The organism is Cochlodiniinecator piscidefendens (assembly GCF_011326755.1).
Taxonomy (GTDB): Bacteria; Pseudomonadota; Alphaproteobacteria; order Rhodobacterales; family Rhodobacteraceae; genus Cochlodiniinecator; species Cochlodiniinecator piscidefendens.
In genome coordinates this window covers 56303-170867 of record NZ_JAAOIE010000003.1, presented here as the reverse complement: position 1 = coordinate 170867, position 114565 = coordinate 56303, and the positions used below count along the sequence as shown (strand labels likewise).

The 114565-nt window shown below is 50.8% G+C and carries 115 protein-coding genes and 2 tRNA genes (2 of these 117 cut by a window edge); 51 read left to right on the top strand and 66 right to left on the bottom strand.

All coding sequences use genetic code 11. The annotated features are described in order from the left end of the window. Positions 1 to 1342, bottom strand: partial view of an ATP-dependent chaperone ClpB gene (clpB, locus tag G9C99_RS09675; RefSeq protein ID WP_166417292.1) — the 5' portion only. Its footprint begins 1274 nt before the window's first position; the window shows 1342 of its 2616 coding nt (coding positions 1-1342); its start codon is at positions 1340 to 1342; its stop codon lies beyond the left edge, outside the window. A 214-nt stretch (positions 1343 to 1556) separates the two neighbouring features. Between clpB and G9C99_RS09670 the strand changes: the two genes are divergently transcribed. Both G9C99_RS09670 and pyrF read left to right on the top strand, forming a co-directional pair. After that, the gene (locus G9C99_RS09670) at positions 1557 to 1808 is read left to right on the top strand and encodes a hypothetical protein (RefSeq protein ID WP_166417291.1); all 252 of its coding nucleotides are present in this window, start codon (positions 1557 to 1559) and stop codon (positions 1806 to 1808) included. A gap of 63 nt (positions 1809 to 1871) precedes the next feature. Then, positions 1872 to 2600: an orotidine-5'-phosphate decarboxylase gene (pyrF, locus tag G9C99_RS09665; protein ID WP_166417290.1), complete on the top strand. Its 729-nt coding sequence runs from the start codon at positions 1872 to 1874 to the stop codon at positions 2598 to 2600. Positions 2601 to 2636: 36 nt separating this feature from the next. On the opposite strand, the gene G9C99_RS09660 is transcribed toward pyrF, so the two are convergent. Both G9C99_RS09660 and G9C99_RS09655 read right to left on the bottom strand, forming a co-directional pair. Then, positions 2637 to 2903 (bottom strand): NfeD family protein, encoded by a 267-nt coding sequence (locus G9C99_RS09660; protein ID WP_166417289.1) that lies wholly within the window; start codon positions 2901 to 2903, stop codon positions 2637 to 2639. Beyond that, positions 2903 to 3796 carry an SPFH domain-containing protein gene (locus G9C99_RS09655; protein WP_166417633.1) on the bottom strand — a complete coding sequence of 298 codons (894 nt, stop codon included), beginning with the start codon at positions 3794 to 3796 and terminating at the stop codon, positions 2903 to 2905. The genes G9C99_RS09660 and G9C99_RS09655 overlap by 1 nt, the downstream gene beginning before the upstream one ends. Before the next feature lie 133 nt (positions 3797 to 3929). Between G9C99_RS09655 and G9C99_RS09650 the strand changes: the two genes are divergently transcribed. Beyond that, positions 3930 to 5183, top strand: coding sequence for a DNA polymerase IV (locus G9C99_RS09650; RefSeq protein ID WP_166417288.1), 1254 nt, complete (start codon positions 3930 to 3932; stop codon positions 5181 to 5183). Here the strand turns inward: G9C99_RS09650 and G9C99_RS09645 are convergent, their stop codons facing one another. After that, entirely contained in the window at positions 5184 to 6047 is an 864-nt protein-coding gene (locus G9C99_RS09645) for an N-formylglutamate amidohydrolase (protein ID WP_166417287.1), read from the bottom strand. A gap of 147 nt (positions 6048 to 6194) precedes the next feature. Here G9C99_RS09645 and G9C99_RS09640 point away from each other — a divergent pair. Together G9C99_RS09640 and ykgO are read left to right on the top strand one after the other, a co-directional pair. Further along, positions 6195 to 6269, top strand: a tRNA-Val gene (locus tag G9C99_RS09640). A gap of 70 nt (positions 6270 to 6339) precedes the next feature. Continuing rightward, positions 6340 to 6465, top strand: coding sequence for a type B 50S ribosomal protein L36 (gene ykgO / locus G9C99_RS09635; RefSeq protein ID WP_008282420.1), 126 nt, complete (start codon positions 6340 to 6342; stop codon positions 6463 to 6465). Positions 6466 to 6600: 135 nt separating this feature from the next. On the opposite strand, the gene G9C99_RS09630 is transcribed toward ykgO, so the two are convergent. The 7 genes from G9C99_RS09630 to G9C99_RS09600 form a co-directional block, all read right to left on the bottom strand. Then, on the bottom strand, positions 6601 to 7797 hold the full coding sequence (locus tag G9C99_RS09630) for a phenylacetate--CoA ligase family protein (RefSeq protein ID WP_166417286.1): 1197 nt from the start codon (positions 7795 to 7797) through the stop codon (positions 6601 to 6603). A gap of 16 nt (positions 7798 to 7813) precedes the next feature. Then, positions 7814 to 8638 (bottom strand): ABC transporter ATP-binding protein, encoded by an 825-nt coding sequence (locus G9C99_RS09625; protein ID WP_166417285.1) that lies wholly within the window; start codon positions 8636 to 8638, stop codon positions 7814 to 7816. 72 nt (positions 8639 to 8710) lie between these two features. Continuing rightward, positions 8711 to 10009: an ABC transporter substrate-binding protein gene (locus tag G9C99_RS09620; protein WP_166417284.1), complete on the bottom strand. Its 1299-nt coding sequence runs from the start codon at positions 10007 to 10009 to the stop codon at positions 8711 to 8713. A gap of 61 nt (positions 10010 to 10070) precedes the next feature. Then, positions 10071 to 11147 carry a branched-chain amino acid ABC transporter permease gene (locus G9C99_RS09615; RefSeq protein WP_166417283.1) on the bottom strand — a complete coding sequence of 359 codons (1077 nt, stop codon included), beginning with the start codon at positions 11145 to 11147 and terminating at the stop codon, positions 10071 to 10073. Positions 11148 to 11150: 3 nt separating this feature from the next. Next, positions 11151 to 12110, bottom strand: coding sequence for a branched-chain amino acid ABC transporter permease (locus G9C99_RS09610; protein ID WP_166417282.1), 960 nt, complete (start codon positions 12108 to 12110; stop codon positions 11151 to 11153). A 13-nt stretch (positions 12111 to 12123) separates the two neighbouring features. Then, positions 12124 to 12942: an ABC transporter ATP-binding protein gene (locus G9C99_RS09605; protein ID WP_166417632.1), complete on the bottom strand. Its 819-nt coding sequence runs from the start codon at positions 12940 to 12942 to the stop codon at positions 12124 to 12126. Continuing rightward, positions 12942 to 14912: an AMP-binding protein gene (locus G9C99_RS09600; RefSeq protein WP_166417281.1), complete on the bottom strand. Its 1971-nt coding sequence runs from the start codon at positions 14910 to 14912 to the stop codon at positions 12942 to 12944. Before G9C99_RS09600 ends, G9C99_RS09605 begins: the two co-directional genes overlap by 1 nt. Before the next feature lie 197 nt (positions 14913 to 15109). Between G9C99_RS09600 and G9C99_RS09595 the strand changes: the two genes are divergently transcribed. The 5 genes from G9C99_RS09595 (at position 15110) to G9C99_RS18710 (ending at position 18795) form a co-directional block, all read left to right on the top strand. Then, the gene (locus G9C99_RS09595) at positions 15110 to 17032 is read left to right on the top strand and encodes a hybrid sensor histidine kinase/response regulator (protein WP_166417280.1); all 1923 of its coding nucleotides are present in this window, start codon (positions 15110 to 15112) and stop codon (positions 17030 to 17032) included. Then, positions 17029 to 17742 (top strand): response regulator transcription factor, encoded by a 714-nt coding sequence (locus G9C99_RS09590; RefSeq protein WP_166417279.1) that lies wholly within the window; start codon positions 17029 to 17031, stop codon positions 17740 to 17742. The genes G9C99_RS09595 and G9C99_RS09590 overlap by 4 nt, the downstream gene beginning before the upstream one ends. Before the next feature lie 99 nt (positions 17743 to 17841). Then, entirely contained in the window at positions 17842 to 18108 is a 267-nt protein-coding gene (locus G9C99_RS09585; RefSeq protein ID WP_166417278.1) for a WGR domain-containing protein, read from the top strand. A 62-nt stretch (positions 18109 to 18170) separates the two neighbouring features. Then, positions 18171 to 18386 carry a hypothetical protein gene (locus tag G9C99_RS09580; protein WP_166417277.1) on the top strand — a complete coding sequence of 72 codons (216 nt, stop codon included), beginning with the start codon at positions 18171 to 18173 and terminating at the stop codon, positions 18384 to 18386. Between the two features lie 82 nt (positions 18387 to 18468). Then, positions 18469 to 18795 (top strand): GNAT family N-acetyltransferase, encoded by a 327-nt coding sequence (locus tag G9C99_RS18710; protein ID WP_166417276.1) that lies wholly within the window; start codon positions 18469 to 18471, stop codon positions 18793 to 18795. 8 nt (positions 18796 to 18803) lie between these two features. Here the strand turns inward: G9C99_RS18710 and fdhF are convergent, their stop codons facing one another. Next, positions 18804 to 21578 carry a formate dehydrogenase subunit alpha gene (gene fdhF / locus G9C99_RS09570; RefSeq protein ID WP_166417275.1) on the bottom strand — a complete coding sequence of 925 codons (2775 nt, stop codon included), beginning with the start codon at positions 21576 to 21578 and terminating at the stop codon, positions 18804 to 18806. Positions 21579 to 21764: 186 nt separating this feature from the next. Between fdhF and G9C99_RS09565 the strand changes: the two genes are divergently transcribed. Genes G9C99_RS09565 through G9C99_RS09550 form a run of 4 tightly spaced genes read left to right on the top strand, consistent with a single transcriptional unit; the run spans position 21765 to position 25272 of the window. Continuing rightward, the gene (locus G9C99_RS09565; protein ID WP_166417274.1) at positions 21765 to 22421 is read left to right on the top strand and encodes a histidine phosphatase family protein; all 657 of its coding nucleotides are present in this window, start codon (positions 21765 to 21767) and stop codon (positions 22419 to 22421) included. A gap of 11 nt (positions 22422 to 22432) precedes the next feature. Then, positions 22433 to 23050, top strand: a complete 618-nt coding sequence (locus tag G9C99_RS09560) for a glutathione S-transferase family protein (protein ID WP_166417273.1) — start codon at positions 22433 to 22435, stop codon at positions 23048 to 23050. A gap of 10 nt (positions 23051 to 23060) precedes the next feature. Beyond that, complete coding sequence (locus tag G9C99_RS09555) at positions 23061 to 24116, top strand: saccharopine dehydrogenase (RefSeq protein WP_166417272.1); 1056 nt, start codon at positions 23061 to 23063, stop codon at positions 24114 to 24116. Positions 24117 to 24129: 13 nt separating this feature from the next. Beyond that, positions 24130 to 25272, top strand: coding sequence for a saccharopine dehydrogenase family protein (locus G9C99_RS09550; protein WP_166417271.1), 1143 nt, complete (start codon positions 24130 to 24132; stop codon positions 25270 to 25272). 37 nt (positions 25273 to 25309) lie between these two features. On the opposite strand, the gene G9C99_RS09545 is transcribed toward G9C99_RS09550, so the two are convergent. The 10 genes from G9C99_RS09545 to G9C99_RS09500 all read right to left on the bottom strand — a co-directional run bounded on the left by G9C99_RS09545 (position 25310) and on the right by G9C99_RS09500 (position 37593). Continuing rightward, positions 25310 to 25864: a HutD/Ves family protein gene (locus G9C99_RS09545; RefSeq protein WP_166417270.1), complete on the bottom strand. Its 555-nt coding sequence runs from the start codon at positions 25862 to 25864 to the stop codon at positions 25310 to 25312. Next, complete coding sequence (locus G9C99_RS09540; RefSeq protein ID WP_166417269.1) at positions 25861 to 27042, bottom strand: DNA recombination protein RmuC; 1182 nt, start codon at positions 27040 to 27042, stop codon at positions 25861 to 25863. The genes G9C99_RS09545 and G9C99_RS09540 overlap by 4 nt, the downstream gene beginning before the upstream one ends. Beyond that, positions 27039 to 28913, bottom strand: coding sequence for a DNA mismatch repair endonuclease MutL (gene mutL, locus G9C99_RS09535; protein WP_166417631.1), 1875 nt, complete (start codon positions 28911 to 28913; stop codon positions 27039 to 27041). The genes G9C99_RS09540 and mutL overlap by 4 nt, the downstream gene beginning before the upstream one ends. A gap of 64 nt (positions 28914 to 28977) precedes the next feature. Next, a complete protein-coding gene (locus G9C99_RS09530; RefSeq protein WP_331459987.1) occupies positions 28978 to 30294 on the bottom strand; it encodes a M16 family metallopeptidase in 1317 nt (438 codons plus the stop codon). After that, positions 30291 to 31598, bottom strand: a complete 1308-nt coding sequence (locus G9C99_RS09525) for a M16 family metallopeptidase (RefSeq protein ID WP_166417629.1) — start codon at positions 31596 to 31598, stop codon at positions 30291 to 30293. Before G9C99_RS09525 ends, G9C99_RS09530 begins: the two co-directional genes overlap by 4 nt. A 188-nt stretch (positions 31599 to 31786) precedes the next feature. Continuing rightward, positions 31787 to 32326 carry a DUF3035 domain-containing protein gene (locus tag G9C99_RS09520; RefSeq protein WP_166417268.1) on the bottom strand — a complete coding sequence of 180 codons (540 nt, stop codon included), beginning with the start codon at positions 32324 to 32326 and terminating at the stop codon, positions 31787 to 31789. 51 nt (positions 32327 to 32377) lie between these two features. Then, positions 32378 to 32839, bottom strand: coding sequence for a signal peptidase II (gene lspA / locus G9C99_RS09515; protein ID WP_166417267.1), 462 nt, complete (start codon positions 32837 to 32839; stop codon positions 32378 to 32380). A gap of 10 nt (positions 32840 to 32849) precedes the next feature. After that, a complete protein-coding gene (purH, locus tag G9C99_RS09510; protein ID WP_166417266.1) occupies positions 32850 to 34439 on the bottom strand; it encodes a bifunctional phosphoribosylaminoimidazolecarboxamide formyltransferase/IMP cyclohydrolase in 1590 nt (529 codons plus the stop codon). 24 nt (positions 34440 to 34463) lie between these two features. After that, positions 34464 to 36209: a heparinase II/III family protein gene (locus G9C99_RS09505; RefSeq protein WP_166417265.1), complete on the bottom strand. Its 1746-nt coding sequence runs from the start codon at positions 36207 to 36209 to the stop codon at positions 34464 to 34466. Positions 36210 to 36333: 124 nt separating this feature from the next. Next, positions 36334 to 37593: an RsmB/NOP family class I SAM-dependent RNA methyltransferase gene (locus tag G9C99_RS09500; protein WP_166417264.1), complete on the bottom strand. Its 1260-nt coding sequence runs from the start codon at positions 37591 to 37593 to the stop codon at positions 36334 to 36336. 76 nt (positions 37594 to 37669) lie between these two features. Here G9C99_RS09500 and G9C99_RS09495 point away from each other — a divergent pair, with 76 nt between their 5' ends. The 3 genes from G9C99_RS09495 (at position 37670) to G9C99_RS09485 (ending at position 39104) form a co-directional block, all read left to right on the top strand. Then, entirely contained in the window at positions 37670 to 37849 is a 180-nt protein-coding gene (locus G9C99_RS09495; RefSeq protein WP_166417263.1) for a DUF1674 domain-containing protein, read from the top strand. Between the two features lie 123 nt (positions 37850 to 37972). Further along, positions 37973 to 38665, top strand: a complete 693-nt coding sequence (locus G9C99_RS09490) for a helix-turn-helix transcriptional regulator (RefSeq protein WP_166417262.1) — start codon at positions 37973 to 37975, stop codon at positions 38663 to 38665. Positions 38666 to 38687: 22 nt separating this feature from the next. Then, positions 38688 to 39104: a hypothetical protein gene (locus G9C99_RS09485; protein WP_166417261.1), complete on the top strand. Its 417-nt coding sequence runs from the start codon at positions 38688 to 38690 to the stop codon at positions 39102 to 39104. Here G9C99_RS09485 and polA read toward each other — a convergent pair. Together polA and G9C99_RS09475 are read right to left on the bottom strand one after the other, a co-directional pair. Next, positions 39101 to 41890 (bottom strand): DNA polymerase I, encoded by a 2790-nt coding sequence (gene polA, locus G9C99_RS09480; RefSeq protein ID WP_166417260.1) that lies wholly within the window; start codon positions 41888 to 41890, stop codon positions 39101 to 39103. The genes G9C99_RS09485 and polA overlap by 4 nt on opposite strands. 63 nt (positions 41891 to 41953) lie before the next feature. Beyond that, positions 41954 to 42130: a zinc-finger domain-containing protein gene (locus tag G9C99_RS09475; protein WP_166417259.1), complete on the bottom strand. Its 177-nt coding sequence runs from the start codon at positions 42128 to 42130 to the stop codon at positions 41954 to 41956. Positions 42131 to 42225: 95 nt separating this feature from the next. Between G9C99_RS09475 and G9C99_RS09470 the strand changes: the two genes are divergently transcribed. Then, positions 42226 to 43161, top strand: coding sequence for an ABC transporter ATP-binding protein (locus tag G9C99_RS09470; protein ID WP_166417258.1), 936 nt, complete (start codon positions 42226 to 42228; stop codon positions 43159 to 43161). A gap of 63 nt (positions 43162 to 43224) precedes the next feature. Here the strand turns inward: G9C99_RS09470 and G9C99_RS09465 are convergent, their stop codons facing one another. Then, positions 43225 to 43602: an HIT domain-containing protein gene (locus tag G9C99_RS09465; RefSeq protein ID WP_166417257.1), complete on the bottom strand. Its 378-nt coding sequence runs from the start codon at positions 43600 to 43602 to the stop codon at positions 43225 to 43227. 12 nt (positions 43603 to 43614) lie between these two features. After that, complete coding sequence (locus G9C99_RS09460; protein WP_166417256.1) at positions 43615 to 45192, bottom strand: DUF5928 domain-containing protein; 1578 nt, start codon at positions 45190 to 45192, stop codon at positions 43615 to 43617. 146 nt (positions 45193 to 45338) lie between these two features. On the opposite strand from G9C99_RS09460, the gene G9C99_RS09455 reads away from it, so the two are divergent. Next, positions 45339 to 46160 carry a sulfotransferase family protein gene (locus G9C99_RS09455; RefSeq protein ID WP_166417255.1) on the top strand — a complete coding sequence of 274 codons (822 nt, stop codon included), beginning with the start codon at positions 45339 to 45341 and terminating at the stop codon, positions 46158 to 46160. A gap of 34 nt (positions 46161 to 46194) precedes the next feature. Here the strand turns inward: G9C99_RS09455 and G9C99_RS09450 are convergent, their stop codons facing one another. Next, positions 46195 to 47190 carry an adenosine kinase gene (locus G9C99_RS09450; RefSeq protein WP_166417254.1) on the bottom strand — a complete coding sequence of 332 codons (996 nt, stop codon included), beginning with the start codon at positions 47188 to 47190 and terminating at the stop codon, positions 46195 to 46197. After that, on the bottom strand, positions 47187 to 47843 hold the full coding sequence (gene nth, locus G9C99_RS09445; RefSeq protein ID WP_166417253.1) for an endonuclease III: 657 nt from the start codon (positions 47841 to 47843) through the stop codon (positions 47187 to 47189). The genes G9C99_RS09450 and nth overlap by 4 nt, the downstream gene beginning before the upstream one ends. Before the next feature lie 146 nt (positions 47844 to 47989). Here nth and G9C99_RS09440 point away from each other — a divergent pair, with 146 nt between their 5' ends. The 3 genes from G9C99_RS09440 to G9C99_RS09430 all read left to right on the top strand — a co-directional run bounded on the left by G9C99_RS09440 (position 47990) and on the right by G9C99_RS09430 (position 50468). Then, entirely contained in the window at positions 47990 to 48826 is an 837-nt protein-coding gene (locus G9C99_RS09440; RefSeq protein WP_166417252.1) for a methylated-DNA--[protein]-cysteine S-methyltransferase, read from the top strand. A 116-nt stretch (positions 48827 to 48942) separates the two neighbouring features. Next, the gene (locus G9C99_RS09435; RefSeq protein ID WP_166417251.1) at positions 48943 to 49614 is read left to right on the top strand and encodes an OmpA family protein; all 672 of its coding nucleotides are present in this window, start codon (positions 48943 to 48945) and stop codon (positions 49612 to 49614) included. 86 nt (positions 49615 to 49700) lie between these two features. Then, positions 49701 to 50468, top strand: a complete 768-nt coding sequence (locus tag G9C99_RS09430; protein ID WP_166417250.1) for a FadR/GntR family transcriptional regulator — start codon at positions 49701 to 49703, stop codon at positions 50466 to 50468. Positions 50469 to 50517: 49 nt separating this feature from the next. Here the strand turns inward: G9C99_RS09430 and G9C99_RS09425 are convergent, their stop codons facing one another. The 6 genes from G9C99_RS09425 to G9C99_RS09400 all read right to left on the bottom strand — a co-directional run bounded on the left by G9C99_RS09425 (position 50518) and on the right by G9C99_RS09400 (position 54258). Continuing rightward, positions 50518 to 51075 (bottom strand): F0F1 ATP synthase subunit B, encoded by a 558-nt coding sequence (locus G9C99_RS09425; protein ID WP_205859839.1) that lies wholly within the window; start codon positions 51073 to 51075, stop codon positions 50518 to 50520. A gap of 1 nt (position 51076) precedes the next feature. Beyond that, positions 51077 to 51658 carry a F0F1 ATP synthase subunit B' gene (locus G9C99_RS09420; protein WP_166417248.1) on the bottom strand — a complete coding sequence of 194 codons (582 nt, stop codon included), beginning with the start codon at positions 51656 to 51658 and terminating at the stop codon, positions 51077 to 51079. Positions 51659 to 51735: 77 nt separating this feature from the next. Beyond that, complete coding sequence (locus tag G9C99_RS09415; protein ID WP_166417247.1) at positions 51736 to 51972, bottom strand: F0F1 ATP synthase subunit C; 237 nt, start codon at positions 51970 to 51972, stop codon at positions 51736 to 51738. A 59-nt stretch (positions 51973 to 52031) separates the two neighbouring features. After that, positions 52032 to 52835 carry a F0F1 ATP synthase subunit A gene (locus G9C99_RS09410; protein ID WP_166417246.1) on the bottom strand — a complete coding sequence of 268 codons (804 nt, stop codon included), beginning with the start codon at positions 52833 to 52835 and terminating at the stop codon, positions 52032 to 52034. Between the two features lie 33 nt (positions 52836 to 52868). Further along, complete coding sequence (locus tag G9C99_RS09405; RefSeq protein ID WP_166417245.1) at positions 52869 to 53195, bottom strand: AtpZ/AtpI family protein; 327 nt, start codon at positions 53193 to 53195, stop codon at positions 52869 to 52871. A 166-nt stretch (positions 53196 to 53361) separates the two neighbouring features. Then, entirely contained in the window at positions 53362 to 54258 is an 897-nt protein-coding gene (locus G9C99_RS09400; RefSeq protein WP_166417244.1) for a DMT family transporter, read from the bottom strand. A gap of 144 nt (positions 54259 to 54402) precedes the next feature. Here G9C99_RS09400 and G9C99_RS09395 point away from each other — a divergent pair, with 144 nt between their 5' ends. After that, on the top strand, positions 54403 to 54726 hold the full coding sequence (locus G9C99_RS09395; protein WP_166417243.1) for an ArsR/SmtB family transcription factor: 324 nt from the start codon (positions 54403 to 54405) through the stop codon (positions 54724 to 54726). Positions 54727 to 54800: 74 nt separating this feature from the next. Here the strand turns inward: G9C99_RS09395 and G9C99_RS09390 are convergent, their stop codons facing one another. Beyond that, the gene (locus tag G9C99_RS09390) at positions 54801 to 55598 is read right to left on the bottom strand and encodes a phytanoyl-CoA dioxygenase family protein (protein ID WP_166417242.1); all 798 of its coding nucleotides are present in this window, start codon (positions 55596 to 55598) and stop codon (positions 54801 to 54803) included. Positions 55599 to 55680: 82 nt separating this feature from the next. On the opposite strand from G9C99_RS09390, the gene G9C99_RS09385 reads away from it, so the two are divergent. Continuing rightward, positions 55681 to 56583 carry a LysR substrate-binding domain-containing protein gene (locus G9C99_RS09385; RefSeq protein ID WP_166417241.1) on the top strand — a complete coding sequence of 301 codons (903 nt, stop codon included), beginning with the start codon at positions 55681 to 55683 and terminating at the stop codon, positions 56581 to 56583. Here the strand turns inward: G9C99_RS09385 and G9C99_RS09380 are convergent. From G9C99_RS09380 to G9C99_RS09370, 3 genes are all read right to left on the bottom strand, one after another. Then, the gene (locus G9C99_RS09380) at positions 56580 to 56957 is read right to left on the bottom strand and encodes a hypothetical protein (protein WP_166417240.1); all 378 of its coding nucleotides are present in this window, start codon (positions 56955 to 56957) and stop codon (positions 56580 to 56582) included. The two genes, G9C99_RS09385 and G9C99_RS09380, sit on opposite strands and share 4 nt — an antisense overlap. An 11-nt stretch (positions 56958 to 56968) precedes the next feature. Then, the gene (locus G9C99_RS09375; protein ID WP_166417239.1) at positions 56969 to 57742 is read right to left on the bottom strand and encodes a DUF6478 family protein; all 774 of its coding nucleotides are present in this window, start codon (positions 57740 to 57742) and stop codon (positions 56969 to 56971) included. Positions 57743 to 57826: 84 nt separating this feature from the next. Further along, a complete protein-coding gene (locus tag G9C99_RS09370; protein ID WP_166417238.1) occupies positions 57827 to 58468 on the bottom strand; it encodes a hypothetical protein in 642 nt (213 codons plus the stop codon). Positions 58469 to 58607: 139 nt separating this feature from the next. On the opposite strand from G9C99_RS09370, the gene G9C99_RS09365 reads away from it, so the two are divergent. The 3 genes from G9C99_RS09365 (at position 58608) to G9C99_RS09355 (ending at position 61769) form a co-directional block, all read left to right on the top strand. After that, on the top strand, positions 58608 to 59507 hold the full coding sequence (locus tag G9C99_RS09365; protein WP_166417237.1) for a CPBP family intramembrane glutamic endopeptidase: 900 nt from the start codon (positions 58608 to 58610) through the stop codon (positions 59505 to 59507). 61 nt (positions 59508 to 59568) lie between these two features. After that, a complete protein-coding gene (gene accD / locus G9C99_RS09360) occupies positions 59569 to 60498 on the top strand; it encodes an acetyl-CoA carboxylase, carboxyltransferase subunit beta (protein WP_166417236.1) in 930 nt (309 codons plus the stop codon). Beyond that, positions 60495 to 61769, top strand: coding sequence for a bifunctional folylpolyglutamate synthase/dihydrofolate synthase (locus G9C99_RS09355; protein WP_331459986.1), 1275 nt, complete (start codon positions 60495 to 60497; stop codon positions 61767 to 61769). The genes accD and G9C99_RS09355 overlap by 4 nt, the downstream gene beginning before the upstream one ends. Before the next feature lie 50 nt (positions 61770 to 61819). On the opposite strand, the gene tmpB is transcribed toward G9C99_RS09355, so the two are convergent. Further along, entirely contained in the window at positions 61820 to 62410 is a 591-nt protein-coding gene (gene tmpB, locus G9C99_RS09350; protein WP_166417235.1) for a (R)-1-hydroxy-2-trimethylaminoethylphosphonate oxygenase, read from the bottom strand. Then, positions 62407 to 63561 (bottom strand): 2-trimethylaminoethylphosphonate dioxygenase, encoded by a 1155-nt coding sequence (tmpA, locus tag G9C99_RS09345; protein ID WP_166417234.1) that lies wholly within the window; start codon positions 63559 to 63561, stop codon positions 62407 to 62409. The genes tmpB and tmpA overlap by 4 nt, the downstream gene beginning before the upstream one ends. A 91-nt stretch (positions 63562 to 63652) precedes the next feature. Between tmpA and G9C99_RS09340 the strand changes: the two genes are divergently transcribed. Next, a complete protein-coding gene (locus G9C99_RS09340) occupies positions 63653 to 64540 on the top strand; it encodes a LysR substrate-binding domain-containing protein (protein WP_166417233.1) in 888 nt (295 codons plus the stop codon). Here the strand turns inward: G9C99_RS09340 and bhcA are convergent. Next, the gene (bhcA, locus tag G9C99_RS09335) at positions 64524 to 65714 is read right to left on the bottom strand and encodes an L-aspartate--glyoxylate aminotransferase BhcA (RefSeq protein WP_166417232.1); all 1191 of its coding nucleotides are present in this window, start codon (positions 65712 to 65714) and stop codon (positions 64524 to 64526) included. The two genes, G9C99_RS09340 and bhcA, sit on opposite strands and share 17 nt — an antisense overlap. A 193-nt stretch (positions 65715 to 65907) precedes the next feature. Between bhcA and bhcR the strand changes: the two genes are divergently transcribed. Continuing rightward, positions 65908 to 66726, top strand: coding sequence for an HTH-type transcriptional regulator BhcR (bhcR, locus tag G9C99_RS09330; protein ID WP_166417231.1), 819 nt, complete (start codon positions 65908 to 65910; stop codon positions 66724 to 66726). On the opposite strand, the gene G9C99_RS09325 is transcribed toward bhcR, so the two are convergent. Continuing rightward, a complete protein-coding gene (locus G9C99_RS09325; RefSeq protein ID WP_166417230.1) occupies positions 66711 to 67709 on the bottom strand; it encodes an AraC family transcriptional regulator in 999 nt (332 codons plus the stop codon). The two genes, bhcR and G9C99_RS09325, sit on opposite strands and share 16 nt — an antisense overlap. 164 nt (positions 67710 to 67873) lie before the next feature. Here G9C99_RS09325 and G9C99_RS09320 point away from each other — a divergent pair, with 164 nt between their 5' ends. From G9C99_RS09320 to G9C99_RS09310, 3 genes are read left to right on the top strand one after another with little or no spacing between them, the layout of a single operon-like run. Further along, positions 67874 to 68332 (top strand): (2Fe-2S)-binding protein, encoded by a 459-nt coding sequence (locus G9C99_RS09320; RefSeq protein WP_166417229.1) that lies wholly within the window; start codon positions 67874 to 67876, stop codon positions 68330 to 68332. A 1-nt stretch (position 68333) separates the two neighbouring features. Then, positions 68334 to 70571 carry a xanthine dehydrogenase family protein molybdopterin-binding subunit gene (locus G9C99_RS09315; RefSeq protein ID WP_166417228.1) on the top strand — a complete coding sequence of 746 codons (2238 nt, stop codon included), beginning with the start codon at positions 68334 to 68336 and terminating at the stop codon, positions 70569 to 70571. A gap of 7 nt (positions 70572 to 70578) precedes the next feature. Then, positions 70579 to 71184 (top strand): hypothetical protein, encoded by a 606-nt coding sequence (locus G9C99_RS09310; protein ID WP_166417227.1) that lies wholly within the window; start codon positions 70579 to 70581, stop codon positions 71182 to 71184. A gap of 38 nt (positions 71185 to 71222) precedes the next feature. Here G9C99_RS09310 and G9C99_RS09305 read toward each other — a convergent pair whose 3' ends face one another. The 9 genes from G9C99_RS09305 to G9C99_RS09265 form a co-directional block, all read right to left on the bottom strand. Next, complete coding sequence (locus G9C99_RS09305; protein ID WP_166417226.1) at positions 71223 to 72482, bottom strand: aminotransferase class V-fold PLP-dependent enzyme; 1260 nt, start codon at positions 72480 to 72482, stop codon at positions 71223 to 71225. A gap of 240 nt (positions 72483 to 72722) precedes the next feature. Further along, a tRNA-Pro gene (locus tag G9C99_RS09300) sits at positions 72723 to 72799 on the bottom strand. Between the two features lie 43 nt (positions 72800 to 72842). Further along, positions 72843 to 73817, bottom strand: a complete 975-nt coding sequence (locus G9C99_RS09295; protein WP_166417225.1) for a DMT family transporter — start codon at positions 73815 to 73817, stop codon at positions 72843 to 72845. A gap of 129 nt (positions 73818 to 73946) precedes the next feature. Further along, a complete protein-coding gene (gene leuB, locus G9C99_RS09290) occupies positions 73947 to 75053 on the bottom strand; it encodes a 3-isopropylmalate dehydrogenase (protein ID WP_166417224.1) in 1107 nt (368 codons plus the stop codon). A 72-nt stretch (positions 75054 to 75125) separates the two neighbouring features. Beyond that, positions 75126 to 76106, bottom strand: coding sequence for an endonuclease/exonuclease/phosphatase family protein (locus tag G9C99_RS09285; protein ID WP_231704034.1), 981 nt, complete (start codon positions 76104 to 76106; stop codon positions 75126 to 75128). 92 nt (positions 76107 to 76198) lie between these two features. Further along, entirely contained in the window at positions 76199 to 77038 is an 840-nt protein-coding gene (locus tag G9C99_RS09280) for a hypothetical protein (RefSeq protein ID WP_166417223.1), read from the bottom strand. A 261-nt stretch (positions 77039 to 77299) separates the two neighbouring features. Continuing rightward, positions 77300 to 77905: a 3-isopropylmalate dehydratase small subunit gene (gene leuD / locus G9C99_RS09275; protein WP_166417222.1), complete on the bottom strand. Its 606-nt coding sequence runs from the start codon at positions 77903 to 77905 to the stop codon at positions 77300 to 77302. Positions 77906 to 77917: 12 nt separating this feature from the next. Next, positions 77918 to 79321 carry a 3-isopropylmalate dehydratase large subunit gene (gene leuC, locus G9C99_RS09270; protein ID WP_166417221.1) on the bottom strand — a complete coding sequence of 468 codons (1404 nt, stop codon included), beginning with the start codon at positions 79319 to 79321 and terminating at the stop codon, positions 77918 to 77920. A 189-nt stretch (positions 79322 to 79510) separates the two neighbouring features. Next, on the bottom strand, positions 79511 to 80260 hold the full coding sequence (locus tag G9C99_RS09265; protein ID WP_166417220.1) for a sulfite exporter TauE/SafE family protein: 750 nt from the start codon (positions 80258 to 80260) through the stop codon (positions 79511 to 79513). Positions 80261 to 80336: 76 nt separating this feature from the next. On the opposite strand from G9C99_RS09265, the gene G9C99_RS09260 reads away from it, so the two are divergent. From G9C99_RS09260 to G9C99_RS09230, 7 genes are all read left to right on the top strand, one after another. Further along, positions 80337 to 81668, top strand: a complete 1332-nt coding sequence (locus tag G9C99_RS09260; RefSeq protein ID WP_166417219.1) for a mechanosensitive ion channel family protein — start codon at positions 80337 to 80339, stop codon at positions 81666 to 81668. Between the two features lie 126 nt (positions 81669 to 81794). Continuing rightward, positions 81795 to 82220 (top strand): ribosome silencing factor, encoded by a 426-nt coding sequence (rsfS, locus tag G9C99_RS09255; protein ID WP_166417218.1) that lies wholly within the window; start codon positions 81795 to 81797, stop codon positions 82218 to 82220. After that, the gene (rlmH, locus tag G9C99_RS09250; protein WP_166417217.1) at positions 82220 to 82690 is read left to right on the top strand and encodes a 23S rRNA (pseudouridine(1915)-N(3))-methyltransferase RlmH; all 471 of its coding nucleotides are present in this window, start codon (positions 82220 to 82222) and stop codon (positions 82688 to 82690) included. Before rsfS ends, rlmH begins: the two co-directional genes overlap by 1 nt. 59 nt (positions 82691 to 82749) lie before the next feature. Then, positions 82750 to 84273, top strand: a complete 1524-nt coding sequence (gene gpmI, locus G9C99_RS09245; protein WP_166417216.1) for a 2,3-bisphosphoglycerate-independent phosphoglycerate mutase — start codon at positions 82750 to 82752, stop codon at positions 84271 to 84273. Positions 84274 to 84275: 2 nt separating this feature from the next. Continuing rightward, positions 84276 to 85406 carry a murein hydrolase activator EnvC family protein gene (locus G9C99_RS09240; RefSeq protein WP_407926017.1) on the top strand — a complete coding sequence of 377 codons (1131 nt, stop codon included), beginning with the start codon at positions 84276 to 84278 and terminating at the stop codon, positions 85404 to 85406. A 6-nt stretch (positions 85407 to 85412) separates the two neighbouring features. After that, entirely contained in the window at positions 85413 to 86753 is a 1341-nt protein-coding gene (locus tag G9C99_RS09235; RefSeq protein WP_166417214.1) for a S41 family peptidase, read from the top strand. A gap of 34 nt (positions 86754 to 86787) precedes the next feature. Continuing rightward, positions 86788 to 87270 (top strand): RNA pyrophosphohydrolase, encoded by a 483-nt coding sequence (locus G9C99_RS09230; protein WP_166417213.1) that lies wholly within the window; start codon positions 86788 to 86790, stop codon positions 87268 to 87270. A 951-nt stretch (positions 87271 to 88221) separates the two neighbouring features. Here the strand turns inward: G9C99_RS09230 and G9C99_RS09225 are convergent. From G9C99_RS09225 to dapE, 3 genes are all read right to left on the bottom strand, one after another. After that, positions 88222 to 89514, bottom strand: coding sequence for a lytic murein transglycosylase (locus tag G9C99_RS09225; RefSeq protein ID WP_407926016.1), 1293 nt, complete (start codon positions 89512 to 89514; stop codon positions 88222 to 88224). Between the two features lie 96 nt (positions 89515 to 89610). Next, the gene (rnr, locus tag G9C99_RS09220; protein ID WP_166417212.1) at positions 89611 to 91896 is read right to left on the bottom strand and encodes a ribonuclease R; all 2286 of its coding nucleotides are present in this window, start codon (positions 91894 to 91896) and stop codon (positions 89611 to 89613) included. 38 nt (positions 91897 to 91934) lie between these two features. Beyond that, complete coding sequence (gene dapE / locus G9C99_RS09215; RefSeq protein ID WP_166417211.1) at positions 91935 to 93089, bottom strand: succinyl-diaminopimelate desuccinylase; 1155 nt, start codon at positions 93087 to 93089, stop codon at positions 91935 to 91937. Between the two features lie 299 nt (positions 93090 to 93388). Between dapE and G9C99_RS09210 the strand changes: the two genes are divergently transcribed. The 3 genes from G9C99_RS09210 (at position 93389) to G9C99_RS09200 (ending at position 97214) form a co-directional block, all read left to right on the top strand. After that, entirely contained in the window at positions 93389 to 94960 is a 1572-nt protein-coding gene (locus G9C99_RS09210; RefSeq protein WP_166417210.1) for a Hint domain-containing protein, read from the top strand. A gap of 54 nt (positions 94961 to 95014) precedes the next feature. Next, a complete protein-coding gene (locus tag G9C99_RS09205; RefSeq protein ID WP_166417209.1) occupies positions 95015 to 96085 on the top strand; it encodes a Hint domain-containing protein in 1071 nt (356 codons plus the stop codon). A gap of 67 nt (positions 96086 to 96152) precedes the next feature. Then, positions 96153 to 97214 (top strand): transporter substrate-binding domain-containing protein, encoded by a 1062-nt coding sequence (locus tag G9C99_RS09200; RefSeq protein WP_166417208.1) that lies wholly within the window; start codon positions 96153 to 96155, stop codon positions 97212 to 97214. On the opposite strand, the gene G9C99_RS09195 is transcribed toward G9C99_RS09200, so the two are convergent. Then, positions 97211 to 97555 (bottom strand): hypothetical protein, encoded by a 345-nt coding sequence (locus tag G9C99_RS09195; RefSeq protein WP_166417207.1) that lies wholly within the window; start codon positions 97553 to 97555, stop codon positions 97211 to 97213. The genes G9C99_RS09200 and G9C99_RS09195 overlap by 4 nt on opposite strands. Positions 97556 to 97666: 111 nt before the next feature. Between G9C99_RS09195 and G9C99_RS09190 the strand changes: the two genes are divergently transcribed. Then, the gene (locus G9C99_RS09190) at positions 97667 to 99238 is read left to right on the top strand and encodes a choice-of-anchor L domain-containing protein (RefSeq protein ID WP_166417206.1); all 1572 of its coding nucleotides are present in this window, start codon (positions 97667 to 97669) and stop codon (positions 99236 to 99238) included. Here the strand turns inward: G9C99_RS09190 and dapD are convergent. Further along, complete coding sequence (gene dapD / locus G9C99_RS09185; protein WP_166417205.1) at positions 99235 to 100062, bottom strand: 2,3,4,5-tetrahydropyridine-2,6-dicarboxylate N-succinyltransferase; 828 nt, start codon at positions 100060 to 100062, stop codon at positions 99235 to 99237. The two genes, G9C99_RS09190 and dapD, sit on opposite strands and share 4 nt — an antisense overlap. Positions 100063 to 100157: 95 nt before the next feature. Here dapD and G9C99_RS09180 point away from each other — a divergent pair, with 95 nt between their 5' ends. Further along, positions 100158 to 100973, top strand: a complete 816-nt coding sequence (locus G9C99_RS09180; protein ID WP_166417204.1) for an LOG family protein — start codon at positions 100158 to 100160, stop codon at positions 100971 to 100973. 36 nt (positions 100974 to 101009) lie between these two features. Here the strand turns inward: G9C99_RS09180 and rlmN are convergent, their stop codons facing one another. Further along, the gene (rlmN, locus tag G9C99_RS09175; protein ID WP_166417203.1) at positions 101010 to 102194 is read right to left on the bottom strand and encodes a 23S rRNA (adenine(2503)-C(2))-methyltransferase RlmN; all 1185 of its coding nucleotides are present in this window, start codon (positions 102192 to 102194) and stop codon (positions 101010 to 101012) included. A gap of 132 nt (positions 102195 to 102326) precedes the next feature. After that, on the bottom strand, positions 102327 to 102857 hold the full coding sequence (locus tag G9C99_RS09170; protein ID WP_205859838.1) for an invasion associated locus B family protein: 531 nt from the start codon (positions 102855 to 102857) through the stop codon (positions 102327 to 102329). A gap of 177 nt (positions 102858 to 103034) precedes the next feature. On the opposite strand from G9C99_RS09170, the gene G9C99_RS09165 reads away from it, so the two are divergent. Next, positions 103035 to 104033, top strand: coding sequence for an asparaginase (locus G9C99_RS09165; RefSeq protein WP_166417201.1), 999 nt, complete (start codon positions 103035 to 103037; stop codon positions 104031 to 104033). 32 nt (positions 104034 to 104065) lie between these two features. Here G9C99_RS09165 and G9C99_RS09160 read toward each other — a convergent pair whose 3' ends face one another. Genes G9C99_RS09160 through serB form a run of 4 tightly spaced genes read right to left on the bottom strand, consistent with a single transcriptional unit; the run spans position 104066 to position 106083 of the window. Continuing rightward, complete coding sequence (locus G9C99_RS09160; RefSeq protein ID WP_166417200.1) at positions 104066 to 104380, bottom strand: YciI family protein; 315 nt, start codon at positions 104378 to 104380, stop codon at positions 104066 to 104068. 19 nt (positions 104381 to 104399) lie between these two features. Beyond that, positions 104400 to 104828, bottom strand: coding sequence for an SRPBCC family protein (locus G9C99_RS09155; protein WP_166417199.1), 429 nt, complete (start codon positions 104826 to 104828; stop codon positions 104400 to 104402). Further along, positions 104821 to 105153: an ArsR/SmtB family transcription factor gene (locus G9C99_RS09150; protein ID WP_166417198.1), complete on the bottom strand. Its 333-nt coding sequence runs from the start codon at positions 105151 to 105153 to the stop codon at positions 104821 to 104823. Before G9C99_RS09150 ends, G9C99_RS09155 begins: the two co-directional genes overlap by 8 nt. A 54-nt stretch (positions 105154 to 105207) precedes the next feature. Continuing rightward, complete coding sequence (gene serB / locus G9C99_RS09145; protein ID WP_166417197.1) at positions 105208 to 106083, bottom strand: phosphoserine phosphatase SerB; 876 nt, start codon at positions 106081 to 106083, stop codon at positions 105208 to 105210. 154 nt (positions 106084 to 106237) lie between these two features. Here serB and G9C99_RS09140 point away from each other — a divergent pair, with 154 nt between their 5' ends. The 3 genes from G9C99_RS09140 to G9C99_RS09130 all read left to right on the top strand — a co-directional run bounded on the left by G9C99_RS09140 (position 106238) and on the right by G9C99_RS09130 (position 109869). Continuing rightward, positions 106238 to 107395, top strand: coding sequence for a phosphoserine transaminase (locus G9C99_RS09140; protein ID WP_168713285.1), 1158 nt, complete (start codon positions 106238 to 106240; stop codon positions 107393 to 107395). A gap of 75 nt (positions 107396 to 107470) precedes the next feature. Next, on the top strand, positions 107471 to 109066 hold the full coding sequence (gene serA, locus G9C99_RS09135) for a phosphoglycerate dehydrogenase (RefSeq protein WP_166417196.1): 1596 nt from the start codon (positions 107471 to 107473) through the stop codon (positions 109064 to 109066). A gap of 56 nt (positions 109067 to 109122) precedes the next feature. Further along, complete coding sequence (locus G9C99_RS09130; protein ID WP_166417195.1) at positions 109123 to 109869, top strand: metallophosphoesterase; 747 nt, start codon at positions 109123 to 109125, stop codon at positions 109867 to 109869. Here the strand turns inward: G9C99_RS09130 and fliP are convergent. The 4 genes from fliP to fliF are packed head-to-tail and all read right to left on the bottom strand — an operon-like array spanning position 109860 to position 113094. After that, complete coding sequence (gene fliP, locus G9C99_RS09125; RefSeq protein ID WP_166417194.1) at positions 109860 to 110585, bottom strand: flagellar type III secretion system pore protein FliP; 726 nt, start codon at positions 110583 to 110585, stop codon at positions 109860 to 109862. The two genes, G9C99_RS09130 and fliP, sit on opposite strands and share 10 nt — an antisense overlap. 3 nt (positions 110586 to 110588) lie before the next feature. After that, positions 110589 to 110855, bottom strand: coding sequence for a FliM/FliN family flagellar motor switch protein (locus G9C99_RS09120; protein ID WP_166417193.1), 267 nt, complete (start codon positions 110853 to 110855; stop codon positions 110589 to 110591). A gap of 5 nt (positions 110856 to 110860) precedes the next feature. Beyond that, entirely contained in the window at positions 110861 to 111442 is a 582-nt protein-coding gene (locus tag G9C99_RS09115; protein WP_166417192.1) for a FliH/SctL family protein, read from the bottom strand. Beyond that, positions 111442 to 113094: a flagellar basal-body MS-ring/collar protein FliF gene (gene fliF, locus G9C99_RS09110; RefSeq protein ID WP_166417191.1), complete on the bottom strand. Its 1653-nt coding sequence runs from the start codon at positions 113092 to 113094 to the stop codon at positions 111442 to 111444. The genes G9C99_RS09115 and fliF overlap by 1 nt, the downstream gene beginning before the upstream one ends. A 125-nt stretch (positions 113095 to 113219) precedes the next feature. Between fliF and G9C99_RS09105 the strand changes: the two genes are divergently transcribed. The 3 genes in view from G9C99_RS09105 to G9C99_RS09095 are tightly spaced (at most 9 nt apart) and all read left to right on the top strand, a layout consistent with a single transcriptional unit that may run on beyond the window. Continuing rightward, entirely contained in the window at positions 113220 to 113723 is a 504-nt protein-coding gene (locus G9C99_RS09105) for a flagellar basal body-associated FliL family protein (RefSeq protein ID WP_166417190.1), read from the top strand. 9 nt (positions 113724 to 113732) lie between these two features. Next, positions 113733 to 114137 (top strand): hypothetical protein, encoded by a 405-nt coding sequence (locus G9C99_RS09100; protein ID WP_166417189.1) that lies wholly within the window; start codon positions 113733 to 113735, stop codon positions 114135 to 114137. After that, a protein-coding gene (locus tag G9C99_RS09095; RefSeq protein WP_166417188.1) for a MotE family protein crosses the window boundary here: on the top strand, positions 114137 to 114565 show its 5' portion. 180 nt of this gene lie beyond the right edge of the window; only the first 429 of its 609 coding nucleotides appear in the window; it begins with the start codon at positions 114137 to 114139; its stop codon lies beyond the right edge, outside the window. Before G9C99_RS09100 ends, G9C99_RS09095 begins: the two co-directional genes overlap by 1 nt.

The following is a 114565-nucleotide window of genomic DNA, read 5'->3' as shown; positions in this document are numbered from 1 at the left end:
GATCCTTTTCAAGTTTTTGCAACCGGTCTTTAGATGCATCGTCATCCTCAAGCCGCAGCGCTTCGGCCTCGATCTGCTTTTGCAAAATATCACGATCCAAAGCGTCCAGCTCTTCTGGTTTGCTGTCGACTTCCATGCGCAAACGCGACGCGGCCTCATCCATCAGGTCAATAGCCTTATCTGGCAAAAAGCGATCCGTAATATAACGATGGCTTAGCGTAGCAGCCGACACTAAGGCGGAGTCGCTGATCCGCACCCCATGGTGAAGTTCATATTTTTCTTTAATGCCACGCAAGATGGAAACCGTATCTTCGACTGTCGGCTCTTCGACCACAACCGGTTGGAAACGGCGCGCTAGAGCTGCGTCTTTTTCAACGTGCTTACGGTATTCGTCCAGCGTTGTAGCCCCAACACAATGCAATTCACCCCGCGCAAGGGCAGGCTTCAGAAGGTTTGACGCATCCATCGCGCCATCTGCTTTGCCAGCCCCGACAAGCGTATGCATTTCGTCTATAAACAGAACGATTTCACCCGCAGCAGCGGTCACTTCGTTCAGCACAGCTTTCAGGCGTTCTTCGAACTCGCCGCGATATTTTGCGCCAGCAATAAGCGCGCCCATATCAAGTGAAAGCAATTTTTTGTTATGCAAAGATTCTGGCACATCACCGTTCACAATGCGCAGCGCCAAGCCCTCAGCGATCGCTGTCTTACCCACGCCAGGTTCACCAATGAGAACAGGATTATTTTTTGTCCTGCGCGACAAGACCTGCATTGCACGGCGAATTTCTTCGTCGCGACCAATAATCGGATCAATTTTGCCTTCTTCGGCGGCCTCCGTCAGGTCGCGCGCATATTTTTTCAACGCGTCATAGCCTTCTTCCGCACTCGCGGTATCGGCGGTGCGCCCTTTACGAATATCATTAATCGCACCATTCAATTTTTGCGCACTCAGCCCTCCAGCATCCAAGGCATCTTTTGCTTTGGATTTCACCACTGCAAGGGCAGTCAACAACCGCTCAACGGGAACAAAGCTATCCCCAGCTTTTTTGGCCAGTTTTTCTGCTTCACCCAATACTTTGGAGGTTTGCCCATCCAAGTAAATCTGCGCAGAATCCCCACTCACTTGTGGTATTTTGCTCAATGCGAGATCAGTAGCCTCGACCACACGCGCAGGCTCGCCCCCTGCCCGTTTAATCAGGTTGCTCGCAAGTCCTTGCTCATCATCTAACAACGCTTTGAGCAGATGCTCAGGGCTGAGGCGTTGGTGGTTTTCACGCTGCGCAATGGTTTGGGCCGCTTGCAAAAAGCCGCGCGACCGCTCTGTGAACTTTTCCATGTCCATCATCGTTCTCCTATCAAAGCGTTCCCGTCGTCACTGCCCAATCTTAGGCACAGTGCATTGGAAACCTTACTCAATAATTTGGTGGGTTAGCGAAAGAGTTCAAGTCCTAACTGTGTGAAAATCCGCCCATGCTAAATTTCCAGTGAATTTCCCCCTGATACACAACCGAACGACACACTAAATTAGCAATAACCAAGTATGAGTAGGTTTTAGTATGCAGCATATCGTTGAAACTATCCAAATCGAAATCACACAAACGTTGCCGTCTCGGTTGCACGGGCACGTGTGTTTTTGCTTTTCGGACGGATCAAGAACCGGGTTTATGTGCAATGTTCCACTCACCAATGATCCTAAGGCCGATCATTACGCGCTGGAGGCCGAAGGTCTGCGCCAATTACAGCGCATGCCGGAATATAGATCAGGGCAAACAACACTGATTGTTACCTCAAAACTCATGGCGTCATAACGCTGCCAACTTGCCCTTTTTACAATTCATCGTTAAACCGCAGCGACCTCCACTTCAAAGGATATGCTGATGTCGCTTGCTGATGACCGCTTGATCGTCGCCATGGATGTACCCAATGCCATTGCTGGACTGAAACTCGCGCAAGAATTGGGGGATGCGGTTTCATTTTATAAAATCGGCCTCGGGATGTTGACCGGCGGCGGCTTAGCGCTCGCAAATGAGCTTAAGGCTGAACTAGGTAAGAAAATTTTCCTCGATATGAAATTGTTCGACATCGGCGCAACCGTGGAAAATGCGGTGCGTGGGTTGGCACAGTTTGATTTGGATTTTCTCACCGTGCACGGTGACCCCTATGTTGTTCGTGCCGCCCAAGAAGGCAAAGGCGATAAGGGTCTGAAAATCCTAGCCGTTACTATTTTGACATCACTCGAACGTGCGGATCTGGATGGCGCTCTTATCAAAGAAGGGGCCGTGAAAGATTTGGTTCTAGAACGCGCTGGCAACGCCTTTCACGCCGGCGCTGATGGTGTCATAGCCTCTCCGCAAGAGGCGGCTCTCATTCGTGCTCTGCCTGAAGCCGAAGGAAAATTGATCGTCACCCCCGGTGTACGCCCGGCTGGGGCTGATCTAGGCGATCAAAAACGCGTCGCAACCCCCGCAAATGCTATCCGTGATGGCGTGGATCATATCGTGGTGGGCCGCCCTATATGGCAGGCAGAGAACCCTCGTACCGCCGCTGAGGCAATTTTGGCTGAACTGAAATCACCGCAAGCAGCACAACCCAATCACTAACAATGTAATGGCGGGGCCTTCCCCGCCATTTTCATATCAGTCGTTAATATCGGTATCCCAAACTTTGACCTGAGTTCGATTGACCCCGACAATACGCCGGACAATGATCCACGCGATCAATGAGGCTACAGCAAAAACAACCAGTGTAACCGGAAGCGTCAAAGGCACTCCGAACGCGAACAGGATCGCCACGACCCCTGCCCCAATTGCAAATCCCAATAGGATTGTTCCCGGTATCAATATTTCAAGTATTCCGAGTACGAGCGCCGCCGCCGCCCAAACCCACCAAAGAGTCCAAAGCATTATTTTCCTCCCTTCAGCATTTTGAACGCATCCCCAAATACATCAAGAGCGTTTGCCGGAAGCAATACGGTTTGTTTACCTTCACCTTGCCCAACAGCAACCAGGGCTTCGACTTGCTTAAGCGCAACCTGATACTGTGCTGCTTCGATACCATTTTCCTTAATAGCCGCCGCAACAACCTGCGTTGCATAAGCCTCAGCGTCAGCGCCGATGCGTCGCGCTTTGGCCAATTGTTCCGCTGCATACAACTCTGCTTCAGCGTTTAGCTCAACAGCGCGTTTGGTGCCTTCGGCTTCGGTGACTTGGGCGCGACGGGCACGTTCAGCGTTCAATTGCTGCAACATTGCATCGCGTGTAGCCTGATCCAGATTAACGTCCAAAATTTCAGCACGTGTAACTTCGATTCCCCAATCATCCACGGCGTCAGCAACTTGGGTTTTGATCCGAGAAATCAGATGCTGGCGGTTTGATTGAACCTCATCCAGTTCCATTTCACCGATACCTGAACGCACGATACCTGCGACAGTTGTGGCGATTGCGGCATCCACATCGCGAATTCGGTAAACTGTCTTTTCTGGCTCGATAATGCGGTAGAAAACACTGGTTTCAACCTGAACCAGAACATTGTCAGAGGTGATTGCATCCTGATGCGCTGTTGGCAGCTGGCGCTCAAGTACTGAAATTTTATGGCGTACGCGGTCCAAAAACGGGATCACAAAGTTGATCCCTGGCCCAAGAACAGAACGGAGTCGGCCAAAGCGTTCGACCACAAACTTTTCGGATTGCGGCACAATGCGCACCCCGAGAAAGATGCTGATAATAATAAAAGCAGCCAAAAGCAACAGGACGAGATTCCCGTTGAGGATGGTATCAATCAATTGTTCTAAAGTCATATTATCACTTTCTGGTTTTATACTCTTCATTTAGGCCTCATGGCTTGACCTTTAAAGGCGCACAAGTTGAAAACTGGTCTTGCTATCCCCCTGATGGATTGTCTCTTAGCACGTTGCAACGTATTTTAGCACAATGCCAAGCCTATGCCGCGATTGTCTTAAAGAAACCTTGCCTGCCGTGCGTTGCCCGCACTGCCGCAGTCCGCGTGTTTTGTCACATCCGGAACTGATGTCGCTGACTATCGCGCATATGGATTGTGACGCCTTTTATGCTTCGGTTGAAAAACGAGACAACCCTGAACTGCAAGACAAACCCCTCATTATCGGCGGTGGTAAACGTGGGGTGGTTTCAACTGCTTGCTATATTGCGCGCCTAAAAGGCGTCCGGTCAGCTATGCCTATGTTTCAAGCCCTAAAGAAATGCCCCGAAGCCGTCGTTCTTCCCCCTCGCATGAGCGCCTATGTTGAAGTGTCAAAGCAAGTTCGGGCGATGATGGATGAACTCACCCCAGATGTTGAACCCCTCTCTCTTGATGAAGCGTTTATGGATCTGGGCGGCACCCAAAAACTACACGGTGCACCGCCAGCTGTTATGTTGGCCCGGCTTGTTAAACGCATGAAAGACGAAATAGGCATCACCGGGTCAATTGGCTTGAGTCACAATAAGTTCCTCGCCAAAGTCGCATCAGATCTTGATAAACCGCGAGGTTTTTCGATTATCGGTGCACACGACACAGCCGATTTTCTAGAGAACAAACCCGTGCGATTGATTTGGGGAATTGGCCCAGCAGCCCAAGAGAGTTTGGAGAAAGCCGGCATACGCACGTTTTCCGATTTGCTACGATGGGATCAAGACGACCTGATCGCGCGATTTGGCCCGATGGGGTTTCGGCTTTGGCATTTGGCACGTGGCCAAGATAAAAGACGCGTCTCTGCAAACACGCCTGTAAAAAGCATCTCAAAAGAAACCACCTTTTCCGACGACATCACAGATCGCGCTGTTCTGGATGGGTACATCTGGCGACTGTCTGAACAGGTTTCGGATGTGGCCAAGGCCCGTGACATTGCCGGACGCGTTGTGACGTTAAAGCTAAAGCGTGCCAACTTTACCGCCTTATCCCGGCGCATTAGTCTGCGCGACGCGACGCAAATGACTGACAAAATTTATCGCACCGCCCGTGATCTCATGAAACAAGTATCCGAAGACAGTGCATTTCGTTTGATCGGCGTTGGAATAAGCGACCTTATTCCCGCCGACAATGCCGACCGCTCCGGCGATCTACTGGATCCAGATGCAGCGAAACGTGCAGACGTCGAACGCGCAGCAGATTCTATTCGGCAGAAGTTTGGCAAAGGCGCGATCAGTAAAGGAAGATCACTTCGATAGCTATTCTGCCGCCAAAGGTACGCTGGCCCCGCGGCCCATTTCAGCGATTTCTTCCGTAACACGCCGCATCAATTGACGGAAATCTCCAAAATTTTCGTTCGGTTCAATCTTTTCCTCATTCAGATACAAAGCCCGATCAATTTCGATCTGAATTGCATGCTGCCTTTTGTGAGGGCGCCCGTAATGCTGGCTAACATAAGCACCAGCGAAAGGCGTGTTTCGCGCAACCTGCAATCCGGCATGTTGAAAAATTTGTTCAACCCGGTCCATCAATTCCTCACCCGCTGCCGCACCATATCGATCACCAAGCACCACCTCAGGCGTGTAACGAACGGATTTATTGCGCATACTGATGGCCTCATGCGGCATTGAATGGCAATCAATCAAAATTGCTTTTCCAAATTGCCGCAAATTATCCTGCAACACGCCCTCTAATGCAGCGTGATAGGGTCGCCAGATTGTTTCTATTCTGTCCTTCACTTCGGACATCGACAGCTTTCCCCGGTAAATTGCGCGGCTGTTTGCAACAACTCGGGGAATCACACCAAGCCCAGAAGCGATGCGCGGGTTTATGATGTTACGAGAGGCGCCCTCGATCAATGCGGGATCAAGTTCTTCTTCAGCGCGATTCAAATCCAAATATGCCCGAGGCGCAGTCGCGGTTAAAAAAACAGCACCGCATTTGGGCGCAGAATCAAAAAGCAAATCGACAAAGGCATCTTCAGAAGAACGCAAAGCCAGCTCATTCAACACTGAACGCCTTTTGAACGTCCATGGGTAGTTGCGCCCACTATGCGGCGATGCAAACACCACTGAAGTGGTTCTTTTGGCAGGTTCCAGAATCTCATAAGCGCGCATAAACATTCACCAATTGCTTTTCTTGACTATAATCGAAAATGAAACTGTCAAAAGCCCTTGATCCCTTCTTCGACTCCTTTTATAGAACCCCTCACAGACGCGGCCCTTTCCGCGTTCCTTTTATTAGGGACTTAGGGCTAAGTAGGTCAGATTGGGCGATTAGCTCAGCGGTAGAGCACTTCGTTGACATCGAAGGGGTCACAAGTTCGATCCTTGTATCGCCCACCATCTGACTTCCCCATGAGGGGGCTATAAAGTTAACCCAGGCGCCCGCGCGCCGCGACATGAGGAGAAGGCTATGAAAGTCCGGAACTCGCTCCGTTCGCTCAAGAACCGTCATCGCGATTGCCGCGTTGTTCGCCGTAAAGGTCGTGTTTATGTGATCAACAAAACACAACCTCGCTTTAAAGCCCGTCAAGGCTAATTAGCGTCAGAGCATAATACGAAAAAGCCGCCTTTCGAGGCGGTTTTTTTGTGCCTATTAAAATATTTTGACAAAAAAATGCGCCAGCCTCGAAAGACCAGCGCATAAAGTTCGCCCACTCACTGGACTTGGGGATTAATCATAGGTGCGTTGATCGTCGATGACCTTCCCGTCATTTGGCAAACCACCCGGAGCGACAAACTCAATCTTGCCCTTCAACTTTAATAGTTGCACCACACTGGCCTCAAGCGTTTCAGTATTGGCCTCGCTCGCTTCGACCTGCACCGTCATCATATCCATTTCGCCCTCACGTCGTGCAATGACACGTGCTTTTTGAACCTGCCCATTTTGGGCAACAAAATCGGCAACCTGTTCAGGCCTCACAAACATACCTTTGATTTTGGTTGTTTGGTCGGCACGCCCCATCCACCCCTTGATACGCATGTTCGTACGTCCACAAGCGCTTTGCCCCGGTAAAACTGCGGATAAATCACCTGTCGCAAATCGGATGAGCGGATAGTCGGGATTCAGGGTCGTCACCACAACTTCGCCAACTTCACCGGGCGGGACCGGGATACCAGTACCGGGCGTTACGATTTCAACGATCACACCTTCATCAATAATCATCCCATCCATCGCCGATGTCTCATATGCGATATTTCCCAGATCAGCCGTCGCATAGCATTGAAGACATGCAATCCCGCGATCTGCATATTCCTGTCGCAGTGATGGGAATAGCGCTCCGCCCCCAACAGCAGCTTTAGTTATCTTCAATTCGGTTCCCGAGGAATCAGCATGATCCAAAATCACCTTTAGATAATCTGGCGTCCCGGCATAGGCCGTGGTTCCGATATCTTTGGCCGCGCGCACTTGTAGCTCAGTTTGCCCAGTACCCGCGGGCAATACCGAGGCACCCACAGCGCGAGCACCATTTTCAAAGATCATTCCAGCTGGCGTTAGATGGTAGCCAAAACAGTTTTGCACAATATCATCTTCGCCGATACCACAGGCATGTAAAAACCGCCCCATGCGCCACCAATCGTGACTAACACCGCCCGGCTCATAAATCGGGCCTGGGGATTGAAAAATATGGGCCGGCTTCTTTACTCCAAAGCCTCCGAAAGGTGGATTTTCTGCCTGCCATTTACTAAGGTCTGATTTCCGAAGAACCGGATACTGCGCCAAGTCAGATAGTGTCGAGAGATCCGGACCTCGAAGCTGACAAGCCCCTTCTACAGCACGAGCGTGGCGAATTTGTGTTTGCAACGCCTCCAACTGGGATGCTTCGCGTTCGTCCGCCGAACGGCATTCTAGTGTATCAAAATAGGTCATATCAGTTCCTCGACCCTTAACTCAACCACCGCTTGCGGCGGCGATAAGATCGTACATCACGAAAGCTTTTGCGCCCGTCATCTGACATACCAAGGTAAAACTCTTTTACATCTGGGTTTTCGCGTAGATCAGCAGCAAGGCCATCCATCACCACACGACCAGATTCTAAAATGTATCCGTAATGCGCAAACCGTAGGGCGACGTTGGTGTTTTGTTCAGCCAAAAGGAATGTAACGCCTTCCCCTTCGTTCACAGATTTTACAATCTCAAAAATTTGCTCAACCAACTGCGGTGCCAAACCCATTGATGGTTCATCGAGCAAAATGCACTCCGGTCGAGACATCAAAGCCCGCCCAATTGCGCACATTTGCTGCTCCCCTCCGGATGTGTATCCCGCTTGGGATTTGCGACGTTCTTTTAGACGGGGGAAATAGTTGTAAACCATCTCAAGATCGGCTTCGATCGCGCCCTTACCATCGCGCCGGGTATATGCACCTGACAGAAGGTTGTCCTCGATTGATAAGTGTTCAAAACAGTGGCGGCCTTCCATCACTTGGATGACGCCCTTGCGAACCAACTCAGCGGGATTCAAATCTTGAATCTCAGCGCCTTTGTAAGAAATCGCACCTTTGGTTACTTCACCGCGTTCTGAATGCAGAAGGTTTGAAATCGCCTTAAGTGTCGTGGTTTTACCCGCGCCGTTCCCGCCCAATAACGCGGTAATCCCGCCTTTCGGGACAGAGAGGCTCACGCCTTTGAGAACAAGGATCACGTGGTTATAGATCACCTCGATATTATTGACCTCGAGAAGCGTTTCTTCGGTCTTGGCGGCGTCGAACATGGTCATTGTCCCATAGAATTAGTCAGTAAAGGTTCCGGCAAAACACTTGCCGGAACCCATTTCGATCCGCGATTATTCGCAGGAAGCTGTGGGCCAAGGTGCATTGGCCGCCGCGTATTCAGCAGCTGCCGACACTTCAAGCGCACGAATGGTTTCGCTGTCAGGAGACAAGTGATCAGAATCAACTTCAAATGAATCACCATCCCAACGCAGCATCCAGCCACCTGAATGACCTGTGTGGTCAGAACAGGATGTAGCGAATGGCGCGACCATCCCGGACATGCCCAACTCAGCGAGACGTTCATCAGTGATATTAACGTTTTCCAAACCCCAACGCAGTTGCGCTGCGTCAATTGTAGCCGACCCAAAATGGTCCTGAGCTGCAGCAATACCTTCGGTCAGGATCATCGAAATAACCAAACCACGCTGATAGAAAACAGAGTTTAGCTCTTCTTCCGAGGCCAAGGAGTTGCCAGCTTCGAACACATGTTCACGCACAGCTGCCATCACAGGTGCATCAGGCTGAGGAGCAGACCAGCTGATTGAACGGTACCCTGTACCATCAGCGCCAACAGCAGCCAAATCAGCATCATGACCAGACCACCAAACGCCAACAAATTGATCCATTGGGTAGCCGGTTTTAACAGCTTCTGAAATCGCACCCGCGTTCATCGCGCCCCAACCCCACATCACGACGTAGTCGGGACGTTCACGGCGGATTTGCAACCACTGCGAGGCTTGGTTTTGCATTTCAGACAGGCCCACGGGGATTGGCAAAAGCTCAAACCCGTTTGCTTCGGCCATAGCTTCTAAGAACGGAAGCGGCTCTTTACCATAAGGGTGATCCAGATGCAGGAACGCAATTTTTTGACCTGCAAGTGATGACAGATCCCCACCTGAAATCTCATTCAAGATCATAGATGCGCCATCCCAGTAAGAGGAAGGCATGTTAAAGCCCCACTGGAAAACAGAGCCATCGCCCATGGCGGAAAAGCCGTACCCTGGCGCAAGGATTGGGATTTCGTCCACGTTTGTGCGTGGCAGAACCTGAAGTGTAATACCGGTTGACCAAGGCTGCGTTACGATCGCTTGGTCTTTGGTCGCCTCATAGCATTCAACGCCTTTTTCAGTGGAATAGCCGGTTTCGCATTCGTCAAATTCGAGATGCACACCATTCAACCCGCCATCACGCGCGTTCAGCATAGCAACGTAATCACGCTGACCATTCATAAGCGGAATACCGGTAGAGGCAAATGGGCCAGTACGATATGAAAGATTGGGGATATACAATCCTTCGTCCTGCGCCATAACAGCGGTTGCACCAGACATCGCTATCGCGGTTGCTGCTGCAATTTTCACAAACTTATTCATCTTTTTCCTCCCATGGAAATCGTTCTTCTTTTGGCTTTTTGTCTCTTGGGTCGGCCCCGCATTAATGCGGGAACGGCCATATAATAAGTTTCTCACGGATCAGCGCCCAAAGGCGCGCTAAGCCGTGCGGCTCAATGATTAAGAAAAAGATAATCAACGATCCGATAATCATAATATTCAGATGTTCTACAGTTGCTGAAGCGATCTCAATGCCAAACAATTCCGGCAAAATATTGAGTACGACAGGTAGAGCCACAATCAGGATCGCGCCCAAAAAATTACCCATAATTGAGCCGAGCCCACCAATGATCGCAATAAACAACACACGAAAGCTTAGCGAAATATCAAAGAGGTTCGGTTCAGCTGCCCCGCGCCAAAGGAACACAAACAGCGCCCCTGAAACTCCAACGACATAAGACGATACGGCAAAGGCTGTGAGTTTAGATTTTAGCAAGTTGATGCCGATCAACTCAGCCGCAATATCCATGTCGCGTGTTGCTTTCCAAATACGACCTTGTGTGCCTCGTGTGAGGTTGATCATTACAACCGTAACCACTGTGACAATGAACAGCACAAAGTAATATTTGGTTACGGATGATGCCAGAGGCCCCGCAACAGCCACCCCGAACATATCGATATTTGGGACCTGAATAGCGCCTGTATTGGAATAATTATAAAGCCAGCCAACCTTTTCAAACATCCAAACAAGGAAAAACTGTGCGGCTAAGGTCGCGATCGCGAGGTAGAACCCTTTGATCCGCAGTGAGGGCAAGCCAAAAGCAACACCAACTATGGAAGAGAAGAAGCCTGAGAGCAAAACCGCAACGATCAAATTCATCTCAGGAAAGATGGTGATCATCTTATAGCAGGCATAAGCCCCGACCCCCATGAATGCACCGGTTCCAAGACTAAGTTGCCCCGCAAAACCGGTCAAAATATTCAACCCAAGAGCCGCCAGCGAATAAACAAGCACTGGGATAAGTAATGTTTGAAAGGCGAATTCGCTCGCCATAAAGGGAAATACAATCCATGCCAGCCCGAGGATAAGCGCCAGCAATGTGGCATCTTGCCTAACAGGGAAAAGCGCCTGATCTTTTTTGTACGAGGTCTTGAATTGGCCTGCGGTCCGATAAAGCATTTCTTACACCCGTTCGATGATTTTTTCGCCAAAAAGGCCTTGAGGACGGAACAGCAGCACAATGAGCGCAAGGACGTAGGCAAACCACGTTTCAGTGTTACCCCCCAGCAAAGGCTGGCCCCAGTAAAGCTCAAACAGTTTTTCCAATAGGCCGATTGCGAGACCGCCGATGATAGCACCGGAAATAGACTCCAACCCGCCGAGCATCAGCACTGGCAACGCCTTATAAGCTATGATTTCAAGTGCGAATGACACGTTCGCCCGTGCGCCCCATGCGATCCCGGTTACAAGTGCGATAATGCCTGCAACGAACCACACCAACACCCAGATCGTTTGCAATGAAATCCCAACAGACAAAGCTGCTTGGTGGTCATCGCCCAAGGCGCGAATAGCGCGGCCCATACGAGTTTTGTTAAGGAAAATCAGAAGTCCAACCACCAAAGTGCCCGCTGCGGCGACTGCAGTAAGGTCTTTTTCTTCGAGCGAGATATAGCCGTCAAACACATCTAGGCGCATACGTCCGGTGGGGATGCCCAGCTGCTCAGTGATCATCACCTTGGTTTCGCCGCCAAAGATCAATTCACCAAACCCAATCAGAAACAATGTGATCCCGATCGTTGCCATAAACAGAATAATGTCTGGCTGCCCCACAAGCGGGCGCAAAACCACGCGTTCGATTGTAAAGGCGAGCCCAAACATGACGACAAGCGTCAATGCAACGGACACCCATGCCGGAACGCCCATTTCATGTAAGCCGACCAATGTCAGGGCCGCGAAAACAACCATGATACCTTGAGCGAAGTTAAAAATCCGGCTTGAGCGGAAAATGAGAACGAAGCCCAGCGCGATGAGAGAATAAAGTATCCCAGAAACCAAACCTTCCCACAAAACCTGCAAAAAGAAATCTGGATAGGCGACCATGTCCACGAAGGGATCGACGAATATCTTACTTAGGAATTCCATTTCTTTCCCCCGCTTAATGCGCTACGCCAAGGTAGGCATCAATTACATCTTGGTTGTTGCGCACCTCTTCCGGTGTGCCGTCGCCAATTTTTTTGCCGTAATCCATCACAACCACACGGTCAGAAAGATCCATGACAACGCCCATGTCGTGTTCGATCAGCGCGATGGTGGTGCCAAATTCATCATTCACATCAAGGATGAAGCGCGACATGTCTTCTTTTTCCTCGACATTCATTCCTGCCATGGGTTCATCCAACAACAAAAGCTTCGGTTCAGCCGCCAAAGCTCGTGCCAATTCAACACGTTTCTTTAGGCCATACGGCAAACGCCCTACCGGTGTTTTTCTAATGTTTTGAATTTCCAAAAAGTCGATAACCTTTTCGACTTGCTCTCGATTAACGATTTCTTCGGCTTGGGCTTTGCCCCACCACATCGCTTGGCTGAGCAGTCCGGATTTCATCTTTGTCAACCGACCCGTCATAACGTTGTCCAGTACGGTCATCCCTTCGAACAACGCGATATTCTGGAAAGTACGCGCAACGCCTTGGCGCGCGATTTCATAAGGTTTCATCATCGGGCGAGTTGCCCCTTGATACCAAACTTCGCCTTCAGACGGGGTGTAAAACCCACTGATCACATTCAGCATTGACGATTTACCTGCCCCGTTTGGGCCAATAATCGCGCGAATTTCACCTTCGCGAATATCAAAGGAAATATCTTTGATCGCTACAACACCACCAAACCGCAAAGTGATGTTTTTCATTTCCATCATCACCCCACCAATTTGGCGGCCGTCTTCGGTGACATATCCATCGTGGGTCATATCATTCATCATTCTGCTGCCATTTTAGGAGAAACTTGTTTCACCGCTGCATCGCGCAACTCAAGCGTTGCAGAAATTGCGCCTTTGCGACCATCTTCGTAGGTGACTTCGGTTTCTGTGTAGATGGTTTTTGAACCGTCATAGAGCCCTACCAATAGATCAGAGAATTTTTCCTCTACGATTTTTCGGCGCACTTTTCTTGTCCGTGTCATTTCCCCATCATCTGCATCAAGTTCTTTGTGTAAGATGAGAAACCGATGTATCTGACAGCCAGACAACATCGGATCTTCGGCAACAGATTTATTGACCTCTTCGACGTGACTTTGGATCGTTGAATAGACCTCAGGATGGCCCGCGAGTTCCTGATAAGAAGCATAAGCAATGTTGTTTCGTTCGGCCCAGTTCCCAACAGCCGTCAGATCAATATTGATAAATGCGGTACACATGTCCCGCCCATTTCCAAACACCACAGCTTCTAGAATGTTGGGGTAGAACTTTAGCTTATTCTCAACATACTTAGGGGCAAACAGACTGCCGCTTGCCATTTGGCCCACGTCTTTGGCACGATCGATTATACGTAAATGGCCAGAGTTTTCTTCGAAAAACCCAGCATCCCCTGTCGCGACCCAACCTTCTGCATCTTTGGTATCCGCGGTACTTTCTGGGTTTTTGTAATACTCAACAAATGCGCCAGGACTACGGTAGAAAATTTCGCCGTTGTCGGCGATTTTGATCTCAACCCCCGGGCTCGGTACTCCAACTGTATCAGAGCGCACTTCGCCATCCGGCTGCTGAGCAATGAACACGCCCGCTTCGGTCTGGCCATATAGTTGCTTTAGATTAATCCCAAGCGAGCGGTAAAAATCAAAAAGCTCTGGACCGATTGCTTCGCCAGCTGTGTAACCGACGCGCACTTTCGAAAATCCCATAGAGTTCTTCAATGGTCCGTAGGTACAAAGCTCACCTAACTTATATTTCAGGCGATCCAAACCAGACACGCTTTCGCCGTCTAAAATCTTTGGCCCGACGTTTCGTGCATGATCCATGAAATATTTAAACATCTTTTGTTTAAACTGGCCCGCGTCCTCCATCCGGATCATCACCTGAGTCAATTGTGTTTCAAAAATACGCGGCGGAGCGAAATAATAAGACGGCGCAATTTCTTTTAAGTCCGTCATCATCGTTTCGGGGCTTTCAGGACAGTTGACGCAGAAACCATTCCAATACGCCTGCCCAAGCGAAAAGATAAAATCACCAACCCATGCCATAGGTAGGTAGGCCAAGATTTCTTCGTCACTGCGCAAATTGTCAAAATCAGATGAGTTTTGTGCAGTGACCACAATATTGCGGTTAGACAACACCACGCCTTTGGGCCGCCCCGTTGTTCCTGAGGTGTAGAGCATGACACAAGTGTCATCCCAGCCTTGCGCAGCTTCGCGGGTGCTTAGTTCTTCTTCGAACCGATGATGTGCTGCACGTCCTTCGGCTTGGACGTCAGCCAATGCGTTCATTCGGCTGTGATCATATTTACGCATACCGCGGTTATCGTGATACATAAGGTGTTCGATGCACGAAACACGATCTTGCACTTCAATGACCTTGTCGACTTGTTCTTGATCACCGCACACCACAAAGCGCGCTCCGCAATGATCTAGGACATAAGCCATTTCATCAGCGACGGCGTCCTGATACAACGGTACAGGTATCGCACCGACCTTCTGAGCTGCAACCATCGCCCAGTAATGCGCCGGCCGGTTACGACCAATGATCGCAACGAAATCCCCCTTTTCCATTCCAAGCGCGAGAAACCCCAACGCCATGGATTGAATTTCCTCAGCGGCCTCAGACCAGCTCCAGCTTTGCCAAATACCGTATTCTTTTTCGCGATATGCAGGAGCAGACCCAAACTCGACAGCATTGCGCGCCAAGAGTTTTGGTATCGAATTTAGCTCACCGCGTGTCGATGACTTTTGTGTCACGTGTTATCCTCCCAGAAGCTGCCCACCGGCAACTAACAGCCACACAGGTCGATTCTTTTCGCCCCAAGGTTGCTTGGGAAACTCTCGCGGTCAAAGGTTTCCTGATTTTTTCCCAATCCTAACAAATTGTAACAAGTTGTCTCAGGGGCTTTTCCCTCAATGGCTTGAGTGTTAGCCGTGGGGCGAAGGAGAGAGAAATGGCGCTGGAAAACCCAAGAAAATCATCTCTTACCCAATCAGGTTTGAATCTCATTCAGCAAGCCTTATCGATTTATGACTCCGATCTACGGTTAGCGGTTTCCAATCAACGTTTCCAAGAAATGTTCGATTTACCCGCAAACCTCGGAAACGTCGGCGCACGGTTTTCCGACACAATTCGCTTTTTAGTTGAGCGCGGAGAGTATGGCGACATCGATGACACAGAAGGGTTCGTCACCGCGCGCGTGAACCAGGCATTGGCTTTCGAGCCGCATTATGTGGAACGAGAACGCCCAAACGGACGCATGATCTCCATCGAAGGAAACCCACTCCCGCAGGGTGGTTGGGTTGCCGTTTACACTGATATCACAGAATCAAAATCACAGGAAAAACTGCTACGGGCCCGCTCAGAGGAGCTTTCAGATCAGGTATTGACCCATGCAGAACGACTGTCACAAACCAATCGCGAACTGGCTGCGACGATCAACGCGTTAGAAGAAACAAAACGCCAACTCGTTGATATGGAAGCCCGCACCCGAATGACAACCGAAATGATGCCAGCCCATATCGCACATGTCGATTTAAGCGGCTATTACACATTTTCTAACAGACGCTTGAGTTCTGTCATGCCGGGTCGTCCGAGCAACATTTTAGATTTACACATTTCAGAAGCACTTGGCGATCAAGCCTACGAAAACATCACCCCCTATTTGAAAAACGCATATGTAGGCACACCAAGTGTTTTTGAATTTACTCACGATGAATCCAGTCGGCGCATTCGCGTTGCCTTCACACCTGATCGGCGTAACGGACCTATAGAAGGCGTATACATCCTTTCGATGGATGTAACCGAAGAGGCCCAAGCAAGAGCTGCATTGATCCAGACACATAAACGCGAATTGGCAGCCAAACTAACCTCGGGGCTAGCACATGATTTTGCGAACTTGCTTACAATCATCTTAGGCACGCAAAGCCGCCTGTCGCGGATGTCACTTCCGGAGGACGCCAAGGAACTAATCGACGCGACCCAGTCAGCCGCGCGACGCGGAGGCACGATATTAAATCGACTGGGGCAGATGTCGCACCACCGAGAGGCAAGGCCCACATCCGTTGAGATACCACAATTCCTAAACGAAATATCGATGCTGGCACGTTCGAACCTACCCGACACAATTGAACTGGTGACACTTCAATCTGGATTTGAAAACCCCTTGTACCTTGATACTGGGTTTCTACAAGATTCACTACTGAACCTTCTTATAAATGCGCGCGCAGCCATCGGCGAAAATTCGGGGACGATTACATTAACCGCAACCCCAATTCGCGATACTTGGCTCGACATCACTGTTACAGATACCGGTCCCGGCTTTAGTGATAAGGCCCTAAAACACGCGATGGACCCCTTTTTTACAACAAAGGGCGATGATGGTTCTGGCCTTGGGCTTTCCATGGTCTACGATATGACCAAATCTGCTGGAGGGCAGATAAAGATGACCAATACCGCAACTGGCGCTCTGGTTCGAGTTCGATTGCCCCTCAAACTGGCAGACCACAACAATACGCCTCGTATGATATTGCTGGTCGAAGATACACCAGATATCAGAACGACAGTGCGCGAAATGTTGGTTGAATTGGGACACAGCGTCATAGAAGCCGCCACCGCTGAAGAAGGCGAAACTCTGGCCGAGGTCTCTGGAATTGATTTAATCTTATCGGATATTTCCCTCGCTGGCGAAAAGACGGGGCTCGACATGTTGCATCACTTAGCAGAAAAAGGGTTAACGCCCCCGGCACGCCTCATGACATCTTACCCTCCGGGCCATCCGGAACGTGACAGCGCCGCAAAACAATATCCGCTACTCAGTAAACCCTTTACTAAAGCCGAACTTGCGGCCTTTCTATCAATGGAGCCTGCCCCATGATCGCACCTATGGTTGCCATTCTAGATGATGAACCCGAAATTCGAAAAATGCTATCTGACGCATTGGAAGAAGCAGGATTTAGAACAGCCACATTTGGGCGCGCCACCGAATTTGAGGCGGCCTTAAATTCAACCGCACCCGATGTTTGCCTGGTTGATCTCGGCCTGCCAGATAAGGATGGGCTTGCTTTGGTACATCGATTGGCATTGGAAAGCGGTGCCGCCATCATTATCATTTCTGGCCGCGCCCAAGTTCAGGACCGTGTAACCGGGTTAGAACTTGGCGCAGATGACTACATCATAAAACCATTTGATCCCGCCGAAGTAGTGGCACGAGTTCGCGTCCGACTGCGCAGCAACCGGGACACAACACAACCTGCATCAGTCGCCAACTTTGAGGGCTGGCAAGCCCATTTTGATCGATATGTTTTGATTGATACTCAGGGTTGCGAAACACCGTTTAGCCACGCTGAGGGTGAAGTGCTTCGTTTGTTTTTAGATGCGCCAAAGCGACTTATTTCGCGTGCACAGATGCAGGAAACTTTGGGGGGGGCTGCTGGCGAAAGTTTCGATAGGGCAATGGATGTTCGCATTTCTCGCTTGCGCACAAAGCTCGGCGAAGATCCTAAAAACCCCCGATTAATCAAAACGATTTACGGCGCAGGGTATATTTTCCTGGGGGACGTGAACTGGTCAACACCTCCTCAATAACCTGTTTCGAGGTTCTCTCTTGATGTGCGAATCGGTAGTCGTTAGATTCGTGTTATAAGTGTCTGTCACAGCTGCCCGTGACGCTACCTTGGGGATGATATGATCAGCTGCCTTTTGTTTTCTACACCCAAAAATGGTGCATCTCACCGGTTTTACCGTATCGAAATCTGCGCCAATCTATTTAATGAATACTCCCTCGTACGCGAATGGGGGTTTGTCGGTCGCAACGGATCCCAAAAAATTGATCTATTTGGCAACTTACGCGAGGCTGCATCGGCAGCCGATACGCTTTTGCGCCGCAACAGTCGCAAAGGGTATCGCGCAGAAAAAATGGTGTCGCAAAATTCGCGATCTGAGTTCACCTAAACAGCCGCCACTTGTGGACGTTTATTCCTGCACCTACCTGTTATTCAACTCAAGGGAAACGGATGCGGGACGACACACATTTTTCTCTAAGACACGGCTTTGTAACTGAAGATGCATCAAACGTTGCGCAATTATTTTGGGCAACCTTTGAAAACAAACTCGGCCTTATTATGAAGCCAGAGGACAAAGCTTTAAACTATTTAACCGAAGTAGCGAATCCAAATCATGCGATTTGCGCCTTTGCAGCCAATGGTGAACTCATTGGCGTAGCTGGATAAAACTGGTGCCGGTAGCCTTATCGGCGGCGGTCTAGACGAACTGTGTAACAGTTACGGCTGGTTTGGCGGGTTTTGGCCCGGCATGGTTTTGTCCGTATTAGAACGCCCACTGGACCCTGATATCCTGCTTATGGATGGAATATTCGTTTCGCCGAAAGCCAGAGATATGGGTATAGGAACCGCCCTACTATCAGCCATGAAAGAAAAAGCCGCCCAATTGCATTATAGCAGTGTCCGGCTGGATGTCATTGATATCAACCCGCGGGCACGCGGCTTATATGAGCGCCAAGGGTTTAAGGCTTCGACAACAATGGCTACCAGATTATGCAGCCAAACGATTAAAACTCTGCTTCGGCTAGCTTTCCGCCACAAAAAAGGGGCCTGTAAGGCCCCTTTTTCTCAAGCTTAAATGCAGCTTTATTCCGCCGCTATCTGGCTTTGTGCTTTTTCAACGCGTACTGCAGAAAACTTAAATTCTGGGATTTTTCCATATGGGTCTACCGCAGAGTTCGTCAAAATATTCGCAGCAGCCTCAACATACGCAAACGGAACAAACACCATATCCTCAGCAATTGCGCGATCCGCACGTGCCATGATTTCGATGCTCCCGCGGCGCGTTGTCAGGCGGATCATTTCACCCGGCTCAACGCCCATTGCACGCAATGTTTTAGGGTGAAGAGAACAGTTTGCTTCTGGTTCAACTGCATCCAACACCAGTGAACGCCGCGTCATTGAACCAGTATGCCAGTGTTCCAACTGGCGACCTGTGGTCATGATCATCGGATATTCCGCATCCGGTGCCTCATCAGGTGCAATCACGCTAGCAGGTGTAAATTTAGCGCGGCCCTCTTCGCGTGGGAATCCATCTCCAAACACAATAGCCTGACCAGGGTCAGTCGGCGTCAAAGACGGATACGTGATGGTTTCTGTTTTCAGACGATCCCATGTGATGTTGTTCAACGATTTCATGTTGAGTTTCATCTCAGCGAAAACCTGCGACACATCTGAATAATCCCAATTGAGACCAATACGCTGTGCCAGCTCAACCGTGATTTTCCAGTCTTCACGCGCATCACCCGGAGGGGTAACTGCCGGGCGAACACGTTGCACCTGACGGTTGGTGTTGGACACCGTACCGTTCTTTTCATAAAGCGCAGATGCCGGTAAAATAATATCGGCGAAATTGGCCGTTTCCGTCAGGAAGATATCCTGAACGATCATCAGGTCCAACTTAGCAAATGCATCGCGCGCGTGGTCAGCATCCGGGTCTGACATCGCAGGGTTTTCACCCTGAATGTACATCCCTTTAATGTTACCTGCGTAAACCTGATCAACGATTTCGGTAACAGTCAGGCCTTTTTCATTGCTGAAATCATCAGCATCCCAAACATCAGTAAACGTTTTGCGAATACCATCGTCGGTTACGGATTGATAATCAGGTAAGAACATTGGAATCAGGCCAGCATCAGACGCGCCCTGCACGTTGTTCTGACCACGCAATGGGTGCAGACCAGCGCCGGGTTTACCAACGTTACCTGTCATCAACGCCAGTGAAATCAGGCAGCGCGAATTGTCAGTACCGTGAATGTGCTGTGACACACCCATGCCCCAGAAAATCATACCCGCTTTGGCATTGGCAAAGGTGCGCGCAACGCGGCGCAATTGCTCAGGTTCAATACCGCAGATTTCAGACATTGCCTCAGGCGAGAACGCTTTCAGATGCTCTTTTTCCGCTTCCCAATTTTCGGTGTACTTCGTGATATACTCTTGATCGTAAAGCTCTTCTTCGACGATCACGTGCATAATCGCGTTCAGCATTGAAACGTCAGCACCAGGACGGAACTGCAACATTTCATCTGAGAACCGGCGCAGACCAACACCACGAGGGTCCATCACGATCATTTTGCCACCGCGTTTGGTGAACTGTTTGAAATATGTCGCAGCGACGGGGTGGTTTTCAACCGGGTTACACCCGATCATGATCGCCACATCTGCGTTTTCAATTTCATTGAATGTCGCAGTAACTGCACCAGACCCAACGTTTTCGATCAGTGCCGCAACAGAAGAAGCGTGGCACAGGCGTGTACAGTGGTCGACGTTATTATGTTTGAAGCCTTGGCGGATGAACTTCTGGAACAAATACGCTTCTTCGTTTGTGCATTTCGCAGAACCAAAGCCAGCAACTGAACGACCACCATGATCTTCGCGCAGTTTTTTCAAACTGGTTCCAGCAAGGTCCATCGCCTCTTCCCATGTCGCTTCGCGGAAATGCGTGGACAAATCGCCGGGATCGACATTCAAACCTTTGGCAGGCGCATCGTCGCGACGGATCAGCGGTGTCGTCAGACGGTGGGGGTGATGAATGTAATCAAAGCCAAAGCGGCCCTTCACACAGAGGCGTCCCTCATTCGCAGGACCGTTGATCCCCTCAACGTATTTCACTTTGCCATCTTTGACCTTCAGCGAAACCTTACAGCCAACACCGCAGAACGGGCAGACGCTTTCGGTTACGCTATCAAAATCAGCACTGTCACCAACCTGATCTTCATTCACCACAGTTGATGGCATCAAAGCACCAGTTGGGCATGCTTGCACGCATTCGCCACAAGCCACACAAGATGACGCTCCCATTGGGTCGGCCATATCAAATGTTGGATAAGCGTTGTGACCACGGCCAGCCATGCCGATCACATCGTTTACCTGAACTTCGCGACAGGCGCGTACACAAAGACCACACTGGATGCACGCATCAAGATTGACGCTCATTGCAACATGGCTGTCATCGAGCAGCGGAATATGACCGTCTTCCAACTTTGGAAAACGGCTTTCTTCGACGCCGCTAAGCTCGGCCATATCCCAAAGGTGGGAAGATTTGTCGTGCGCTTCTTCTTTGGCAGGCTGATCCGCAACCAACATTTCGACAACCATTTTACGCGCTGTTTTGGCCCGAACTGAATCGGTGACAACAACCATGCCTTCTGATGGGGTTCGAATACACGAAGCCGCCAGCGTCCGTTCGCCTTCGATTTCGACCATACACGCACGACAGTTTCCGTCAGGACGATACCCCGGCTGTGGCTTATGGCAGAGATGCGGAATAATCAGTCCACGCCCGTTAGCGACTTCCCAAATGGATTCGCCCTCGCGCGCTTCGACTTCTTTTCCATCAAGTGTGAAACGAATATTGGTCATAGCTGGCTCCTTAACCGGTCCAGCTTAAACCACAGCCCGAAAAACCCGAAGCCCCTATCCGCGACAGGCTCTTGTTCAAAAGCGCCAAGCAGGGCCTTGCTTTGAAAAAAATCACCTTCTGGGATCATGCCCATTGCCAACCTCCCGCTGACTTTCGTAGGGCTTTATGATCAACAGAGGTGAACTATGACAGAAATCACATTGGTGCGTCACGGGCAGGCAAATTCCGGTGCGAAAGACGAGAAATCTTATGACCGTCTCAGCGATTTAGGCCATCAGCAGGCCAATTGGCTGGGGACCTATCTTGCGGCAGAACATCAATATGATCACGTCGTATGCGGTACACTGCTACGTCAACGGCAGACCGCAGACGGAATCCCCTTTGCATCTGAAAAAACACGGAAATCCGACGATCGCCTAAATGAAATGTCCTACTTTTCTTTAGGCGAAGCGCTGGATCAACAAAAGGGAATTACCTTCCCAAACTCGGTCACCGAATTTCAACAGCACGTACCGAAAGTGTTGGACCATTGGATCAATGGCGAAATAGACGGGCCATACGAAACATACGGTGCGTTTGAGACACGAATCATTTCAGCTTTGCTAGACGCTGCACAATCGGGTTCGCGGGTGTTGTGCGTTACCTCTACTGGCGTCATCACTGCAGTCGTGCGGCATATCCTAAATCTGTCTCCCGCGCAGGCGGCCAAAGTGTTCCTCGCGACCAGCCACACTTCCCTGCATCGCATAACAATTTCCGGTGAGGACTTGCACCTAGGTCAGTTTGGCAGCACACCTCACCTAGATACGCCAGAGCGCGCACATGCTCGGACTTTTGTGTGAGGACGATACATATGAAATTACAACTGCATTACGCCCCCGGAACTATCGCATCTGCAGCGGCAATAACGTGCTTCGAGCTTGGGATTGACGTCGACTTGGTTCGGGTGGATTTCTCAGCCGCAGAACAAACCAAAGCCGCCTATCATAAAATCAATCCAAAAGGCCGGGTGCCTGCCTTGGTCACCCCAGAAGGCATACTGACGGAAACTGGTGCATTGCTTGAATACTTAGCGCAGCACACCACATCATCGTCCTTACTGCCATCTGATCCCTTCAAAGCCGCAAAAATGCGTGAAATGATGTATTATCTTGCATCGACCATGCACGTAAATCACGCGCACAAACTCCGCGGCCATCGATGGGCCGATACGCAAAGTTCACACCAGGATATGACCGCCAAGGTGCCTGAAACAATGGCTCAATCTTGCCGCTATGTAGAAGAAAACATCGCAGGACCCTTTGTTCTTGGTGAGGAAATCACCTTGGCAGATATCTATTTGTTTACCATATGCACGTGGCTTGCGGGGGATGGCGTCGACATCGCCACCTATCCCAAGCTGAACCAGCATCATGAGACCATGAAATCACGCCCCTCAGTCGTTCGCGCTGCTGAATTGGGCATAGTTTAGGATCACATCCATGACACATATCTGGGTCCGCGCCGAGCAGCGCGAAAACGAAGACCGCGTTGGCGTTACCCCCGAAGGCGTTGCCGCGTTGATGAATAAGGGGATCAAAGTCACCGTCGAGGAAAGCTCAGTCAGAGCCATACAAATGGATGGCTATCGTGCCACTGGTTGCGAAATCGCTGCTGAAAACAGCTGGCCCAACGCACCGCTCGATGCCATTATCTTTGGTCTAAAAGAGCTTCCCGAAGACGGCACCCCCCTACCCCACAAGCACATCATGTTTGGGCATGCCTACAAAGGGCAGCATTCTGGCAAAGCGCTCCTTCAAAGGTTCAAAGCTGGCGGCGGTACGTTGTACGATTTAGAATATCTTGTCGACGAAGCTGGCCGTCGTGTTGCAGCGTTTGGATATTGGGCAGGTTATGCTGGGGCCGCCGTCACCGTAAAATGCTGGGCAGCCCAACAACGCGGAGAGGTTTGCGGACCCGTTGGCGTATATTCAGGTCAGGGCGCGCTCCTAGATGAACTTGGCCTTGAGCTAGACGCTATTGACGTCGATTTCCCGACTGCCATCGTAATCGGTGCAAAAGGGCGCGTCGGCACAGGTGCTGCGGATCTTTGTGCGTCATTGGGTATTGGCGTCACCGCATGGGATATGGACGAAACCGCCAACGGTGGTCCTTTTCCAGAAATCCTAGACCACGATCTTTTCCTAAACTGTATTTTTGCCCGTCCCGGAACACCCGTATTTGTTCCAAAGTCGGCTCTAACTTCGGAACGCAAGCTTACAGTCATCGGTGATGTCGCCTGCGACCCAGACAGTGATTACAATCCTGTTCCGGTTTACGATCAGGCGACAACATGGGATGCGCCCGCGCTGCGCGTTCACGACGCGCCTGTGCTCGATGTCACCGCCATTGATAACCTACCCTCGATGCTGCCTGTTGAATCATCTCAGGATTATGCAGAACAATTGCTGCCTTCGTTGCTCACTCTAGACGACCTAACGTCTGGGGTTTGGGGCCGCGCAGAAGCTGAATTCAACACATATGTAAACCTCGTTTGAGAAGGACATAACTATGACTATCCATTGGTGTGGCACTGGCCTTTCCGCTGTTCCCGGGTTGCGTCGCCTAATCAAAGCAGGCCACGACGTTACCGTCTGGAACCGCACGACATCTAAAGCAGAAGAAGCCGTCGGAGACCTGACAAAAAACATCCACGCGTTTTCGCTTGATGCGTTAGAAGCTGAGCTAAAGGCTGGCGACATCGCCATTTCCATGTTGCCGGGGGACCTACACGTTCCGGTCGCAGAGCGTTGCATCAGCAAAGGCGCCCATTTCGTCTCTTCGAGTTATATCGCCCCGGAAATGCGTGATCTTGATGACAAAGCGCGCGCCGCAGGTGTCGCGGTGGTTAATGAAATCGGATTGGACCCCGGCATCGATCACTTGATGGCACATTGGTTGGTTGCTGATTACAAAGCCTCTACAGGCTACGATGCATCAAACGACCTTACCTTTAAATCTTACTGCGGCGGTGTGCCCAAAATTCCGAACCCGTTTCGCTATAAATTTAGCTGGTCACCAGTTGGCGTGCTGAAGGCGCTCCGCTCTCCCTCAAAATCAATCCGTGACTTTGCACCCTTAGATGTTGCGCGTCCGTGGGATGCTATTTCGAGCTACGATGCCCCCCTAGCCACAGCCGAAAGCTTTGAAGTTTATCCAAATCGCGATTCACTACCGTTTATGGATGAATATCATTTTGACAAAGCGTGGAACGTCAAAGAATTCGTACGTGGCACGTTGCGCCTAAACGGCTGGGCAGACGCATGGAAAGACGTCTTTGCAGAGATTGAAACCCTTTCAGGCCCTTCAGGTGATGCCCGCTTGCAAGAGATGTCAGACGGCTTTTGGGCCGAAAACACCTACGATGAAGGCGAACCTGATCGCGTCATTATGTGTGTTGAACTTAAGGCCGAGAAAGATGACTCAACCCCATATCACAAAACGTATGTGATGGACGCTTGGGGTGACGAAAAAGGCACGGCTATGGCCCGTTTGGTCTCTGTACCAGTTTCTCTTGCTGTCGAAAGCGTGCTTGGCGGCAAAATTGAACCAGGTGTTCATGCTGCGCCCGACAATGCGGAGCTCGTGCAGCAATATCTCGCGACGGTTGATACATTGGCGCAAGAATTGTTTGTACACGATTACAACGCATAATCATAAGGGGGCCGATCATTTGATTGGCCCTTTTTCATCAACAGGTCTGAAAAATCTCAACCGCAATCACCTGCGCGTCATTCTTCAGAACAAACTCCTCTGGGCCGTCTACCATCAGAGCATCACGTGGCCCAAGCGAATGGTTTTGACCATTATTGCCCACCACAGCCTGTCCCAAAGCACAGATAAGATTGGTATCCCCCTTTAGCGAAAACTCCTGCTGACCATGCAAAACCTCTGCTTGGTGGTGAAACGCGCGGCGTGCTGTCATGACATTGAAATCAACAGAGGGCCCAGCGAGGTTGGTTGCTGAAATCGCAATGTCACCCGAAAATCTAACCGCAGCAAGCGGTTGCGCCAAATGCGGGCACTCATCACCAATCAGGTCAAAGCCCGGCCCATCAATCACAATCAATGTCCGATCAATACCCACGAGCGACGAAAACGCACCTTCTTCGTTCACGATTGCCATCGAGATACGCCAAAGCAATCCTTCTTCGTCTTCAACCTTTATCACTTCGGTTGTTGTCCCCAGCCCGTTGGCCCAGAGCATCTTTTTGTAGTTCTGCGCGTTCAGGAGGGTACAGGTCATTTTTGCACCGTAGATTTTACAGCAGATACAAGGCTTGGTTCCGAAACGACTTCGACCTCTGGCGCGACTTCCTCAAAATCGAAGTTATCTAAACGCTTTGCTCTGCGCCCTGCTTTTTCTGCCGAAACTTTAATTTCGGCTAAGTCTTTTTGCGCCTGCCCAAAATGGCGATCCAAATTTTCAACGCGTGTACCAAGCCGCCCCACATCGCCATAAAGCAAACCCAATTCTTTGCGAATGGCACCGGCCTGTTCGCGCATACGCGCATCTTTCAAAACAGCACGCATCGTGTTCAGAGTTGCCATGCAGGTCGTGGGAGAAACGATCCAAACACGCGCAGCAAACCCGTCACGCACCACCTCGGGGAAATTTGCGTGAAGCTCTGCGTAGACGGCTTCAGAGGGCAAGAACATCAAAGCCCCGTCCGCGGTTTCACCCTCGATGATATACTTTTCTGAAATCGCCTTTATGTGTGCCTTGACGGAACTGCGCATCATCCGCGCCGCCGCTTCGAGTTCAGGTTTCGTGCTTGCATTGCGCAGGGCTTCATAGGCCTCTAGCGGGAATTTACTATCGACAACGATCGGCCCTGGCGGGTTTGGCAGATGGATCAAACAATCCGCCCGTTTCCCATTCGAAAGCGTTGCCTGCAAGGTATAGCTGTCGCTTGGCAATGCTTTGGACACAATATCATTCAACTGAATTTCACCAAACGCACCACGCGTTTGTTTGTTGGATAAAATATCCTGCAAACTCAGCACGTCACCGGACAGTTTTTCGATGTTTGCCTGCGCTTTATCAATGGTTTTCAAACGGTTTTGAAGTTCCCCCAGTGAATTTGCAGTGCGTTGGGCTGACCCATGCAGATTTTGGTTCATCTGCTGCTGAACGGCCTGAAGCCTTTGCTCCATCAATTGCAACATATTGGCCTGAGAGGCCGCTTGGGCTTCTGACACATGGGTCAAGCCGCCCGCTAATTGCTGCTGTCCGTCCGAAAGCATCTGCACACGTTGCCCCAATGCCCCCATTTGCCGCGACAAAGGCTCAGCCATCTGCGCAGAACGTCCAGCGGCCCGCACCGCCATTATCAGAAGTAAGAAAACCGCCCCAATAATCGCCGCAGGTATCAACACCAACGGATCATTCCATGCATAGCTTTGACCTGCAATTTCAATCATGTGCGTCCAAACAACCTTTCGATGTCAGCAAGCTTAAGTTCCACATAGGTCGGGCGCCCATGGTTACATTGCCCCGAATGAGGGGTGGCCTCCATTTCGCGCAGCAGCGCATTCATTTCTTCGGCCCGCATCCAGCGGCCAGACCGAATTGATCCATGGCAGGCAACCCGGCTAAGGATGGCCTCAATACGTGCCTGAAGGGTTTGACTTTCGCCCAAATCCGCAAGTTCGTCCAAAATATCCAACAACATCCCACGGGCATCAACATTCCCCAGAATGGCGGGGGTTTCACGCACCGCAATTGCGCCGCCTCCAAACGCTTCGATCACCAGAGCAAACTTCGCAAAGGCATCAGCCATTGAAAGCAAAGCTGCGCAATCGCCTTCGGATAGCTCAACAATCTCTGGAATCAGCAATGCCTGCGCAGCGACGCCGTTTTCGGCCATTTGTTTTTTTAGCTTTTCATACACCAGCCGTTCATGGGCGGCATGTTGATCTACGATCACCATACCGTCGCGCGTTTGGGCAATAATGTAGTTTTCATGCACCTGACCACGCGCCGCCCCCAGCGGCAAATCTGTTGGTGATGTTTCGACAGGCTCAGGGACGACCACCCGCCCTGATGGAACCGACACCTCAGAAAACCCCATCATAGTTTCGCTGGACGGGGCCTGCATTTGATAGCTAGCACCGCGCGCGCCCATTGACGGACGGTCCATTTGATACACACGTGGCGCAGGATTAGGCACGCGCGTTTGTTCAGGCCGCAAAGCATCAAGTGTTGCATCAGCAACGGTTGTTGATGCCCGATGCCCCGCATTGGTCAAGGCATGGCGCACTGCTGAGACGATCAAACTGCGTGCAACACCGGGTTCGCGAAACCGTACCTCTGATTTGGCGGGGTGCACGTTGACGTCAACGCGCTCCGGTTCGCATTCTAAAAACAACGCGGCCGCAGGATGGCGATCACGACTGAGAAAATCAAAGTAAGCCCCACGCAACGCCCCGATCAGCAGCTTATCTCGCACGGGTCGCCCGTTCACAAACAAAAATTGCGCAACAGCAGATCCGCGCGAATAGGTTGGCAACGCCGCATATCCAGTCAGCATAATGCCTTCGCGCTCAGCATCAATTTTCAACGCGTTTTCCGCAAATTCTGGCCCGAGAATACGACGCAAACGCCCATGCAACGCATCAAACATATCGCCGCTTTCGCCGTCAGCGCGAAAAGTCTCTCGGCCAGCCCCTCCGCCAGAGACATCTCGCAATGAAAAACTGACATAGGGTTCGGTCATTGCCAAACGTTTGATCACGTCGGTGATCGCTTGGGTCTCCGCACGATCAGTCCGCATAAACTTTAGTCGCGCCGGTGTCGCATAAAAGAGATCGCGCAACTCAACCACCGTGCCACTGTTTAATGCTGCTGGTTTCACCGCGCTCATCTGCCCACCCGCAACGGATATTGTCGCGGCGTCTTCACCAGTCACACGGGATGTAATCGACAACCGTCCAACCGCCCCAAGGGATGGCAGCGCTTCGCCACGAAACCCAAAACTATGGATATTCAGCAGGTCGGAGCCGTCAATTTTTGACGTAGCATGACGCGACAGCGCAAGCGGCAATTGCTCGGCTGATATCCCGCAGCCATCGTCAACAACCCGGATCAGCGTTTTACCCCCATCCGCATAAGAAACATCAATCCTACGCGCGCCAGCATCTAGGGCATTTTCAACCAGCTCTTTGACCGCACTTGCAGGTCGCTCAACCACTTCGCCCGCAGCAATACGGTTGATCGCCGCATCATCAAGCTGACGGATGACTGGTGCAGACTTAACGGCATTATCGCCTATATTGACGGGTTTTATCGACATGCCACAAGGGATAGCATGTGGCACGCCGATTCTACCATGGCCAATGTTCGCGGTTTGATCTTCTTTATTGTGCTTCAGCGATGCCCTCTGGCTGTCCTGCAATCGCAAAGAAAAGATCATCGGAATTCAAATATTGGGCAGCAACGCGGGCAATATCCTCACGAGTCACAGCCGCAACTTGATCATTTCTGGTATTGATATAATCAACATCCAAACCCACCATCTGCATACTCGCAAGCGTGCCCGCAATACGGCTGTTCCCATCGAAACGCAAAGGATACGCCCCAGTCAGATAGGTAATCGCAGCGTTTAGTTCTGCGTCGGTTACACCGCCATCTGCCATGCGCTGCCATTCATCGCGCACCACATCAATAACGTCACCAGCCGTTTCATTCGCGGTCGCCACCTGCCCCATGATCATATTGGCATGGTTCCGAAGAACCAAATACGTTGCGATCCCATAGGACAGACCGCGCTTTTCACGGACTTCTTCGGTGAGACGAGATGAAAATCCGCCACCCCCCAAAATATGGTTCATCACAAATGCGGGGAAAAAGTCCGGTGATGCACGATCGATTCCTTGCTGAGCAAATAGAGCAAGAGATTGCGATGTATCGTATGGCACGATCAGCGGCCCAACAGGCGGGTTAAACTCAATATCAGCTGGCAAGGTAGCGCCGGTTTCGGGTAAGCCTGTCAAAACTTCATCCAAAATTGCACCAAGTTCTTCTGCTGTAATATCACCAACAGCGCCAACATGGACACGTTCCCGCACCATAACAGCATCCTTTGCAGTGATAAGGTCTTCGCGCGTCAACGCCGCGACGCTCTCAACCGTTCCGTTTGAAGGATAGGCGTAAGGGTGCCCTTCAAAGGCACTTTCATAGAACGCACGCCGCGCCAAAAAGGAAGGATCCTGTTCATCCGAGCGTATAACAGACGTCAATTGCCCTCTCACGCGCTCAACTGCATCGGTATCGAACCGCGGCTCGTTCAAAGCTGCGCGTAACAGCGCGATAGCCTCATTCCGATTTTCGGTCAAAAACCGCACCGAAACAGTAACTGAATCCAGCCCCGCATCAAAACTGATGTCAGCAGCTAGTTCTTCACGAGCAGCCGCAAAGGCACGAGCATCCATTTCGCCCGCCCCCTCTTCCAGCAGCGCCATCATGAGCGAAGTCGCCCCAAGCGCATCTTCGCGATCAAGGCTTGTCCCGCCCTCAAAATAAAGTTCGAGCGCCGTAAAGGGAATTGAGTGTTCTTCAACCAGCCACGCGTCAATTCCGCCTGGCGATGTTACTTCTTCGATCTCAACGCCTGCATGGGCTAGTTTAACCATGCCTAAACAGGCAACTAGGGCTATTGCTGCTCGAACCATCATTCTGCACGCTCCTCATTCTGGGCACCGACCCAACCCGTCACGGCATTGCGCCGATCAAACACATTCTGTGCCGCAGCCATGATATCTTCTGCAGTGACCGCCTGTAATAGATCAGGCCAAGCCGCAATATCCTCAAGCGTCAGCCCAGAGGTCAGTGCAACACCATACCGCCGTGCGAGCCCCTCAACATTATCGTCATCGTAAACCTGCCCCGCGCGCAACTGACTCTTAATCCGATCCAATTGCTCCGCATCGACACCTTCGTCCATAAATTCGGCAATCGCCCGGTCCAGCGCCTGCTCTGCTTCATCGAGCGGTTGGCCCGGAGTCGGAACAATATAAACACCGAACGTTGTATCATCGTAAGATGTACCGTTATAAAAAGCCGACGCATCAATTGCTGCATCCGTTTCAAATTGCAGCTTACGCGCCAGTACAGATGTGATCCCGCTACCACCCAACACCTGCGCCAGCATTGTCAAAGCGGCGGCTTCTTCTTGCGCACCGCTATCGCGTTCAGGGGCAAGGTAGCTGCGCAATACATAAGGGGTTCCGATACGTGGGTCCGCAAACTGCAACCGACGCTCGACCAAATGTGGAGGTTCCTGAGGGCGTTGCCGTTCGGCCAAACCTTCTGTCGGATGCAGCGGCCCGTAATGCGCCTCAGCCAAAGTGCGCACTTCGTCAGGGGTCACATCACCAGCCACAATTAAAATTGCATTGTTCGGTGCGTAATATTGACGGTAAAATGCCAAAGCATCCTCAGTGTCCAACGCTTCGATCTCATGGCGCCATCCAATTATCGGAATATTATAAGGAAGGTTCAGATATTGGGCTGCACTGCGTTGTTCCCGGAAAAGGGCTGCTGGATCGCTATCCGTTCTTTGATTGCGTTCCTCTAAAACAACAGCCCGTTCAGTGACCATATCTTCATCGGAAAATTGAAGGTTCCGCATCCGGTCAGCTTCCATAGTCATCATCAGATCCAACCGATCTGCAGCAACACGCTGAAAATAAGCTGTATAATCCCAGCTGGTAAACGCGTTATCGCGGCCGCCATTCGCAGCAACGACTTCGGAGAATTCACCCGGTTCAAGATCATCCGTTCCTTTGAACATCAAGTGTTCCAAGAAATGCGCAATGCCCGATTTCCCCACAGGTTCATCCGCAGCGCCAACTCGATACCAAACCATATGCACAACGACAGGGGCGCGGTGATCTTCGATCACGACAACATCCATGCCGTTGTCGAGTGTAAAGCTGCTAACGGTTTCCGCATTTGCGGGTAGACTCATTGCGATCATGGCGGCCAAGCACCGAAAAATGGGACGCACTCTGAAATCTCCTTGTTCAACTTTGACCAAGATTAGCGACGCACGACAAAGGCGCAAGAGCACTATCAAGGAAGTGAACGTTTATGAAAAAGGTTTAATATTAGCCATAAGAGCCTGAAATAAAAAAGAGGCCTGATCAGCCCCTTTAATCTTTCTTCTTAATTTTCGTCCGCAACAGGCGGAGCTGAGGGCGTTCTTACGCCTAACCGTCGAAAGCGATTCAACTCCCGATGCTGATCAAGAGATTGATCTTCATAAGCGTCAAAATAAACATTGATGTTAAACAAACGCTCAAGGAACAAACCGTTGTTCCGACGTCGATATTCCAAATCTTCGGATGCAAGCGTTTGACGAATGGACGGTGTCACACCGTTACGGGATGCATAAGCCACAAGACCCTGATCGGCAGACGCAATACCTGCCTGCTCAAAATATCCTGCGCTTCCTCCCAACGCAACCGCAGCTTCGCGATGGGGGTTTGGATCCGCAAGATTCCCGCCACCTGGCGTCGGAGGTGGCAATGAGATAAAATCTGCGGGTGCTTGCAATGGAGCATTCGGTAGAATCGCAAATTCATCCGGTGTCCCGGTTGTAGAGCGCAGGTGCATTAACTCTGGCTCACGATTGCGGTTACCACAGGCGCTAACGGTCACCACCGCTAGCAGCGCAAATACGATCTTACGACCTGCATTTTGCATCGAACGCTCCCTCAACATATACCTGTTCTTTAACCTAAGTTTTTTACTTCGTCACGGGGTCTTATTCTTTTCGCCGGTAAACAAGACCAATCCCGCCGCTCCGGCAAACACAGCGATGTCCGCCACGTTAAATGCGTAAGGGTTAGTAAAGCCACAGCAAGACACATTCAAAAAGTCTGCAACCGCACCATAAAGAACACGATCAATCACATTTCCCAACGCACCGCCGATCAACATTCCAGCAGATATTTCAGCCAACGGATGATTTTCGCTTTTGCGAACCCAAACGAACACCCACACTGAAATGATCAATGCGACGGCAATCAACAGCCAACGCGACGTTTCAAAAAGACCAAAATTCACGCCCTCATTCCACGCCATGCGAAACGTTAGAAATGGTGGCCAAACCTCGGCCACCAATTGATTACGCAAGTCCAACCAATGCACAACGTAGTACTTGGTCGCCTGATCCAAAAGAAACACCCAAAATGCTGACCAAACGATACGCCGCATTGCTCTCTCCTTAGTGACGGAAATGGCGCATATTGGTAAAGACCATCGCCAGACCGGCTTCATCCGCAGCTGCAATTACCGCATCATCACCCATGGAACCACCCGGTTGAATAACGGCAGTTGCACCGGCTTCCGCAGCGGTCAACAAACCATCAGGGAACGGAAAGAAGGCATCGGACGCGACAGCAGACCCAACAGTCAAAGGCTGATCCAGCCCCATTTCTTCAGCCATATCCTGTGATTTACGTGCAGCGATACGGGAGCTATCAACGCGGCTCATTTGGCCTGCACCGATCCCAACGGTCGCGTCATCTTTTGCATAGATAATCGCATTTGATTTTACATGCTTGGCGACTTTCCATGCAAACAGCATATCGCGCATTTCTTGATCAGTTGGTGCACGTTTTGTAACAACCTTAAGCTCATCCATGTTCACATGACCGGCATCTTTGTCTTGTAGCAGCAATCCACCCGCAACTTGGCGCACAGTCATTGACGTCAAACGTGGATCGGGTAGCTCGCCAGTGGTCAACAAACGCAGGTTTTTCTTTTTGGCAAAGATCGCGCGAGCTGCGCCATCCGCATCCGGTGCGATCACAACTTCGGTAAATATCTTGGTGATCTCTTCGGCAGTGTCGGCATCCAATGTTTGATTAAGCGCGATAATGCCACCAAAAGCAGAGGTGCTGTCGCAGTCAAACGCACGGGAATATGCTTCTTTCAGAGTAGCCCCGCGCGCAACGCCACAAGGGTTTGCGTGCTTGACAATCACACATGCCGGGCCATCCGTTGCGGGAAATTCAGCGATCGCTTCAAACGCCGCATCAGTATCGTTGATGTTGTTATAGGACAGCTCTTTGCCCTGATGTTGAGTCGCAGTTGCGACACCTGGGCGATTGCTGCCATCCACGTAGAACGAAGCCGTTTGATGCGGATTTTCACCGTAACGTAGCGTCTGTGCCAAGGTACCGGCAACCACGCGACGGCGTGGCGCTTCCTGTTTGATCGCAGAAGCCATCCAATTGGACACAGCCGCGTCATACGCACCTGTACGCGCATAAGCGTTTTGCGCCAAACGCTGTCGAAACGCATAAGTTGTCGCGCCATCATTGGTTTCAAGCTCTGCCAACACGTCGCTGTAATCTTCGACATCGACCACAACGCTAACAAACCCATGATTTTTTGCGGCGGCGCGGATCATCGCCGGCCCGCCAATATCGATGTTCTCGATGCACGTATCGTAGTCGGCGCCTTTGGCAACGGTTTCTTCAAAAGGATACAGATTGACAACCAACAGATCGATCGCACCAATGCCATGTTCGTCCATCGCGGCAACATGATCATCATTGTCGCGCAATGCCAACAAACCGCCATGCACTTTGGGGTGCAGGGTTTTAACACGTCCATCCATCATTTCTGGAAAGCCGGTCACGTCAGCCACATCAACAACGGTCAATCCTGCGTCGCGCATTGCTTTGGCAGAGCCACCAGTTGAAAGCAATTCGATCCCGCGCGCGGACAGCGCTTTGGCGAAGTCAATAAGCCCAGTTTTATCGGAAACAGAAATCAGCGCGCGGCGGATAGGCGAAAGATCAGTCATTGGTGCATCCCATTTGGCAGTCTTTTAGAACGACGGGCTGTCCTTTGGTTCCAAGTCGCGAATGTTTGACGGAGTGTCTTGCGCCTTGGCCAAAGTCCAACATATGCGGCTCGCATACTCTAAGACGCGCCCAGATAGAACCACTTGTTTGGTCGCACGGGGCTTTAACCGGTATTTTTCGAGATAAACAGACGGTTCAAGCGACAATTTAGCAGTTCCATCGTGCCGAAACACCCAAATTTCGCCGCTCCGCAATGCCATTGAAACCGCTGTGCCCCCCATATCAACCTCCGCGTCGACTTCGGGATGCAGATGAAACCGGATTTGAAACGGCACGCCCTGCATTGCATTCCGATCCATAAAGCGATCAAACACTCGGTTGTCATCAGCTTCAATCGTCGTGAGAGTATCATCCCCTGCCAATCCTCGCCCATCAGCGCTTAGGTCTAGTTTACGTACATGCGTCAAGCCATGTGTTCGCAGATACCCGTCGTGACCTCCATGAAACGTCATGCCTTGCATATCACCCGATTGACGAATTTTCACATGCTGAGGCCCTTCGGCCAAGAGATCGCATTCTTGTCCGCCAACATATCCTTGGGCACCCAGCCGTGACGATGAATATCCCTCAACGCCCATAGTCGAATGCGACGGGGTTGCACGTCCTGCCGAACGCCAATTTGGTCCAAAACTCATCCCCGATCCACAATTGACAATCAACGGACGGCGTCCAGACGTAAGTTCGAACGCAAACGTAGATGCGTGCGCGTTAAATGAGCTCTCTCCTTGGGGCGGTTTGCTCGCGTCAATGATAACGCTGGTGCGGCCTCCATGCATCCGGGCAAACCCCATCGCCAAGCCCCGATCTGACACAGTGCGAATACCAGATGACGCCAACGCATGATCAAGCCGCCCTTCTAACCCGCGCCCCCCACCATGAAATCGAGCGAGCCCACCATCAGAATGGCGCAACGCACGCAATGTTGGGGCCATGCGTTCCACCGCTGCTAAATGTTCTTTATCGGCCACGCGCCCCGCTTCAGACAATGCGGTTGAAGCCCAAGTCAAAAGTTGAAAAATCTCAAGCAACTCTTCGGGGTTGCGTGTACTCACCCCGCCTTCTGCATCAATTTCGCGTTTGCTTTCGCGCGCTAGTGCTTTGATCGCGGGATCGACGTGTTCTTCCATCCCCGTCAGAGAAAGCCCTGCGTAAACCAGGCCCGTCAATGCTTCAAATCTTGGTAATCCCGGTGCTGTCGCTTGCCAAGTGCGACTGAGATATATGGTTTGCTGTGCCAAAGAACGAAAATACTGATCAGAGGCAGCTCGGTCTCGTCCGCTCAACAAAAACAACGCGTGATTAATCCACCGGATTAGTCGGCGACCTGTTAAGTCGGGCGTCCAGCCCATTCCTTTGCCGCGGCCATATTGAGCAATCCAATCCCATGTCCAACTTTGGGCGCGCTGACGTGCCGACGCATCCCCAACCGCCGCCAGATCATCAAGCCAAGTAAACCCATGTAGTTCTTTTTCAAACTCAGCATCCGGCATAGGCAGGTCCCACATACCGGTATTGCGCGCCTCAATGAGGAATCCCGCAAAGAGAAAGTTCCCCGCTGTGAGTTGGCGACCTTTGGCAAAAGACCCAATTGTACGGGGTTCAGGCTGCGAAACAAAACCAGTTGCCGGGCGTGCCAAAGTTGACCGCCACGCATGCCATCGGTTTTTTATGCGCGCATGACGCACATTGAATTGTCTTGGTTTGGCCACGGCCTGCCCGCCTCACCTGATACCTGTTGTGCGCATTTTGCGCGAAGAGCACAAATTGGTCTGCGCCTTTTTCCAAAGCATAGGGATTCGTTAATGACCTGTCACCGATGAATCGCGCAGGCAGCTATGACCGGCTGAGATGCGCCATATAAAATCCATCCATACCGCCAATTTCGCCCCAATAATCAGGCCGAAGGCGAAGACCACCTTCGCCAGATTTCCAGGTTTCTTCAATCCAAGGGGCATCTGGTGCGAGAATCTGCAAATCACCATGGCGTTTCATGGCATCCTCGATTTGAATTTCCCCTTCGTCCGGCAACAGCGAACAGGTACAGAAAACCAGACGCCCCCCCGGATTGAGCAAAGACAACGCGTGATCAATCATACGTTCCTGTAGTTCGAACAAATATGGAAAATCAGAACCATCCTTGGCATAGGGCAGATCAGGGTGGCGTCGTATGGTTCCCGTTGCCGTGCAAGGGGCATCAAGTAAAATCGCATCGTACCCGACACCTATATGTTCCAACGCATCCCCCACGACAAGATTTGCGGACAAGCCGGTTCGTTTCAGGTTTTCAGCAACGCGCTGCATCCGGCGCTCTGATTGGTCCAATGCGGTCACCTTGGCACCAGCAGCAGCCATTTGCATGGTTTTCCCACCGGGGGCGGCGCACATATCCAACACGGATTCGCCCTCTTTAGGTGCGAGCAACTTCACCGGCATTGCGGCCGCCGCATCCTGCACCCACCAATCACCCTCGACAAAGCCGGGCAATTTCGACACTTGGCCTGGGCTTTGTAATCGGACTGAACCGGAACTAAGCACCTCACCACCTAAACGAACAGCAAGCGCTTCAGCATTCCCGTCCTTTGGCGTCAAATCCAGCGGCGCACCGTTCATAAAGACCTGCTCCATATCCTTGATCACAGGCTTGGTGTAATCAGCAATCAACGGTTTACGCAGCCACTTCGGCAACTCGGGCACTGCTAGCGTCGGCCACAATCCCGGGCCATCCGTCGCGACTTTGCGCAAAGTCGCGTTGACCAAGCCTTTCAAATGTCCGGTCTTTTTGCCCTTATGCACCAATTCGACAGCCGAATTCACTACACCATGGCTGGCTTCGCCTTCTTGGCAAATTTCATACACGCCCAGACGCAAAATATTCATAACCGGGACTGGTGGCATTTTACGCAAATACCGCCCCAAAAGACGATCAGCACGCCCCATCCAACGCAATGTTTCCACAGCGAGCCGCTGCGCCCGAGCAGCTTCGGGTACTGACAATTTTGCTGTCGGCACCTCTGATAACAGCTTGCCCTCTTCGAGAACCGCGTTCAACATATCTACGGCTGCCTTACGCGGTGCCAATCCTGTCTGCGACATTACCGTTATCCTTACGCTCTTGCCTCTGGTCCCACACCGCCTATATCAACAAGACGTCCTGAACAAGGAAACACCGATGACTGACACCAAACCAAAAAACATTCCCGAAGCTGCAAAGCGCGCGCTTGCCGAAGCACAAGAACGTCGGCAAAAGGCGGACAAGACGCCCCTGCCAACAGAGTTAGGTGGGCGAGACGGACCAGAGCCTGTCCGTTTTGGCGACTATGAACGAAAAGGCATCGCTGTCGATTTTTGACCTCATGAGGATGCACGAGGCCCTGACAGGCGCTACAATATCAGGACGCCGCTGGGTATCTCCTGACACAATGCTGTCAGGAGGGTTATGTAATAATCCCCAAGCAAGGGGCAAAGAAACCAAATGAGACGCGCGGACCGACTATTCCAAATTGTTCAATACCTGCGCGGTGGGCGATTGCTAACGGCGCGACAGCTTGCCGAACGGCTCGAAGTATCTGAACGCACCATTTACCGTGATATTGCAGATCTCATTGGAACTGGTGTGCCCATCGACGGCGAAGCTGGTGTCGGTTATCTCATGCGAGAAGGTTATGACCTTCCACCACTTATGTTTTCGCGTGATGAAATAACGGCTCTGGTTGCAGGCGCCCGGTTGATCCGCGCTTGGGGTGGGGCCTCAATGGCGATGGCCGCTGAAGAGGCGCTGGTGAAGATCAGCGCAGTCTTACCTGAAAAGGACCGAAAGAACGCCGAAACGGTGCAAATTCACGCGCTTTCGATGAACGAAATGACACCTGCCTTACGCCAGCGGCTTGACCAGTTAGAACGCTACGTCGATTCCAAAACACGACTTAGCATTGCCTATGGAGACGCCGGTGGGCAGCACACTGATCGCATCGTCCGACCGCTTGGACTGTGGTTTTGGGGCAAGGTTTGGACATTGGTGACATGGTGTGAGTTACGCAACGATTTCAGAATGTTTCGTCTGGATCGCATGCTCGATATTACCCCTCTAGACAATTTCAAGCCGGAAAAGGGCACAACTCTTGCGGATTTCTACGCCCATCAGCGCAGCAGACATCTAGATATGTAGCCAAGATTAAGCACCTAGAATTATGCAAACGCTTCATTTCGCTGCATCTGTACAGCACCAAATTAGCCTCCTTGTCTCAGGTAACCCATTGACGGCATTTGACAGATATTTCGCTCAAAATGGGGTCATGTTTGCCAACGGAACCATTTTTGCCTCCAGCGCAGCCGAGGCGCGTGCAAAGCAAAAACCGTTTTTTGATTCCGCCTGTGAAATCCATGGTTGCATCAGTGATCTGGCCTTTGACCTCAGAAAACAGCTATGTGCGTTTCGAAACAGAACTCTTTTTGTCTCGTCCGACAGTGTATCCCACCAAATCGACGGTTTATGTTGGCAGTATTGGCAAGATGGCAAAATCGCCATCGAACGATACTACGATGGCGATTTCATGCGGGAACAAATTGAACGCGGCATTCTGACGAAGCCAGCTTTGCTTCTTTAGTGCGCCTCCGCCCAATTGGCCCCCTGCCCTGCATCCACGATCAGCGGTACATCCAAATGCACAGCCGGCATTGCGGCTGTTTGCATAACATCGCGGGCCCGGTTGATCGTTTCCTCTACTGCACTTTCGTCTACTTCAAAAATCAGTTCGTCATGGACCTGCAACAGCATTTTGGCGGGCAGGTCAGAGATAGCTTCAGGCATGCGCACCATGGCCCGCCGGATCACATCAGCGGCGGTACCCTGAATGGGCGCGTTGATCGCCGCACGTTTAGCAAAGCTGGCTTTGGGCCCCTTTGCGCCGATCTCGGACGTGTGAATTTTGCGCCCAAATAAGGTTTGCACATAGCCATGGTCAGTCGCGAATTTAACGGTGTCATCCATATAGGTACGGATGCCCGGAAACCGTTCAAAATACCGATCAATAAAGCCTTGTGCCTCTTTACGTGGAATACGCAAATTTCGTGCTAGGCCAAAACCTGAAATCCCATAGATGACACCAAAGTTGATCGCTTTTGCTTGACGTCTTACCATTGGATCCATGTTCTCAAGCGGAACATTAAACATCTCGGCAGCGGTCATTGCGTGAATATCTTGACCGTCCCGGAACGCCTCTTTGAGCGCATCGATACCGGCAATATCCGCTAAAATCCGTAGCTCGATTTGGCTATAGTCTAGGCTCAGCAAGACTTTCCCCTCGTCCGCGATAAAGGCTTCGCGAATGCGTCGCCCCTCTTCAGAACGCACAGGTATGTTTTGCAAATTTGGATCCGTTGATGCCAAACGCCCGGTGCTCGCCCCGGCAATTGAATAAGACGTGTGAACACGGCCCGTATCAGGATGAATATGTTCCTGCAGCGCATCGGTATAGGTCGATTTCAATTTAGAAAGCTGACGCCAGTCCAAAACTCGTGCCGGTAAATCATGGCCTTCAGACGCCAAGTCCTCTAGCACATCAGCACCCGTTGCATAGGCACCGGTTTTACCTTTTTTACCGCCCTCAAGTTCCAACTTATCGAACAAAATTTCCCCTAATTGCTTAGGCGATCCAATATTAAAGGACTGACCGGCAAGTTCGTGAATTTCCGCCTCTAATCCCGCCATCTTCTGCGCAAAGGAATTGGACATTCTGCTGAGGACATCACGATCAACTTTGATTCCGTGCATCTCCATTTGAGCCAAAACAGGCACGAGCGGACGCTCAAGCGTTTCGTAAACAGTCGTGACCTGTTTTTGATGCAGTTGTGGTTTGAACATTTTCCACAAACGCAGCGTAATGTCAGCATCTTCTGCCGCATATTTTATGGCATCTTCAATCGGGACGCGATCAAATGTGATCGCAGATTTTCCCGTGCCTAACAACGATTTTATCGGAATTGGTGTGTGATCCAAATACCGTGTACTCAACGCATCCATTCCGTGATTATGCATGCCGCCATGCAAAGCATAAGACAACAACATCGTATCATCTATCGGAGCCACCTGAATGCCAAGCCTAGCAAAAATCTTGGCATCGTATTTCATATTTTGCCCGATTTTGATAATTGCCGGGTCTTCTAGAACGGGCTTCAACGCGGTCAACACATCGTCCAGTGGCAACTGTCCTTCAGCCAGCTCATCCACCGCAAACAATCCATCACCCGAGCCTGCACGATGTATCAACGGGATATAACATGCCTCACCCGGCTCAACGCACAGTGATATACCAACCAGATCTGCACGCATTTCATTGAGACCTGTCGTTTCTGTATCAACAGCAACCCAGCCGCGTTCATAGATACGAGCTATCCATGCTTGCAGTGCAGCGTGATCAGACACACCTTCATATTTTTCAGGATCAATCCCCGGCATTTCAAGTGTTTCAACTGCTGTTGGAGCCTCAGGCAAGCTGGGAGCTTCCACTCCGAACTTCCCAGCCATACGCTTTGTCAGCGTACGCAATTCCATATCAGCCAAAAAGGCCATCAAATCATCGGCAATAGGATCGCGCAATTCCATATCATCCAATGAAAAATCAAGTTTCATCTCTTGGTCCAGCTCAACCAAACGCTTGGAAACACGTATTAATTCCGCATTCTCAACGAGGCTCTGTCGTCTTTTCGGCTGCTTGATTTCCTCGGCTCTCGCTAACAAGGTTTCAAGATCACCATACTCGTTGATCAACAGCGCGGCAGTTTTGATCCCGATGCCCGGTGCGCCCGGCACATTGTCAACACTATCGCCCGCAAGCGCTTGAACATCGACAACACGATCTGGCCCAACGCCAAATTTTTCCTCGACACCTTCGGTATCAATGCGCTTATTTTTCATGACGTCGAGCATCTCAACACCACCGCCAACAAGCTGCATCAAGTCCTTGTCAGAACTGATAATCGTACAGCGGCCGCCAGCTTCTCGCGCCTGACGGGCTAGGGTCGCAATAATGTCGTCGGCCTCAAATCCCTCGACCTCATAACACGCAATGTTGAACGCTCGGGTTGCGTCCCGTGTCAACGGAAACTGTGGCCGTAAATCTTCCGGTGCTGGGGGACGGTTGGCTTTGTATTTGTCGTAAATATCGTTGCGGAAGGATTTACCCGAATGATCAAAAATGACCGCAACATGGGTTGGTGCGTCGGGGCCTTTATTATCCTCGATCTGTTTCACCAACATGTTGCAAAATCCGGACACCGCCCCAATTGGAAGACCATCAGATTTACGCGTTAACGGTGGCAAAGCGTGATAGGCCCGAAAAATAAAGGCGGACCCATCAATCAGGTGCACGTGGCACCCTTTTCCAAAAGACATTTATGCTCTCCCGTTTTTAATTCGCGCACCCGCGCCAAATGGGCAAACGGGCCAAGGTGCCGATTATTCGGCTGCGTCTGTTTTTAGAACAAAACGCTTATCGCAATAACCGCATTCAGCAAAACCTTGTTCAGCTGAAATAGAAATCCACACACGCGGATGCCCAAGTGCACCCTCACCGCCATCACAGGCAACACGGTTGGTTTCAACGATTTCGGTTTCAGGGGCTTCAACAGTCATGGCTGCTCCGTTCAGATTCTCAAAAGCTGGCTTTGCGCCGCACCTGCGGGCATGATACCAGCCCATTTAGCACGAGCAAGTCAGAAGGAACAGATATGTCGGCCAACGCAATTGAAATCGACACGCTGGTGAAGACCTATGCCTCTTCTGGCAATCAACCGCCCAAAGAGGCGCTTAAAGGCGTATCTCTCAATATTCCCCAAGGTAGTATTTTTGGCCTTCTCGGCCCAAATGGCGCAGGAAAGTCCACCCTCATCAATATTCTTGCCGGTTTGGTTCTGAAATCCTCTGGCTCCGTTCGAATTTGGGGGTTTGATCAGGATAAAAACCCTAGACAGTCTCGTGCTGCGATAGGTGTGATGCCACAAGAATTGAATATGGATCCATTTTTTTCGCCTCGCGCCGCATTGGATGTTCAGGCCGGGCTTTATGGTGTGCCCAAAGCCCAACGAAAGACAGATGAGATTCTTGAGCTTATTGGCCTAACGGACAAGGCAAACGCCTACGCCCGAAATCTGTCTGGTGGCATGCGACGCCGTTTGCTATTGGGCAAAGCGCTGGTCCATCATCCCCACATCCTCGTCCTTGATGAGCCCACCGCTGGCGTCGATATCGAACTGCGTCAAATGCTATGGAAAAATATTCGCGCCTTAAACGATCAAGGCATGACCATTATCCTAACCACCCACTACCTCGAAGAAGCAGAGGAAATGTGTGATGAAATCGCTATTATCAACCACGGACAGGTCGTTACCCAAGACAAGACCAAAAACTTGATCAAGGGCATTGATCAAAAAACGCTCGTCATTACACCGACCAATCCTGAGATTCAGGTGGCGTTACCCGACGGTGTTAAAGTTGAATACCGTTCAGATGGCAGCCACGCTTTCACCTATCACACAGGGCAGATTTCAGCCGACGCTGTCTTACGTACCATCAGTGAAAGCGGATTAGGAATCAGCGATATTCGCTCCGAAGACGCTGACCTTGAAGATGCGTTTTTAGCTCTAACGAGATCAGCCGCCCGATAATACACACCAATATGAAAGCCCCTGCACGCAGGGGCTTGAAACACTCAGCGCCGCGTTAGCCGTTCACTTTTCCAACATGCGCCCCAATGGGCGCCCCGCAAGAATATGCATGTGTAAATGCGGAACTTCCTGCACTCCCGCAGCCCCTGCATTTGAGATTACGCGATACCCTTGACCATCTAGCCCCGGCGAAACACCGAGGTCATTGCATATCCGTCCAATTGTGCGCGTGTAGTCTACGATTTCCTCCTCCGTCGCAGAGTTTGCAAAGTGATCATAAGTCACATACGCCCCCTTTGGGATGACAATCACGTGCTCTGGCGCTTGCGGCGCAATATCGCGAAACGCCAATGTATGCTCAGTTTCTAACACTGTTGTATTCGGGATTTCACCGCGCAGTATCTTAGCAAAAATGTTCTGATCGTCGTATTCGTAGGCCATTTTATCTCTCTATCAGTCAGCAAACAAGTGATTGGTCGTCGCAACTTCGCGCGCTTGTTCCGCTGAAATACGCAAAAAGCTCTGCAAAGTCACAGAGTTTTCATCCTCGGACGCCGCTTCCCTCATACGCAGATGATCTGAAAAGTTTGCATCGCGAATGCGCTCACTTTCGAAAACCACATCGTATCGTATGGTTGGCAGTAACTTATCAATCGTTTCCTGAGGGGTATGATCACCCGCCAATCCAACGCGTTTCGCATGGCCGATTAAATAGTCATCGGTAAACTCACATTCAACTTCCAGCATCTTTGTACGGCTACGATCGTTAAAGAAGTCTTCAAACAGGTCGAGGTTATTGGGGTCCAAACACACGACAAGCCGATTGGTGTCATAGTAATCAAATAACATCCGGAGCAATGCGCGTCTGTGCCGTGTTCGTTTTCCGAGGTTAGATTGGATTCCGCCCAGATCTGGAAGCGCTGTGCCTTCTTCGTCAAACAGGTATTCAATGGTCGGTAGATTGGTGACTTGGCGTATCTTTTCGACCAGCCTCTTTGCCACATGCCATTTTTTGCAGACAATAATCATCAATTCGCGTTCACGCCCCAACGAACTTTCACTTTCCCAGAACCTCTGAGTAAAGCGGCGTCCAATACGGCCGCGTCCTGTTAGGAATTTAAACAGACTACGCCCTTCGTTGGAGATTTCGAATTTTTCCCCTGCACTTGCGTAAAGCGCGCCCAATCGTTGCTTTAGCTCTTTGGCCTCCGGGCTGATTTTTCGTGCAAATAAGAAATTCTGGCTGAGCAATAAATCATAGTGATCATTATAAAACGTCACCGGCATCCCGTAATCCGTGAACATCAAAAACGTCAATGTACGCGTTTCAATTTCTTGTTCGGGGATTAAATGGCGCACAATAGTCTGAAAGAAGGTTTCGTCAGGTATCCATGTCGTCCGGAAAAATCGCATGACGTCTTTTCTAGAGCGGGTAAAGTCCAAAACAGCCTCAATCGTTTGGCGACGTAGGCACCACCACTGACTCCCAATCATGATTTGTAGATCATGGGGAATATCCCGAGTGATATTAAACTTTTTCTGAAAATCGAACGATTTATAGAACAGCCATTTTCTTGTGCGTTCGTTAAAGAAGTGGCGATAAATCAATCGTTCTTCTTTAAACCCTGTCTTAATCCAATCGCTTTCAAAATAATCAAAGCTCTCGATATAATCGATGTCCCTATTATCAAGAAACGAATGTGCGTACTCGGCTGACTTGATCGCCATGCAATCGCCAGACAGCATATAAAAATGCGTCGCGCGCGGAAATGCGTTAACGGCAGCCTCTACCGCATAAAGAGTCGCCTGCACCAAAGACCATTCACCCCACCCGCATTTTATGCGCTTTTTGGCAAAGGTTACGTTGGGATTGTCGCCCAACGCGGATTTGATTTTCAAAAAATGTTCTGGATTTGCACGCGCATCAAAGTGAATCGACATGAAGTCGCCAGCCGCCGTCAGCCGCTCTGCTTGCGTGATAATCGCGTCTGGGTCTTTATGACACAAAAGGATAAAGGCAATTTTTGCCATTATGGAACCATTTCTGACTGTTATTCATTATTGTTTACATAGATAACGTGAACAGAGATTGAAACGGTACCATTTCTTTGGTTTCTTAAAAACAAATTGCTCAAAGGCAACAATGCCCAAATTCAGAGCAAATGGAGGCAAGACATATGGGGTTTCCAGGAACCTGGATGACTGAGAGCCAAAGCGTCGTCTATCGCGTTGTTCCAAAGTGCGCGTGTTCGACCATTGGTCAAGTCATGTATTATTCTGATCACGGCGAATTTTTTGATGGTGATATCCACGATTCCAAAAAAGGAATGCACAAGTGGGCGTTGGATGACAGCCAGCCATTGATTGAAAAAAATGTCACTGCACACGATTCCTATGCGTTTACATGTGTGCGCAATCCCTACACACGTATTCTATCGTCTTTCTTTGACAAAATTTGCGGCATCCAACGAAACGGTCGCCGGTATCGCGGGAACCTCGTTCCACTGTTGATCCAAAAATATGGAATCGAAGTTGGCGATCCTGAAACTGGATTCGAATTCGACCAAATCCAAAGCTTCCGCCGGTTTTTACTATTTGCGCGCGACACCATTCGTTGGCGCCGCCCAATGGATCCTGATATCCACTGGTCCGCAATGTCAGGTCATGTATCCACATTCATTTGCAATGGCGGCCGCTACGACAACATTGTCTTTACCGAAAAGTTTAATGAAGGCATGCAAAGCGTGCTGGATGCCGTCGAAACGCCGGTCGATGTTGATCTCTCCAGCATCCCGCGTTTCAATGAATCCGAAGGTCACGGACCAAAACGTGCGCATCCTGTTGAAGACTATTTCGACGATTTATCCATGCATTTGGTATACGAAATGTACCATCGAGATTTTGAAGTCTTCAAATATGATTTCGAAGACCCGTCAAACAAAATGCCTATAGCGGAAATCGATCTGAACGAAATTCATGCTAAACTCGGCAACTCATAAAAAAGGCGCGGTATAATCCGCGCCTTTTTACCCATCAGAGTAAGCCGTGCTTTTCAAAAAGAGACAACAAGTTTGTCTCAGCGCGCGCCCCAATGTGACTGATCACTTCGGACGCCGCAACACAACCCATTTTCCCGCAGGTTTCCACATCGTGTCCATTGGTCAGCCCCCACAGGAATGCGCCTGCGAAAAGATCGCCTGCCCCGGTTGCATCAACAATATCGGTCGGAACGGCCAGGGCATGATAACGTTCACCACCTGCCAAGATATGCGCGCCGTTGTCAGAATCTGTACACGCAACGATCTCGACTTCGCTCGCGGCCATAGCCAATGCCGCGTCAAAATCGTCGGTTTCGTACATCGACAGCATTTCAGCGCGATTGCAGAACAACAGATCCACATCGGATTTGATCACCGAACGGAAAGCATCCCGGTGACGCTCTACACAAAACGGATCGGACAGAGTGATTGAAACTTTGCCACCTGCGCCTTTGCAGGCTGCTATTGCCTTCGCGAATGCGGCATGGCTATCGGGGCCGTCAAAACGATACCCCTCAAGATAAATCCACTCAGCGTCCGCCATCATAGTTTCATCAATGTCTTCGGGCGTCAGAAACTCTGACACTCCCAGATAGGTGTTCATCGAACGCTCACCATCCGGGGTCACGATGATCATACAGCGCCCGGTTTCCAATGCACTTTGCGCGTCCATAAGAGGCGTTTCATACGCGGCGCCAAGTGCCCGCATATCGTGGGCGAAGATTTCACCAAGCTGATCGTCTTTTACTTTTCCGACATAGGCTGCACGCCCACCTAGACCAGCGATTCCAGCAATTGTGTTTGCACCTGATCCGCCGGAAATTTGCTGTCCGGGGCCCATATGGCTGTAAAGCTCGACCGCCCGCTCCATATCAATCAACTGCATGATGCCCTTCTCGACACCATTTTCAGCCAGAAAGGAATCTTCAGCGTGGGTTAGCACATCAACCATGGCATTACCGATGCCGACCACTTGGTACTTCTTCGTCATATGTTCTTTTCCTCAAACGGGCAGAGATCGCGGATGATGCAATTGCTGCAGGCGGGTTTGCGCGCCTTACAAACATAGCGCCCATGTAGGATCAACCAGTGATGTGCATGATGTTGAAATTCAGCGGGTATGTTGTCCTCAATAGCACGTTCAACAACATCCACATCTTTGCCTGGGCAAATACCTGTGCGGTTGCCAATACGAAAGATATGCGTGTCCACAGCCTGTGCCGGTTGTTTAAACCACATATTCAACACAACATTGGCTGTCTTACGCCCAACACCAGGCAACGATACGAGTGCCGCCCGAGAAGAGGGCACTTCGCCCCCATAGTCATCCACCAGTATCTGCGCCGTTTTCATCACGTTTTTGGCTTTTTGCCGAAATAGACCGATCGTTTTGATATGATCGGTAAGGGCATCGATCCCCAGATCAAGCATCTTTTGTGGCGTATCAGCGATTTTAAACAACTCTTTGGTTGCTTTGTTCACACCAACATCTGTGGCTTGTGCGGACAAAGCGACAGCCACAACCAACGTATAGGCATTGGTATGATCTAGTTCACCTTTTGGCTCTGGCTCTTGATCCCGGAACCGTGTGAAAATCTCCCTCAGAACGGGGTAGCTAAGCTGTTTGGCTGGCTTTTGTATCATGTCACCTATATGCCCGTGCGGTTCACACAGGTCCAGCCTTTCATCTTCGAACCGCGTTCTTCATCGGGCTACCATATTTTCGCGCAATATTCGGGTCGCAAACCCAGTGGAAATTTTTTAGCGTTACAAAGAATACGGAGAACATCATGCAACAAGAAGACAGTTATCATTTTAATCTGATCCGTCGCGCGTTAGATGAAATCGATGCAGGCGACACGCAAATTTCGCTGAGCGAACTCGCACAGAAAATGGACATGAGTTCTGCACATTTTCAGCGTGTGTTTAGTCGATGGGTTGGCGTTTCCCCTAAACGATATCAACAATACCTCACGCTGAACCACGCTAAAACACTCCTGCAGGATCGAATGACGGTTTTGGACACGGCCCATAGCGCCGGTTTGTCCGGGGGTGGACGGCTTCATGACTTATTCATCAAATGGGAGGCGATGAGCCCAGGCGAATATGCCGCCAAGGGCCATGGGCTTACGATTTCATATGGATGGTTCGATGGGCCTTTTGGTGAAATGCTCGCAATGGGAACCGAGCGCGGTTTATGTGGATTGGCATTCTCGTCAGAATGTGGACGTGATCATGCCATGCGCGATATGCAAAGCCGTTGGCCCAAAGCGCACTACAACGAAGCGCCTCAAATCCTTCAACCATGGATCGACGGTGCGTTGGCCGGCACTGAGACCCGACTATTTATGATCGGCGCGCCTTTGCAGATCAAAGTCTGGGAGGCCCTTCTACAAATCCCTTCCGGCCACGTCACAACATATTCAGAAATTGCCCAAGCAGTCGGCAACCCCAAAGCCGTCCGCGCCGTCGGAACCGCCGTTGGCCGCAACCCAGTGAGTTGGCTTATCCCTTGTCACCGCGCATTACGTAAATCCGGAGCACTTGGCGGATACCATTGGGGCATACCTGTGAAACGCGCGATGTTAGCTTGGGAAAGCGCGCGCGAAGATAGCAAAGCCGGTTGAGCAAGCGGTTTGCTGCCAGTTCAGGTGTTTTTGCAGCGTTGATATTCGATAACATTAGGGTTTTCAGTAAAGAAGACCATATGAATTACAGTATCAAACGACACGAGGCTAAAAGCATGAGAGCAAAAGCTCCCCTAATTTTTGTGACCGCTGGGGCATTGGCCCTTTCGGGTTGTATGGACACAGGTACAGGCGTTTCTCGCCCTGATGGCTCACCAAATCGCACAGCAAATGGCGCAATCATTGGTGGCCTAGCAGGCGCGTTGATTGGCGGCACACGCGAAAGCGGTAATGACCGCTTCCGCAATGCTCTTGTTGGTGGCGCAGTCGGTGCTGGTGTTGGTGCATTAATTGGCAACCACCTTGACCAACAGGCCGCAGATTTGCAGCGTGATCTCGGGAATGATCAAATCAATGTGCAGAACAATGGTGATGAACTTGTGGTGACCATGCCGCAAGACCTGCTATTTGCTACAGACAGTTCAAGCCTTCGTTCAGATCTGCGTCGCGATCTTCGCGTGTTGGCCCAGAACCTTCAGAGCTATCCGGACACCACGGTTGACGTCATCGGCCATACCGACAACACAGGTGACGCGGGTTACAATCAAAACCTGTCCACTCAGCGCGCCAACACTGTGGCATCCGTTCTCCTAAGCGAAGGTGTTTCATCTTATCGTGTACGCGCGTTTGGCCGCGGAGAGGGTCAACCAATTGCGTCGAACTTGACGCCAGATGGACGTGCACAAAATAGACGCGTAGAACTCATTATTCGACCAACAACGAACTAATAGAACAGGCCGGGCATAGCCCGGCCTTTTTGGTTGTCCCACTGCCCACTTGGTCATATGATTTTACCAATTGCGCAGAGGATACTATGCCCTTTCAAAAAATTCAGGCTGAAAAGCTCTCTCATGCCGTTGTGCGCCAAATCGAAGATTTGATCTTGCGCGGTATTTTACGACCAGGCGAACGCCTTCCCTCAGAACGGGAATTGTCCGAAAAATTTGGCGTTTCTCGCCCTTCATTGCGTGAAGCGATTTCCGACTTGCAGTCTGACGGATTGCTCACCAGCAAAGCCGGCGCTGGTATCTATGTAGCTGAGGTTTTAGGCTCAGCCTTTTCGCCTGCATTGATCAAACTGTTCAGCACGCACGATGCAGCGGTATTTGACTACATTGCATTTCGACGTGATTTAGAGGCAATGGTTGCCCGACGCGCTGCAGAGCTCGGATCAAATACCGATTTGGCCGTCATCGACACTATTTTCCGCAAGATGGAAATCGCACATACCAAGCGCAACCCTCAGGAAGAAGCCAGCTTAGACGCTGAGTTTCACTTGTCGATTATCGAAGCCAGCCACAATGTTGTCATGCAACATATGATGCGTTCAATGTTCGATCTCTTGCGAGAAGGCGTTTTCTACAATCGTCAAATCATGTTTAAGCAGCGGACGAACCGAGACAAGCTTTTGAACCAACACAGAGCAATCAACGCTGCACTTCAAGCCAGAGATCCTGACGCAGCAAGCGATGCCGTAAAAGCCCATATGGACTATGTAGAGCTCTGCATGACCAACCAACGCAAAACAGATCAAAATGAACTACAAGCGCAACGACGACTTGCGCATCAAAAATCAAAATAAAAAAACCCGGCCTAAAGCCGGGTTTTAAACTATCATCGAAAAGAGATGATTAGTGTAGCTTTGTATCAACCTCAGCGATGGCCGCGTCGATCAGCTTATTGCCTTCGGTCGCTGTCATTTGCTTAGCGATGACATCACTTGCAGCGGCAACTGCAACGGTAATCGCTGTATCGCGTACTTCTTTAACAGCGGAAACTTCTGCAGATGCGATTTGATCCACAGCAGCTTGAAGGCGGCGGGCAATAGTGCCTTTCAGCTCTTCTTTAGCGGCTACAGCGGCGGCAGCAGCTTCAGCTTTCGCATGTTCAACGATACGGTCAGCCTGCTCTTTAACTTCTTCTTGCTTACGCTCGTAAGATGCCAAAATTGTTTGCGCTTCTTCACGCAGTGCACGGGCTTCGTCTAAGTCAGATTTAATGCCTTCAGCACGTTTATCCAACACTCCACCGATCATGCTTGGAACGTTGAAATGCATCAACACCGCAACAAACAAGATAAATGCAACCAGAACCACTAGGTTCGTGTTAGAGAGCGAAAAGAACGGGCCAGATGCGGCCAGCGCAGGACTAGCAGTCAACGTAAAAAGGATAGATAGTTTTTTCATCATCTTATCCTTTCACACGTTCAGCAACAGCTGCTTCAATTGCTTTTGCATCGCCAGACATCCCGAGGGATCCAACAATCTCAGCCGCAGTTGATTTGGCTACTTCATGAACGCTTTCGACAGCACTCGCGCGAATTTCTGCAATTGCTTTTTCTGATTCAGCTGCTTTTGCGGCTATCTCAGCATCAGCTTTTGCGATTTCCGCATCAAGATCAGCCTGAATTTCAGCTTTGGTTTCAGCAACAATCCGGTGTGCTTCTGTACGTGCATCAGCAAGAGCCTGATTGTACGCCTCTTCTGCAGCAACCGCTTTTTGCTTCAGCTCTTCAGCTTGGGCAAGATCGTTTGCAATGGTGCCCTGACGCTCTGCCAAAACTGCCGCAATACGGGGCAAAGCAACGCGTGATAGGACGAGGTAGATCACGACAAGCGTGACCATCAACCAGAAAATCTGGTTTGGAAAGGTCGCAAACTCGAGCTGCGGCATACCTGCCGATGCAGCTTCTGCATGACCTGCTGCACCGTGTGCAGCGTCTACCGCACCATGTGCGGTCTCTGTGTCGGCACTATGCGTGTCGTTAGCCATGTCTTCCTCCTCGGAACCTCTGTTATACGGATGGCCAGAATATCAAGCCATCCGCACGTAAGGATGGTCCGTAAGGATTAAACGGCGAACATCAAAAGCAAAGCGACGAGGAACGAGAAGATCCCCAAAGCTTCAGCAAACGCGATGCCGATGAAGAGCGTAGCAGTTTGTGCAGCAGCAGCTGACGGGTTGCGCAATGCACCTGCCAAGAAGTTACCAGCAACGTGGCCTACACCGATAGCTGCAGCACCTGAACCGATAGCTGCTAAACCTGCACCGATGAATTGACCCATTTCTGCGATATTGCCTTCCATGTCGATTTCTCCTTACGTTGGAATTTGGCTAGATATTAGTGATGTTTCGGGATCTTGACTTAGTGTGAAGGATGCAGAGCATCTTTTAGATAAACACAAGTCAGGATGGTAAAGACGTAAGCCTGAATGAAGGCCACAAGAACTTCGAGTGCGTAAACCGCAGTGATCGCGAAGATCGGCAAGAAAGCGAACATGCCCAAGGCACCTGCAAAGCCGGCGAACACTTTGATAACTGCGTGTCCGGCCATGACGTTACCCGCAAGACGGATAGAGTGGCTAACTGGACGTACGAAGTATGAAATAAGCTCAATGATTGCGAGAACCGGGCGCAGCGCAAGCGGCGCTGATGACACCCAGAACAAACCAAGGAATGCAGTTCCGTTCTTAACAAAGCCCACAATCGTAACAGTCAGGAAAACCAGCATCGCAAGGATTGCAGTGACCGCGATATGTGACGTTGTTGTAAAGCTAAATGGCAGCAAGCCAAGGAAGTTTGCGAATACGATGAACATGAACAAAGTCATGATATATGGGAAAAAGCCAACAGCGTCTTTGCCTGCAACATCTTCGACCATTTTGTAAACGAAGCCATACGCGCTTTCAGCGATTGACTGTGTGCGTGTTGGGATAATCGCGCGGCGACGCGTTCCAACAACCAAGAGCAAGATAATACAAAGAACCGCAATCGCCATCCAAGCCGTTACATTGGTAGGTGTGTACCAGCTGATATCGCCGTGACCGAACAGCGGCGAAATTTCAAACTGATCCATCGGGTGAATGGCCAACCCAGCATGCTCTGGCTGCAAGAAAAGTGTTGCGGCTGCAACGATGACCAGTGCCAGAATTAATGCAATCTTACCCATCAGTATTTCGCTCCTTCGCCAGATGCTGTGCATCTAGTCTTTCGTCTCTTTTGCGGCTTTCGCCACTTGTTCCTCTTGGATTTCCCGAGCGGTGCGAAGCATTGTCTTCACCCCTGCTGCAAAACCCAGCAATATAAACAGCACCATCAATATCGGCGTGGTCCCAAAAAGCAGATCCAGCCCGTATCCAATGCCAAAGCCAATCGCGAGACCGACTACAAGTTCTATCACCATCCGCCAGGCCATATTGGCCGTTGAATAATGTTCATCTATGCGCGGTTCCGGTTCCTGAGCCTTTTTCAACGCACCAATCCGTTCATCCAGCGCCTTGAGCCGGTTAGGATCGGGGTTGTCAGACATCGTTTTCGCCACCCTTAGACAGTTGCCGGGAACCTAGGCAGAAGGCCTCTCAGAGTCAAGAGATTCCCAAGATAGCCAAACAACCTGTAAGCGGCTGATTTAAAATGAATAAATTTACAACCACTCGCCCGTCGCCGTGGCCTGTCATATTCAACCATTTGGTTGATCATACTTTTATTGTCGTGGCTTTCTTGCGCCCAAACAACCGACCATCGATCAACAGAAGCCCAACGAACATGATTGCCATCCCTATAAGGTGACTGTTTTCTACCTGCTCCCCCAACACGAGGGAGCCAAGCCAAATAGAAGAGACTGGCGCGATAAAGGTAACGGTGGACGTAGCCGTCGCCCCAACTCTAGGCAATAACCAGAACATGACCATGAAAGAAGCTGACGTTAAAACAAATCCTATAATGGCAAACGAAAACCACGTTTCGGCCTGTGTGATATGCGGCAGGCCTTCCAGCGTGAACGCAACAGGGCCTATGACCAATGCCCCGCCAGTCAATGACCACATTGCCAAAATGACCGGGTCGAGATCTTTGTATCGCCGCGCCATGTTGACGGCGATACCGTAACAAACCGGAGCGATGAGTGCGATGAGGATCGCCCAGATCTCCGATTGTGCGCCTTGCTCTATCGACGGCAGCGTTAATACGGCAATCCCGGCAAACCCGGCTAGAATCCCAAGTGTTTTTAAGAAAGTCGCCTTTTCGCCGCCGGGCCAAAATTGCGACACGATGACGACCATCACCGGTGTCATCGCATTGATGATGCCTGCGACGCCTCCTGCGAGGTACTGCTGACTCACGGGATAAACTGCAAATGGGATCGCGTAGTTAATCGTTCCCAACAGAACCATTCCAAGAATAATAAGGGGCGACTGAAAAACGGATTTACCAACTGCCAACGCATACACCCAACATCCCAATGCCCCGAGCCCCGTACGCCCCAGTGACATCGTGAACGGCCCGACTTCGCGCAGAAGTATTTCATTGAAAATAAAGGAAGAACCCCAGCCAATACCAAGAATAAAGATAAGAAACCAGTAGCGCGCTGTCATTTGATCAATCCAATTTTGAGCGAAAACACAGCAAAGATATTGGCGAATAACACCCCTACTCTGCACGCAAAGACAAACGCCCGCCACAACGGAAAGTCAACCATCTGGTTGACTAATTCAGCAATGCCTTGCAGATAAAACGCCATGCAAAACAAACTCGACACCATATTTGCCGCACTATCTGATGCGACCCGCCGCGAAATTCTTTCGATGCTGTTAGAGGACGATATGGCTGTTACTGACGTTGCAGAACCATTTGAAATGTCTTTGGCCGCCATTTCAAAGCATCTGGTCATATTAACCAAATCCGGGCTTATTTCCCAAGAAAAACGCGGACGCGTTAAGTGGTGTAAACTGGAACCAGATGCCCTGAAAGATGCGTCAATTTGGATGCAAGGCTTTGGACAATTCGAGGCCGTGAACCTAGACGCATTTGAAGCGTTTTTAGAGCAAGAACTCGAAAAATAGGCATATGGTTTGTATGCATAAATCGTATGGTTTTCGTATGGTTTTTATGCATACGATTTATGCACTTCCATTTCTTAGGCTTGATAGATCGTTGGGAACCAATCTTCGCGCAGAGTTTGGCCCGGTTTCATATCGTGTCCCGGAAACGGCGGTGACGTGGGACCTGCGCGTTCCACATAACGCGCATCATCCCCAACCAAACGCAGTGAAAACGCGCGACGACGCAATCCCGCATTATTGCCACGTGCGCCATGCAAAATTCCATAGTTGAACGCGACCGCATCTCCGGGTTCCATTTCCCATTCTTTGATATCCATTCCTTCGGCGTCTGGATCAGGAACCTGCATATAAGCATCGTCATCTGGATAGAAATTTTCCTCGGATAGCCAGCGTGTTGGCAATACGGGTTTTTCCCAAAGGTGCGACCCAGCAACACAGCGTAAAGAAGCTTCGCGCACGGGATCAAGTGGTGACCAGAAACTAACGTTTTGCTGACCCTCTACAAAATAGTATGGGCCATCTTGGTGCCATGGCGTTGGTTTGGATGTGCCCGGCTCTTTGACTAAAACATGATCATGAAACACCTGCACCTTTTGTGACTGCATCAAACCGGCAGCGACGGCACCTGCTTCCGAGTTGCGAATGACATCTTCAAACTCGGAAATGCGTGTCCAATTGCAATAATCATCAAAGAACCGTCCACCTTCGCCTGCTTTCAGGTTTTCCGCGGCATAAGGCCCTGGTTCGGTCATGTTTTTCTCGACACCCGCGCGAAGCGTTTCAACATGGTCTTTAAACAGACCTTTGACCACGACAACGCCATCGCGTTGATATGCGTCGATTTGCTCTTGGGTAAGAAGGGGATGAATCATTTTGCGTCTCCTGTTTCCAAGCGACCATAGTAAAACTCACTTTTAGCTTCCAATAATATATATCTAATATAGATATAGTTTTATGCTATATATTACACTTCGACAAATGGAATACATAACTGCGGTCGCGGCTGCAGATAGCTTAACAGAGGCAGCCGCGCATCTGAACATTTCACAGCCATCCTTATCTGTTGCGGTGACTCAAGTAGAACAGCATTTAGGTCAAAAGTTGTTTCTTAGAAAAAAGGGCGCGCGGATTACTGCGACCGAATTTGGGAACTCGTTTGTCGAACGTGCCGCCGATATTTTAAGCCAAGCCCAAAGTCTGGAAGACCCCCGCGCTGCAGCACGCCATATTGCCGGGCGTGTCACACTCGGTTGCTTTGAAGACATCGCTCCGCTGTACCTCGCACCAGCCTTATCGCAGTTACGCGCCGCCCTACCCGGCGTTGATGTTAAATACAAAATTGCCGGGTTCTCCGAACTTGCGAGCGACATGCTTAATAACACCGTTGATTTGGCCATTACGTACGATCTGGGGTTGGACGCCAGTTTTGACAAGCAGGTTTGGCGTGATATTGCCCCCAGTGCATTTTTCGCGAGAACTGATCCGATGGGACAACGCCCACAAGTCTCGCTTGCGGAATTGGCGGATTGTCCCTTGATCCTGTTTGAAGAGGGGTTATCGATACGCCATGTTCTCGGGCTGTTTCGGCGGATCGGAGCAAATCCACGTGTCAAACATCGCACCTCGTCAATTGAAGTAATGCGCAGTTTGGCCGCCCACGGTGAAGGCGTAGGTATCAGCTACACCACCCCACCGACCTCTCAAAGTTACGATGGACAGCAGCTGTGCAATGTGCCCATTTCAGATAGCTTTGCTGCAGAACCTATTATTTTAGCCTCCGCCCATGATATTTCTTCGGCAATTCCGCTAGAGAAGATGAGAACAGCACTTATGCAGACTAAGGCGAATAAGGTTTAACTGGTTTCCAGACAATGGCGGCGAAATGCGCGCTTAAGCATATCAAGTTCCGCCCGCAAAAGATCGACTTCTGCGCGAAAGTCATCCTCGAGCGCCTGACCAGTTACGAGTGTGTAAGACCCAAGACGTTCGCCGCTGCGTTTGTCGGTAATCAAAAAGGTTTGAACTCCATCGGTCAAAGCTTCAAGCGGAATATGAAACCGTAAGATCCATTGTCCGTTGCCCGCATCTTCGGTGAGTTCAACGTTTTCCAAAGGTTGCTCTAGGTAAGTAACCGAAAGATCAGGAATTGGGTCCGCATCTTCAGCCAGAAGCAATACGCCTTCCCAGACGCCTTCTTTGGTGCGGGTGTGGGTAAGTGTTGTGTGTTCCATCTATCCGCTCCTTAAAGTTCTGCGCGCGGCCGGCGACTGAATGTGACATCGCGTAAAATGATTTGATTCATCTCTGGACCTTCAAAGATCAAATCAACCCACATTTTTTCAACGCGCTTTTCATTCAATTTTGTATAGGCCAGATCAAATTCAACCATAACCTCATCAGTACCAACCGGAAGTTCACGTACAATTTGTTCGGTATTCGGGCCGTGCTTCACGTTCAGGCGCGCAAATATTTCGAGGGGTTTTTCCAACTCGGCGATCACATCCATGCGCACCATGTGCTTCTTACGCAGTCCCTGAGTTGCCGACGGAGGCAAATCAATGACCAGCGATAGAAAACTTCCGTCGAACCGAAACACATCCATACGAAACCCAAAGGGTGCGAGATCAGCCTCGCGGGTATTTCGCAATTGGCGACAGGTCAGTTCGGAAATTTGGCAATCGTGAAAAATGGTTGCTTCTTGCCCAATCATTGCCCGACTTTCCACCGCAGCTAGACCCGCCGGGGTGACTGGACTTGTCCATAGCTCAGGGCGGTAGGCCCAATCCGTTTTCAGGGGTGTCGGAAACGCGTTTGAACCTATCAAAGGAAGCGCCAAACGGTTGTCTGCAATATAAGATAATCGATCTAGCGACCGGCGCAGTTGACGCGCGCGACTGCGATACTTGCGCAAAGATGTCAGACTCATTTTGTCCGCATTCTTTGCAAGCCTCTCCCAACGCCGTAAAAACCGCTGGTGAACAACTTTATAAGCAACTGATTTTAAACGAAATGCCATGCTCAGACATACACCTTACGCTGACCGGTTCGACCCGGTTTTTCCAAGGTTATAATTAACTATTCCGAAAAATAGAAGAATAAGTCATGACATTTCCACGTTTTCTGTTTCCATTTCGTGAACAAATGCCTCCAAAATCTCGCGGCCTTCAGCCCTACTGATCGGCGTTACCGTACTGGAAAACACTGAAATTGACACCAAATGCCCATTTATAGGAAGCACTCCGCGCCAATAGGTTCGATCTAAGGCAGTCTCAAAATTGTCACTTTGATCTTCTATTCGCAGGAAAAGAACATCATCCTCAATTGTGTTGGCGTGAATCGTCATTGCATTTGCGTCATCCGATTGGCTGAGCGCAGTATGCCCTGTTTCGGTCGCGAAAAACCCCTGAAGGTGTTCAGAAAATACATCATTCAAATCATGTTCAATCTTTACCCCAACAGAGACAACAACAACTGCGCCATGAGGTAAAGACCCTACAAAACTTGTTTGTCTCAATGCTGCGCACGACCCAAAAAGCACAGTACCATCAGTACGAGGCGCTGCCGAAGACAGGCAATACCCAGTTGGCGCAGACACAATAACCTCATTGCGCAAAACTGCCTGTGTTTCGGTCTGGCTTTGCTCATCAGGAAACAGGTTGCTGGCCAGGCATCCGGGCAAAAACACCCCCCCAAACAGCGCCAACAAAATCTTACGTGGAAATAAAAAATTATTAAAAGGCATTATACTCTCGTTTTTTGTTCAGGCCTAGAGAACCCAAAAGCATCGCGCAAGACTGGTCATACATTATAAGCAGACATCCACTTGTCATGAACCCGAATTTAGGGGCACAACAGGGTGTGGAATTTTAGGCCAACATATCATGAACTATCCTTTCTATGAACGACTTATCGCCCCGGCCCGCCGAAGCAACGAAATTTGGCGAATATGCGTAGGCTGTGTGATGATTGCTGTGGCTTATCCTCTTTGTCTTCATCTTTATTGGGATCTACTGTCTGGCATCGCCGGGCTACCGCGTTGGGCGGTTCAGACTGCGGTGGAAACAGGGCTGCGTCCCGTGTGGACGCTCGCATTGCTGTTTAGTTTTGTTGGATTTTGGATTGCTTGCTTTTTTGTTGTGCGATTTCTACACAAACGGCCCTTTCGGAGCCTTTTTGGTTCCTTTCGTGGCGTGGCCTATGATTTCTGGCGTGTTGTTATCGCGATCGTTCTTCTCAATGTAGCTTTAGCGGTACTGCCCCCATACGGTGACGGCGAAAGCAGTGATGCACTACGAAATCCTGCACTTTCCCTATCAACTTGGATCGCGCTTCTTCCATTTTCCTTGATCGCTATCCTCATTCAAACCGGAGCAGAAGAGGTATTGTTTCGCGGATATCTCCAAAGCCAGCTGGCCGCACGGTTCAAATCGCCTTTGATTTGGATATTAGTACCCTCTTTTCTTTTTGCTGCGGGGCATTATGCGCCAAACATTCATGGGGAAAATAATACATTTATCGTCATTTGGGCCGGGCTTTTTGGCGTCTTAGCTGCGGATTTGACAGCGCGCTCTGGGACACTTGGTGCGGCGTTGGGATTCCATTTTGCAAATAATGTCTTTGCATTACTGTTGGTTGGCAGCCCAGGCGCCATGGGTGGACTTGCGCTTTATCATGATAGAGTTGCCGTTTCAGGCGAACCGTTTCCAACGACAACAATGATAATTCAATGCGGATTTTTGTTGATTGCTTGGCTTGCAGCACGGATTGCATTGCGGCGTTGATTGCAATTCCCGTCGTTGCACATTATTTCAGGGCAACCATAGATCAAAGGTGCCCTTGCGTATGAACTGGATCACGAACTACGTCCGCCCCACTATTAACTCCCTATTTTCGCGTCGGGAGGTTCCAGATAATCTTTGGACCAAGTGTCCAGAGTGCGGAACGATGTTGTTCCACCGGGAACTGGCCGACAGCCTGAATGTGTGTTCAGGGTGTGAACATCACATGGCAATTACGCCACGCAAACGGTTCGAAGCCTTATTTGACGGAGGCATCTTTACCGAAGTGGACGTGCCCGAAGTTGTGGCCGACCCGCTGGGCTTTAAGGATCAGAAAAAATACCCTGATCGAATGAAAGCCGCGCAAAAGAAAACCGGCGAACGCGATGCGATGCTGGTCGCAGAAGGCGACATTGGCCGCACCCCTATCGTTGCTGCTGCGCAGGACTTTTCCTTTATGGGTGGGTCAATGGGTATGTATGTTGGCAACGCAATTGTGGCTGGTGCCCAGCGTGCTGTTGCGATGAACAAACCCTTTGTTCTGTTTTCCGCCGCTGGTGGTGCCCGGATGCAAGAAGGTATTCTAAGCCTCATGCAAATGCCGCGCACAACGGTCGCCGTTGAAATGCTGCGCGAGGCAAACCTGCCCTATATCGTGGTTCTGACCCACCCCACCACCGGCGGCGTGACAGCATCCTACGCGATGCTGGGTGATGTTCAAATTGCTGAACCCAATGCACTTATTGGATTTGCTGGCGCGCGTGTGATTGAACAAACCATTCGCGAAAAACTACCCGAAGGTTTTCAACGGTCCGAGTATTTGCTCGACCATGGGATGCTTGACCGTGTGACGCATCGCAAAGACCTGCGCGAAGAGTTGATCACAATTACCCGTATGTTGATGGGGCAAACTCCAGCCATCAAGGGTGATCTTCCGGCACCGATTGCAGAAGAAGCTCTAGATACAACAAGGTCTGAGGAAACCAGCGCGTGACACAACAAAACTCGGACATCATCCTCGAACGGATGATGGCGCTGCACCCCAAAGTCATGGATTTGGTTTTGGATCGCGTTTGGCGTTTGCTTGGCGCATTGGACAATCCGCAGAAAAAGCTACCGCCTGTCATTCATTTGGCAGGCACCAACGGCAAAGGGTCCACCCAAGCAATGATCCGTGCAGGGCTTGAGGGGGCTGGAAAATCCGTTCACGCCTATACCTCACCGCATCTCGCACGTTTTCACGAACGTATCCGGCTTGCCGGTGATTTGATTTCTGAGGCAGATCTGACCGAGATTTTGGACGAATGCTACGGCGCCAATGGCGGTGAAAGCATCACCTATTTCGAAATTACAACTGTGGCTGGATTGCTCGCATTTTCGCGCACCGCTGCCGACTATACACTTCTCGAAGTGGGCTTGGGCGGACGTTTGGACGCAACAAACGTCATCGATCAGCCCGCATTGTCCGTCATCACGCCAATTTCCATCGATCATGAACAGTTTTTGGGCGACACACTGACCAAAATTGCGACGGAAAAGGCAGGTATCATCAAACGTGGCGTTCCCTGCATTGTTGGCCCGCAACCCGATGAGGCCATGGATGTGATTGAGGCAACCGCCGCTAAGCTAGGCGCGCCTTTGTTTGCCTATGGTCAGCAGTGGCACGTTTCAGAAGAACGTGGACGTCTGATTTATCAGGACGACAACGGATTGCTGGATTTGCCTTTGCCGGTATTGCTTGGTGAACATCAAATTCAAAATGCGGGCGCCGCAATTGCCGCGTTACGCGTTCTGGGTTTTGACAACACAGCTTGCGAAGCTGCAGTCACTCAAGCCGAATGGGCCGCACGTATGCAGCGGCTACGCCATGGCCCCCTCATTGATGCAGCAGCGGGCGCTGAGCTATGGCTGGACGGCGGGCATAACCCCGCGGCGGGCGAAGCACTTGCAAAGGTACTGAAACGTTTGCCTGAGCGACCAACGCATATTGTTTGTGGCATGTTGAACACCAAGGACATCAGTGGGTATTTACGCCCTCTGGCCACCTGCGCCCAAAGCCTGACTGCCATATCTATTCCGGGTGAGCAAAACACACTTCCTGCAGAAGATACTGCTCAAGCCGCAATAGATGAGGGAATGAACGCAACAACTGCAGAGTCTGCCGAAGCTGCGATCGCAGCCATCGTTGTAAAAGATCCAAACGCGAGGGTTTTGATCTGCGGCTCTCTTTATCTTGCTGGGGCCATCCTACGCGAGAACGGTTAAAATAAGAAGGGCGCGAAAGTCATTCGCGCCCTTCTTACAAACAAGTTAGCTTATTGCGCGCAATGCGCATCTACAACACGTTGCACCCGCTCTGCAAAATAGCCAAACGGCGGCGTATCCATATCATCGCGTTTTCCTGCCTCATCCAAATACCGCACTTGGATAATCTCTTTGAGGTTTGGATTTTTCTCCATCTCAGCGACCTCTTCAGCATTCATCGGGCCACCCTGAAGGTTCAATGAATGAATAGAGGCTTCGGATAAACGCTCAAAATACTCTGGTTTAGTCGCACAAAGATAGCGCTTTGCCGCAACATGATAGCGAACACAATCCGTCACGACTGTTGGGAAAAACTGCTCTAGCACTTCTGCGCCTGCCTCTTCGTGGTACCGATCTTCAGTATCATCCATTGAGAACATTCCGAATTCCGACGTAAAATGCCCCACGTCATGCAATAGCGCCGAAACAATGATAATGTCACTTTGACCATTTTGCTCAGCGATGGTTGCGCCCTGAAGCATATGCTCAGCCATAGTTACCGGTTCGCCTAGATATTCCTCGCCGCCCCGCCTCTCGAAGATGTCTTCGAGAAAGGCGACGATATTGTCTGGGGTGAGTGTGGTAAAGTCTGGCTTGCTCATTGTGCCGCCTCGGCGCTTTGCAATTCCATCGCCGCGAGGGTTGAGTTTAAACCGTCTTTATCCGCGTAACATCCCTGAAGCCAACGAGACCCTTCGCCAGAATAACCTTTGCGTGCATGAAGCACCCGCGTATTATCAACGATAAAGCTTTCACCTGGTGACAGTTTAAATGTGACTTCCATTGCGGGATCGTCGATGATTTCACCCAATCGACGGTAGGCAGCATAATAATCCGCCATATCATCGAAAGGTACATCAACGATGGGTGCCGATGAACGATTGTTAAAACGTACACCGATCATTTCGCCATCAGGTGCCAATTCAATCATTGGGCGGCGGGATCTTAGGCACACCCCATCGCCCCCAGCATATTCAAACCGAGCGCAATATTTGCTGAGAAGTTCAAAACCACGTGGATTTTCCGTGCGCAAGACTTCGGCACAGCGGAACCCATCCACAACCATATTTTCCCCACCTTCGGCCGAATTTTCAAGGCAGTAAAGGACTTGAACTGTTGGCACTGGGTCACGATATGGGTTGTCTGTATGGGCCTGCAGGCCCAATCCAGTGTAGGCCAGATTGGTTGGATTTACTTCGGTGCGCACCTCGAAAAACTTACCATAATTGGTTTCGCGCACATACCCAAACAGATCAACAACTTTGGTCAGCGCCCCTTCCTCGATCGGGCCATTCACCAGTTTGCCAAAACCATAGCGACGCACACCAAACAGCCAATCCTTCAACGCATCGCGATCTTTGCTAACGGCGCTAAAGTCACCAACAGGAATCCCGGTCATGAGATCTGAATCCCATGTTTCAACGGTATCTGCGGTCCAACCAGACTGTGTCTTCCCCCCTACGTCGTACCGGTGGCCAAGCAACCAAGCTGCATCAAAGGTCACAGTTTTGTTTTCCGGGGCAAAAGTGATCGACAATTGCGCACCCTCTGCGGATACATCGCTAACCGTTGTATCGACAGGAATGTCGCGCAGCGCAATCAAGCGCTGCCCGTTGCCCGGGTCACGTGTTTCTGCGTCTTGGGCATTATCGCGCAACCAAATTGCGTGGAAACGCGCCGTTTCCCCTGTCGCCCAACCTAAAGTTACTGTGCTGCCGTCTTCGGCCCGAGTGGCTGATGTAAATTGGAGCATTTCCAAATCCTTTGCTTCGCTGGCGTAAGTGTTGACGAGTTAAGGCATAAGTACAATAAAGCATTTTACCCCCTGAGAGGTCGAAACTGTTATGCCTTCTAAGCACGATGAAAAACCACTTCCGCCATTGGAATGGCTCCGCGTGTTTGAAGCGGCTGCGCGATTAGGAAACTTTACTGCGGCGGCGCATGAGTTATCGTTGACCCAAGCCGCTGTAAGTCAGCGCATCCGCAATCTAGAAGGAACGCTTGGTGTAATCCTATTTCACAGACAAGCGCGCGGCGTTGAACTAACATTAGATGGAGAGGCTTACGCACCACATGTTTCCGCTGCGCTTACCTCTCTTCGCCGCAGCACTGCTGATCTGTTTGGCGCAACACGCCGAAAACTCCGCATTACCGCATCGGCAACGATCATTGATCTCTGGCTAACACCTCGACTTCCTTTGTTGCATGCAGAGTTTCCTAACGTGCAAATCATTCTCTCGACCATGCAGCTTAGTGCAGATTTTACACCCAAAAAGGGTGATTTCGAAATTAGGTTTGGTGATGGAGAATGGAGTGGGCGAAAGGCGCGCAAGCTATTTTCAGAAGTATTAATGCCCGTTGCCACACCGCAGCTGTTGCAAACTTCGCCAAGCTGGCGAGAGCTACCGCTTATCGCAACAAAAGGGCCTAGATTTGGCTGGCTTGATTGGGCTAATGCCGCAGGGGTGCAACCACCGCAGCCGCCTAATTTTCGTTATGACTCTTTCACCCATGCCCTTAGTGCAGCGACGCAAGGCATTGGTGTCTTACTGGGTTCGCGTGGAATTCTCTCCCCATATTTGCATAAAGGGACCTTGGTCCCGCTTCAGGAACCCAAAGTGCAAATGACAGAGGGGTATTGGCTGACTTGGGACACTGCCGACGGCCACACCAAAGACCACTCTGCCTTTGTTGATTTACTTTGCAGCGCAGATCCTATGCGGCGACCTTAATTTCGGACCCAACACTGTTGCGGTAATAATCTTGTGCTGCGGCAACCCCTGAGCCAAGCGGAACATTAATCCCCATATCAGCCATGCACATTTCTGCGGTCGCAATACCTGAAAGGGCCATAACATCTGTCATACAGCCCAGATGGCCTATGCGGAATACTTTTCCGGCGACATCCCCCATACCAATACCAAAGGCAACGCCATATTTATCCGCAGCGTGCGTGACCAATGCAGTAGAGTCAAATCCCTCCGGCACGTAAATTGCACTTACGGTATCCGAGTAGGCATCAGGTGAGGACGCACACAGATCAAGCCCCCAAGCAGACACAGCAGCGCGTACACCGCTTGCTATACGATTGTGACGTGCAAAGACATTCGAAAGCCCCTCAGAAAGCAGCATGTCTGTGGATGCCTTTAGACCATTCAACAAACCAACTGGTGGCGTATAAGGATATCCGTTAGCCGCATATCCGGCACGCATGTCCCGAATATCAAAAAATGTCCGAGGCAATTTTGCCTGTTCAACAACCGCTATTGCCTTTGGGCTAAATCCAACAATTGCCAAACCAAGAGGAAGCATGAAACCCTTTTGTGAACCCGTAACTGCGATATCCACACCCCAATCGGACATGCGGAAATCCATAGAGCCGATTGAACTTACACCATCTACAAGCAACAATGCCGGGTGGTTTTCCCCATCCATTGCTCCGCGCAATGCTGCGATATCTGAACGGACGCCCGTTGCCGTTTCGTTATGCGTGGCGAGAACCGCTTTGATCTTATGGCCTGTATCTGCTGCTAATGCAGCCCGATATCGATCAACAGGCAAAGCATCCCCCCATGCGGTTTCGATCACTTCGACATCAAGTCCATGGCGGTTGCACATGTCGATCCAGCGATGGCTAAACATCCCATTACGACCCACCAAAACTTTGTCACCAGGTGACAGTGTATTAGACAACGCAACTTCCCATCCACCAGTGCCAGTTGACGGAAAAACAAACACCTCTGCGGACGGGCTCTGAAGCACTTGCTTCACCCCTTCCAACGCTGGGTGCAAGATATCGCCAAACAAACTCGAACGGTGATCAAGTGTAGACATATCCACAGCCTTGCGCAGCGCTTCGGGCATATTGGTTGGACCGGGGATAAATACAGGGTTTTGAAAGCTCATGGGTCTTCTCCATCGTTGGGTTACAACAAACCTATGTGTGCGCCCCATGTTGCGCAATTTTTTTGAAACTGTTTTTCATTTTTACAAATTCCATATATTTTTGTTATTTTACAAACATTTAAATTTTTTTGTTGTATGAAATCATTTTTCATACAATTGTATACCGAGCAAAAAACTCAAGGCGACTCATCAGATGTCAACATCAAACCGCAACCGTGGCCGGCCAAAAGGCTTTTCGACGAACGCATCGCAAAACACGATTCAATCCTTAGATCGCGCGATTGATGTGCTCGAAACTCTCGCTGAGACCAATGGACTGACTTTAACCGAGATTGCCAAAAGCTTAGATCAATCAGCTGCCACGATGTACCGCGTATTATCAACGTTTCAGGCCCGCGAATTCGTGGAGTTCGACACCGCTGAGCAAACTTGGCACATCGGGCCTAACGCCTTTCGCATTGGCTCCTCTTTCCTACGCAGCGCCGGCATATTAGAACGCAGCCGTCCTATTATGCGCACCCTTATGGAAACGACGGGTGAAACAGCGAACCTTGGCATCGAACGTAATTCAAAGGTGATGTTCATCGGTCAGGTCGAAACCCAAGAAACAATCCGAGCATTCTTTGCACCAGGGACGCGTACAGATATGCATTCCTCTGGGATTGGGAAGGTTCTGCTTAGCCTCTACAACGAAGATCAGCTCGCTCGGTATTTACGCGATACGACTCTCACGCAATATACCCGCAAAACAATCACAAGCCCCGATGTTTTACGCTCCGAATTAATACGCATCCGCGCCCACGGTGTTTCTTTCGATGACGAAGAAAAAACTGACGGCATGCGCTGCATCGCAGCCCCAATCGTTAATAACTTTGGCGAAGCCGTTGCGGGAATTTCAGTGTCCGGTCCCTCTAGCCGCATGACACCCGCAAAGATTAAACTCATCCGTACGCAGGTTCGCGACGCAGCTTTTGAAATTTTCCGCAGATTGGGCTCTCATCCCGAAACCTGAGCGCGCGCCTGCATAGGCGTCATCCCAGTCCATCCATGGAAGGCACGATAAAACGAATTTGGATCCCTAAAGGCCAGAAGATAGGAAATTTCCTCGATCCTCAGATCGTCATGCTTGAGATAGTGTAACGAAAGATCAGAGCGCGTCGTATCCAGAATACGTTGGAAAGTGAACCCTTCTGCTTTTAGATGACGCTGCAAACTCCGACGGCTTACATTAAGCCGCCCACAAACCGCATCGACCGAAGACTTCCCGCTTGGCAATAATTCAAGCAAGACCTCACGAACCTTAGTTGCAATTGAAACACCAGCTTCGCGTTCAAGCAATTGGCGGTGTAGATCGGATTCAAATCCACGCCAAAGCTCTGCGTTTTCTGAAATGAGAGGCCGTTGAGCGTCCTCCAGCGACAATGTTATTTTGGGAACAGGCCCTTCGTGCACATCGGCCCCCAAGAAAGGTCGCAAAGAAGGCGTATGCGTCGCACTTTCAGGGGCTTCTAATGCCAAAGGCACCATGGGATGCGCAGTAAAACTTCGACAACATTCAAGAAAGAACACCAATTCAAAAGCCGCCATCGAACCAGGAATCGGATCATTAGGAAGCAATGAGCACAAGCTAAATTCAATCGCGGCTTCCAGCCGCTCCACCTCCAGCTTTATCGGGCAAATCAGCGGTTTAAACAACGCCAATCGGGTCAATCCAATTTCCACATTAGGGCTACATGAAAAAGCAAACAAAGACGGCGTAAATGGACCACGAGCAAAGGCCTGCCCTAGAAACAGGATAAAATCTGGGCGGTTTGTCTCGGCTTCAATTGCGCGCCACAAATCAAAAAACTGAGGTCCAGTTACCCCCTTCCCCTCTTGAAAATGTACATCTGTGTTCAAACCAGCACGTCGGATCACCTGATCCTGATCAATATTCAAAACAGCGCATATTTGCGGCAGGGATTTTCCGTAAGGGTAGCGTTCTTGGCGTTGCATAGATGTTTCCAGTTTTCTGTTTCCAAGATTGCCCAAAGAAACACTCAATATCCAGACGCGAACTTCAGTTGGCACGAAATGTTACTTCATTGGCGCAATTAGCAAGTTCGAAAAACAATCCACCGTGACTATACTATATGGGCACACCTAAGGAGAGACAGCCAATGCAGCTATCGATAAACAGGCTAACACATGAAGTCGATGTCGAAGAAGACATGCCACTCCTTTGGGTATTACGCGATGAGTTAGGTATTACCGGGCCGAAGTACGGTTGTGGTATCGCCCAGTGTGGCGCATGCACCGTGCACATTGATGGGCTGGCAGTACGCTCTTGCTCTATCGCGGCAAGCGATGTTCAGGGGAACGTCACAACCATCGAAGGGCTCGGCACTCCAGAAAGCCTACATGCTGTACAAACCGCGTGGATCGAACATCAGGTTGCCCAATGCGGATATTGCCAATCAGGGCAAATCATGGCCGCCGCTTCGTTTTTAGATTTCAACTCGAATCCGACGGATGACGATATCGACTACGCGATGTCTGCAAACCTGTGTCGCTGCGGCACGTATCCTCGTATACGCGAAGCCGTCAAATCCGCCGCTGCGAAACTGAATGGAGCGTAAAATGGGAAAGCTAAAAACCTATACGCGTCGCGCATTTCTGATCAGCTCAGCCGCTATCGCGGGTGGCGTCGCCTTTGGATATTACGCCTACAAAAAACCGGTAGAAAACCCTTTACTCAACAATCTGGCCGAGGGCGAAGCGGCACTCACACCATATGTTTTGATTACCACAGATGGCATCACGCTCATCACCCCCCGCGCGGATAAGGGCCAAGGGGCCTACTCTGTTCAAGCCGCATTGATTGCAGAAGAGCTGGACGTAGATCTTAACACCGTAGCCGTTTCGCCAGGTGTACCGAGTGCTGCCTATTTCAATGCTGCCGTCGCTGGCGAAGGCTTTCCCTTTATGGCAACCGACGAAAGTTTTGCTGCCCGTCAGGCACGCGGGTTTGGTGGGGTTTTGGCCAAGCTAATTGGTATGCAAATTACGGGCGGCTCTTCCACAGTTCCCGACGCCTATGAAAAGCTGCGCGTTGCTGGGGCTGTCGCCCGCGAAACACTTAAGGAGGCGGCATCCCAAGAATCCGGCGTACCAGCGGGACAACTCCGCACCGAGAATGGCGCAGTGTATCTACCGGATGGAACCTCCCTGACCTACACAGCGCTAGCGACAACAGCTGCTTCGATTGAACCTGTAGCCGAAGTAGTGCTTAAGCAGCCAAGTGAGTGGCGATACTTGGGCAAAGATATGCAACGCATAGACATCGTTGCGAAATCGACCGGCACCCTGAAATACGGCATTGATCAAACCGTTGACGGGATGCTGCATGCAACGGTTCGCACCAATCCACGTATAGGCGGCCCCATGATCGGCTATGATGCTTCGATTGCTGAAACGATGCGCGGCGTCGAAAAGATTGTACCGATCAATGGCGGCGTCGGAGTCATAGCCGATAACACGTGGCGAGCGTTTCAAGCCGCCAATTCGATCCAGTTCGATTGGGGCCCCGCCCCCTATCCCGCTACAACAGAAGAAATGTGGGCACAAACTTCAGCAGCATTTTCGCCCGAATTTCAAGATAGTCAGTTTCGTGCAGATGGCGATGTAGATGCTGCCATCGGCGAAACCACTATAGAGGCAGAATACCGCGTTCCACATTTGGCCCATGCCGCGCTCGAACCGATGAACGCAATTGTTTTGGTCACAGCCACACGCGTAGACATCTGGACCGGCACGCAAATCCCACGGTTCATGCAAGCAAATGTTGCGAAGCAAACTGGGGTTGATCATGACGATATTCATATCCACGTCGAGATGATGGGCGGCAGCTTTGGGCGACGGCTGGAAGATGTTTATGTTGCACAGGCTGTTGAATTAGCGATGACAGTGCCCGGTACCCCAATCAAAATGACTTGGAGTCGCGAAGAGGACATGACGCATGATTTCCCGCGCCCAATGATGATGGCGCGCGGGCGCGGGTCCATCAATGACGGCAAAATCGAAGGGATCGATTTAGGAATTGCAGCACCCTCAATTATAGAAAATCAATTAGGACGACAAGGGCAATGGCTGCCTGGTCCAGACACCTCCATCGTTGCAGGCGCTTGGGATCAACCTTTTGCCATCCCCAATTACCGTGTCACCGGATACAGGGTGCCGGCGATGGTCCCGATCAGTTCTTGGCGCTCCGTCGGGGCCTCTGGCAACGGCTTTTTCCACGATTGTTTTTTAGATGAGTTAATCCATGCCGCAGGTGCCGATCCTGTAGAAGAACGATTAAGACTTTGCAATGATCCAACCTCACGCAAGGTCATTGAAGCCGCAGCTGAGATGTCGAACTGGGGAAGCCCTTTGGCACAAGATCAAGGGCGCGGTATTGCGTTTTGCCTGTCATTTGGTGTGCCAGTCGCGGAGGTGATCGAGGTCGTGCACACAGATCAAGGAATCCGCATCGATAAAGCCTATGTCGCCGCAAACGTGGGTAAAATCATCGACCCCATAAACTTCGACAATCTGATGAAAGGCGGGGTTATATTCGGCTTAGGCCACGCGATGAATTGCGAACTTACCTATTCAGATGGCATGGCCGAACAGGATAATTTTCACGCCTTTGAAGCGATGCGCCTATATCAATGCCCCAAGATCGAAGTGCGTGGGCTAGAACTCGGGGATAAAGTGCGCGGTATTGGCGAACCACCCGTGCCGCCGGCTGCCCCGGCCCTCGCAAATGCGATTTTTTCAGCGACAGGTCAGCGCATTCGCGAATTGCCGTTGAACAAACACATCAATTTCGTTTGAGGCCGCTATGAAACAGTTTTTTGTATCTCTTGCCATGCTAACCTGCCTCAACCTTCCGCTTCATGCAGAAGGTGAGAATATCATCATTGATCCCCCCGAATACGGAAGCATCGACACCGCGCTAGGGCTTGAACATTGGTCGCGCGCTTACGAAGTTTTCTCCCATCCGAGGTGCTCCAATTGCCACGTGGGGGCCGACAATCGCCCTATGTGGTCAGGCCCGAGTTACGGCTCTGCGCGGCCGCACGGCATGAACATCAACGCTGGCGAAAGCAGAATTGGCGCAGAGCATATCCTGTGCAGCACGTGTCACTCACCAAACAATATTGATCTGCCTCATGCTCCACCCGGTGTCACCGCTGATTGGCGATTAGCGCCGGTGGAAGCCGAATGGTTTGGAAAATCATCACGTGAGGTCTGCGAACAATTGCGCGACCCAGAACGAAACGGCGGGCGCAACGTACTCGAAATTGCCGAACATTTAGATCACGATGTCATTTTACACTGGGCATGGAACCCCGGAGTCGGGCGCGAAAGTGCGCCCTATTCCTTACAAGATCATGTCAACGATGTGCTGGCATGGGGGGCAGCAGGAACACCCTGCCCATCCTAAAAAATACCCCGCATCAAAACAATGCGGGGTACTATGCTTTACGCGTTGTCGTTGATTTCCTTGATCACAGTCAAGAACTGCGCAACTTCGTGTTCAGTGTTATAGTGGCACAGCGACACGCGAATACAATCATCCAGACCAAGTGGATTCAGGATATTGCCTGAATAGTGGTCCGCTTTGCGCGTATGTGTACGGATACCTTGCTCGTTCAGTTTCGTCACAACCTCAGGCGATGGAACGCCCTTCACAACAATTGAAACCAAACCTTCACGCGCAGGGTTATCTTCGCCGCCTAGGATGGTGATATTTTCCATCTCGGCCAGACCTTTTATGTTGCCGGTCCCTTTGATCATCGCATCTGTGAGGTGCTTTTCATAAGCATGAATAGCGCGGCCTGCTGCTTCGATCCGGGCGCGAGGTTCAGTTTCGTCTGATACTTCGCCACCGAGCCAATCAAAATACCCAACAACATCACTCAATGTCGCATAGGCACCGGTATCGCGGGTTCCGAATTCCCACCCAGTGGCCGGTGCATCGATCAACATATCGTGCGGCATTGCGCTAAAACGATCAGAAATCCAGCCAATGCCATAACCGTGACGTGAAAACACCTTGTAAGGTGAAATCGCGTAGCCATCGACATTATATGCATCTAGATCAAGTTGGCCGTGTGCCGCGTGCTGGATACCATCAACGATGATGTAGCAATTGGGAGCCACCGCACGAATAGCCTTAGACACAGCTTCTACATCGACACCCATACCCGTCACCGGAGAGGTATGAAGGATCGTAGCGACGCTTGTGTCAGCTGTTATATAACGCGCATAGTCCTCAGCCGTAACAGTGCCTGTTTCGTCATCGTGTTGCACATTCACATACTCAAGACCCGCTATTTCTGCCCAGCGGCGCGCCGCAGAGCGGGACGCAGGATGCTCAAGTGAGCTCCCTAATACTTTGCTTCCTTTAGGCGCATTTACACAAGCTGTACGGATCATACGAAATAAAAGTTCAGTTCCGCTTTCTCCTGCAAAAAACTGGCCTGATGACGCGTTCATAAACAGCGCCATATCCTCTTTTGCTTTGGTAATTGTCGCGACGAGAGCGTGTGCCGCAGGGTTATCGCGACCCTGGTTATCTGGAATACCAGCAAACTTGTTTGACGTTTCGACAACGGATTTCAGCGTCAGCGCGCCACCGGCGTTTTCAAAAAATACGCGTGGCCCCTGAAATGGGCAGTTATCGACATGAGCAAAGCGGTCGCGAATGGCCGCAATCAATTCGGGGCGTGTATGAAGCATAGTTTTTCCTATTTTCGGTCGAGGCATTGGTTGCGTAAAAAAGTTACCGTTTCAACTTCATTATCAGGCCGATAACCAACGTAAATTTCAGGCTAAAAGGCGACATAAAACGTCGCAGATGTAAAACTACATTGGTTTACACATCTTAGGAGAAAATACTTGGACCATATTACGCACAAAACCCTTTAGCTGCCTCAAGTGAGACATGCTAAGGTTTTTGTGCATTAAACAGGGGAAAACTGGTCGGGCTGAGAGGATTCGAACCTCTGACCCCCTGTACCCAAAACAGGTGCGCTACCAGGCTGCGCTACAGCCCGACCGTGAGGCGGAAGTACCCCCACCCAACTGATTTGGCAAGAGCTATCTTGAGCTTTTTTTCGACTTTTTGAGTTGCGTCCCTACACGCAGTCCCGAAGACAACCCAATTCGGGTTCTGGTTCTCAAAACCGGGGTGTTTTCAGAGTTTGTACCAGTTGATTCTCGTTTTAAAATATAGAGCCCACTCAAAATAATAATGCCAACACCAACCAAAGTTGTTTGATCGGGGAATTCGTCAAAAAAGATAGCACCAAACATAATTGCCCAGATAATTTGCGAGTATTGAGTCGGGGCAACCATAACCGCATCCCCCAATTGATAGGCATTGACCAAACATATCATCGCAAGAAGCACCATCAAGGCGACCAGCACAAAGGCACCCAAATCCCCAATTGGCATAGGCTGATAGACAAATGGCAACGCAATCCCCATTGCAATGAAGTTCGTCATCACCGGATAAAGCACCATAACAACACTGCGCTCTTCAGGGCCAATTTTACGCGCCACAATTGAATTAAGCGCACCTGAAACCGCCGCAGCCATTGCGGCCACATGCCCTAAAGAAAACTCCGTACCTCCGGGTCTCAAAACAACCAGCACACCGACCAACCCAAAAGCCACAGCCAAACCACGACGCAACCGCACCGTTTCGCCCAAAATTGGAATAGCAAGAATTGTGATTAACAGAGGTGCCGCAAATAGAATGGCATAAACTTCCGCAAGCGGCAGAACACCAAAGGCAAAAAATGCCCCAACAGCCGAAACCAACGCGGACCCACATCGCAGCGAAAGCCACCAAGGATGCTTTGGGCGTAGCGTGCCCGGCACCTGATCCTTAATCAGCATAATAGTGATAAATGGAAACCCAAAAAGAGCACTAAAAAACACAAGCTGAAAGGAAGAATAACTATTACCCAGCACTTTGATAATGACATCATGAGATGAAAAAATACCAAACGCCATCAACCCATAAAGGCTCGCACGTAAATTTTGTTTGTCGTTGTGTTGATCGCTCATACGACATCCAATGGCTTGTTAAAAAGAACTCCTTTGTTTGATACTCCTCTGTCCCCTCGAAACAAGCCCCTTCCAAAAATAAAAAAGGGGCCAAAGCCCCTCTGATTTACTTTAGATCGTGTCTCTTATTCAAAGAGAGGACGACAATTCTGCGAGAATTGCATCACCCATTTGGCTGGTTGAAACCGGAGTTCCGCCGTCAGATTGCATCAAATCTCCGGTACGCACGCCGCTGGCCAGAACTTTTTCAACAGCCGTTTCCAGGCGGGTCGCCTCTTCGCCTTGATCGAAGGAATAGCGTAGCGCCATGGCAAAGCTAAGGATACACGCACAAGGGTTGGCTTTGCCTTGCCCCATGATATCTGGCGCGGATCCATGTACGGGTTCGTACATTGCCTTAGGACGGCCATTTTCCATAGGCGCACCCAAAGATGCAGATGGAAGCATCCCAAGAGAACCCGTCAACATTGCAGCACAATCAGACAGAATATCGCCAAACAAGTTATCCGTTAGAATGACATCAAACTGTTTTGGTGCGCGCACCAACTGCATAGCACCGTTGTCTGCATACATATGCGATAGCTCGACATCGGAATATTCCGCTTTGTGGATTTCCTCAACGACGTCACGCCATAGGATACCAGATTCCATCACGTTTGCTTTTTCCATTGAACAAACGCGATTGTTGCGACGACGGGCCAATTCAAATGCAGAACGTGCAACACGCGCAATTTCAGCTTCGGTATAACGCTGGGTGTTAATACCAACGCGCTGACCATTTTCTTCGAAAATGCCACGTGGTTCACCGAAATACGATCCCGAGGTCAGCTCGCGTACGATCATGATATCAAGGCCAGAAACGATGTCTTTTTTCAGCGATGAAAAATCTGCGAGCGCATCAAAGCACTGGGCAGGACGCAGGTTCGCAAACAAATCCATTTCTTTGCGTAAACGCAGTAGTCCGCGCTCTGGCTTCACAGAGAAATCAAGGACGTCATATTTAGGGCCGCCAACAGCGCCCAACAAAACAGCATCGACTTCTTGCGCTTTTGCCATTGTTTCGTCTGCCAATGGCACACCATGCTTGTCGTAAGCCGCCCCACCAACGAGATCCTCGGACACGTCAAAATTCAAGCCGCGGTTTTCGCCATACCAATCGATGATTTTACGGACTTCGACCATAACTTCTTGGCCAATGCCGTCACCTGGGAGAATAAGAAGTGAAGGGTTGCTCATTTGGAATCTTCCTTGAATTGCAGGGTTGCCTTGGCCTAGCGGTTTGGGCCCCGAGGGTCAAGAAACACTCGCTTAAAGAGTAAGATCAACCCACACCAACCGGTGCCGTGATGCAGTTGCTACGGTGTCATCGTCAATAGGCCAATAGACCCCTGAACCCGCAACATTCAAATCCACCGATGGCAGAATATAATCCACACGCAAATTGCCCGGACCCTCCGGCCCATCCGGCCAGTTTGCGGTATCCAAAGCGGGGTTGCCCACATGCGATAAGTTTACCCCCCCGTCTGCGCGTGCATAATGTGTTCCGCCATCACTTTGGGGGGATACATCTTGCAGCAACGGGTGGCTCAGCAAAGCCCTAAGTGCCGCCGGACGGCCTTCGCCGTCATAGACATCTAAATTCGCACCCCCGACTAATACAAATGAATGTTCTGGGGGAGACCATTCAAATACCCCCTCGAGATACCTGAGCCAAAAGGCGCTTTCGTCATGATTTCGTTTACCATTTCGGTCTTCAACGCCATCGAATACCGGCGGCGTCGCATACCAAGTCAGCATATCCAGTGTCAAATCCGCTCGTATAGAAACCGGCACGAACCAATGCCCTGTTGAAGACAACCGTTGTACCATTTGCGCCTGCTCTGAGGGAAAAGGACGACCATCAATGTTGGGAAGTTGGGCGTTTGGAACGTCGCGCCAAAGCAAACCGCTCATATCAAGCACATCGTGGGCTACGAAAGGGAACCGGGATAATATCGCCATTCCGCCTTGGCCGGAAAAGCTACCATAGCCCTGTGCATCGCGTGGCCCCCCATAGCGCCCGTCGCCGTCCATATCCAAGCCTGTCGGCATTCCAGTATTGGGTCGTAGAGAAAATAAGTGCGGATAGGTGACGTTAGCAGCACCAAATCGAGAGGCGAGCGCCGCCAATGCGGCATTTTCGTAATCGTAATCGAAATTTTGAAGCACCAAAATATCTGGCTGAACCGTCGCTATCACTGAAACAATCGCGTCGATCTGTTCGTCTTCGCCGCGCACAATGTCACGCAATAATAGCCCCGGCCCTCGACGCCACAGTTCTACATTAAAAGTTGCAATCCGAATAGTCTCAGCCTGCGCAGCACACGCAAGAACAGTTCCAATCAGGCAGGCACATATCCATGCGCAACAGCTTTTTCGTAAGAAACGCGCCGTTTGTCCTGAATCATCTGAGCAATACGATTCATCGCCATCCCACGCATAAACAGGCTTGCCGGAAGAAATGCCCACGCCGCAACCATCCAAATCAAAGATTGCTCCGACGCGATAGAAATAGACCCAAACAGTTCCACGCCTGACGCCAAAGCGATTGGCGTTAAGAATGGCAGCAAGAACCCTAACAAGATATTAACACGTGCGTCTCTTGTTAACCGTGTCACAACATCTTTGCCTGCGGTCGGATCAAATGTGGGCAAATTCACCCAAACATTGAAACTCCGATTGGCAGAAGGCCAACTGATCAAGCGCATATATATTGCAAAAACTGCCAACGTGAGCAGCGAAATCAGGTAAGCCAACCCAGACAATGCCCGAAACGTTGCAATATCCGAGGATGATGCCGTTTCTGGTAAGACATCCAACAGCAACCGAACCGGACTGAAAGGGAAATCAATCGCTTGCCCAACGAGCGTGCCAATAGCCGCAACCAATTTGGCAAGAGCGCTGCCATCAACGTGGCTTCGGCAAATGACACTTAACAAGAATACTGTCGCAAGAAGCGATACAAAACGAATGCGATTGAAAGGTGGTGCTTCGCGAAACTCGATCAAGCTTGGGTAAGACGACGCATATTCGAAAAGAACCAAGGCCCCGCAGAACAATCCTGCCAAAATAACGACTTGTGCGGTGTCAGCAGAGGTATTTGGCAATACTAGGGACGGCGTTGCAATCAACACCGCGACGAGAACTGCGCGCACAACTGCGCCTATCAGTTTCGATAACACTACCCTTGCCCTCAGTTTGGTCGAACACGATACTTTGCCGCGTCCTATTCCATCTGGTACCGATCATTATGTCGGCTTGCCTCATTCTTGCCCAATTTTTGCCTTGTTTCAGGACGTGCTTCAACCCTTTGCTTAAAAAGACAAAATTTTTTACAGGGAATTGAAGATACTGGTGCGAGTTTGCATCAACTGCACTCAGGGTATTGTGGGCAGATCGCGTCCGCCCACAAAATATTGTTTTTTACTAAAACCCAAAAAGGATTAGACCCAAGGACGCGATTGTGACGCTGCCGCCTCAAACGTGTCGATAGATTTGGCTTTTTCCATAGTTAGGCCAATATCATCCAAGCCCTCGAGCAAGCAGTGTTTTTTGAATGCATCAACCTCAAACGCAATAACATCACCATCAGAAGTAGTGATTTCTTGGGCTTCCAGATCAACCGTCATCCGAGCATTTTCGCCCTTTTCAGCGTCGCTCATCAGGATGTCGATTTGTTCCTGCGGCAAGACAATTGGCAAAATACCGTTTTTAAAACAGTTGTTGAAGAAGATGTCAGCGAATGACGTGGAGATAACGCATTTGATGCCAAAATCAGCGATGGCCCACGGCGCATGTTCGCGCGAAGATCCACATCCGAAGTTGTCGCCAGCAACCAAAATATCCGCATTGCGGTATTGTGGTTTGTTCAACACGAAGTCTTCGATTTCGGAACCGTCTCGGTTATAGCGCATCTCATCAAACAGGTTCACACCAAAGCCGGTGCGTTTGATTGATTTCAAGAACACCTTGGGAATGATCATGTCAGTGTCGATATTCACCAACGGCATTGGGGCTGCGACGCCTTGGAGTTTTTCAAACTTTTCCATTGATTTGGTTCCTTAGATCAATTCACGCACATCGGTCAAACGACCGGTCAACGCGGCAGCAGCTGCCATTGCGGGGCTCACGAGGTGTGTACGACCTTTGTAGCCCTGACGACCTTCAAAGTTACGGTTGGACGTTGACGCGCAACGCTCATGTTCCGCAAGCTGATCAGGGTTCATCGCGAGGCACATAGAACACCCAGCCAGGCGCCATTCAAAACCAGCAGCCTCAAAGATTTCAGAAAGACCTTCTTCGTCCGCTTGTGCACGCACCAGACCAGAGCCCGGCACGATCATCGCACGCATACCGTCTTTGATCTTTTTGCCTTTTACGACCTCAGCAACAGCGCGCAAATCCTCGATCCGCCCATTGGTGCAAGACCCAATGAATACAGTGTCGATTTCGATGTCGGTCAATTTTTGGCCTGCTTCCAAGCCCATGTACTCAAGCGCGCGCGCCGCGGCATCAACTTTGCCGCCTTCAAAGCTTTCGGGTGCCGGAACAACCGCAGAAATCGGCAAAACATCCTCAGGTGAAGTGCCCCAAGTTACACAAGGTGCGATATCTTCGCCTTTCAAGGTCACAACTTTATCGAAGTGTGCACCATCGTCGGTGTAAAGCGTTTTCCACCAATCAAGCGCCGCTTCCCATTGTGCACCTTTTGGGGCGTGCGGACGACCGTTTACGTAGTCATATGTGGTTTGGTCAGGCGCGATCAGGCCAGCGCGCGCGCCGCCTTCAATTGCCATATTGCAGACCGTCATCCGGCCTTCCATCGTCAAATCACGGATCGCTTCACCACAATATTCGATGACATAACCGGTACCGCCAGCGGTTCCGGTTTCGCCGATAACGGCCATAGTAATGTCTTTGGCTGTTACACCCGGCATCAATTTGCCAGTGATCTCAACCTTCATGTTTTTGGATTTTTTCTGGATCAGCGTTTGCGTCGCCAGAACATGTTCGACCTCTGATGTGCCGATACCGTGGGCCAGCGCGCCGAATGCGCCGTGTGTCGCAGTGTGACTATCGCCACAAACGACAGTCATACCGGGCAAAGTCCAGCCTTGTTCTGGGCCAACAATATGCACGATCCCCTGACGAATGTCGTGCACAGGGTAATAATGGATGCCGAATTCTTTGGCATTTGTGTCAAGCGCGTCAACCTGAATGCGGCTTTCTTCGTTCTCGATCCCTTTGGCGCGGTCAAGGGTCGTTGGGACGTTGTGATCAGGCACAGCGATGGTTTTTTCCGGTGCGCGCACGGTGCGACCAGTCATACGCAGACCTTCAAAGGCTTGCGCACTGGTCACTTCGTGCACCAAATGGCGGTCAATATACAGCAGGGTTGTGCCGTCTTCGGCCTCATGCGCAACATGCGCATCCCAGATTTTATCATAAAGCGTTTTGGGGGACATAGTCCTCTCCCATTCTTGATTTCAGATGTGGCGAAAGCTGCAAAAGGGCGTGCGAAAGCGCACGCCAACCGTCATAGGGCGGCGATGATAGAAAGCGACTGACCATAAAAGCGCCAAGGCAAAAAGGCGCGATCGTCGATATCGTAAATGCGTTTCATATGTCGGCCTTACACCCCTACGCAGATTCCATCAAGCCATGAGCCGCCCGAAAAACACAAACGCCATCCCAAAACCCATCAAAATAACAAATCCGCGCACAAATATTGTTGGTAAAACCTTCGCCAACCGTGCGCCGGCAAATCCGCCCGCAATCGCGGCGAGCGCCATGATCAAGGCCTCTGGCCAATGAACGATCCCTGCAATTGCAAATGTTGCAACAGAAATCGCGGAAATCACAAACGACATCGCATTTTTCAAGCCGTTCATTTGGTTGAGGTCTTTCATCCCCCACAATGCATAGAGTGCAAGCAGGACGATGCCGAGACCACCATTGAAATATCCACCATAGATCGACACCGCCATCAATCCGATCCAACCGTAAGAAGCTATTCGAACACCGCTTTGGCTCAGAGCTTTTTGAATAAAATTCTGAAAGGCAAATGCAAGCGTCGCGATCAAAAGCAGAAAAGGCACAAGAAGTGCAAAAATTTCGTTGGATGAAACCAAAAGTAACAGGCCGCCAACCAATCCCCCCAGCAAACTGGCTAAACACGCCCGCAGAAGATCAGAGCGCGGGATTGCAGAAATTTCTTCGCGAAACCCAAGCGCAGCAGCGAGATAGCCAGGAAAAACCGCAACCGCGCTTGTTGCATTAGCTGCAACAGGGGGAATTCCGATAAACACCAATGCCGGAAACGTCAAAAATGTTCCGCCACCCGCAAGGGCATTCACAATGCCCGCCCCGAAACCCGCAATGATCAATAGAAAAATGTCACTCATGTCAGAGGCATATCTAGGACTCGAATAAACAGCAAGTGAGTTGCCGAACCCAAACCCACATGCCATTGTGAGGTCAATGGAACAAGAAACAACACCTGACACCGCCCTTTCTGCCTTTGGCACATTGATTTCCGAGATTGAAACCTTTGGGTTTTCACTTTTATTGCCATCGCGTCTTACACAGCTGGTCGTAATCGTTGGCGTGTTCCTTGTTGCACATCTTGCGATGCTCTTTTTCGCTCCGCGGTTTCACAATTGGATGCGCGGCCTAGAAGGGCGTCCCAAATGGCAACTGCGTTGGCTTTTGGTTGTTCATCGTCGTATCCGGTTAATCTTTTTCGTTGTTCTAACCTGGTCCGTCATTTTTTTCATGCGCGAGGTTCTGCATACTTTTCCGTCGCGCACTTATCTGCTGTCCCTCATTGGAACGATGTCGGTTGCCTGGCTCTTTATTGCCTTTGTCGGACGCCTTATCCACAACACTTTGATCAGGCGAACGGTGGTTTGGGGCGGGTGGATTTACGCCGCTCTCTATTATTTTGGTTTTTTAGAAACGACATCGTCATTGTTAGAAAATCTCGCCATTGAATTTGGTGATTTTCGTCTGTCCGTTTTTGCAATTCTCAAAGCATTGTTTGTCACAGGCATTTTGTTTTTCATTGCCCGTGTGTTGTCCAGCACCACCGCCCGGAAAATCGGAGAAAACGAAGATATCTCGCCGTCAATGCGTGTATTGGCCGTTAAATTCATTCAAATGGCGCTCTTCAGCGCGGCGTTTTTCTTAGGGTTAAAAGCTGTCGGATTTGATCTTACGGGTTTAGCGGTCCTATCCGGTGCGGTTGGTGTCGGCCTTGGTTTTGGTTTACAGAAAGTAGTATCCAACCTCGTGTCTGGTGTGATCATTCTGCTGGATAAATCAATCAAACCCGGCGACGTGATCAGCCTTGGCGAAACATTTGGCTGGATTGACAGTTTAGGCGCACGCTACGTTTCTGTTGTCACGCGAAATGGCAAAGAATACCTGATCCCGAATGAGGATCTGATCACTGGTCAAGTGGTTAACTGGTCCCATTCCAATGACTTTGTAAGGCTCGATATATTCTTTGGCACCTCTTATGGATGCGACCCGCACAATGTGCGCAAAGTCGCGATTGATGCTGCCAAAGGGGTGAGCCGTGTTCTAAGTTCCAAGGCCCCCGTTTGCCACATTGTTGGCTTTGGGGACAGCTCGGTCGATTACATCCTTAGGTTTTGGATCAAAGACCCAACTGGCGGCCTGACTAATATCCGCGGCAATGTCTATCTCGCCCTTTGGGATGCATTTCAAGAACATGGCATTAGTATTCCATTTCCTCAGCGCGAAGTACGTGTTTTGGGCAACGAAACAATGTCTCTTCCGGACGATTAGACCCAATATTTACCCCAACAACCCTTTTCAGAACACTTGTAATGACGCATTGAGATTCCTTTGCGGCAGTGTTACCCTACAGATATAGCCCGGCGTCGGGGCCTTGCGACGCGCCGAAAGGAGGACATGGTCCTGAGTACCCCTGCAAACGCGTCTGATAAATCAGGCGCACCGGAGCAAACCCAAACGGGCGCATCCGATAGTGTTACAAGCGAAGTGTTGCTTGCACGCATTTTGACTTCACTCGACGAAAACAAAGCTGAAGATGTCGTGCAGATCGACCTGCGCGGAAAATCTGTGATTGGCGACTATATGGTCGTTTGCTCTGGCCGTTCTTCGCGTCAGGTGGCTGCGCTTGCGGAACGTGTAACAGACGACATTAAACAAGATTTTGGGCGGTTTTCCAAGATCGAAGGCAAAGAACAGGGCGATTGGGTTCTGATCGACACCGGCGACGTTGTTGTACATGTCTTCCGCCCAGAGGTCCGCGAATTCTACCAGCTTGAAGATATGTGGCTGGCGGCGGGTGGCCCAGGAACCACGACTGACTGATGCGCGTACACATTTGTGCTGTGGGCCGGCTGCGCGCTGGCCCTGAACGCACACTTCTCGATGATTACCTCCAACGATTTGACCGCAGCGGGCGGGCGTTAGGTCTCGGCCCTGTAACCGTGCATGAAGTTGAAGACAAAAAAGGCGGCGGCTCAGACGCCGAAGCGATTCTATTGGAACGCGTTATTCCCAAAGGTTCGATCATTTGCTGCATGGATGAGCGCGGCAAAATTATGCCCTCACCCGATTTTGCCAACCAGATCGGCCGGTGGCGTGATGACGGGCGTGGTGATCTGGCTTTCGTGATAGGAGGCGCAGACGGCATCGCAAAATCCCTGCGGGCTAAGGCGGATTTCAAACTTAGTTTTGGCGCCATGGTTTGGCCGCATATGTTGGCGCGCGTCATGCTAAGTGAACAACTTTACCGTGCAGCCTCTATCCTTGCAGGTGCGCCTTATCATCGCGTGTAGCTTGCCCTTTTGGCTGCCACTGAATAGATACTAAGGCGAGCAGCCATCAGGACTTTAGAATGACACCACCCAAACCCGTCGTACTGTGTATTTTAGACGGCTGGGGGCTGCGCGAAGATAGCGCAAACAATGCCCCTGCCCTTGCGCATACTCCGAACTTTGATCGTTTGATGGCCACCTGCCCCCACAGCACCTTGATCACACATGGGCCGGATGTGGGACTGCCAAGCGGTCAAATGGGTAATTCTGAAGTTGGGCACACAAATATCGGCGCTGGCCGGGTTGTTGCTATGGATCTGGGCCAAATTGACTTGGCTATCGAAAACGGATCGTTTTACGACAATGCCGCGTTGAAAGCCTTTTGCGCTCGTCTCATCGAAACGAAGGGCACTGCCCACGTAATGGGATTGGTCTCAAACGGCGGCGTACATGGCCATATCACCCACATCATTGCAGCGATCAAAGCCATTACAGATGCGGGCGTGCCTGTTGCCTTGCACATGATCACAGATGGCCGCGATGTTGCACCTAAGTCGGCCTACGGGTATTTGGAAACACTGAATGAAGTGCTTCCATCCAACGCGACGATCGCCACTGTAATTGGTCGCTATTTCGCTATGGATCGGGATAATCGCTGGGAACGTGTCAACGAAGCTTACAGCGCAATTGTTTCCGGTATCGGTCCCAAATCACCTGATGCCCATTCTGCTATCACCACTGCTTACAATCGCAGCGAAACCGATGAATTCATCAGTGCCACCGTTTTGAATGACTATGCGGGTGCCAAGGATGGTGACGGGTTCTATTGCCTCAATTTCCGGGCCGATCGCGCGCGTGAAATATTGCGTGCAGTTGGTGAACCCGACTTCAATGAATTTGACGTCGGCGAACGCCCAAAGTGGGCAGCATTGCTGGGCATGGTTGATTATTCTCGTTCCCACAATGCGTACATGACCACATGTTATCCCAAACAAACGATCAAAAATACGTTAGGCGAATGGGTTGCTAAACATGAAAAACGCCAGTTCCGTCTAGCTGAAACTGAAAAATATCCACATGTAACTTTCTTTTTGAATGGCGGAGTTGAACAGCCTGAAAACGGAGAAGACCGTTTTATGCCATTGTCACCCAAAGTCGCGACCTACGATCTGCAACCTGAGATGTCTGCGCCAGAAGTGTCCGACCAGTTTGTCCACGCTATTGAAGAAGGCTATGATTTAATCGTCACCAACTTTGCCAATCCGGACATGGTGGGGCACACTGGGGATGTAGATGCAGCAGTCGCCGCATGTGAGGCAGTAGACCATGGCCTAGGTCGCGTGATCGACGCGTTGGAAAAATCCGGTGGCGCAATGATTGTCACGGCAGATCATGGTAATTGCGAAACTATGGTTGATCCAACGACGGGCGGACCGCATACGGCACACACGACCAACCCCGTGCCTGTCGTCATGATGGGTGGGCCAAAAGGCGCGAGCCTAAGAGATGGTGGTCGCTTGGCCGATCTCGCGCCTTCGTTGTTAAGCTTGATGGGTTTACCGCAACCGCCCGAAATGACCGGCGAAAGCCTGATTCAAACATGAAAATTTTGCGCGCAATAACCTGTGCAGCGGCACTTACGTTTCCCGCAACCTTGATTGCGCAAGTAAACCCTGCCGACATTGCGGCGCGTGCCGCGCAACAGCTAGAAACTGCATCAATTGCGCTACAAGAGGCAAACCAAGCCCGCGATCGCGTGGCCGCATTGACCCAAACGATCCAAGCCTACGAAGAGGGCTTAGGCGCCCTGCGCGAAGGATTACGTCAGGCTGCTGTACGCGAAGCTGCAATCGCCATTGTATTTGATGCCAAGCGCGAACAAATAGCGCAGCTTCTTGGTGTTCTTCAATCAATGCAAAACGCACCTGCACCTGTCTTACTGCTACACCCATCTGGTCCGATGGGGACCGCACGATCTGGAATGATCCTTTCTGAAATCACACCCGCTCTGCAAGCCCAAGCGGATGAGCTACGCTTTCAGCTTGAGGAAGTATCGCTGCTCCGTGCGCTTCAAGAAGGAGCCGCAGCGACCTTGCTGGAAGGGTTGAAAGGCGTACAAGACGCACGAACCGCTCTTTCGCAAGCCATTTCAGACCGCACAGAGTTGCCTATTCGCTTTACCGAAGATCCCGCCCAGTTACAGGCATTGCTGCAAAGTAGCGAAACATTGTCCGGATTTGCAGACGGCCTAGCCGACTTACCGGAAACAGATTTAGAAATCGACACACCTGATTTCGCATCCGCCCAAGGGGAATTAACCCTCCCCGTTTCAGGGACAGTATTGCGACGCTTTGGTGAAACTGACGCCGCAGGAGTCGTACGCCCGGGGCTGCTTATCGCAACGCGCCCTTCATCCCTTGTAACCGCTCCTTGGCCAGCAACGCTACGATATCGTGGACCGCTGCTGGATTACGGGAACGTGATGATCCTTGAACCCGAAGAAGATACTCTCTTGGTGCTCGCTGGATTAGGTATTGTGTATGGCGAAGTGGGCGAAGTCGTCAGCGCAGGCGCTGCACTTGGCTTAATGCCCCAAAAACCCGGCCAAGAGGACGGGATATTGCTAAATGTGACAGATGGCTCTGGCAATGATCGTACGGAAACGCTTTATATAGAGCTGAGACAGGGTAATGACCCGGTAGACCCAGCAATCTGGTTTGCTATCAACGAGGAATAAAATGCGATGAAAAAGTTTGTGATGGCCGCCGCCGGTGGCACCTTGGCTGGGATTATTGCCACAACACAGATAGCAGGACCATTGCTGGCCCAGGAAACGTCAGCAAATACCAACGTGTACCAACAGCTTGATTTATTCGGTGATATTTTCGAACGCATCCGGTCTGAATATGTCGAAGAAGTAGAAGAGTCTGACCTGATCGAAGCTGCGATCAATGGCATGCTGACCTCGCTTGACCCACATTCAAGCTACCTTCCTCCAGCAGATTTCACGGATATGCAGGAACAAACGCGTGGTGAGTTTGGCGGTCTCGGTATTGAGGTCACCCAAGAAGAGGGCTTTGTCAAAGTCGTGTCCCCAATGGATGGCACACCAGCGGATCAGGCTGGTGTTGAATCTGGCGATTTCATCACCCACGTTGACGGGGAAAGCCTGCTTGGTTTGACCTTGAATGACGCCGTTGAAATGATGCGTGGGCCAGTTGGATCCGAAATTATCATCACTATCGCTCGCCCCGGCGAAGACGAACCATTTGATGTATCCATCATCCGCGACACTATTCGGTTAACCGCAGTTCGCGCACGACTTGAGGGTGATACAGCCGTTCTACGGATTACAACATTTAACGACCAAACCTTCCCAAATTTACGGGATGGATTGGCCGAAGTCGTTGAAGAAGCCGGCGGAATTGACAACATCAACGGTGTTGTTCTGGATCTGCGCAATAATCCTGGAGGCCTGCTGAACCAAGCTATCGCGGTGTCTGATGCATTCCTAAATGCGGGCGAAATCGTATCGACACGCGGGCGCAACCCTGAAGATGGTGAACGCTGGAACGCACAGCCCGGCGACTTGGCCGAGGGCAAACCAATCGTTGTTTTGATCAATGGCGGCTCTGCGTCTGCTTCAGAAATTGTTGCGGGCGCGTTGCAAGACCACCGTCGCGCGATCACTGTTGGTGAGAAAAGCTTTGGCAAAGGGTCCGTTCAGACCATCATGCCATTACGCGGCAACGGCGCTATGCGATTAACAACAGCACGTTACTACACGCCATCAGGTCGCTCTATTCAGGCACTTGGCGTATCTCCCGACATTCTGGTGGAACAACCACGTCGCCGCCCAGATAGCGAAGAAGAGGCCGCGGCGGACGAACGTCGTATTCGCTCCGAGGCAGACTTGCGTGGTAGCCTGAACAACGATTCCGTTACCGAAGATGAACGTCAGATGCTGGAAGAAGAACAGGCCCGTGCTGAACAAGCCGCAGCCCTTCGCGAAGAGGACTATCAACTGGCCTATGCCATTGATTTGCTGACAGGTTTATCCGCATTGGCCCCTGCTGATCAATAAGGGAACTGGCCGGGGCAACCCGGCCTTTCTACACATGACACCAGAAAAAATTGAACAACTCCCCTATCGCCCCTGCGTTGGCGTGATGCTGATAAACGCTGAAGGGTTGATCTTTGCGGGGCAGCGGATTGATAGTGATGTTCCGGCTTGGCAGATGCCGCAGGGGGGGGTTGATAAAGGCGAAGAACCTTCTGATGCGGCTGTGAGGGAGCTTTGGGAAGAGACGGGCGTGACGGCGGATCAGGTCGAAATATTGGGTCAGACCGAAGATTGGCTGACCTATGATTTGCCCCACGACATCGTTCCAAAAATCTGGAAAGGTCGCTATCGGGGGCAAAAACAGCTTTGGTTTTGCTTTAAATTCAACGGTGTAGATGGCGACATCCGCATTGACGGCGATCCACCCGAATTTTCCAAATGGCGCTGGATTTCGGCCCGTGAGATGGTGGACAGCATCGTGCCCTTCAAACGCGATATCTATGAAAACGTGACAAAAGCCTTCGCTCAATTTCTGTAACTTCGCACGCTACCTAACGCGACATACGCCTGTTTTTACATAGAAATCAGCGTATGACATCTGTGCACAAAGTTGTATGACAAACGTATGCCTCTTGTGCATACGATCATATTACAATTTACATTATTTGCCCAAAAAAAGAAGGTTAGGTTTGGAAATTTTTAGTAATTCTACCGAAAACTTTGATAAGCTGAGCCTTATTAGGATCGTATTACTTATTCCCCTCATGCCAACGGTTGTTGGGCTTGGATATCTGTCCAAAATTCCCAAAGAACTATGGTGGGCCGTTGAGTTTACTACTCTTTTATTTCAACTGTCTTTCTTCGTACCGTACACAATTATTTTTTTTAGTATCTCGTACACTCTTTTGAGAGCACTGAATATTTTCTTCAAAGACACGTTTCGATCAAACCGGCTGTCAGTTTCCCAATATCGGCAAGTTTCCAATATACAGCGTCCTATACTAACCTTATGTTCAGTCGCTCTAGTAGACCAGGTATTTTTTCGTACTATTGGGCAGGACGTATTTGAATACCGCCTTGATTCCACTGTTTTTCTACTGTCAGGCTTATTGCTTTTTTTCACATTATATAGGAAATTTTCCCATGTAAAAGTTGGCATTACAGAACTCTCAATTGCATTCACAAACCCTTTCTTTGTAGTCGTGCTCATTTTATTGTCTTATAAACTTGGAAGCCATCTCTTTGAGCGAAGGTTAGATTTAATCCAAAATCTGGTTATAGATGGGTCAACGATCCGCGCATCAGTCGTTAATCACTCATCTGACTATATAGTTTTAGCGCAAAGAAATAGAGGCGAAGTTTCATTTGCAGCACTTCAAAAAGAGAGGCTTAATTTTTCTTACCCATCAGTTTGCAGCTCGGCCTTTCAGCTGTCATTTGGAGAACTTACTTGCTCCGAAAGCACTTTTCTAAATTTCGATTAGTTTTCTTACCGCCCCCTTAACCGATTCAAGACATCGACGGAGGCAAAGCCATCGGGGGTGACGCCGATGGAGGCTTGGTAGGCGCGGATGGCGGCGATGGTGTTGGGGCCGATGATACCGTCGGTGCCTTCGGTGTCAAAACCTGCGCGGGTCAGGCGGCGTTGGAGTTCGCGTTTTTGACGGAAGGACAAAGGCGCATAGCCGCGCGGCCAAGAGGCTTGGATACGGTCCCCCCCGCGCAGCAGATCAGACAAATGCCCAACGCCAATCACATAGGCATCGGCGGCATTGTAGCGTTCGATCACGTGGAAATTGTTAAAGATCATAAACGCCGCGCCCTGCGCCCCGGCGGGCAGAAGGATGGAGGCTTCGCCATGATTGGGAATGGTTTGGCCGTTCATATCGCGCACCCCGGCGTTCATCCAATGGGACACGGAGCGCTTTACCCGTTCGCCGGATTGGCTGTAGTCAAAGCCGCTGGGTAGACGGACTTCGACCCCCCATGGCTGCCCGAGGGTCCAGCCAAAGCGCGACAGGTAAGCGGCGGTCGAGGCGAGCGCATCAGCGGGGTTATCAGACCAGATATCGCGGCGCCCATCACCTGTGAAATCCTGCGCATAGGCAAGGTAGCTAGTCGGGATAAACTGGGTGTGGCCCATCGCCCCGGCCCAACTGCCGATCATATTGGCGGGCGTTGTATCGCCGGATTCTAGGATTTGCAGAGCAGCGATCAATTGCTGTTCAAAGAAACGACCGCGCCGCCCGTCATAGGCGAGGGTTGCGAGGGCTTCGATGATCGGGGTGTCGCCACGGTAGTTTCCATAAGCGCTTTCTAATCCCCAGACGGCGGCGACGACTTCGGCCTCAACGCCGTAGCGGGCTTCGATCTGTTCTAAGACGCGGCGGTTTTGGCGCAGGGCGCGTTGGCCATTGCGTACGCGGGTGTCAGAGGCGGCATTGTCTAGATAATCCCAGATTTGCTGGGTGAATTCAGATTGGTTGCGGTCACGTTCGATAACGCCGGAATTATAGCTGACATTGCGAAAAGCACGGTCAAAGGTGCGGGCCGAAATGCCGTTTGATAAAGCGCGCGAGCGAAACCCCGCGATCCAGCGTTGAAGGGCAGCGTTGGAGGCCTGAGCTTGGACTTGCACGATCTGGTCACTTTCGTCGGGGATATAAATGGCGGATTGCGGCTGTGGCGCCTCGGACACGGGTTGCGGAGCCGCCAATACGATATGTGGCGCGCATACGGCCAAGGCCGTTGCCAGAAGTGTTTCTTTGATCAATCGCACAATATTCACCTGTATATCTTTGCCTGTTTTATCAAAGCTTAGCGGCTTCGTCCGAAATGAAAAGGACGAAGCGCGCCGTGTGTGGCCAGTGGGCAGAGATCAGCCGCGTCGTTTGCGTATAACCTTTTTCTTGGTCTTGGCGGTTTTTGTGCTGGACTTGTTGATGGCGCGGCCTTTGTGTTTTTTGCCAGAGCCTGACCCTTTGCGGGGGCCGCGGTTAAATCCGCGTCCTTGGGGGATCGGTTTTCCGTCTGCTTCTAGCAATTCAACGCGCAGACCGCCGGTATCGACGACGGCTTCGGCGAGGCGGACCAGAACACGGGTGCCAAGGCCCAGTTTAAGGCCAGAGTGTTCACCGGTTAGGGTTTGTTCATCGGCGTCAAAGTGGAAAAATTCGCGGCCTAAGGTCGATACAGGCACCAAACCATCCGCCCCGGTTTCGTCTAGGCGCACAAAGGCCCCGAATTTGGCAATGCCGGAAATGCGCCCGGCAAATTCATTGCCAACACGTTCTGACAGATACGCCGCAAGGTAGCGGTCTGTCGTGTCACGCTCTGCCATCATGGAACGGCGTTCGGTGTCAGAGATGTGTTGGCCGGTTTCGGCAAGCCCCTTCACATCCTCAGGCGTGAGACCATCATCCCCCCAACCATGGGCGGCGACCAATGCGCGGTGCACGATCAAATCCGCATAACGACGGATCGGAGAGGTGAAATGCCCATAGGATCGCAGTGCAAGGCCGAAGTGGCCAAAGTTTTGCGGGGCATAATAGGCTTGGGTCATCGACCGCAGGGTTGAGATATTGATCAACTCAGCCTGTTCGGTGCCTTCGGCCTGTTTCAAAAGGCTGTTTAGGTGGCGGGTTTGCAGCACTTGACCTTTGGCGAGCACAAGACCGGAGGCCAGAGCAACTTCGCGTAGGTTTTCGAGTTTATCGGCGCTGGGTTCTTCGTGAACACGGAACAAGAGCGGCTGTTTTTTCTCGATCAGTGCTTCAGCCGCTGCGACATTGGCAAGGATCATGAACTCTTCGATCAGGCGGTGCGCATCCAACCGATCCCTGAAGTTGACAGAGGCGACTTGGCCATCATCATCGAGGGTGATTTTGCGTTCAGGCAGATCAAGATCAAGCGGCTGGCGTTCAGCGCGCGCGATTTTGGTGGCATCATACGCAGCGTAAAGCGGTTTTAGGATGCTGTCGAGCAACGGTTCGGTGCGCGCAGTCGGCTGGCCGTCAATCGCTGCTTGCACTTCTTCATAATGAAGCGAAGCAACAGAACGCATAAGACCACGGGTAAAACGGTGGCTGATTTTCTGCCCTTCGGCATTGAGCACCATGCGCACGGCCATACAGGCGCGGTCCACCCCTTCGTGCAGGGAACACAAATCGCCGGACAACACATCCGGCAACATCGGCACAACACGATCCGGGAAATAGCTAGAGTTGCCACGCAGGCGGGCCTCTCGGTCCAATTCAGAACCGGGGGTGACGTAATGCGCAACATCGGCAATCGCCACCCAGACAACGTGACCACCGGGGTTTTTGGGGTCATTGTCGGCATGGGCGTAACAGGCGTCATCGTGATCACGCGCATCAGCCGGATCAATTGTCAAAAGCGGCAGATCACGCAGATCTTCGCGTTTGCCAAGTGGGGCGGGTTTTGCAGCGTCAGCCTCCGCCACCACTTCGTCCGGGAAGGCATCAGGAATGCCGTGCTGATGGATGGCAATGAGTGAAATCGCTTTGGGCTGGGTCGGATCACCCAAACGCGCCACAATACGGGCCGCTGGCAGGCCCATACGGATTTTTGGCCCGGCGCGCTCTGCCTCGACCAATTCACCATCTTTGGCCTCTAGCGTTGCACCGGAGGCGACGCGCCATTCTTTGTCGCTGCCCTTGTCGATAGGCAGAATGCGCCCGCCTTCGGCCCCGACACGAAAAATCCCGAGAATACGCTGGGGATTGGTGCCGATGCGGCGAATGAGGCGGCCCTCATATTGGTGGTCTTCGCCTTTGATTTCGGTCAGGCGGGCCAAAATGCGATCCCCTTCGCCCAGCGCGGGATCGGATGATTTCGCCACAAACAACACGCGGGGTTCATCTGTGGTGCCCTGCCATTCCAGCGGGCGCGCAAAGAGATCGCCATCACGGGTGGGTTTCATCACCTGAAGCACAGACACCGGCGGCAGCTTATCTGGGTCAGTGTAGGATTTTGACCGCTTTTGCAGATTGCCTTCGGCCTCTAGCTCTCGCAAGAGGCGTTTCAGGTCGATCCGGGCAGCCCCTTTGATGCCAAATGCTTTGGCAATATCACGTTTAGAGGTCTGGGTCGGGTTATCGGAAATCCATTGTAGGATTTCCTCTTTTGTTGGAATACGCTTCATTTGGCTGCCCTAACACGGTTCTGGCAGCAGGTCACGCGCTAGTCGGCAAAGTAGTCGCGCAGGATACGGCTATATATCGCCTTGAGTTGCGGAATCTGGGCCACTTCGACGCGTTCATCCACCTGATGCATTGTTTTGCCAACGAGGCCAAATTCAACCACCGGGCAATGGTTTTTGACAAAGCGGGCGTCAGAGGTGCCGCCAGAGGTGGACATTTCGGGTGTCATGCCCAGCTCAGCCTCAACCGCGGCGGAAATCATCGCTGACAATGGGCCAGGAGCTGTGACAAAGCTTTCGCCAGAAACGGAAACATCCATATCAATCTGCACGCCGGTTTCTTGGGTCACGATCGCCGCCTCATTGCGGAGCCAATCGGTTAGGTCAGCTGAGGTGTGCGCATCGTTAAAACGGATGTTCACAGTGGATTTGGTTTGGGCCGGGATCACGTTGTTTGCGGTGTTGCCGGTGTCAATTGTGGTCACAGCCAGTGTAGAGGCATCAAAGTGATCGGTGCCTTCGTCCAATGTGTGAGACGCCAGTCGGCTAACAAGGTTCGCAATCGCCGGAAGCGGGTTTTTCGCGCGGTGTGGATAGGCGGAATGGCCTTGCACACCTGTTGCTGTGAAGTAGGCAGTCATCGACCCGCGCCGCCCGATTTTCATCATTTCACCCATAGTGTTGGGGCATGTTGGTTCGCCAACGAGGCAGGCAGTCATCGCTTCGCCTTTGGCGTCCATCCAATCCAGCAGCGCGACGGTGCCGTCTTTGGCGTCGCCTTCTTCGTCGCCGGTAATGGCAAGGATCACCGCACCGTCAGGTGGTGTTTGCGTAACAAAATCAATCGCCGCCGCCGCAAAGGCCGCAACGCCAGATTTCATGTCGGTCGCACCGCGCCCCCATAGAAAACCGTCTTTGATTTCACCGCCAAAGGGATCAACGGTCCAAGCATCAATGTCACCAAGCGGAACAACATCTGTATGCCCGTTGAAGCCAAAGCTCTTGGCGTGGGCTTTGTCCCCCCAGCGTGCATAAAGGTTGGCGATACCACCACGATCGACCCGCGTGCAGTCAAACCCCGCCCCTGAAAGGAGAGTTTCTAGAAGCACTAAAGCGCCGCCTTCGTCCGGGGTTACAGACGCGCATTGAATCAATTTAGCTGTCAGATCAACGGCATCCACTGGGGCATTGGTCATGGTGGGTCTCCTCATTTAGGGTATGAGTAAAGCCCCCGCCGCCCCATCGCAACGCCAGATATTACCCTTTTCGTTGCAGGGAAGACACAACACGCCCTATGCAAAAGATCAATGCGTTCAAATTCTGTTAACACTTTGGCGAATTTACGCTTAACCTACTGCTAATGAATAGACCCGAGGCAGGGCAAACTGGATCGCAAAGATCCAAACAGAGCAGTAAACGGTATCTAAGTTTCACATAAACCCGAGGAAAATCGGGTCACAAGTTTGCTTTGTCTCCCGTTGGGGCGGGGACAAAAATGGTAGCGGCATCGGAACTTCCGATTGATAACAGTGCGACGGCCACGGAAATGGCCAACGCGATTTTTGGGGATGGTGTCACAGTTGTAGGCGCCACCTATAATGGCGACTATTGGTCCTCAGGAACTTACTCTGATGGCGATGCGACCTCTCCCGGTGTAACGCCCGGAGACACTGGTGTTATCCTCTCGACAGGATACACGAGCCGCTTTACCAATGGATTTGGTTCTTCCAACCACAACACCAACACCTCATCTAATACCTTTAATGGTATCGATGGCGATTCCGATTTTAATGCATTGGCTGGCACGCGTACTTACGACGCTTCCATCCTAAACGTTGATTTCATCCCCACTGGGGATTTAATGACGATGCAATTCACATTTTCGTCTGAAGAATTCCCTGAATACGTCTCGTCCGCCTATAACGATGTGATCGGTGTTTGGATCAATGGCACGCACGTACCAATCAGTTTCGGCGATGGTGATGTGAACGTCACCAATGTTTCACAACAGACCAATCTGTACCAAGATAACACCAACGACGCGTTGAACACAGAAATGGACGGCGTCACGCTTACGCTATCTTTGACGATCCCTGTAAACTCTGGCGTCGTCAATTCGATCCGTATCGGTGTCGCCGATGTTTCCGATTCCAGCTATGATTCAACATTGCTTATCGGTGGCGACAGCGTTCAGACATTGTTGGTTGCTGATGATGATTCAACAACGATGTATGTTGGCGGCACACATACAACTGATCTGCTCGCCAATGATATCAATAACACCGGCGGCACGCTTACCATTACGCATATCAATGGTGTAGCGGTTTCTGCAGGCGACACGGTAACGTTGAACACCGGGCAAACCGTAACACTAAACGCCGATGGCACAGTGACCATCGTTGCGGATGCTGACGTCGAAGAGGTGAATTTCACCTACACCACAGAAAGCAGCACCGGGCATTCCGACATTGGGATCGTCACCGTCGATACGATCCCTTGTTTTGTTGCCGGCACGTTGATTTTGACCCCTGACGGCGAGTTTCCCGTCGAAACATTGCAACCCGGCGACATGATCGAAACACATGACCACGGGGCGCAGCCTTTGCGTTGGATTGGGCGCCGCACTGTTCCGGCAATTGGCAATTTTGCACCGATCCGTATTCGGGCCAAAACGTTTGGCGATCACGAAACTTTGCTTGTGTCCCCACAGCACCGGGTTTTGATCCGCGACAGTCTTGCTGAGTTACTGTTTGGTGAAACCGAAGTTCTGGTCGCGGCGAAAGATTTGGTCAACGACCATTCGGTACGCGCCATGGAAGGTGGCGATGTGGAGTATGTGCATTTACTGTTTGATCAACATCAGGTCATCTACTCAGAAGGGTTGGCGACCGAAAGTTTCCTCCCAGGACCGCAAACAAGCCATTGCTTTGAGCGCGACATTGTAGAGGAAATTTGCACAATCTTTCCTGAACTCGACCCCCATACCGGTGAAGGATATAGCCCGGCAGCACGCCGTACTTTGAAATCATATGAAGCGCAGGTGTTGTTTGCCCAATCCGCAGCTTAAAAAACACCTTAGCATCAGCTATACAGAAGCAACTGAAAGTATGGAGTCGCGTCCATGACTTGGGTTTCACTGTGTTCCTTTGAAAATGCCAATTGGCATACGAAGTCTGCAGCGCAGTGGTTTCCTGTTGATACAACACAAACTTCAAACACTGTTTTGCGCGATGGCAGTATGGTATTTGAAGTCGCTCCAGTTGATTTTATCGCCGACGCCATAGTCTTGTTCAATTTTCGTTCGGAAGATCAACGTTTTCGGATGGGTGCACGTTTAACATCTGACCTCACCTTGACGTTTCGACATGAATTTGACGGTCAAAAGAAACACTGCACTGTCACCTTACCTGAAAAAGCATTACGTAGCGGGTTTCGGGTGGTTTATCATTGGTCTGAAGGATTGCAGATCGGAGGGCTTAGCGTCGAATGCATCGCTTCTGGTCAAATCGATATGTTTGATTTTGACGCTCCTCTTCCGGTGCACCGCCGCAACTTAGAGGATATGACGCGGCTAAGGCATTTGGCGAAAGCCCATCCAAAGTTGCTTTTCTATAGCTTTTCGAACGAGGTTGAACCCGTTAGCCTTGGATCCGCAATTGCGGCGCCTGCGCGCGTCCTAACCCCTTCAGGGTACTGCCCAATCGAAGACCTCAAGATCGGGCAATTGGTCCTAACCGAAGATTTAGGTCCGCTTCCCATTCGATGGATCGGTGTTCGTAATATTCCGGCAGCCGGGCAATTTCGCCCTTTACGACTGCGCGCGCCGTATCATGATCTCAATGGTCGCGACCTTTTGATTGCTCCGCGTCAAAACCTGTTTCTTGAGGAAAGCATGCTCGAATATCTCTTTGGCGTGGAAGAAGCGCTGGTAGAGGCCAGACATCTTGTAAACGAACAATCAATTCTAAAAGAAACACGCCTGCGCATGGTTCGGTATTATCAAATTCTGCTTGATGAACATGCCATTTTAAATGTTGGTGGTGCGCGCTTAGAAAGCAGTTTGCACACAAAAGACGTCCCGATCAAAGGACCACCTGCTTCGGCCCCGATCCACGCCAGCACGCGTTATCCGAAGCTGCGTTCGCACGAGGCGCACACACTACGCGCTATGCGACGCAACATGGCATTGTGATCCCCTAACATATAGGTTAAATTTTCCTTTCGATGACATTCTACATTGTCTCGGCTGGGGGAAAAATATGAAGAGCATTAAATCGCTTTTGAGCGCAATATTACTGATGCTTATTACGCAGGAAGCACTTGCTCAGGATTTTACGATAGCCACTGTAACACGCCCTCCGTTTTCGATGGTGGAAAATGGGGTGGAAACGGGGTTTTCCATCGATTTAATCACTGCCCTAATGGCGGAAAGTGGACAAAGTTTCGAGATTATACGTACAGACAGCTTTGCTGAAATGCTTTCACTGGTGGAAACCGGCGAAGCCGACGCGGCAGCCGCAAACATATCCATCACCGCGGAACGTGAAGCCATTATGGATTTCACTCAACCGATTTTTGGATCTGGCCTGCAAATCATGACGCATTCAACGAATAGCAGTGGTTGGGGATCTGTATTTGCTGTGTTTGCTTCAGGCGAAGTCCTGTTCGCGATTTTGTTCGCCTTCGGCTTGTTGTTAGGCGGTGGTATGTTGATGTGGTTACTGGAACGTAAGCATCAACCCTATTTCGATCTTGCCCCTGGCGAGGCCACTTTCCCTGCGTTTTGGTGGGCCCTTAATCTTATTGTAAATGGTGGATTTGAAGAACGTGTGCCGCGTTCGCCCTTAGGTCGAATACTGGGAATTTTTATGGTCCTGTCTTCATTGTTTTTTGTATCGGTTTTCGTTGCAAAGATCACTGCGGCCTTAACCATCAATGCAATTCAGAGCACGGTTACTTCGGTAAATGACTTATATGACCAGCAAGTCGGTACAATCGAAGGCTCTACCGCGAGCGCTTTCCTGAGCTCACGAGATATAGCCCATATCAGATATAGCGACTTAGATAGTATGCTCGAAGCATTCGAGGCAAATTCACTCAACGCCGTTGTGTTTGACGCCCCAATATTAGCCTATTACATCGCGCAACAGAACGATCAAAAAGCTGGATTAACAGGACGCGTATTCATGCCAGAAAACTACGGCATAGCGCTTCCTGCAGGGAGCACTCAGGCTGAGCAGCTAAATAGAGGCCTGCTACGCTTACGCGAAAACGGGACTTATGAAGAAATCCGTGAGAAATGGTTCGGGATTGCGTCTTAGATCTCAAACCCATCATAAAACGGCGTCATTTGCGCGACAACAACGGAGTTCTCCGCCAAAGCACGTTCCATCAATTCGCGCTCTTCGTCGCTGATATCGTGACCTTCGGCTAAACGTTCGTCGAGCGTGCCATAGCCAGACACATCCAGCGGCGCGAGGTCCGCCTGCTTAAGAATCGCAACCGTTTCGCGAACAGCTTCGGCTTCATCCACGCCCGAAGCGTAAATCATAAGTGCGCCCCCGGTTGCATTTTTAGGCAAGCCATCGCCATCCTTACGGCCCACCTGAACCAAAAGGGTGTAAACTTGCTGGCGAGAATTCTGCGATTTCTTTTGTGTCATGGCCCGGGCTTAGCGCGCTTCCGCCGAACTGGCAACATTCGATCTTCCACATTTAAGCCATTATTATTACATATTGGAGAACATAACGAGTAAATTATTAGAGGTGATTCTATGCCTGTAGCTTCAGAGCTTCCTATCGACACGTCTGCCACAGCGGATGATATGGCCAATGCAATGTTTGGGTCTGGAATAGATATTCAGTCCGCGTCATATACGGGTGCAACGGGCGCTTCTGGTATATACAGTGATGGCGATGCCACCGCGCCTGGCGTTACCCCCTCGGATACCGGCGTCATTCTCTCGACAGGGAATGCAACCAGCATCACAAACAGCAGCGGTGATGTAAACAGTAGCGCAAGCACCAGTACCAACCATGGATTGGGCGGAGATTCTGATCTAACTGGAATTGCTGGAGCCGCAACGTATGACGCCGCAGTCTTCGAGGCTGATTTTATACCTCAAGGCAGCGTTTTGACCATGCAGGTCACCTTTTCCTCTGAAGAGTATTTAGAATATGTCGACAGCGGATTTAACGACGCAGTGGGCGTTTGGGTCAACGGGGTCCAAGCAACGCTAACCGTCGGTGATGGCGATATTTCAATCGACAATATCAACGATACCAGCAATCAGAATCTGTACATTGATAATCCCTCAGATGACGAAGTTGCCAACACAGAGATGGACGGCTTTACCGTCACTATGACATTGAAAGCACCTGTTACTCCGGGTGAGGTAAATCACATAAAAATCGGCATCGCTGACTCTGGTGATGGGGTGTATGACAGTAACCTCATGATTGCTGGCGACAGTGTTCAAACTGCGCTTATTGCAACCGATGACGATATTGAAGTGAATGGGGAAACCCCAGGGACCTTTGATATTCTTGATAATGATGCCTCGAGCGTTGCTGGTGCGTTAACAATCACAATGATCAACGGGCAGCCTGTCACCGCAGGTGACACCGTCACGCTTTCAACTGGCGAAATGATCACACTGAATGCAGACGGCACTATTACAGCAGTGTCCGACGGCGACGATGAGACCAACACCTTCTCATACACGGTTACCGACGCAGACGGGAACACAGACGTCGGCTTTGTTAATTTGACAACAATTCCCTGTTTTGTTGCGGGCACTTACATAAAAACCCGCCACGGGCCACGACTGATCGAAGACCTATGCGCTGGCGACAAGATCGTCACTCAAGATCACGGACAACAAACATTGCGCTGGATTGGCCAAAGCACACGTAAGGCCTGCGGCGATGACGCCCCTATTGTGATTAATGCGAACACCTTCGGCACACATGACGAAATTGAAATTTCTGCAAACCACCGTGTACTGCTAAATTCTGCAACAGCAGAATTGCTATTCGGATCTCGGGAAGTGTTGGTGAAAGCAAAAGACTTAATCAATGACACGGCAGTTCGTCGCCGTGCAGATGGGAAAGAAGTACGCTATTTCCATCTATTGTTTGATCAGCACGAAATCATCACGGCGAACGGCTTACTAAGCGAAAGCTACCACCCCGGTCAGCAAACACTGGATAGTTTTGATTCTGAAACCCGCGACGAAATTTTACGTCTGATGCCGCAAGTTGATGCGCTGACGGGCGATGGGTATGGCCCGACAGCGCGTGTCACATTGCGCAGCTTTGAAAGCCGCGCATTGCTAAAACATTAATCGCGGAGCAATTCGTTGATAGAGGTTTTTGAACGCGTCTTTGCGTCGACCTTTTTCACGATCACAGCGCAGTAAAGGTTGATGCCATTTTTAGATGGCATTGACCCGGCAACCACAACCGAACCAGCGGGCACTTCGCCATACATGACTTCGCCTGTTTCACGGTCTACGATTTTTGTGGACTGGCCGATGAACACACCCATCCCCAAAACAGCGCCTTCGCGCACGATGCATCCTTCGACAACTTCAGAGCGCGCGCCGATGAAACAGTTGTCTTCAATAATTGTCGGGCCAGCCTGCATAGGTTCAAGAACCCCGCCGATACCAACACCGCCTGATAGGTGCACGTTTTTACCGATTTGTGCACATGACCCAACAGTCGCCCATGTATCAACCATGGTGCCTTCGCCGACATAAGCGCCGATATTCACGAACGACGGCATCAAAACCGCGCCGGGTGCGATGAAGGCGGATTTGCGAACAACGCAATTTGGAACCGCACGGAAGCCAGCAGCGGTCCATTCCGCGTCACCCCAGCCTTTGAATTTGCTGTCGACTTTATCCCACCAACCAGCGCCTTGCGGGCCGCCTTCTTGGTGTTCCATATCCTTAATGCGGAACCCGAGAAGAACAGCTTTTTTCGCCCATTGATTGACGTGCCAATTGCCGTCTGGGCGTGGTTCTGCAACCCGGAGCTTACCGCTATCAAGCGCGTTCAGAGTGTCTTCGATCGCGTCGCGCATTTCGCCTGTGGTCGCGGATGTGATGGTATCACGGGCGTCCCAAGCGGCTTCGATTGCGGTCTCTAGTTGGGCGTTTGACATGGGGTCCCTCCAAAACGTGTCTGGCCTCGGTTGGACGAAGGCTATAAACCAGAAACAATGCATCGCGCAATGCAGGACATGTCAGGAGTATGTAAATGAACGACGAAACCCGTAAACACCCTATGCGCTACGCGCGTCAGGACATGGAAACGGCACAAACCATCCCAGATACGCCACAGACGCGGGCGCCCGCCTATCGCTTGGCCTTTGCCGATGATGATTTTATGTGCCGGGCAGAACTGCGTCCCGTTCGTTTACAGCTGGAATTGCTCAAACCTGAGATGATTTTGGAAGAGCGCGGGATAGAATCAACTATTGTTTTATTTGGCGGCGCACGGATTCCCGAACCGAGCAAAAAGGACTCTGCACGCACCGAAACTCTGGCTGATTTGTCTAAATATTACGATGAAGCACGCGAATTTTCCCGTCTGATGACCGTAAAATCGATGGAGTCATACGGCAAAGAAAACGTGATCATCACCGGCGGTGGCCCCGGCGTCATGGAGGCCGGAAACAGAGGCGCCATTGATGCGGGTGGTACATCAATTGGGCTGAATATTGTGCTTCCGCATGAGCAGGCCCCAAATGAATATGTCACGCCTGAGCTGTGTTTCAATTTCCACTATTTTGCGATCCGCAAAATGCATTTCCTTATGCGCGCCAAAGCAATTTGCGCATTTCCGGGCGGATTCGGGACTTTGGACGAGTTGTTCGAGGCCCTGACGCTGATCCAGACGGGCCGCATGCAGCGCGTTCCGGTTCTATTGTTCGGCGAAGCGTTTTGGCGCAAAATCGTCAACTGGGATGCGCTTTCGGATGCCGGAACCATTTCAGCGGATGATCTGGAGCTGTTCAAATTCGTTGAGACAGCCCAAGAAGCGATGGACGTCATCGAAAATTGGGACGCCTAAACACTCTACCAGAGCGCCCCCAAGGGGGCGTTCATTTCAGGAAAGCCCAGCTTCGCGTTCGATCATACGTTTAGATTTGCGAACGCGTTCTGTTTCAGATTTCAACTGACCACAGGCCGCCATGATATCTTCGCCACGGGGTTTGCGCACAGGCGATGCGTAGCCCGCGTTGAAAATGATGTCAGAGAACGCCCGAATACGGTTGTTAGAAGAGCGTTCATAAGGTGAGCCAGGCCATTCATTGAACGGGATCAAATTCACCTTGGCTGGAATACCTTTGATCAATTCAATCAGGCGATGCGCGTCTTCGTCACTGTCATTCACGCCTTTTAGCATCACGTATTCAAAGGTGATCCGTTCAGAGTTTGACGCCTTTGGATAGGCCCGCAAAGCGTCCAAAAGAGTTTCGATATTCCAGCGTTTGTTGATTGGAACAAGTTTATCGCGGACCTCATCCGTGGTGGCGTGAAACGACACAGCCAAGAGGCATCCAATTTCCTGCGCGGTGCGTGCGATTTCCGGAACAACGCCTGATGTCGATAGGGTAATCCGGCGACGCGACAGTGAAATGCCTTCGGGGTCCATCGCGATATTCATCGCATCACGCACGTTTTCGAAATTATAGAGCGGCTCCCCCATTCCCATTAAAACAATGTTGGACAGCAAACGCGCTTCGGGCGGGTTTGGGACGCCAAGTTCGGGCCATTCGCCCAGATCATCACGCGCCATCATGATCTGGCCCACAATTTCGCCAGCGGTTAGGTTGCGCACCAGTTTTTGCGTCCCCGTATGGCAGAACGAACAGGTCAATGTGCAACCAACTTGCGATGATACACAAAGTGTGCCGCGCCCCTCTTCGGGGATATAAACGACTTCGACCTCGTGACCGCCTGCAATGCGCACCAGGTATTTACGCGTGCCATCTTCGGAAACCTGTTTGGTCACCAGTTCGGGGATTTCAATGACGAAATGTTCCTCAAGCAATGCGCGATAGCTTTTGCTGAGGTTGGTCATCAAATCAAAGTCGCGCACGCCCTTTTCATAAAGCCATTGCCAGACCTGACCGCTGCGCATTTTTAATTGCTTTTCCGGAGTACCTGCCGCTTGTAATGCCTCTTTCATCCCATCGCGCGTCAGCCCGATCAGGTTCTGTTTGCCGCCCTCAGGCTGCTTACGGGGGATGGTCATCACGTCTTGGGTAATTGGTGCAGAAGCAGACATCGGCGCGTCCTCATATCATCGAAGCGCGTTCCATATAGCACAGATCGTCAAAAGGGAACCACCCTAAGCACGAACCGATACGGCAACGCAGTTTTGAAGATGCGTCGCCCGAAGTGATTTACAAACTGGCACTTAGTTGGTGCAGCGGCTTTCAGCCTCTTCTAACGCGGCTGTAAAGCCAAACAGCGAAAATGTATCGCGCGTGGTTGTCCCGCGCGAAGAACGGCCTGTAATCACGGCCTCGGTGCCGCGTTTCATTGCGGTTGCGATAGAACGATCATCAGCTGTGGTAGCAGCCCAAGCATTTTCGCCGGTTGTGAACAAATCAAACGAGCTGTCACCAATGGCCAGCTGCACGGTTGAGTTTTCAGCAAACGGATAGCCACCAGTGAAAGAAACCTCGCCCGCGACGTTTGACGCAGGACGGTAGGATACAAACATTTGGATTTCGCTGCGGTTCACGGCAACCTGACGCCCGCCTCGCGTGTTCACAGTTTCGGTTGGTACAGACACAACCCAGCATTCGGTCGGATCATTATCAACAAAAACGCTCCAGGCGCGCTCGGACGCGACCCTATTTTCAGATGTCGATTGCGCTTGTGCTGCAACAGCAGATATCGCAAGAATTGCGCCACCAAGACCGCAAAGAAGTGAGTTTGCCATAGTTGAACAGCCTCCAGCTGTATTTACCTCAAATGCACCGGACCGTCCTGACATTCTATTGGTCAATTTGTAACGGTTCCGGCTTTCATACCAGATGCGAACATAATAACGTATTCTGGTCGGCTTTTGAAAGCCCCGTTAGCGGAAAATTGCGCAGACAGCGCAGGAGGATCATCAATGACACAACCAATTCCCATGGCAGAGGTCTGGCGCGGCCCGTTTTTAGAGTCCGTCCACACAGGACATGCCGTAGTTTGCGACGCAAATGGGCATATCATTGAGGCTTGGGGCAACCCGGATCAGGTGATTTTACCGCGTTCGTCGTGCAAAATGCTGCAAGCGCTTCCGTTGGTCGAAAGTGGCGCCGCAGATGCATTTGGATTGAGCCAAGAACAATTGGCGTTGTCTTGTGCATCGCATCAAGGCGCAAAAATTCATACAGACCGTGTTTCGGCGTGGCTATCAGAGCTTGAACTTGGCAATGATAATTTGATTTGCGGACCTCAAGACCCATCAGACAAGGGCGATTTTCGCGAAATGATCCGTTCGGGTGAAAGCCCGTGTCGTATTCACAACAACTGTTCAGGGAAACATTCAGGTTTTCTGACGTTTAACAAACACATTGCTGGCGCGGCCAATTATGTTGATCCCAAACACCCTTTGCAGGTCGCGGTAAAAGACGCGTTTGAAGATGTCACAGGGCAGGACACGCCGGGGTTTGGCGTTGACGGCTGCTCAGCCCCAAATTTTGCCACCACAGTCCATGGTTTGGCCAAAGCGATGGCGTTTTTTGCCTCCGCGTCAGTTGACGCCAGTTTCGCCCGTGAACGCGCCGCCGCGCGATTGACCCAAGCCATGGCCGCATTCCCGGAACTGGTGGCTGGCGAAGGGCGCGCTTGCACAGAATTGATGCGGGCCATGGATGGCCGTGTTTCAATTAAAACCGGCGCCGAGGCCGTTTTCATTGCGATCATTCCTGAAAAGAAACTTGGCGTTGCGCTGAAAATTACGGATGGCACCACACGTGGATCTGAATGTGCGATTGCTGCAATCTTGGTCAAACTTGGTGTGCTTGACCCGAACCACCCTGCCGCGCAAAAACGACTAAACCCGCCTATAAAAAATTGGGATGGGTTGGTGACAGGTCAAATCAAACCAGCCGAAGGGTTCTGTTAATACGAAGGGCGGCCTATGAGCCGCCCTTTCGCTTACATTTCATGAATTTCCGCAACCTCAACCGAGCCGCTGCCATTAACAACCATTGGGCAGTTTTTGGCATGCGCCGTTGCATCATCAATGCTGGTCGCTTCGATAACCGTGTAGCCTGATGCCGGGTTTGATCCACCGTCATTCGCGACACCTGTGGCGGACACCGTTTGCGACATCCCCACGGGTGCGCCCGGCACTACCACGGCACTTCCCATTCCTTCAAACCATGCGCCCCAAGCAGCCATAACTTCAGCTGTTTCGGCTTCGTCTTTTGGCGTTGCTCCGCCATGATAAACAAATAGAAATTGTGCCATTTTCAGTTCTCCTTTGGTCTTAATGTGTAAGGCGTTCCAATTTAATAAGGCTCGAACTCCACCCCTGATTATGATTATCGCGCGCCTCGTCGTTGGGTAGATCGCGGTGCTCAATCACCAGATGCGCGCCATTGTCTCGTTGTGACACGGTTAAAGTGACATGGCTTTCTACACCACGTAGGTCCGTCTCATCATGCCAGCCCCAAGTGAACCCGACCGACATCGGCGCGTTTACACTGGTGACTTGCCCCGACACCTTGTAGCGCTGGCCCTCAGGGTTCACCATAACAGAAAACCATGGCCCCGTTTTGGAAAAGTCCAGATCGTGTTCTGGAACGTGCAATCCTTCGGGCCCCCACCATTCTAACAGATGATTTGTCTGCGTAATAAATGCAAAAAGTGTTTCTGGCGGCACGTCGAAAGAACGCTCTATGCGAAGTTCAGTCATCTTTGGTCTCCTGAAATTCCGAAAGCGCCATTTCCAGGCGATTCATGCTGCTTTCCCAAAACTCTCTATGTGACATCGTCCAAGCCGTGATCATTTGAAGAGCCTCAGGCCGCACAGAATAAATCCTATGCGTGCCTTTGACCTCTTGCTGAATAACGCCAGCAGCACGCAGAGTTTTAAGGTGGCGTGAAATGGCGGGCGCAGAGATCTCGACCCCAGCCGAAAGCGCGCCTGCGGGCAACGCCCCCTCAGCCATCAAACGTTCCACCATTGCAAAACGCGTTGGATCAGAAAGGGCGGCAAATGTGGTTGGTAAATTTGTCATGAGTTAAACATGACAAATGCTAGTAATTAAATCAACAGTTAATTAACAATTTAGTTAATCAATGAAATCTGCCCGCGTATAACCCTGTATATATAACAGCGCCGTCAGGTCCCCGTGATTGATCCGAATATCACACTCAGCCGCAACTGTCGGCTTAGCGTGCAACGCAACGCCTGCCCCCGCGCGCCCCAACATTCCGAGATCATTTGCACCGTCCCCCACGGCCATAACTTCAGAAAGCGCCAGCCCTAAGCGCACAGAAATATCCTCTAATGCTTCGACCTTTGCGGCGCGCCCCAAGATCGGCAACCCAACTTCCCCGGTCAGTTTTCCATCATCGATTTTCAACGTATTGGCACGGTTTTCATCAAACCCAAGCTTTGTCGCAACGCTTTGAGTAAAGGCTGTAAATCCTCCTGAAACCAGCGCAGCATAGGCTCCGTTTTTTTTCATTGTAGCCACCAAATGGGCGCCACCTGGCATAAGCGAAATACGCCGTGCCAAAACGTCGTCGATCACTGTTTCTGGCAGGCCACGCAATAGACCAACACGTTCCTTTAACGCCGCCTCGAAATCCAGTTCGCCGTTCATCGCGCGGGCGGTAATACCCGCCACATGATCCCCCACTCCGGCTTCCGCCGCGAGTTCATCGATGCATTCTTGCTCGATCATTGTGCTGTCCATATCTGCGATCAACATTTTCTTTTTGCGGCCTTCGGCAGGCTGCACAATAAGATCAACACTGTGCTTCTGAAGATCTGCCCAAACATCCCAGCGGTTTGATGGAATTTCAGAAATGGAAAACTCTGCGGCGACATCAGGACAAAGCCACTGAACATCCCCACCACCCCACGCGTTGCGTAATGCGTCAACTACTGAAGCGGTTAGTAATGGTTGATTAGGGTTTGTTAGCAGTGTGACGATAAACATGGATTTGGTTTCCGATAGTGGAGATTTTGGTCGTTTTTATTCACTTAAGCGACGTATTAATGTCTTTTTCCGGGTTGTACTAGCCCGAAAGCCCCCTTAGCTCTGTCTGTGGGACACCCCTCCCCAACGAGGGGCTTATATCTGAGAGGGTATCATGATTGATATGACTACACCGGCCGCGCGGCCGAATGATCCGCGTTTTTCTTCTGGTCCTTGCGCCAAACCCCCCACATGGACAATTGATGCCTTGGCCGAAGCACCATTGGGCCGTTCGCATCGTGCGGCCATAGGTAAAACACGCCTGAAGGACGCGATCGAAACAACGCGCGATGTTTTGCAAATTCCCGCTGACTACAAAATTGGCATTGTACCAGCTTCTGACACAGGTGCTGTTGAAATGGCGCTTTGGTCGCTTTTGGGCGCACGCGGTATTGATATGGCTGCTTGGGAAAGTTTTGGCAAAGGTTGGGTAACCGATGTGCTGAAACAGCTGAAACTTGAAGCCAACATTCATGAAGCTGACTATGGCCATCTGCCGGATCTGGGCAAGATCAATTTCGACAATGATGTCGTTTTCACGTGGAATGGAACCACCTCAGGTGTCCGTGTACCTAATGGTGACTTTATCCCAGCCGACCGCGCGGGCCTAACCATTTGCGACGCAACCTCCGCAGCTTTTGCCCAAAACCTGCCTTGGGAAAAACTCGACGTTACAACCTTTAGCTGGCAGAAAGTTCTGGGTGGAGAAGGCGCGCACGGCGTTATTGTTCTCTCCCCTTGCGCGGTAGAGCGCTTGGAAACATATGCGCCTGCATGGCCACTACCCAAGATTTTCCGCATGACCAAAGGCAGCAAATTGATCGACGGAATTTTCACGGGTGCAACGATAAACACGCCATCGATGTTATGTGTTGAAGATTATTTATTTGCACTCAACTGGGCAAAATCACTTGGCGGGTTAACAGCTCTTATCGCTCGTGCAGACGCCAGTTTGAACGCAATTCAAGAGTTTGTTCAATCCCATGATTGGGTCGAATTTCTGACTGCCGATCCTGCAACGCAGTCCAATACATCGGTTTGCCTCAAGTTCACGGATGATCGGATCAAAGATGGGCCGTCTTTTGCCAAAGCCGTTGCAAAACGGTTGGAAAACGAAGGCGTCGCCTACGACATTGGTGCCTACCGTGATGCCCCAGCGGGTTTGCGTATCTGGTGCGGCGCGACAGTCGAACCCACAAATGTAGAAGCACTTCTGCCATGGATCGAATGGGCGTTTAACGCCGAACTTAACGCACAGCTTACTGCCGCTTGATCCACTGAATGCACGCTCTGCGCCGGAATTTCTGCGCGCAGAGTCGACACAAATGATAGACTAAGGTAAATTCCCATGGCTCCCAAAGTACTTGTATCAGACAAACTGAGCGAAACCGCTGTCCAAATTTTCCGTGATCGCGGTATCGACGTGGATTTCGAACCCAATCTCGGCAAAGACAAAGATCGTCTGGCTGAAGTGATCAGTCAATATGACGGGCTGGCTATTCGCTCAGCAACCAAAGTAACCGAAAAAATTCTAGCAAATGCCGAAAACCTAAAGGTGATCGCGCGCGCCGGGATCGGCGTTGACAACGTGGATATTCCCGCCGCGTCTAAAAAGGGTGTGATCGTCATGAACACGCCTTTTGGCAACATGATCACGACGGCGGAACATGCGATTGCAATGATGTTTGCTGTAGCACGCCAAATTCCTGAAGCCAGTGCCAGCACGCATGCTGGTAAATGGGAAAAATCCCGTTTTATGGGGGTTGAGTTAACAAATAAAACCCTTGGCGTTATTGGCGCTGGAAACATTGGCGGTATCGTTTGTGATCGCGCCCGCGGTTTGAAAATGCGCGTCACCGCATATGATCCGTTTCTGTCCGAAGAACGCGCAGATAAGTTAGGCGTTCGCAAAGTTGAATTAGATGAGTTGCTTGAAAAATCTGATTTTATCACGCTGCACGTCCCACTTACCGACCAAACACGCAAAATCATCGACGCAGATGCAATTGCAAAAATGAAGCCCGGCGTACGGATCATTAATTGTGCGCGTGGCGGCTTGGTAGATGAAGCTGCATTGGCTGACGCCCTAAAATCCGGCCAAGTCGCTGGTGCTGCATTCGATGTTTTCGAAGTAGAGCCTGCGACCGACAGCCCATTGTTCAACTTGCCGAATGTTGTGTGCACTCCGCATCTTGGCGCAGCAACGACTGAGGCGCAGGAAAATGTCGCACTTCAAGTAGCGGAACAAATGTCTGATTTTCTGTTAACCGGGGCTGTCACTAATTCACTCAATATGCCTTCTGTTTCTGCCGAAGAAGCCAAAGTCATGGGGCCTTGGGTCAAACTGTCTGAGCATTTGGGCGCGTTTGTCGGACAAATGACCGACGAACCGATCAAAGCCATCAATATCACCTATGACGGCGCTGTCGCGGAAATGAACCTCGCAGCTCTGAATTGCGCTGCAATTGCAGGCGTAATGAAGGCATCTAACCCCGTCGTAAATATGGTGTCTGCCCCTGTGATCGCTAAAGAACGCGGAATTCAAATCAGTAAAACCACACAAGAAAAATCCGGCGTTTTCGACGCTTACATCAAACTGACGGTGGTGACGGATAAGCGCGAGAAATCCATTGCCGGGACTGTATTTACCGACGGAAAACCTCGCTTTATCCAGATCAAAGGGATTAATATAGACGCCGAAATTGGCGGCAACATGCTGTACACTACAAATAAGGATGTCCCAGGCATTATCGGCACGCTGGGCCAAACAATGGGTGCAAGCGGCGTCAATATCGCGAACTTCACCTTAGGGCGTTCTAATGTCGGTGGCGAAGCGATCGCGCTGCTATATGTCGATAATCCCATCGCGCCCGATGTATTGGCCCATTTAAAAGAAACGGGCCTATTTGAATCCATCCAACCGTTGCGATTTGATGTAGCTTAAACTTTCGGGAAACCACCACACTTACACCTGTGGTGGTTTCTTGTTATCTGATCAATATGACAAACCGCATTTACGCTATTGGCGATATTCACGGGCATTTAGACAAGCTAAAGCTGGCGCATGATCTAATTGCCAAAGATAAATCTATTACCAACTCTCCCGATGCACTAATCGTGCATATTGGTGATCTGGTGGATCGCGGCCCAGAAAGTGCAGGCGTCATATCACACCTTTCACAGGGGCAAAGCCAAGGGGCACCTTGGATCGTCCTCAAAGGCAATCACGATCGGATGTTTGAAGGTTTTTTGAAAGACCCAAGCTACCAAGACCCAGTTTTACGCACTGATCTTACATGGCTGCACGAACGTTTAGGTGGAATAACAACATTAAAGTCTTATGGCGTCCTGGCACCGGCCCAATATGACCTTCAGGAACTTCACGCTGAAGCGCTAGTTAAAGTGCCGCAAGAACACCTTACATATCTTGAAAACCTACCTACGTCTTTTCAGATAGATGGTCTATTTTTTGCGCATGCAGGCGTGAAACCTGGGCGTATGTTTTCAGAACAAACAGAAGATGACCTATTGTGGATCCGCAAAGAATTTCTAGAGGATATGCGCGATCATGGCGCATTAATCGTCCACGGCCACACACCGATTGATGCCGCAACCAATTACGGCAACAGAGTAAACATTGATGGCGGCGCTGCTTTTGGCCGCGCGCTGTATCCAATTGTGATTGAGGGGCAAGAGATTTCTCTTCTTACCCCGGATGGCAGGAACTCTCTACCGCCTCAAAAATAGCTGCGGACAAGTGCGCTTGAAATCAATGCCCAACCGTCTGCAACTACAAAAAACGCCAATTTGAACGGCAGTGAAACAATTGCGGGCGGAACCATCATCATCCCCATCGACATCAAAATAGCCGCAACAACGAGGTCGATGATCAAAAATGGCAAAAACACCAAAAACCCTATTTGGAAGGCACGCTCAATTTCGCTCAATAAAAAGGATGGGATCATGAGTGAAAGTGGCGTTGCCTCGGTCAAGCCCTCACCAGCAGCATCGGGACGCAGGGCCGCCAGAGTTTCAAATGTGTCGGGATCGATCCGCCCAGTCATGAACGCCCTAAAAGGTTCAAGCGTCAACGTAAACGCACGCTCAACCGTAATTTGCTCAGCAATAAGTGGTTCAATCCCCCCCTCCCATGCGGCCATGAAAACGGGTTCCATCACAAAGTAGGTCAGAAACATCGCCAAACTAATAATGAGCATATTTGGTGGCGCTTGCTGCAGCCCGATCCCTTGACGTAAAATTGACAGAACAGTCACCACGAATGGGAAACACGTCACCATAATTGCAAGCCCCGGCACAATGCTAAGCAATGTGATCAGCACAAACAACTGTACAGAACGCGTGGTCAAAGACCCCTGATCGCCAAAGGAAAGCGAAACATCCTGAGCCTGTGCCATGCCTGTCAGGGCAAAGATGATTAGGGTGACAGCAACAACAATACGCATAAATTATAAACCGTTTTGCAAGTCGGCAACTTCGGTCAATCTCACCGCGAGTTGGCCTTGTTGATCGCCTTCGAGTTCCTGCAGTTCACCACGGGCAATCAATTTATCGCCGATAAAAAGCTCTACCGGGTCATCGACGCGCCGGTCTAAAACCAAAACCGCATCTGGACCTAGATTTAACAAATCTTTGACGACGGGGCGAGCTTTGCCAACGGAAATTGTGATTTCAATTGGAACCTGAGTAAAAGGGTTATGTGCTGTATCATTCATAGCGTTCATCCTGCTTTACGTTCAAAAAAGCCATCAACAGACGACAACAGTTGCGTTTGGATTTGGGACAAGTCAATTTTTTGCTCTGATGTGCCAAAGCGCAGATAAACCTGCCCTTCACCCAAGGAACTCTCTTCAACAATTTCGATTGGAAGGGTTGGTTCAGGTGACAACATTGCTTCGATGGCCTCACGATTTTCTGAACACAGAACCACTTCAATCGGCGTGTTCACTTGCTCTTCAGCAATCTTCTTTATTGCGGCGACAACCGTTTCAGCGAACTGAGCTTGCCCTAGGGCTGGTAATACCTTTGAAACCATTTCGCGAAGCAGTGGCTCGAATCCTTGCAACACTCCATTGCGCGCCTCGTGATAGGTAAATGAGAGCTCTTGCAAATTACGTTCAAAGGCAGCAGAAACCCTTTCCTTATCCGTTGATTGCGCCTTTACTGCGTCTTCCCAGCCGGCGGTATATCCGCTTTCGTAGGCCTGCAGGCGGATCTCCTCGACATTGACATCACCCAACCCAGGAGCCCCTAAAGAGGTCAAAGAAACGTCATCAAAGTCTTCTAAAACGAATACAGCCATTATGTTCTCTCCTCTGTTTCTTCCATCCAACTGCGCAAGATTTCGACGGCTTCTTGTTGTCTATCTTCGATGAGCCCGCGCAAGCGATCCACGGGGTCAGCAGGTGTATCTTGTCCCATGACAAAATTTGGCTGCGCTTGATCGGCACCACCCCCAACAAGAGACATATTTCCAGGAATAAAATCGCCATCGTCAATTTCACCCGTTAAAGCGCCCAAATTCTGGTTTTGCTGCGCAACAGAAGGCTGCAACGCGTTTTCAGAAACGAGGTCGCGGTCAGTATTGGCCAAAGGCAATGGGAGTGGCGCGGAGGCGCCGGATGTTAAGACTGGTTTGACAACAAATAAGCCTAACAACAGTGCGACAATTCCCAAAACCGCAATTTGAATAAGAGACATCACATCGAGATTGAGGCTTCCGATCCCTGCGGGAATCGCGGATGTTCCGAGTTCCTCAATTGGCTGGAACTCCATAGATTTAATTGTGATGACATCGCCCCGCGCCTCATCGAATCCAACGGTAGATGAAACCAATTCTTGCAACGCCAAGAGTTCTTCTTCTCCACGCGGTTCAGTTATGATCTGGCCAGTGTCATTTACTGCTTCGACATTATTAACCAACACCGCAACTGTAATACGGCGTACCGCACCTGGCGCACGTTCTATTTCTCTTTGGGTTTCAGAAACCTCAAAGTTCACTCGCGAACGTGTTTCGCTGTCTTGGCTATTTGATGTCTGACCTTCGTTTGTGCCCTGCCCATCTGGTAGATTGCTGGCAACTGTCACCGCATTACTGCCCGAATTTTGACTGTTGGTAGTACGTTCCTCTGTATCCGTGCTGATCGCGACACGTGTTTCCGGATCGAAACGGCGCTCGACAATTGTTTCGCGTTCTGAATTCGTTTCAACACTGACTTCTACAACCGCATTCCCCGCACCCACGCGTGCTGCCAAAATACGTTCAACAGAGAGTTTCAACTCCTGGGCGCGATCATCACCCGTTGAATTGTTTGCGTCATCCACACCAATGATTTGGCCGCTTTGCCCATCTATCACGGATACGTTTTCAACTGATAACCCTGAAACTGCAGATGCGACCAAAAACCTAAACGAACGGGCCTGTCCGGGGCTAACCGTATTAGATGCAGGTGTTACAAATACGGATGCAGACGCTGCCAATTCCCTTCGAAAAGGCTGAGAAGACGGATTAGAAATATGAACGCGTGCGCTACGCACTGCTGGGCTCGACACGATTGTGCGCGCCAATTCGCCCTCTTTTGCCCGCCAGTACGCTGCGTCGAACATTTGGGAAGTTGTCCCAAACCCTGAAAGGGAATCAAGTAACTCATACCCAGCGCCTCCATTTGCAGGCAGCCCTTCGCTTGCCAATGTCATACGCAATTCATCACGTTGCGCTGCAGGCACAAAAATTGAACCACCTCGCACATCATAAGGCACGCCACGTTGTTCTAGGGATCGCACGACATCGCCCGCAGCCCCTGTTTCCAAACCCGAATACAGTAGCGATAGATTGGGTTGCATTGCCATACGGGACATTGTGATTATTGACGCAAAGACCGCGACAACGGCGAGCAAAACAATTGCTCTTTTTCTTCCATCTAGTGCGGTCCAGGCCGACGAGAGTTGCTGCACACGGATTCTCCTTCTGCTCACAGACTTCTGCCTGTTAGATTCGGACTTTCCGCTATCAGCCTTAACAATCGGTTAGCTCTTGGCAGGCTATAGAAGATTCGTAGTCAAAAAATTTGGTGCAAAAAATGGCGGAAGAAGAACTCCCTGCTGAAGACGGCGAAGTCGTCCCTAAGAAAAAATCAAAACTCCCATTAATATTGGGTCTCGTCCTAGCAATTGCTGGTGGCGGTGGCGGGTTTTATGCTGTGAGTAGCGGCATGATTCTTGGTGATGGAACGGAACACGCAGAAGAAGAGTCCGAAGATCTAGAAGAGATCGACGCCTTACCTGCGATTGCTTTCATCCCAGTTGATCCACTCATTGTTAGCCTGCGCCCAGGCAGCACAAGTAGCTATCTTAGATTCACTGCTCAACTCGAAGTGGCTGATGGATATAGCGAAGATGTAACAACATTAATGCCCCGGATTTTGGATGTCTTAAATGGATATCTACGGGCCGTGAATATCGAAGAACTCGAAGATCCAAGTGCATTGATCAAACTACGCGCACAAATGCTGCGCCGGGTTCAAACCGTTGTAGGGGAAGGCCGCGTTCGCGATCTTCTCATTATGGAATTTGTACTTAGCTAGGAGGCGGAAATGGGACTGATCGCTGATATTTTTCTACTGGCCGGCGCGCTTGGTGCGACATTCTATTGTTTCATCTTATCAAGGCGTTTGTCGAAATTTAATGATCTGGAAAAAGGTGTGGGAGGAGCCGTCGCCATTTTGTCGGCTCAGGTCGATGACATGACCAAGACGCTGGAGAAAGCACAAGTTGCGGCTCAATCGTCTACGATGTCCCTTGATGGTCTAACGGATCGCGCAGAGGGAGTTGCCCAGCGCTTAGAACTGCTTGTTGCATCTATGCATGATCTGCCAGAAGCTGCTGCGCCCGTTGAGGAGATCAAGACACCAAAGCCTGAAAGTAATCCGGACACGACGCCACCAGCTGGTGAAAGCGCACTCATGTTTATGCGTCATAGAACGGACGAGGCATCCTAATGGCAAAAAAATCCTCTGGAAAAAAACAAAGGTCCGCCGGTCGTGGCGTACTCGTAATCATCTCAGGACTTTTCTTAGCGTCAGGTTTACTAAGGCTCAGTGACGGAGCGGGAATCGCAATCGCACGTGAGGTGGAAGCGCTCGCCAATAACGCAGAAGATACACCGCCTCCGCTTGCCCCCGCGCTTTGCGAAGGCGGGCAGGATAGCGCAGAACTGCTCGCAACTTTGCTACGCCGCGAAGGTGAACTCCAAAACCGGGAAGCAGAGTTACAGGAAAGAATTCAAGCGCTGGCGGTATCAGAGACTCTGCTGGATCAGAATTTGAGTAATTTAATCTCTGCAGAAGAAGCTTTGGCACAAACGATGGCACAGTCCAGTACGGCTGCGGAAGATGATATATCCCGGCTGACAATGGTTTATGAGAAT

Bases quoted from the DNA above. Each gene is read 5' to 3' on its own strand.
- leuD (WP_166417222.1), bottom strand. From the start codon at position 77,905: ATGGAAAAGTTTGAAAAACTCCAAGGCGTCGCAGCCCCAATGCCGTTG.
- pyrF (WP_166417290.1), top strand. From the start codon at position 1,872: ATGCTGATGTCGCTTGCTGATGACCGCTTGATCGTCGCCATGGATGTA.
- G9C99_RS09470 (WP_166417258.1), top strand. From the start codon at position 42,226: ATGTCGGCCAACGCAATTGAAATCGACACGCTGGTGAAGACCTATGCC.
- leuC (WP_166417221.1), bottom strand. From the start codon at position 79,321: ATGTCCCCCAAAACGCTTTATGATAAAATCTGGGATGCGCATGTTGCG.
- G9C99_RS09465 (WP_166417257.1), bottom strand. From the start codon at position 43,602: ATGGCCTACGAATACGACGATCAGAACATTTTTGCTAAGATACTGCGC.
- G9C99_RS09310 (WP_166417227.1), top strand. From the start codon at position 70,579: ATGAAACAGTTTTTTGTATCTCTTGCCATGCTAACCTGCCTCAACCTT.
- G9C99_RS09170 (WP_205859838.1), bottom strand. From the start codon at position 102,857: ATGGCAAACTCACTTCTTTGCGGTCTTGGTGGCGCAATTCTTGCGATA.
- G9C99_RS09620 (WP_166417284.1), bottom strand. From the start codon at position 10,009: ATGAATAAGTTTGTGAAAATTGCAGCAGCAACCGCGATAGCGATGTCT.
- G9C99_RS09495 (WP_166417263.1), top strand. From the start codon at position 37,670: ATGACTGACACCAAACCAAAAAACATTCCCGAAGCTGCAAAGCGCGCG.
- nth (WP_166417253.1), bottom strand. From the start codon at position 47,843: ATGATACAAAAGCCAGCCAAACAGCTTAGCTACCCCGTTCTGAGGGAG.
- G9C99_RS09550 (WP_166417271.1), top strand. From the start codon at position 24,130: ATGACTATCCATTGGTGTGGCACTGGCCTTTCCGCTGTTCCCGGGTTG.
- G9C99_RS09530 (WP_331459987.1), bottom strand. From the start codon at position 30,294: ATGATGGTTCGAGCAGCAATAGCCCTAGTTGCCTGTTTAGGCATGGTT.
- dapD (WP_166417205.1), bottom strand. From the start codon at position 100,062: ATGTCAAACGCCCAACTAGAGACCGCAATCGAAGCCGCTTGGGACGCC.
- G9C99_RS09595 (WP_166417280.1), top strand. From the start codon at position 15,110: ATGGCGCTGGAAAACCCAAGAAAATCATCTCTTACCCAATCAGGTTTG.
- bhcA (WP_166417232.1), bottom strand. From the start codon at position 65,714: ATGAGCTTTCAAAACCCTGTATTTATCCCCGGTCCAACCAATATGCCC.
- G9C99_RS09205 (WP_166417209.1), top strand. From the start codon at position 95,015: ATGACTTGGGTTTCACTGTGTTCCTTTGAAAATGCCAATTGGCATACG.
- G9C99_RS09425 (WP_205859839.1), bottom strand. From the start codon at position 51,075: ATGATGAAAAAACTATCTATCCTTTTTACGTTGACTGCTAGTCCTGCG.
- G9C99_RS09385 (WP_166417241.1), top strand. From the start codon at position 55,681: ATGCTATATATTACACTTCGACAAATGGAATACATAACTGCGGTCGCG.
- G9C99_RS09655 (WP_166417633.1), bottom strand. From the start codon at position 3,796: ATGACTTTAGAACAATTGATTGATACCATCCTCAACGGGAATCTCGTC.
- serB (WP_166417197.1), bottom strand. From the start codon at position 106,083: ATGTTTATCGTCACACTGCTAACAAACCCTAATCAACCATTACTAACC.
- fliP (WP_166417194.1), bottom strand. From the start codon at position 110,585: ATGCGTATTGTTGTTGCTGTCACCCTAATCATCTTTGCCCTGACAGGC.
- leuB (WP_166417224.1), bottom strand. From the start codon at position 75,053: ATGAGCAACCCTTCACTTCTTATTCTCCCAGGTGACGGCATTGGCCAA.
- G9C99_RS09430 (WP_166417250.1), top strand. From the start codon at position 49,701: ATGCCCTTTCAAAAAATTCAGGCTGAAAAGCTCTCTCATGCCGTTGTG.
- rlmN (WP_166417203.1), bottom strand. From the start codon at position 102,194: ATGTCTGCTTCTGCACCAATTACCCAAGACGTGATGACCATCCCCCGT.
- G9C99_RS09165 (WP_166417201.1), top strand. From the start codon at position 103,035: ATGACACAACCAATTCCCATGGCAGAGGTCTGGCGCGGCCCGTTTTTA.
- G9C99_RS09490 (WP_166417262.1), top strand. From the start codon at position 37,973: ATGAGACGCGCGGACCGACTATTCCAAATTGTTCAATACCTGCGCGGT.
- G9C99_RS09305 (WP_166417226.1), bottom strand. From the start codon at position 72,482: ATGCTTCATACACGCCCCGAATTGATTGCGGCCATTCGCGACCGCTTT.
- G9C99_RS09140 (WP_168713285.1), top strand. From the start codon at position 106,238: ATGATTGATATGACTACACCGGCCGCGCGGCCGAATGATCCGCGTTTT.
- G9C99_RS09670 (WP_166417291.1), top strand. From the start codon at position 1,557: ATGCAGCATATCGTTGAAACTATCCAAATCGAAATCACACAAACGTTG.
- accD (WP_166417236.1), top strand. From the start codon at position 59,569: ATGAACTGGATCACGAACTACGTCCGCCCCACTATTAACTCCCTATTT.
- G9C99_RS09450 (WP_166417254.1), bottom strand. From the start codon at position 47,190: ATGACGAAGAAGTACCAAGTGGTCGGCATCGGTAATGCCATGGTTGAT.
- G9C99_RS09540 (WP_166417269.1), bottom strand. From the start codon at position 27,042: ATGATTGAAATTGCAGGTCAAAGCTATGCATGGAATGATCCGTTGGTG.
- G9C99_RS09190 (WP_166417206.1), top strand. From the start codon at position 97,667: ATGCCTGTAGCTTCAGAGCTTCCTATCGACACGTCTGCCACAGCGGAT.
- ykgO (WP_008282420.1), top strand. From the start codon at position 6,340: ATGAAAGTCCGGAACTCGCTCCGTTCGCTCAAGAACCGTCATCGCGAT.
- G9C99_RS09435 (WP_166417251.1), top strand. From the start codon at position 48,943: ATGAGAGCAAAAGCTCCCCTAATTTTTGTGACCGCTGGGGCATTGGCC.
- polA (WP_166417260.1), bottom strand. From the start codon at position 41,890: ATGTCTTTTGGAAAAGGGTGCCACGTGCACCTGATTGATGGGTCCGCC.
- G9C99_RS09630 (WP_166417286.1), bottom strand. From the start codon at position 7,797: ATGACCTATTTTGATACACTAGAATGCCGTTCGGCGGACGAACGCGAA.
- G9C99_RS09420 (WP_166417248.1), bottom strand. From the start codon at position 51,658: ATGGCTAACGACACGCATAGTGCCGACACAGAGACCGCACATGGTGCG.
- G9C99_RS09230 (WP_166417213.1), top strand. From the start codon at position 86,788: ATGACACCAGAAAAAATTGAACAACTCCCCTATCGCCCCTGCGTTGGC.
- G9C99_RS09200 (WP_166417208.1), top strand. From the start codon at position 96,153: ATGAAGAGCATTAAATCGCTTTTGAGCGCAATATTACTGATGCTTATT.
- G9C99_RS09180 (WP_166417204.1), top strand. From the start codon at position 100,158: ATGAACGACGAAACCCGTAAACACCCTATGCGCTACGCGCGTCAGGAC.
- G9C99_RS09235 (WP_166417214.1), top strand. From the start codon at position 85,413: ATGAAAAAGTTTGTGATGGCCGCCGCCGGTGGCACCTTGGCTGGGATT.
- G9C99_RS09455 (WP_166417255.1), top strand. From the start codon at position 45,339: ATGGGGTTTCCAGGAACCTGGATGACTGAGAGCCAAAGCGTCGTCTAT.
- G9C99_RS09380 (WP_166417240.1), bottom strand. From the start codon at position 56,957: ATGGAACACACAACACTTACCCACACCCGCACCAAAGAAGGCGTCTGG.
- G9C99_RS09545 (WP_166417270.1), bottom strand. From the start codon at position 25,864: ATGACCTGTACCCTCCTGAACGCGCAGAACTACAAAAAGATGCTCTGG.
- G9C99_RS09155 (WP_166417199.1), bottom strand. From the start codon at position 104,828: ATGACTGAACTTCGCATAGAGCGTTCTTTCGACGTGCCGCCAGAAACA.
- bhcR (WP_166417231.1), top strand. From the start codon at position 65,908: ATGTCAACATCAAACCGCAACCGTGGCCGGCCAAAAGGCTTTTCGACG.
- G9C99_RS09560 (WP_166417273.1), top strand. From the start codon at position 22,433: ATGAAATTACAACTGCATTACGCCCCCGGAACTATCGCATCTGCAGCG.
- G9C99_RS09585 (WP_166417278.1), top strand. From the start codon at position 17,842: ATGATCAGCTGCCTTTTGTTTTCTACACCCAAAAATGGTGCATCTCAC.
- G9C99_RS09405 (WP_166417245.1), bottom strand. From the start codon at position 53,195: ATGTCTGACAACCCCGATCCTAACCGGCTCAAGGCGCTGGATGAACGG.
- G9C99_RS09325 (WP_166417230.1), bottom strand. From the start codon at position 67,709: ATGCAACGCCAAGAACGCTACCCTTACGGAAAATCCCTGCCGCAAATA.
- G9C99_RS09410 (WP_166417246.1), bottom strand. From the start codon at position 52,835: ATGGGTAAGATTGCATTAATTCTGGCACTGGTCATCGTTGCAGCCGCA.
- fdhF (WP_166417275.1), bottom strand. From the start codon at position 21,578: ATGACCAATATTCGTTTCACACTTGATGGAAAAGAAGTCGAAGCGCGC.
- G9C99_RS09625 (WP_166417285.1), bottom strand. From the start codon at position 8,638: ATGTTCGACGCCGCCAAGACCGAAGAAACGCTTCTCGAGGTCAATAAT.
- G9C99_RS09315 (WP_166417228.1), top strand. From the start codon at position 68,334: ATGGGAAAGCTAAAAACCTATACGCGTCGCGCATTTCTGATCAGCTCA.
- G9C99_RS09500 (WP_166417264.1), bottom strand. From the start codon at position 37,593: ATGTCGCAGACAGGATTGGCACCGCGTAAGGCAGCCGTAGATATGTTG.
- G9C99_RS09365 (WP_166417237.1), top strand. From the start codon at position 58,608: ATGAACTATCCTTTCTATGAACGACTTATCGCCCCGGCCCGCCGAAGC.
- rnr (WP_166417212.1), bottom strand. From the start codon at position 91,896: ATGAAGCGTATTCCAACAAAAGAGGAAATCCTACAATGGATTTCCGAT.
- G9C99_RS09555 (WP_166417272.1), top strand. From the start codon at position 23,061: ATGACACATATCTGGGTCCGCGCCGAGCAGCGCGAAAACGAAGACCGC.
- G9C99_RS09195 (WP_166417207.1), bottom strand. From the start codon at position 97,555: ATGACACAAAAGAAATCGCAGAATTCTCGCCAGCAAGTTTACACCCTT.
- G9C99_RS09265 (WP_166417220.1), bottom strand. From the start codon at position 80,260: ATGAGTGACATTTTTCTATTGATCATTGCGGGTTTCGGGGCGGGCATT.
- G9C99_RS09160 (WP_166417200.1), bottom strand. From the start codon at position 104,380: ATGGCACAATTTCTATTTGTTTATCATGGCGGAGCAACGCCAAAAGAC.
- G9C99_RS09295 (WP_166417225.1), bottom strand. From the start codon at position 73,817: ATGAGCGATCAACACAACGACAAACAAAATTTACGTGCGAGCCTTTAT.
- mutL (WP_166417631.1), bottom strand. From the start codon at position 28,913: ATGTCGATAAAACCCGTCAATATAGGCGATAATGCCGTTAAGTCTGCA.
- G9C99_RS09610 (WP_166417282.1), bottom strand. From the start codon at position 12,110: ATGGAATTCCTAAGTAAGATATTCGTCGATCCCTTCGTGGACATGGTC.
- G9C99_RS09615 (WP_166417283.1), bottom strand. From the start codon at position 11,147: ATGCTTTATCGGACCGCAGGCCAATTCAAGACCTCGTACAAAAAAGAT.
- G9C99_RS09440 (WP_166417252.1), top strand. From the start codon at position 47,990: ATGCAACAAGAAGACAGTTATCATTTTAATCTGATCCGTCGCGCGTTA.
- serA (WP_166417196.1), top strand. From the start codon at position 107,471: ATGGCTCCCAAAGTACTTGTATCAGACAAACTGAGCGAAACCGCTGTC.
- gpmI (WP_166417216.1), top strand. From the start codon at position 82,750: ATGACACCACCCAAACCCGTCGTACTGTGTATTTTAGACGGCTGGGGG.
- G9C99_RS09415 (WP_166417247.1), bottom strand. From the start codon at position 51,972: ATGGAAGGCAATATCGCAGAAATGGGTCAATTCATCGGTGCAGGTTTA.
- G9C99_RS09100 (WP_166417189.1), top strand. From the start codon at position 113,733: ATGGGACTGATCGCTGATATTTTTCTACTGGCCGGCGCGCTTGGTGCG.
- G9C99_RS09150 (WP_166417198.1), bottom strand. From the start codon at position 105,153: ATGACAAATTTACCAACCACATTTGCCGCCCTTTCTGATCCAACGCGT.
- tmpA (WP_166417234.1), bottom strand. From the start codon at position 63,561: ATGCTCCAATTTACATCAGCCACTCGGGCCGAAGACGGCAGCACAGTA.
- lspA (WP_166417267.1), bottom strand. From the start codon at position 32,839: ATGCGGCGTATCGTTTGGTCAGCATTTTGGGTGTTTCTTTTGGATCAG.
- G9C99_RS09650 (WP_166417288.1), top strand. From the start codon at position 3,930: ATGCCAAGCCTATGCCGCGATTGTCTTAAAGAAACCTTGCCTGCCGTG.
- G9C99_RS09120 (WP_166417193.1), bottom strand. From the start codon at position 110,855: ATGAATGATACAGCACATAACCCTTTTACTCAGGTTCCAATTGAAATC.
- G9C99_RS09485 (WP_166417261.1), top strand. From the start codon at position 38,688: ATGCAAACGCTTCATTTCGCTGCATCTGTACAGCACCAAATTAGCCTC.
- G9C99_RS09320 (WP_166417229.1), top strand. From the start codon at position 67,874: ATGCAGCTATCGATAAACAGGCTAACACATGAAGTCGATGTCGAAGAA.
- rsfS (WP_166417218.1), top strand. From the start codon at position 81,795: ATGGTCCTGAGTACCCCTGCAAACGCGTCTGATAAATCAGGCGCACCG.
- G9C99_RS09390 (WP_166417242.1), bottom strand. From the start codon at position 55,598: ATGATTCATCCCCTTCTTACCCAAGAGCAAATCGACGCATATCAACGC.
- G9C99_RS09645 (WP_166417287.1), bottom strand. From the start codon at position 6,047: ATGTTTATGCGCGCTTATGAGATTCTGGAACCTGCCAAAAGAACCACT.
- G9C99_RS09590 (WP_166417279.1), top strand. From the start codon at position 17,029: ATGATCGCACCTATGGTTGCCATTCTAGATGATGAACCCGAAATTCGA.
- G9C99_RS09260 (WP_166417219.1), top strand. From the start codon at position 80,337: ATGGAACAAGAAACAACACCTGACACCGCCCTTTCTGCCTTTGGCACA.
- rlmH (WP_166417217.1), top strand. From the start codon at position 82,220: ATGCGCGTACACATTTGTGCTGTGGGCCGGCTGCGCGCTGGCCCTGAA.
- G9C99_RS09340 (WP_166417233.1), top strand. From the start codon at position 63,653: ATGCCTTCTAAGCACGATGAAAAACCACTTCCGCCATTGGAATGGCTC.
- G9C99_RS09370 (WP_166417238.1), bottom strand. From the start codon at position 58,468: ATGCCTTTTAATAATTTTTTATTTCCACGTAAGATTTTGTTGGCGCTG.
- G9C99_RS09660 (WP_166417289.1), bottom strand. From the start codon at position 2,903: ATGCTTTGGACTCTTTGGTGGGTTTGGGCGGCGGCGGCGCTCGTACTC.
- G9C99_RS09525 (WP_166417629.1), bottom strand. From the start codon at position 31,598: ATGATCGCAATGAGTCTACCCGCAAATGCGGAAACCGTTAGCAGCTTT.
- G9C99_RS09580 (WP_166417277.1), top strand. From the start codon at position 18,171: ATGCGGGACGACACACATTTTTCTCTAAGACACGGCTTTGTAACTGAA.
- purH (WP_166417266.1), bottom strand. From the start codon at position 34,439: ATGACTGATCTTTCGCCTATCCGCCGCGCGCTGATTTCTGTTTCCGAT.
- tmpB (WP_166417235.1), bottom strand. From the start codon at position 62,410: ATGAGCAAGCCAGACTTTACCACACTCACCCCAGACAATATCGTCGCC.
- G9C99_RS09210 (WP_166417210.1), top strand. From the start codon at position 93,389: ATGGTAGCGGCATCGGAACTTCCGATTGATAACAGTGCGACGGCCACG.
- G9C99_RS18710 (WP_166417276.1), top strand. From the start codon at position 18,469: ATGGTTTTGTCCGTATTAGAACGCCCACTGGACCCTGATATCCTGCTT.
- G9C99_RS09105 (WP_166417190.1), top strand. From the start codon at position 113,220: ATGGCGGAAGAAGAACTCCCTGCTGAAGACGGCGAAGTCGTCCCTAAG.
- G9C99_RS09475 (WP_166417259.1), bottom strand. From the start codon at position 42,130: ATGACTGTTGAAGCCCCTGAAACCGAAATCGTTGAAACCAACCGTGTT.
- G9C99_RS09375 (WP_166417239.1), bottom strand. From the start codon at position 57,742: ATGGCATTTCGTTTAAAATCAGTTGCTTATAAAGTTGTTCACCAGCGG.
- G9C99_RS09565 (WP_166417274.1), top strand. From the start codon at position 21,765: ATGACAGAAATCACATTGGTGCGTCACGGGCAGGCAAATTCCGGTGCG.
- G9C99_RS09520 (WP_166417268.1), bottom strand. From the start codon at position 32,326: ATGCAAAATGCAGGTCGTAAGATCGTATTTGCGCTGCTAGCGGTGGTG.
- G9C99_RS09395 (WP_166417243.1), top strand. From the start codon at position 54,403: ATGCAAAACAAACTCGACACCATATTTGCCGCACTATCTGATGCGACC.
- dapE (WP_166417211.1), bottom strand. From the start codon at position 93,089: ATGACCAATGCCCCAGTGGATGCCGTTGATCTGACAGCTAAATTGATT.
- G9C99_RS09115 (WP_166417192.1), bottom strand. From the start codon at position 111,442: ATGGCTGTATTCGTTTTAGAAGACTTTGATGACGTTTCTTTGACCTCT.
- G9C99_RS09460 (WP_166417256.1), bottom strand. From the start codon at position 45,192: ATGGCAAAAATTGCCTTTATCCTTTTGTGTCATAAAGACCCAGACGCG.
- G9C99_RS09130 (WP_166417195.1), top strand. From the start codon at position 109,123: ATGACAAACCGCATTTACGCTATTGGCGATATTCACGGGCATTTAGAC.
- G9C99_RS09605 (WP_166417632.1), bottom strand. From the start codon at position 12,942: ATGAATGATATGACCCACGATGGATATGTCACCGAAGACGGCCGCCAA.
- G9C99_RS09400 (WP_166417244.1), bottom strand. From the start codon at position 54,258: ATGACAGCGCGCTACTGGTTTCTTATCTTTATTCTTGGTATTGGCTGG.